The sequence below is a fragment of the Cellulosimicrobium sp. E-16 genome (genome assembly GCF_049913115.1).
In the GTDB taxonomy this organism is placed as follows: domain Bacteria; phylum Actinomycetota; class Actinomycetes; order Actinomycetales; family Cellulomonadaceae; genus Cellulosimicrobium.
The window spans coordinates 793,899-907,353 of sequence record NZ_CP183974.1; the positions used below are offsets into that span (position 1 = coordinate 793,899).

The window sequence follows — 113,455 nt, forward strand, 5'->3', positions numbered from 1 at the left end:
GCCTCGCCTCGCCGCGCTGCTGCGCGAGTCGCTCGCGGACCGCGCGGCGCGCGCCGTCGAGGACCCCCGGCTGCGCCAGCTCCTGGGGTACCACGCCGTCTTCCTGGGCTCGTCGCCCTACCGGGCCCCGGCGCTCTACTCCCTCATGAGCCACCTCGATCTCGTCGACGGCGTCCAGTACCCCCGCGGCGGGATGTACACGCTCATCGAGGCCGTCGCGCGGCTCGCGCGCGGCGAGGGTGCGGAGCTGCGCACCGGGGCCGACGTCGCGGGCATCGAGGTCGCCGGAGGGGAAGGGCGACGCGGGCGCGTCACCGGCGTCCGCCTCGCCTCGGGCGAGCTCGTGGAGGCGGACGTCGTCGTGTCGGCCGCGGACCGGCACCACACCGAGACCGCGCTCCTGGACCCCGTATGGGCCGACCTGCCCGCCCCGGCGTGGGAGGACAGGGGGCCGGGCATCTCCGCCCTGCTCGTGCTCGCCGGCGTCCGGGGGGAGCTGCCCGAGCTCGCGCACCACTCCCTCTTCTTCACGCGCGACTGGCCCGCGAACTTCGACGCCGTGCTCGGCACCGACCGCCGCAGCGACCCGCGCGGCCTGCGCGTGCCCGACCCCGCCTCGCTCTACGTGTCGCGCACGTCCGCGACCGACGGGCCGTCGTCGGGCACGCCCGCCGCCCCACCCGGGCACGAGAACCTCTTCCTCCTCGTCCCGTTCCCCGCCGACCCGACGCTCGGCGCCGACGCCCCGTCGCAGCGCACGCTCGACGCGCTCGCGGACCGCTACCTCGCGCAGGTCGGCCGATGGGCCGGGATCGAGGATCTCCCGGGGCGGGTGGTCACGCGGCGCGTGCTCGGGCCCGCCCACTTCTCGACCGAGCTCTCCTCGTGGCGCGGGGGCGCGCTCGGCATGGAGCACACGCTGCGGCAGTCCGCGCTGTGGCGGCCGGGCAACGTCTCCCGCCGTGTCGACGGGCTGTACCACGCGGGAGGTGGCACGATCCCGGGCGTGGGACTGCCGATGTGCCTCATCAGCGCCGAGCTCGTCGCGAAGCGGCTGCTCGGAGAGACGTCGTCGCGCCCGTTGCCCGCGCCGCTGCGACCCGGGTTCCTCGCGGCGAGCCGGAGGCCGGAGCGTCTGCGACCCGCGGGGAGCCGGCCGGTCGAGGTCCGCCGGTGACGGGTCTGGTCTACCTCGGGGCGCTCGCGGTCTCGCTCGGGGGCCTCGCGGTGCTCGACCGGCGCTTCCGCCTCGCGTTCTGGGCGGACCGGCGCCGCGCCGCGCTCACGGTGGGGCTGGGCGTCGTCGGGTTCCTCCTCTGGGACGTCGCGGGCCTCGTGCTCGGCATCTTCGCCCGTGGGGAGAGCCCCTGGATGACGGGGCTCCTGCTCGCGCCCGACCTCCCGGTGGAGGAGGCGGTCTTCCTGACGCTCCTGTGCTACAACGCGCTGCTCGTCTGGCGCGGTGCCGAGCGCGTGCTCGCCGCGCGCCGGGCCCGGACGGAGGGCGACGCGTGACGAACATCGTGCTCAACGCGATCGTCCTGGTGGTCCTCGTCGTCGTGTCCTGGCGCGTGCTGCGACGCCTGCGACCGGGTCCGCTCGTGTGGACCGCCGTCGTGATGTGCGTGCTCACGCTCGTGTTCGACACGCTCATGATCGCCGCCGACCTCTACGTCTACGACCCGGACAAGATCCTCGGCGTGTACCTCTGGGGCGCTCCGCTCGAGGACTTCGCCTACGCGCTCGCGGCGGCGCTGGGCATGCCGGTGCTGTGGACGGCGCTCGGGGCGCGCGGCCGCGACCGCGCCGCCGACGACCGCGCCGCCCCCGGCCGGGCCTCCGACGGACGCGCGGACGAGGACGCCCGGTGAAGGACGTGCTGGCCGCGTCGCGGCCCTTCTCGTGGATCAACACCGCCTACCCGTTCGCCGCGGGCTACCTCGTCGCGACCGGCGGCCGGGTCGACCTCGCGCTCGTCGTCGGGACGCTGTACTTCCTCGTGCCGTACAACCTGCTCATGTACGGCGTGAACGACGTGTTCGACTACGCCAGCGACCTGCGCAACCCGCGCAAGGGAGGGATCGAGGGCGCGCTCGCCGACCCTGCGACCGCGCGCGCGACCCACCGGCGCATCCTGCGCGCGTGCGTGGCGACGAACGTGCCGTTCCTCGTCGCCCTGGTGCTCCTGGGCGACCCGCTCGCCGCCGTCGTCCTCGCGCTCGTCGTGTTCGGCGTCGTCGCCTACTCCGCCCCGGGCCTGCGGTTCAAGGAGCGCCCGTTCCTCGACTCGTTCACGTCCGCGATGCACTTCGCCGGGCCGCTGCTCTACGCGCTCGTCCTCGTGGACGCCGACCTTTCCGCGCGCTCGGTGTGGCCCGTGCTCGTCGGCTTCGTCCTGTGGGGCATGGCGTCGCACGCGTTCGGTGCGGTGCAGGACGTGCGCGCGGACCGCGAGGGCGGCATTGCGTCCGTCGCGACGGCGGTCGGCGCGCACGCGACCGTCGTCGGCGCTGCAGCGGCGTACGTGGCCGCCGCGGTGGTCCTCGCCGTCCTGCCGTGGCCCGGCGTCCTCGCCGCCCTGCTGCCGCTCCCGTACGCCGCTAACGTGCTGCGGTTCCGCGACGTGCACGACGACGACTGCGAGCGCGCGAACGCCGGGTGGCGCACGTTCCTGTGGCTCAACCTCGTCACGGGCTTCCTCGTGACGATGCTGCTCATCGTGACCGCGCTCGCCTGACCGCCGGGCTCGACCGGGCGGGGGTGCGGCGTCGGGTGCTCCCCGGGGACGACGACGGCCCCGACCCGCGTGGTCGTCGCGGTGCCGGGGCCGTGGTCGGGGGAGCGGGAACCTCAGGAGAGGTCGCCGTACTCCCAGTGCCAGGGCTCGTTCTTCGAGCCGCCGGCGCGGGCCCACTCGGGGTTGTCCCAGCCGTAGGCCGGCGCGTTGGCGCGCATCCACTCGTACTGCGCGGTGCCGTAGCCCTGGATGCCGCCGCCGAGGTCGAGCGCGAGCGCCCAGCCGTGGTTCGACATGCCGGGGGGCGCCGCGAAGTAGCCGCGCGACGCCTTGACGGCGACCTGCGAGGCGTAGGAGCGGTAGGAGTCCGTCACGGAGAGGTTCACGCCGAACGCCTCGCGGAACTTCTCGTTGAGCGCCTCGATCTGGTGCGCCGCGTCGCAGCGGAGCTGCTCACCGGGCGCGAACGACAGCTCGCACAGGGCGCTCGCGGGGATCTGCCCGTTGCCGTAGCCCGCCGTGGAGGCCGCCCACTTGTCGAGCTGTGCGGCGATCTCCGCGGCCGACGGCGGTCCGGGCACGACCTCGACGGTCACGCCCGAGCCGGCCGCGTCGAGCAGCGTCGACAGCTCAGTGGTCAGGGAGGCGATCTCCTCGGAGGTCGGCGCGCCGGTGGGGGACGCTCCGGTGGCCGGCGCGGCCGCAGCGTCGTCGGTGGAGCCGGTCGCGAGGTCGGGCGACGCGGTGGCCGTGTCGGCGGCCGCGGCATCCTCCTCGGGCGACTCGGTCGCGGTCTCGGCGGACGCGGAGGCGTCAGGAGCGGTGTCGTCGGGGTTCGCCGCGCCCTCGGCCGACAGGGACGCCGCCTGCTCGTCGGACGCCGCCGCGAGGTCGGGCAGGTCCGCGTCGAGCCCGGGCGTCGCGGCGGCAAGCTCTCCGAGCGAGGTGCGCGCCGAGGTGCGGCTCGCGCGGTCGCTGCCGCGCGCGTCGAGCGTGGGCACGCTCTCGGCGAGGACGTCCACCGCGGAGAGGGAGTCGTCCACCTCGGCGTCGTCCTGCTCGTCGGGCGTGGCGCTCGACGCGCCGTCGGGGTCCGCGGGCCGCGCCCCGACCGAGACGGCCGGGAGGCCGGAGAAGCTGGGCGTCTGCTCGGCGGAGGACACCTCGGTGACGGCCTCGCTGAGGCGCGTGCGGGCGTCCTCGATCTGGGCGACCTGCTCGGGGGTGAGCCCTGCGGCGCCCTCCCCGGTGAGGAACTGGGCGCGCTGGAGCGCGTCGCCCGCCGCCTCGACCGTCTCCGGGTCTGCGGCGACGGTACCGATCGTGGCGGACGCGGGCGTGGCGCTCGCGGTGGTCACGCCGGAGGTCGGGGTCGCGTCCGCCGTGGTGCCGGTCCCGGCGGTGGACGGCGTGGCGCCGCTCCCGAAGGCCGCCGCGGCGGTGCTCGCCGTGAGCGCGACGGCCGCCACGGCGGCGCCGGTCCCGAGCGTGCGGCGGCGGGGAGCGACGCGGGCAGCGCCGTGCGCGCCGCGGCGCGCGGCGGAGGCGAGGGCGGCGGTGAGCGAGGCCCGGCTCGCGGTGTGGCGGCCCATCTAGCGCGCCTCGCAGCCGGCGGCGGGTCGCGCGCCGATCGTGCTGGTTGTGGTGCGGGCGGTCGTGCGGTGCTGTGCAGTGGTCAAGCGAACGATCCGATCATCGGGCCGTGGTCGCGGGCGGTCGAGCGCGGAAGCGCTCCCATCCCTGGTGCACCTGCGCAGGACGGAGCGCTGGGTGACCACGACGGCGTGCGGTCGGGGCGGGACGCACGCGCCCTCTCACCACGACGCCGGCAGGCCTGGTCGCAAGGGGGACCCGGGAGGCCTGTCGGCTGTTCCATCTTCAACTAGACATGTGTCCAGCGGGGTGCCGTGACGGGGGGAAGCCTCGCGAATGAGGTGCCGACCGTGTGGTCAGGATGTGAAGAGGGTACGTGTCACGCGTCCTGCGTCCCGCGTGACCGCCGACCCGACGAGGGTGCCGAGCGCGATCCCGAACACGGCGACGACCGCGTTCGCGATCTCCTGGGCCGCTTCCGGGCCGCCGTTCACCAGGTCGGAGAGCCCCAGGAGACTGAGCGCCCCGGGCACGAGGAGCCAGAACGCCGGGAGGGTCGTGACGGCGGCGGGCGGCCCGTGCGGCGTCCGCTCCACGAGCGCGGCGAGCGGCGCGATGACGAGGGCGCCCACGAACCCCGCGAGCGGCGCCGCGGCGAGCGCCCCGACGAGCTGGGCCGCGTACGCGCCGAGCAGGACGAGCAGCACCCAGGGGAGCGAGCCGCGCGGCGACGAGGCGAAGTACATCTGCCCGAGCCCCACCGCGAGGATCCCCACCCACGGCGCCCACCACCCGAGCTGGTCCGCGGCCGGGGCGGCGACGAGCGGGCCCGCCACCGCGGCTCCTGCGACGACCCCGAACACGAGCAGCAGGAGCTGGGCGACCCCGTAGACGAGCCGGCTCGCGCCGGCGACGATCTGGTTGCTCGTCAGCTCGATCGCGGCGACAGTGAGCACCGAGCCGGGCAGGAACGACACGAGCGGCGGCACGAGCACGCTGAGCGGGTCGTCGCCGAGCCAGGGGTGGACGACGTCCACCGCGAGGAGCGTCACGACGAACGCCGCGACGACGGGCAGGGCTGTCGCGAGCGTCGGCCACCGGGTCCCGAGCCAGCGCAGGGCGCCCACGAGGATCCCGAGCACGAGGTAGACCGGCAGGAGCCGGGCGGTCGGGTTGAGCACGAGGCCGAACCCGACCGTGAGCAGCCCGTGGCCCACGATCGTCAGCACCGCACCGAAGCGCGGTGGGCGCCCGACGATCGCGCGCAGCTCGGCCCGGGCGTCGGCGAGCGGGACGTCGGTCGTGCGCAGGCGCCGCACGAGGGTCGTGAGTGCTCCGATCTGGTCGAGGTTGAGGCCGCTCGCGGCGGCGGCCGCGAAGTCGGCGACCGTGCCGCCCGCCGTGCTGACCCGGACGAAGACGCCCGTCGGGAGGACGAGCGTGCCCACGGTCGACGCGCCCGAGCGCCGCGCGACGGCCTCCAGGTCGTCCTCGACGTCGGTCACGGAGCGCCCGGAGTCGAGCAGCGCGGTCCCGAGCTCGCGCAGGAGGGGGACGAGGTCCGGCGACACCTCGGGCGGCTCGGGATCGACGGCGGGCGGCGGCTCGTCGCCCAGCGCGCGCAGCACGCGTCGCACGACGGACGGGGCGCGGCGCACGTCGTCGAGCCAGCTCGCCCTCCGGCGGCGGGTCAGGGCGGGTCCTCGGTGCTCACGGCGACGAGCGCGAGCAGCGCCCGCGCGTAGGCGTCGGCGGCGCCCGCCGCGGCGAACGTGGCGAGGTCGTCGAGCAATGCGGTGCGGACGACGAACCCGCCCGTCGTCCGCTCGAGGCTCCGGAACGTGCCGCCGAGCAGCTCGCGGAGCTGGCTCTCGAGCGGGTGCCACAGCGCGTCCTCGAGCGCGACGGAGTCGAGCGCCCACTCGGTCGTCCCGTTGAAACCGAGCACGACGCCGGTGTCGAACTCGTGCGGCTCGATGGTCATGTCGCTCACGGTGAAGACGTCGCCGTCGCCGCCCTCGGCGAGGAGCCGGAAGCGGTCGCCCGGCGCCGGGGACCACCGCACGCCCGCGTCGCGCAGGGCGAGCGCGAGCTCCCACGAGATCATGCCTGCCACGGTAGGCCCGGGCCGCCCGGCCCGCGCGTCGGCCGTCGTCCCGACCTGCGGGACGATCCGTCCCGCGACCCGCGCACGTTCACGGCCCGGAAGCACGTGCCACGTTCACTCGTCCCATGACCCACGACGTCCCCGGGGAAGCGCGGACCGGCGGCGACTGCGCCGGTGCCGTGCCCCCGACCCCGCCCGACCGCCCCGACCGCCGTCAGTCCGTCACCGCCACCGCCACCCCCACGGCCACCGCCACCCCCACGGCCACCGCCACCCCCACGGCCACCGCCACCCCCACGGGGAGCGGGCCCGTGACCGTCGCGATCGAGCGGCGGGTCCTGCCCGAGAACGTCCCTGCGGTCACGCGCTGGGTGCAGAACGGCGTGAACCTCGCCAACCGCTACCCGGGGTTCCTCGGCTCGGGCTGGGTGCGCGCGTCCGCGGGGTCGCACGACTGGCACATGCTCTACCGGTTCGCGGACGCCGCGACGCTCGACGCGTGGGAGACGTCGCCGGACCGGGTGCGCTGGCTCGCGCAGGGCCGGGACCTCGTCGAGGAGACGCGGGTCGAGCGCCGCACGGGCATCGAGGGCTGGTTCGACGCCCCGACGTCGACCGCGCCGCCGGCGAGCGCGACGGTCGCCGCGGCGCCGCCGCGCTGGAAGCAGTCGGTGAGCATCTGGCTCGGGTTCTTCCCGGTGAACCTCGCGTTCACGCTGCTCGTCGGGAGCCTGGTCCCGGCCTGGGACGCCGTGCCGGTCGTCCCGCGAGTCCTCGCCACGACGCTCGTCCTCACGCCCGTCATGACGTACCTGGTGCTGCCGCGCGTGACGCGGCTGCTCGCCCCGTGGCTCGCCCGGCCGCCGCGCTCGGGGTCGCGTCGCTCGCGTCCCGCGGCCCGGAGGTGACCACCCGGCCCCCTGCCTAGCCTGGGGGGATGGACACCGAGATCGAGAGCACGACCGACGTCCTCGTCACCCTCGGTGCGGTCGCGGCGGGCGTCCTGCTGGCGTTCGTCCTGGGGACGGTGATCTCCGCGGTGGTCCGCCGGGCGGGCCGGCGCAGCGAGCTGGCCCGCGACCTCTCGCGACGGCTGCGCCGACCGGACCGGGCGGTGCTCACCGTCGTCGCGGTGTGGATCGCGGTCCGGCTGACGACGGACGCGTCCACACCGTGGCGCCCCGCGGTCGAGCACCTCCTGCTCATCGCGCTCATCGTCGTCGGCGCGTGGTGGGTGGGCGCCATCGCGTTCGTGCTCGAGGACTCCGCGCTCCAGCGCTACCGCATGGACACCGCGGACAACCGGCACGCGCGCCGCGTCCGCACCCAGATCACGGTGCTGCGCCGGCTGACCGTGGCGGTGATCGTCGTGTGCGCGGTCGCGGGCATCCTGCTCACCTTCCCGGCGGCCCGAGCGGCCGGCGCGAGCCTGCTGGCGTCCGCGGGACTCATCTCGATCGTCGCGGGCCTCGCGGCCCAGACGTCGCTCGCGAACGTGTTCGCGGGCATGCAGATCGCGTTCACGGACGCGATCCGCGTGGACGACGTCGTGGTGCTCGAGGGCGAGTGGGGCCGGATCGAGGAGATCACCATGACCTACGTCGTGGTGCACCTCTGGGACGACCGCCGCCTCATCATGCCGTCGACGTACTTCACGACGACGCCGTTCCAGAACTGGACCCGGCGCGCGGCCGACCTGCTGGGGACGGTCGAGCTCGACCTCGACTTCGAGGTGCCGGTGGGCCCGATGCGGGCCGAGCTGCGGCGCCTCCTCGCGCTCACCGACCTGTGGGACGAGCGCGTGGGCATCCTCCAGGTGACCGACGCCGTCGGGGGCCTCGTGCGGGTGCGCGCGCTCGTGAGCGCGCACGACGCGCCCACCTTGTTCGACCTGCGGTGCTTCGTGCGCGAAGGGCTGGTCGACTGGCTGCAACGTGCGGCCCCGCAGGGGCTGCCCCGCACGCGCCTCGAGCGGGCGGTCGACGCCCTGGAGGTCGGCGGGCCCGACGAGCGGGAGGGCTCGGGGGCTCCCGGGCCGGACGGCGCGGAGGCGCCCGGCGGCCTCGACCGCGACTCCGCGGACGACGGCGGGCCCGTCGCACCCGCGCGACCGCCCCGGCTCCCCGCCGAGCGCGGCTCGCGCCGCGCCGACGCACCCGTCGTCCTCGGGACGATCCGGCGCGCGGGCCAGGGCGCCGGGGCCGCGCCGAGCGAGGACCCGACGCGGCTCGTGGGCGTGGTCCCCGGCCCCGCCGGCGGCCCGGGCCGTCCCGGCGGCGCGGGCGACGGGAGCCCCGCCGACGCCGAGGCGTCGGGCGGCACCCGGCCACTTCCCGTCGTCGGGCCCGACGCCCACGACGACGCCACGCCCGAGGCTGCCGAGTCCGCCTTCTTCAGCGGCACGCCCGAGGGCGAGGAGCGCTCGCGGGCGTTCGCCGGCCCCGGCCAGGACGTCATCGACGAGCGGGAGCGCACGGCCGAGCACGGGGTCGTGCCCGACGACGAGCCGGGGAGCTCGGGCACGTCGGGCTCGGGAGGCGAGCGGCAGGCCGACGTCCCCGAGGACGGCGACCACGGGGACGGCGACCACGGCGACGGCCGACCACGCGGCTGACTGCCGGGAGCGCCGTGCCCCGTCGGGGACCGGGCGCTCGGCCGAGGGGCGTCGCACTCAGCCGAGTCCCGGGACCTCGACCGTCGCGTCGGCGTAGGGCGCGACGAGGAGCGTCGCGGTCGCCCAGCCGCGCGTGAGGAGCCCGGTGTCGGAGTCGGGCTCGGAGTGACGCTCCGTCCCGGAGTACTGGAGCACGAGGTGCCGGTCGCCGTCCTCGTGGATGTTCGCCTGCACGAGCCCGAACGTGGCGAGGGGCGCCTGCCGCAACCCCCGCAGCCGGTCGGGCGGGACGTCGGGGACGTTGACGTTGAGCGTGCGCCGGTCGAGCGGGACGTCGCGCGAGGCGTCCCCGTCCATCCAGGCGAGCACGTGGTCGGTGACCAGGCGCGCGGTGTCCCAGTGCTGGGGTTCCGCCGCGTCGACCGAGACGGCGAGCGACCGGATCCCGTGCGTCATCGCCGACAGCGCCGCGCCGACGGTCCCCGAGTGCAGGATCGCGTTGCCGGTGTTGGCGCCCTTGTTCGCCCCCGAGAGCACGAGGTCCGGGCGCGCGCCGAACCCGCCGTACGCGGCGACGAACGCGATGAGCGCGGGGGCGGCGCGGACCGCGTAGGAGGTCACGTCGTCGGGCAGGCCCGGTGCCCGGCGCGGCTCGACGGCGAGCCGGCCGTCGCGCTCGGCGCCGAGCAGGGACGCGCTCGCGCCGGAGGACTCGCGGGCGGGCGCGGCGACGACGACCTCGTAGCCGGCGTCGAGCGCGGCTCCGGCGAGGACCGCCAGTCCGGGGGAGTCGATCCCGTCGTCGTTGGTCACGAGGGCGCGCACGGTGGTTCTCCTCTTCGTCAGGGTCCGGTCGGGACTCTCGGGGTCAGGCAGGCGCCTCGCGCACCGTGATGCGGCGCGCGAGGCGTTCGATCTGGTCGCGGCGCCCGGTCCCGAGACCGCGCCGCGTGACGTTGAGCGCGCCCGCCGCGGCGCCGAGGCGCACCGCGCCGGGCAGGTCGAGGCCGCGACCGAGCCCGACGGCGATGCCCGCCGTCATGGAGTCGCCCGCGCCCCGGTGGTCGACGGTCGTGATGCGCGGCGTCCGCACGGTGTACGTGTGCTCGCGCGTCACGAGCAGCGAGGGGTCGTGCGCGCGCGAGACGACGACCGCGCGCGGACCGGCGTCGACCATCGCGCGCGCGGCGGCGAGCAGCGCCGCCTCGGTGTCGTCGTCGGCGAACCCGCCCTCGACCATCTCCTCGTGGCTGATCTTGAGCACCGCGCCGGGTGCGTCCGCGACGGCGCGCGCCTGCTCCCCGGAGAGGTCGGCGACCACCTGACGCTCCGACGCGTGCAGGTCGCGCGCGAGCCGCCCGAAGAACGAGGCCGGGACCCCGACCGCGGTCTCCGACCCGGTGAGGATCGTCACCGCGGCGTCGAGCCCGGACACGAGGACCGTCCCGTACAGGTCGTCGACCTCGTGCCGGTTCAGCGGGAAGGGGTCCATGGTCGCGACCTCCTCCCGGTGACCGCTGCGCCGGTCGTGGACGTACGCGCCGTTCCCGCCGGTCGTCGTCGCGCGCAGGTCGAGGTTCTCGGCGCGCGCGAGGTGCGCCGCGACCGTCCCCGTCTCGCCGCCGAACGGGCCGCACACGACGACCTGCGCGCCGAGCGAGTACGCCATGCGCGCGAGCCAGAGGCCCTGGCCGCCGGGATGGACGTGCACCTCGGGCGACGTCTCGTACGGACCGGCCGGCTCGATCTCCACCGTGAGCAGGGGCGTCAGGGCGAGCACGCACACGCTGGGGGTGCGGGCGGGAACGGGGTCGGGCGGGCCGGGAGGGGTGGGGAGCGGACCGGGCGCGGGCGTCGGGGTGGCGCTCATCCGTCCACGCTAGGGCGACCGTGCGCGCCCCACCCGTCGAACCGGGCGTCGAGCCAGCCGACGAGCCGGTCGGGACGATCGGTCATGATCGCGTCGACGCCCTGGGTGAGGAGGTCGCCCCACTCGTCGGCCGTGTTCGCCGTCCAGACGTGCACGCGCAGCCCGGCGCCGTGGAGCGTCTCGACCAGGCCGGGCTCGTGGGCGAGGAGCGCGACCTCCGGGTTGCAGGCCACGACCCCCAGGTCCGCGCACACCTCGACGAGCTCGGCGAGGCTGTCCGGGTGCAGCGCGAGCAGCAGCGCACGGTCGAGGTGGCCCGCGGCGTCGCGCAGCGCCGAGACCGTGGGAGGCCAGAACGACTGGACGAGGACGCGGTCGTCGAGCCCGGCGTCGTCGACCTGCTGGGTCACGAGCAGGACGTCCTCGACCGTCCACAGGCCCTTGAGCTCGACGAGCAGCCCGATGCCCGGGCGTGCGACGGCGAAGCGCGTGACCTCCGCGAACGTCGGGACGCGCTGGCCCGCGAACGCGCGCGAGAACGACGACCCGGCGTCGAGCTCCCGGACATGGGACAGCGTGAGCCCGTCCACGCGGCCGGTCCCGTCCGTCGTCTCGTCGACCACGTCGTCGTGCAGGACGACCACCTGGCGGTCCGCCGTGAGGTGCACGTCGAGCTCGATCGCGTCGGCACGCGCGCGCCACGCGGCCTCGAACGCCGCGAGCGTGTTCTGCGGCGCCACGGACGAGTTGCCCCGGTGCCCGACGACGAGGGGCCGCCCGCCGCGGTCGGCGGCGGGTCGGAGCAGGGGGGACGGATGCGTCGTGCGCTGGTCCGGGGAGCGACCCGGAGAGGTGGGCGGCATGGGGCCAGTCTGGCGCGCGACCCGCGCAGCCGTCCTGCCGGGCCCGCCGCCCGGCAGACCGTTCCGCGAACGTTCACCCGGCGTGCGACCGTCAGCGGCGACGGCCCGTGAGCGCGAGGAGGTGCGTGAGGTCGTCGGCGCCGTCGTCGACGTCGAGCGGGCCCCGGAACAGCGGGCCCGGCTCGAGGAACGTCGAGCGCGACTCCGCGTAGTGCAGCGCCCAGGCAACCAGCGCGGGCTCGCCCGTCTCGTCCGCCCCGACGGCGCGGGCGAGGTCCCACGCGTGCACCACGAGGTCGAACGTCATCTGGGCGCAGTACTCCGCGCCCGACTCGTCGCCGTAGGACAGGTGCACGCGGCGGTCCAGCGCGTCGGGTGCGAGGAACGCCTCGCGGGCCTGGACGGACGCGTCGACCCACCGGTCCACCGGGTCGTCGCCGAGCACGTCGCCCTCGAAGACGGTGCCGACGTCCTCGATCCAGCGCCCGGCGAGCAGCTCGGGCGCCCAGAGCTGCTCGGCCGTGAGGTGGTTGACGAGGTCGCGCACGGTCCAGTCGGCGTCCGGGGTGGGCCGCGCCCACTGGTCGTCCCGCAGCGGGCGGACGAGCGCGTCGAACGCGCCGATCGCGTCGCCGTGGGCGGCGAGGACGTCCATGCGCACCTCCGGGGCCTCGTGAGCCTCCACCGTGGCACGCTGCGCCGCGCGCCGCAGGTCGAGCGCGGGCGGGCGAGCGGTCCGGTCGATCAGCCCGGCCGAGCAGCGCGGCCCGCGGCCCCCGGGGACGGTGGGGGCCGCGGGCCGCCGTCTCACACCGACACGACGATCTTCACGTGGTCGTCCTTGTGGTCGATGAGCTCGCGGTACCCCTTCTCCACGACGTCCTCGACGGCGATGTGGCCCGTGACGAACGGGGCGAGGTCGATCTTGCCCTCCTGCACGAGCCGGATCACGGCCGGGTGGTCGTCCGCGTACCCGATGGCGCCCTTGATGGTGAGCTCCCGCAGGAGCACCGTCATGACGTCGAGGGTCGGCGGCGCGGAGAACAGCGCGACGATCTGGAGCGTCCCGCCCGCCTTGAGCGCGTGCGTCAGCGTGTCGAGCACCGGCTGCGCGCCGGAGCACTCGATCGCGACGTCCGCGCCGCGGCCGTCGGTGAGCTCGAGGACGCGCGCCGCGACGTCGACCTCGCGCGGGTCGAGCACGTCGTCGGCCACCCCGGTCTCGAGCGCCTTGGCCTTGCGCGCCCCGCTGACCTCGGTGACGACCGCGCGCGCCCCGATCGCGTGCAGCACCGCGCACGTGAGCAGGCCGATCGGGCCCGCGCCGCCGACGAGGACGGTGTCGCCCGCCTGCGCCCCCGACAGCCGGACGCCGTGGTAGGCGACGGCCAGCGGCTCGATGAGCGCCGCCTGGTCCAGCGGGACGTCGCCCACCGGGTGCACCCACCGCGCCTCGACGACGATGTGCTCCGCCAGCCCGCCGCCGCGGCCCGAGATGCCGATGAAGCCCATCTTCACGCACGCGTTGTAGAGGCCGTCCCGGCACGGCGGGCACTCGCCGCACACCATGAACGGCTCGACGACGACCGCGTCCCCGACCGCGAGCCCCTCGACGCCCTCGCCGAGCTCCTCGACGACCCCGGAGAACTCGTGGCCGAACACGACGGGCAGCGTCTCGCCCGACAGCGGGTGCGGCTGGGTCTCGGACGGCGCGGGCGGGAACGGGCCCTCGAGATAGAGATGGAGGTCGGATCCGCAGATCCCCGTCCACGCCGGGCGGATCTTCACGGTCCCCGGCCTGGTCTCGGGCTCCGGGACGTCCTCGATCCGGAGGTCTTCCTTGCCGTGGTACCGCGCCGCCTTCATCGTCCTCACCTCGTCCGTCGGGCCGCGCGGACCGCTCGGTGCGCGGCGGGCGGTCCCCGGACCGGTCCTCGGTGAGCCCTCGGCGGGCCGTGACGGGCCGTGCGACCGACCGCACCTCCACGGTAGGTCGGGGCCTCGCCTCCACGCCGCGCCGAAGGTCCTCACCTGCGGGGTCGGTCGTCGTCGGCGCTCGCCCGGGAGCCCGGGAGCCCGGGAGCGAGGTGCCGGAGCGTGGTCCGGGGGAGCCGCCGCGATACTGGAGCGCGTGACCACGACCCGTATCCGCGCACGCCGACCCGTCCCCGAGCCTCGCGGGGAGCGCGCGTGATCGACCGGTGGACGTGGCCGGCGTACGTCGGCGTGATCGGCGGCGCGCTGCTCTTCGCGGCGTTCCTCGTGCCCGCGCTCGCGTGGCAGTCGCGCCGGTACGGCGGGCTGAGCGGCCGGCGTCTGGTCGGTGCCGCGGCCGTCGCCGTGTACGGGGTGGCCCTCGTCGCGTACACGCTCCTGCCGCTGCCGAGCGGAGACCTCGCCGAGTGGTGCGCGCAGTACGGCGTCACCGGCGCCGAGCTCGTGCCGTTCCACTCGCTCGCCGACATCCGTCGCGACACCGCGGGCCTCGGCCCGGGCGCGACCCTGCGCAGCGCGGCCGTGCTCCAGGTCGTCTTCAACGTCGTCCTGTTCGTCCCGTGGGGCCTGCTGGTCCGCCGCTACCTCGGGCGTGGCGTCGTCGTCACGACGCTCTCCGGCCTGGCCGCGTCGCTGCTGATCGAGACCACGCAGTACACCGGCATCTTCGGGCTCATCCCGTGCTCGTACCGGGTCGCCGACGTGGACGACGTGCTGACCAACACGCTCGGCGCGCTCCTCGGGGCGCTCGCGGCCCCGCTCCTGCTGCGGTGGATGCCGCGCGCCGCTGAGCTCGAGGAGCGTCGGGGCGAGGCGCGTCCCGTGACGGTGTTGCGCCGCTGGCTGGGGATGCTGCTCGACGCGCTGCTCGTCACCGCACTGGGGGTCGTGCTCCAGGTGGGCTACCGCACGGTGCTCTCCGTGCTCGGGCGGCCCCTCCCCGACGGCGCGGACTGGCCGCAGTGGCTGCTCGGCACGCTGGTCCCGTTCGTGCTCGTGTTCGTCGTGCCGACGTTCCTCGGCAGCGGCGCGTCCTGGGGGCAGCGGACGGTGTGGCTCGCGCCGCGCTGGGCGGGCCAGCCCGGTACGACGGCGCAGCGCGTCGCCCGCGCGGCGGCAGGGGGCGCGCTGTGGGGAGCGCTGGGCCTGCTCGCCGACCTGCCGACGGACGTCCCGACGGCGCTCGCGGTCGCGGGCGACGTGGCCGCGCCGGTCGCGTGGCTGTTCGCCGCGATGTCGGTCGTCGCGGTCCCGTGGACGCGCGGCCGGCGGGGGCTCTCCGGGGTGGTGACCGGCGCGGAGGTCGTCGACGCCCGGGAAGCGGCGCTCAGTCCTGCGTGAGGAGTCCGACGGTCAGGGCGATCGCGCCCCAGATCACGAGGCCCCCGCCGACGGCGATGGCCATCCCGTTCGCTCCCGTGGAACCGGCCCGGCGCGCGCCGCGGGCGGCCGTCGCGGCGATCGCGAGGCCGGACACGACGAGCACAGCCCCTGCCACGATCCAGAACATCGCGAACACCGTCCCATACGTCCCCTGTGCGGCGCATCGTGGACGGACGTCCAGGACAGCCCGATCGGGGAGCGCTCGCCCACGTGCGCCCCGGCGACCTGCGGGTTCTCGGACCGACGGGCTTCACGGAGAGCGAACACACCGGCGGCGGCGTGTGCCGAGCGGTGAGACGGCTTGCGCCGGGGCGCGGTCACCCCGCACGGTGTGCGGGTGCACCCGACCCCCGACGGCCCGCCCGTCCACCGCGTCCTGTTCCCGGGCCGTCACCACGTCGTCACGCGCTACCAGGTCGACTACCTGCGGGCCCTGCGTGCCGGCCTCGTCCGCGACCTCGACGGGCGTCGCGTGCGCTGCGCCCCGGACGTCGAGGTCGTCTGGGTCGTCACCTCCGCGAACCACGCGGGCACGCGCCGCAACCCGCTGCCGGGGCACCGCCGCGAGGCGCTCGTCGAGAACGTGACGACCCGGGAGGGGCTCCGGTCCGTCGTCGTGCCGGTGCCCGACGTCGCGCCCGACGACCGGTTCGCGCACCTCGTCGTGACGAGCGTCGCGACGGCGACCGGGATCGTCCCCGACCCCGCCGACACCGTCGTCGCGTGCTCGACCCCCGCGCTCGTGGACGCCTACCGCGCGCTCGGGTACCGCGTCGCGGGCGTGGAGCTCGACGCCGCCGACCCCGGTGGTGAGGCGCCCGCCCGGCCGTGGGACGTCGTCGAGCAGATCGCCGCGGGCGACGAGCGCTGGCGGGACGTCGCGCACCCCGCCGTGCCCGAGTTCTACGCGCGCTACCGGTTCGTCGAGGACGTGCGGCGGATCTTCGCGGACCCCGTCGTCTCGGGGGACGGCGACCTCACCGCGACGCGCGACTACCGCACGTACGCCGCCGCGTTCGAGGACGCGTCGGCGCGCAAGTGGGCGCAGGTGGCGCCGCACGTGCGCCCCGGCCGGATCGTCGACATCGGCTGCGCGACGGGCGGCCTGCTCGAGCACGTCGCGCGCGAGCCGCGCCTGCACGAGTCGGACCTTTTCGGGGTCGACGTCGCGCGACACCTCGTCGCCGAGGCCGAGCACAAGAAGGCGCAGGGCGCGTTCGCGAACCCGCACGTCTGGTTCGTGCAGGCCAACATCCTCGACCGCTCCGTGATGCCCGACGCGACCGTCGACACGACCCTGACGATCGCCCTCACGCACGAGGTCTCGTCGTACGGGGCGGGCGTGCGCGACGTCGAGACCTTCGCGCGTCGCGTCCACGCGCACACGCGACCCGGAGGCGTGTGGATCAACTCGGACGTGTGCGGCCCTGCCGAGCCGGACCGCGTCGTCGTGCTCACGCTGCGGACCGACGACGGCGCCGCGGCCACCGGGGACGGGTCGGGCGGGGCGCGCACGGACCTCGACGACCTCGCGCGCGCGGACGTCGCCGCGTGGGTCGGGGCGCTGTCCACCGACGCGCGCCTGGTCCAGTTCGCGCACGACTTCCCGCGCCTGTCCGGCGCCGCGTTCGCGCCCGAACGGCTCGGGCCTGGGTCGTGGCGCCTCACGCTGCGCGAGGCGATGGAGTTCCTCACCCGCAAGGACTACGTCGACAACTGGCTGTCCGAGTGCCATGAGCGGTTCTGCGACCTCAGCGGCCCGCGGTGGGCGGACCTGCTCGCGGACGCCGGCTTCGAGCTCGAGCCGGGCAGCGGCGCGTGGCGCAACGAGTGGGTCGTCGAGCACGCCCTCGCGCCCGTCGCCGCGCTGCACGACGCCGCGACCGGCGAGCCCGTCGACTGGCCCGACACCCACGTCCTCACCGTCGCCCGCCGCCCCGAGCTCGCCTGACCCCTGCCCCCACCCAGAGTCCGACCTCGGGAGATCGGGGTGGCGTCGTCGTACGCTCGGAGGCGTGCTCCTCGACGCCCGCACGCTGCGCGGCCTCCAGGACGGGACGGTGACCCTCGCGTTCCGCCGCTGGACGACGCCGCGCGTGAAGGTCGGGACGCTCCAGCGCACGCGGATCGGGGTCGTCGAGGTGACGTCGGTCGAGCGCGTACCGGTCGGCCCGGACGGCGCGCCCCGCGTGTCCGACGACGAGGCGCGGCTCGCCGGGATGGCCTCGCCCGAGCGGGTGCTCGCGCGGGGCGCCGCGCGCGAGGGCGACCTCTACCGCGTGGGGATCCGGCTCGCGGGGCCCGACCCGCGCGTCGCGCTGCGCGAGGACGCCGACCTGGACGGGGCCGCCGTCGAGCAGATCCGCGCGGCCCTGGATCGCAAGGACCGCGCCGCCGCAGCGCCGTGGACCCGGCAGTACCTGGAGCTGGTCGCGGCGAACGAGGGCGTTGTCGCGCGCGAGCTCGCCGCGGGGCTGGGGATGGCGCGTGATGACTTCAAGGTGCGCGTGCGCCGTCTCAAGGAGCTGGGCCTCACCGAGAGCCTGGACGTCGGCTACCGCCTCTCCCCGCGCGGCCGGGCCTACCTCGCCGCGACGGCGCCCGGGACCTGACGCACCCGAAGCGGTTCAGGGCCAGCCCGCACGAAGGCGCGACGACGCGCTGACAGGTCGAGCCGTCAGCGAGAGGTCGCGCTCGACCGGGACGGCGTGCTGACAGGTTCGGCGGGCTCGCCGATCGCCGGGAGGCCGTCGATGCTCGTGGAGTTCTTGGTGACCCGGTAGGCGTCGAGCTGCTCCGGCGTCTTGCGGTCGGCCCAGCGGTCGAGCAGGTCGCGGTCCTCGACGAGCTCGAGGTGCGGGACGGAGAAGCCGCACGAGTCGGAGACACGCGTGACGTCCACGACGACGACGCCGCGCTGCCCGGCGGTCTCCGCCTTGGTGAAGTGCCCGCGCAGCGCGTCGAACTCCGCGCTCCCGGCCTCGACGTACCGGCCGGTGCCGTGGAACCGGACGATGTTGGGCGGCCCGGCGAACGCGCAGAACATCACGACGACGCGGCCGTTCTCCCGCAGGTGCGCGGGAGCCTCCGCGCCCGACCCGGTGTAGTCGAGGTAGGCGACGCGGTGCGGGTCGAGCACGGCGAACGTGCCCGCCATGCCCTTGGGCGAGACGTTGACGTGGCCGTCCGCCGCGAGCGGCGCGGTACCGACGAAGAACACGGGCTGAGCGAGGACGAACGACGCCAGCCGGTCGGTGATCTCTGCGTGCACGGTGCCCATGGGCCGAGTCTGGCACCGCCGTGGGAGGGCGGGAGTAGCGTCCGAGGGATGGGCGCCACGACGAACGACCACGACCCCAAGGCGACGCTCCAGCGATACCTGACCCGCGAGCGCGAGGTGTTGCTGGCCAGGGTGGAGGGGCTGGGCGAGCACGACGTGCGGCGTCCGCTCACCCGCACGGGCACCAACCTGCTCGGTCTCGTGAAGCACGTCGCGAGCGTGCAGGTCGGGTACCTGCACGAGACGTTCGGCGGCACGCACGACCTCGCGATGCCCTGGTTCGACGACGGCGCGGAGGTCAACGCGGACATGTGGGCGACGGCGGACGAGTCGCGCGAGGAGGTTCTCGACTTCTTCCGGGCGTCGACGGCGCTGTGCGACGCGACGGTCGCGGCGCTCGATCTCGACGCGCGCGGAGAGGTGCCCTGGTGGCCGCCGGAGCGGCGGGAGATCACGCTGTTCCTCGCGCTCGTCCACGTGCTCGACGAGGTGGCGCACCACGCCGGTCACGCCGACATCGTCCGCGAGCTCGTCGACGGCGCGGCAGGGGACGACCGCGGCAACCTGCCCGCGCTCGACGACGACGAGTGGGCCGCCCACCGCGAGCGGCTGGAGACCTCCGCCGTCGAGGCCGCACGGCGCGCGGGCGAGCGCCCCTGACCGCGAGATCGACCCGCCCGCCGCCAGATCGGCCTCCGGAGGGTCGATCTCGGACGCTCGGGTCGATCTCGGAGCGGGCGCCGCGCCGACGCCGTGTCAGGCGCGCTCGAGCAGGACCGCGACCTCGTAGTGCGACGTCTGCGGGAACATGTCGAGCACCCGGGCGGCGCGCGGGCGCAGCGACGGCATGAGCGCGAGGTCGCGCGCGAGCGACGTCGCGTTGCAGCTCGAGTAGACGACGTGCCCGACGCCGGACTCCTCGAGCCACGTGCTGAGCGTCTCCCCGATCCCGCGTCGTGGCGGGTTGACGACCACGAGGTCGGGCACGTCCTGCCGTGACAGCGCGAACGCGGTGGCGTCCTGCGCGAGGAACGCCGCGCGGTCGAGGCGCGCGTCCCGCGCGGTGAGCCGAGCGCTCGCCACCGCCTCGGCGCTCGTCTCGACGCCGACGACGTCCCGGTCGGGTCCGGCGACGTGCAGCGCGAACCCGCCCACGCCGCAGTAGAGGTCCCAGACCGTGGCGGGCGCGGCGTCGTCCACCCACTCCCGCCCCTGGCGGTAGAGCGCCGCGGCGACGTCGGTGTTGGTCTGGAAGAAGCTCTGCGGGCGCAGGTGCAGGTCGATCCCGTTGACGCGCATGCGCAGCGTCTCGGCCTCCGTGAGGAGGATCTCCGTCTCGCCCTCGACCACGGCCTTGTGCTCGGGGTGCAGGTTCGCGGAGACGACGCGGAGCGACGGCAGCGCGTCGAGCAGGCTCGGCAGGTGCTTGCGGATCCGGGGGAGCGACTCCGTGGACCGGAGGACGAACCGCGCCATGAGGTCGCCGTCGGGGGAGAGCGTGACCAGCACGTACTTGAGCTCGCCGCGGCGGGCGAGCACGTCGTAGGGGACGAGCCGCGCGCGCGTCACGAACTCCGCGAACGCCGGGAACGACGCCTGGAGCGCGGCCGGGTAGAGCGGGCAGTCGGTGAGGTCGACGCCGCCGCCCTCGCCGAGGATGCCGAGCACCGGGGCGTCCGTCGTGCCCGTGACGACCATCTTCGCCTTGTTGCGGAAGGCCGACTCCGCCGACTCGACCGTGGGCAGCCAGGTCAGGTCGGGCGCGAGCGGCGCGAGGAGGTCGGCGCAGTGCTCCTGCTTGCCGGCGAGCTGCGCCGGGTACGCCAGCTCGAGGAGGCTGCACGACCGGCACCGGCCGGCGTCGTAGTGGTGGCACTGCACTCGTTCGAGTCTAGGTGCCAGGCGAGCACGGGTGCGGTGGGCCGGCGCGCCGACGTCGTGGGAGCGCTCCCTGGCGTCCGTGGCCTCCGTCCGCTACGGTCGTGGCAGCGCTCCCACACCGGTGTGGGACGGCGCTGTCGCCGGGCCGGTCCGGCGAGTGCGGTGACGACGAAGTAACCGAACAAGGAGCAGATCCGGCATGAATCTCGACAGGCGGAGAAGAAGCAGACGAGCGTGGGCCGCGCTGTGCGCGGCGGTCCTCGCGGTGAGCGGGGCGGTCGTCGGTACGGCGGCCCCCGCGAGCGCGGTCCCGGCGACCATCCCGCTCACGATCACCAACGACTCGGGCAAGGGGCCGATCTACCTGTACGTCCTCGGCGAGCGTGACGGCGTCGCCGGCTGGGCCGACGCGGGCGGGACGTTCCACCCGTGGCCCGGCGGGGTCGGGCCCGTGCCCGTCCCGGCACCCGACGCGTCGATCGCGGGACCCGGCCCCGGCCAGTCCGCGACGATCCAGCTCCCGAAGCTGTCCGGGCGCGTCTACTACTCGTACGGCCAGAAGATGACGTTCCAGATCGTGCTGGACGGACGGCTCGTCCAGCCGGCTGTCCAGAACGACTCCGACCCCAACCGGAACATCCTCTTCAACTGGACCGAGTACACGCTCAACGACAACGGTCTGTGGATCAACAGCACGCAGGTGGACCACTGGTCCGCGCCGTACCAGGTGGGTGTCAAGCGCGCCGACGGGCAGGTCCTCAGCACGGGCATGCTCAAGCCGAACGGCTACGAGGCGTTCTACACGGCCCTCGAGAGCGCGGGGTGGGGCGGGCTCGTGCAGCGCGCCCCCGACGGGAGCCGCCTGCGCGCGCTCAACCCGTCGCACGGGATCGACGTCGGCAAGGTCTCCTCGGCGTCGATCGACTCGTACGTCGCCGAGGTGTGGAACTCCTACCGCACGCGTGACATGGTGATCACGCCGTTCTCGCACGAGCCCGGCACGCAGTTCCGCGGTCGGGTCGACGGCGACTGGTTCCGGTTCAGGAACGGGTCCGGGCAGGAGGTCGCGGCCTTCAAGAAGCCCGACGCGTCGAGCGTCTACGGGTGCCACAAGGACCTCCAGGCGCCGAACGACCACGTCGTCGGGCCCATCGCCCGCACGCTGTGCGCCGCGCTCGTCCGCACCACGGCGCTGACCAACCCGAACCAGCCCGACGCGAGCAACGCCGGCTTCTACCAGGACGCCCGGACCAACGTCTACGCCAAGCTCGCGCACCAGCAGATGGCGAACGGCAAGGCGTACGCGTTCGCGTTCGACGACGTCGGCGCGCACGAGTCGCTCGTCCACGACGGCAACCCGCAGGCCGCGTACATCAAGCTCGACCCGTTCACGGGCACCGCGACGCCCCTCGGCGACAGCGGAGGCGGCACCGAGCAGCCGAACCCCGGTGGCGGGCTGCCGACCGGCACCGGGACGATCCGCGCCGGCGCCGCGCTGTGCCTCGACGTGCCGTGGGCCGACCCGACCGACACCAACCAGGTCCAGCTCGCGACGTGCAGCGGCAATGCGGCGCAGCAGTGGACGCGCGGGTCCGACGGGACCGTGCGGGCGCTGGGCAAGTGCCTCGACGTCGCCCGCAGCGGGACCGCGGACGGCACCGTCGTCTGGATCTACACGTGCAACGGGACGGGCGCCCAGAAGTGGGTGTACGACGCCGGCACCCAGGCGCTGCGCAACCCGCAGTCCGGCAAGTGCCTCGACGCCCAGGGCGGCGCGCCGCTCCACGACGGCCAGAAGGTCCAGCTCTGGACCTGCAACCAGACCGAGGCCCAGCGCTGGTCGTTCTGACGCCGCCCGGTCCCTCCTGGAAGCACGCCCGGTGCCCGACGCCGTCCGCTCGCGGGACGTCGTCGGGCACCGGTGTGCGCGGGTCAGGCGGGCTTGGTCGCCTTGCCGTCCAGCCACAGGGTGTCGGACTCGTCGCGGTGCGTACCGTCGGACCCGACGTGCTTCGAGGAGATCTGCGGGCCCTTGGTGATGACGTGCACGATCGCCATGCCGTGGCCTCGGCCGAGCCCGTAGTCGGCCTGGAGCCACTCGAGGATCGGCGTGGCCTTCGTGGACTCGTCGAAGCCGCGCTCGTGCGCGAGGTCCACGAGCTGGCGCGGGGTGAGGCCGGTCTTCTCCTCGACCGCGTCGAGATAGGCCTGGAAGGACATGCGAGCTCCTCGTCGTCGGGGGCGGGCCGCTCGACCCGCCGGTGAACCTACCGACGGTCGCCCACACGCCGACTCATCGGTCGGGCGGCAGCGACCTCCGTACGGGCCGGGGCGGTCGGCTGCCCGACCGGAGCACGTCCGTCACCGCGTTCTCCACGAGCACCGGCACGAAGTCGCGGACGTGCGCGGTCTGGTACCGCCCGAGCTCCGCGAGCACCTGGTCGCGCACGTCGTCCACCGGCACCTCCGGGAAGCGTGCGCTGATCCGCTCGACCACGACGTCGATCTCGCGGTCCTCGTCCTCGATCGCCATGACCCGACGCTCCGGCCCCGCGGCGCGGCGCACAACCAACAACGGATGAACACACGGCGCACGCGACGCGCCGACCGGCGCCTGTGTGCGGTCCTCTGCTCCCGATACGCTCGGGCAACCGATGTGGACGATCCTCGTGCTGTGCGCGTTCCTCGCACTCCTGGCCGCCGCGGTGTGGCCGGCGGTGCAGCGCCGTGGTGCCCCGGGCGCGGGTTCCGCGGGGTCCTCGCCGCCTCCACCGTGCTGCTCCTGCCGGTCCTGATGCTCGTGACGACGGCACCGCGCGACGGCACCGTCGACGGACAGCGGTACACGTGCATCGAGGAGCCTCTCGGAGGTCTGAACCCGCTGTCGTCCGACGCGACCGACGCGTGTGTCCGGGCCAACTGGATGGTGATCGCCGTCGTGCTGCTCGGGTGCGCGGTGCTGGTGGCTCTGGAGCATCTCGTCCTCCGCCGTCGTGCCCGATGACGCGGCGAAAGGTCCGATGGCGGGTGCGGGCCGTCCCGGAAGCGCCGCCTCGCGGTGCTCGCGGGGGCGTCCTATGACTCCCCGGCACCTGGAGCCCCAGCGGCGATCGACCAGCCTCGGTCGTCAGCTTCTCGACTGGTCTGCCGTCGCGTACCGATGGGTGGACGGACTGCCGTGTGAGCGGCTGTGGCTGCGACCGGTGTTGCTCGTGGCGTTGCTTCTCCTGGCGTCGTCTTGCGGCGGCGCTCTCGGGAGTGTCGCCATGTTGCTGGGCGTACCGGTCGAGCCGTGGTTCTGGTGGGGGTTCGCGCTCCCGGTGGTCGCGGTGACGCTCTTCGGGCTCTACGCCCTGTGTGGGTGGCTGTCCGCGCTGGATCGATCCGGGGCGCGGTGGCGTACTCATCGGTGAGGTCCGGGCAGGGCTGTGGCGTGAAAGAGTGTGCCCGTGCTCGTGCTCGTCGATGTCCTGCTGCTGCTCGCGCTGGTCACAGCGCTGCTCGCTGCGGTGCTCCTGCGCTCGGCCTACGTGGTGACGCAGGACCCACGACTGCGTCGTTCGCTCGCGACTTGGGGTTGGCCCCTTGCCGCGGCAGCCGTGGTTCTCGGTCTCGTGGTGCTGGCCCTCGACGGCGCGTAAGCCCGCCATGTCCGCAGGTCGAAAGAGGGGCTTTGGGGGTGAACATCGGCCTGCGGCGAACCAGTGCCCCGCAGATCGTTGCGATTCCCATGGTTGTGGTGGGCCCCGTGGGGTTCGAACCCACAACCTACGGATTAAAAGTCCGCAGCTCTGCCAGTTGAGCTAGAGGCCCTGGACGCCGACCAGCGCCCACGCACAGGCTACCCGCGCGCCGGGTCGGCAGTTCGCATCGACGTCGGCAGCTTCGGTCGAGATCGGCAACCCGGCTCGCCGATCTGGGCAGGAGCTGCCGAACTCGCTCCGAAGGTCCCGCTGTGCGCGCGGGCGCGCACCCTACGTGGGTCATGGAGCGCTGTCACGCGCGGTCTTGCTCCGTGAGAAATTCGGTGAGAATCGGGCGATTCGCTTGCGAGTGGCGCGTGTTCTTGTTTCGGTGGAGTGGACCGAGGAGCCCGCGGGAGGGTGCACCGACGGCAGGTCACGCCAGCCAGGCGTGAGCCGCACGGACGTGTCCCGCAGGGTTCCGCCCGGCGACGAGAGGAGCTCTCGTGCTCACCCTGACCGACAACGCCCGTACCGCTGTCCACGACCTGCAGACCCAGGCCGGTGTCCCCGAGGGAGGCGGTCTGCGGATCGCCGAGTCCGCGGACCAGGCGGGCAGCTTCGAGCTCGCGCTCGTACCCGCCCCGCAGCCCGACGACACGGTCGTCGAGGACGGGGAGGCGAAGGTGTTCGTGGAGTCCGCCACGGCCCCGACGCTCTCGAACCTCACGCTCGACACGGACCCGAACGCGCAGGGCCCGGCGTTCGTCCTGACTCCTCAGGGCTGACCCACCAGTTCTACCGGCGCCCGCGCCGGACGATCTCGACGACGCGTCCTCCTCCTCCAGGCGCGTCCTCAGGTCGCACGACGGGCCGTCCGCTCCGGCGGGCGGCCCGTCGTCGTGCCGGGGCGGCGGCCTCAGGCCGCCGGACCCACGATCCACGACCCGCCGAGCACGGCGGCGCCGAGCGTGACGACGAGGAACACGCCCACCCAGAACAGCCCGGGCACGTGCGTGAGGCGCGCGAGGATGTCGGCGTCGGACGTCGCCGCCCGTCCGCGCGACCGCTCGCTCTGCAGCTCGAGCACCGGCCGGACCGCGCCGAGCAGCAGGAACCACGTCACCGCGTAGGCGACGGCGCTCTGCACGTCGGGCGACGCCCACCACGACACGCCGACGAGCGCGGCGCCCGTGACGAGCACGGACCACAGCCCAAACCAGTTGCGGATCTGCAGCAGCATGAGGGCGAGCAGCACGACGAGCAGCCACAGCAGCCCGACGGCGTAGCCCTGGCGCAGGAGCGCGGCGGCGCCGAGCCCGATGAGGCCCGGGCCGACGTAGCCCATGAACGCGGTGAGGATCATGCCGAACCCGCGCGGCCGGCCCGACGACACGGTGAGCCCGGAGGTGTCGGAGTGCAGCCGGATACCCGAGAGGCGCCGTCCGGTGAGCAGCGCGGCGAGCGCGTGCGACGCCTCGTGCGCGATCGTCACGACGTGCCGCGCGACGCGCCAGACGGGGGTCACGAGCACGACGGCCAGCGCGAGCACGCCCATCGCGACGACGACGGCGGTCGCCGGGGGAGCGACGGGCGTCGTCGCGGCCTCCCACACCTGCCCGACGACGTCGCCCACGGAGGAGGCGACGTCGCCGCCCGAGGTGGTGCCGCCGTCGGACAGCACGGCCAGGTCTACGGCGAAGGAGGGCGTCAGCGCGTGCACGCGCGCCATTCCACCACAGCCCGCTAGGAGCTCGACACGCCGAACCGGGGGTTGCGGGTCACGGGACCGTCGGCGTGCCCCGCAACCCCGGGTTCGGCGCAGGGACCCGCCCCGGTAGAGGCGGACGAGACGCACCTCACCCGTGCTCCGGCGTCGGGCATGAGACACTGGAGGTTCGAGGGCAGCGCGATCCCGCGCGCCCCGCGTCGTGGAGATCCCCCCGGATTGCGTGCGGCGGACCCCGACCTTGAGCCCCGAGAGGCCCATCACCTGTGACTTCCTTTGCCGACTTCGGCCTGCCCAGCCCCGTCGTGCGCGAGCTCTCGCGCCAGGGCATCGACTCCCCGTTCCCCATCCAGACCGCCACGCTGCCCGACTCGCTGAAGGGCCGTGACGTCCTCGGCCGCGGCCGCACGGGCTCCGGCAAGACGCTCGCGTTCTCGCTGCCGACCGTCTCGCGCCTGTCGTGGGCCAAGTCGTCGCGCCAGCCGCGCCGGCCGCGCGCCCTCGTGCTGTGCCCGACGCGTGAGCTCGCCAACCAGATCAACGCCACGATGGAGCCGGTCGCCAAGGCGCTCGGCCTCGTGACGACGACGATCTTCGGTGGCGTCGCGCAGTCGCGCCAGGTCGCCGCGCTCGACAAGGGCGTGGACATCGTCATCGCGTGCCCCGGCCGCCTCGAGGACCTCCTGAACCAGCGCCTGCTCACGCTCGATGCCATCGAGATCACCGTGCTCGACGAGGCCGACCACATGGCCGACCTCGGGTTCCTGCCCGGCGTGAAGCGCATCATGGACAAGACCCCGAAGCAGGGGCAGCGCATGCTGTTCTCCGCGACGCTCGACAACGGCGTGGACCAGCTCGTCAAGCGCTACCTCAGCAACCCGGTGCGCCACTCGGTGGACGACGCAGCGGCCGCGCCCCCGCAGATGACGCACCACATCCTCGCGGTGCGCGACGCGGACGCGAAGAAGCAGATCGTGCACGAGCTCGCCTCGGGCTCGGGCCGCCGCGTGCTGTTCATGCGCACCAAGCACCAGGCGAAGAAGCTCGCGAAGCAGCTCACCGCGAGCGGCGTCCCGGCCGTCGACCTGCACGGCAACCTCGGCCAGGGCGCGCGCGAGCGCAACCTCGAGGCGTTCTCCTCGGGCGCGGTCAAGGTGCTCGTCGCGACGGACATCGCCGCGCGCGGCATCCACGTCGACGACGTCGAGCTCGTCGTGCACGTCGACCCGCCGGCCGAGCACAAGGCGTACCTGCACCGCTCGGGCCGCACCGCGCGCGCCGGGTCGGAGGGCGTCGTCGTCACGGTCATGCTGCCGGAGCAGCGTGGCGACGTGCGCGACCTCACGCGCAAGGCGAAGATCACGGCCCAGCCGAAGCCCGTCGCCCCCGGCGACGCGACGATCAAGGGCCTCGTCGGCGAGGTCGCGGAGTACGTGCGCCCGGCGGACATCACCCCGCCGCAGACGCAGGCGAAGCGCGGCACCACGTCCACCAACGGCGGGTCGCGGGCGTCGCGCCGCAACCGCGGCGGTCAGGGCGGCGGCCGTCCGGCGGCCCAGGGTGCCGGTCAGGGCACGACGGCGCAGCGCGGCCAGGGCGGTCAGCGCCCGGCGGGTGCGGGTCGCCCCGAGGGCGGCGGCAGGGACGGACGCGGCGCCCCGGGCACCGGGAACGGCGCGGCGGGCCAGGGCGGCGGCCGTCGTCGCGGCGGCCGCGGTCGCGCGCAGCGCCCCGCCGGCGGTTCGGGCACCGTCTACTCGACCTCCACCCCGCGCTGACGCCCCCCAAACGCTGAGTGCATGAAATAGTCGCGGTCGAACCGATTCGGCCGCGACTATTTCATGCACTCAGCGGGTGGGTGGGGCGGGAACACCGGGGCTCTGCGCGCGGTTGGGATCGTCGGAGGTGGATCATGACCAGCCAGACCCACGACAACCAGCCCTACGAGGTCGTCAAGACCGACGCCGAGTGGCGCGCCGAGCTGTCGCCGCAGGAGTTCGCCGTGCTGCGGCAGGCGGGGACCGAGCGCGCGTGGACGGGCGAGCTGCTCGACGAGAAGCGCGTCGGCGTCTACGCGTGTCGCGCGTGCGGCAACGAGCTGTTCCGCTCGGACACCAAGTTCGACTCCCACTGCGGGTGGCCGAGCTTCTTCAGCCCGCTCGCGGGCGACCGCGTCGAGCTCCTCACCGACCGCAGCCTCGGCATGGTGCGCACCGAGGTGCGCTGCGCGCGCTGCGGGTCGCACCTGGGCCACGTGTTCGACGACGCGCCCCAGACCCCGACGGGCGACCGGTTCTGCATGAACTCGGTCAGCCTGACGTTCGAGGCGGGCGCGGAGTAGTCGGTCGGGCGCCGGCCCACGTGTCGACCGCGCACGCGAGGCCGACGCCCACGAGATAGCAGACGAGGTCCCGCACCGCGAACGTGCTGCCCAGCAGCCACGCCGCGGGCGGGACCGCGTCGTTCACGGCGGCAGCCAGCCCCGCGGCCTGCAGCGCCTCGACCGCCCAGCACCAGCCGAGCGCGAGGGCGCCCGCGACGAGCGGGCGGACGCGCGCGAGCACGAGGACCACGAGCACGTAGGTCGCGACGGCGTAGAGGACGTCACCGCCGACGTCCCCCCACGGGTCGGGCGCCCGCGTCGCGACGAGGAACCCCGCGACCACGACGAGCCCGAGCACGACGGCGACGACGAGGCGCCGCCGACGGGGTCGCGAGTGCAGCGGTGCGGCGACCGCACGCGGCGCGCGGCCGCCGTCGGGCACCGTCACGCGAGGTCAGGGCGAGGCGTCACCGGTTCGCGGCCCAGCGCACGACGTCCTCGGAGTAGCGGTGCAGCAGGTCCGCGAGCGTCGCGACGTCGGCGCGGTCCCAGCCGTCGAGCGCCTCGGTGATCGAGATGACCCGGCCGCTGTGCGCGGCGTGGAGCCGGGCCTCGCCGTCGGGAGTGAGGGTGATGAGCTGCCCGCGCGAGTCGTCGGGGTCGACCTCGCGCGCGACGAGGCCCAGCGCGTGGAGCCGGCTGAGCTGACGCGAGATCGTCGCCCGCCCGACGCCGAAGTGCGCCGCGAGCTCGGAGCCCCGGACGCCCGGGTGGTCGGCGATGTGCGCGAGCAGCGGATACGCGCTCGCCTCGAGGTCCGGGTGGATCCGGCGCGCCATGGCGGTCGCCGCCGCACCTCCGCGGCGCAGCAGGACGCGCAGCTCGCGTTCGAGATCGACGTACGCGACGTCCGGCTCGGCGGCGCGCGCGGCGTCGGGAACGGGGCGGGTGGGAGCGGTCTCGGCGGGCACACGCCCATTCTGACGCCCGGGACGGCACGCGGTCACGCCCGTCCGGAAAACCTCACCCGCTGGACGACCGACCAACACGCTGAGTGCATGAAATATGCGGCCCCGAACCGATTCGAGACCGCATATTCCATGCACTCAGCGTGCGGGGTGGGTCAGCGCGACGAGCGCGTCCCCGCCTCGTCGGCCACGCCCGCAGGTTCCCACGCCTCGAGGAGCGTCGACTCCGTCTCCTCGGCCAGCGTCACGCGGCCGGGGGTCGCGTCGACCGGGGCCTCGCTGCCGGCGAGCGCGGCCTCCTTCTCGAGGCGCTCCTGCAGGCCGGTCTTGGTGCCGAGCGGCACCTCCTTGAGGAACGACACCGCGATCAGCGCGACGAGCGCCAGCGGCACGGCGACGAGGAAGATCTCGGCGATGCCGTCGCCGTAGGACTTCTCGACGAGGTCCTTGATCGGCGCGGGCAGGGTCGAGACGTCGGGCACGGCGTTGCCGCCGCCCATCGAGTCGGCCGGGATGCCGAGCTTGGTCAGGCCGTCCTGGATCGACGTCGTGACCTTGGTCGCGAGCACCGCGCCGAGCACGGACACGCCGATCGCGCCGCCGAGGCTGCGGAAGAACGCGACGGTCGAGGTGCCGGCGCCCATCTCGTCGACGTCGAGCGTGTTCTGCACGGCGAGCACGAGGTTCTGCATGAGCATGCCCATGCTGACGCCGAGGAAGAACAGGTAGACGCTGATGAGCGTGAAGCTCGTGTGGTAGTCGATCGTCGACAGGGCGAACAGCGACGCCACGAGGACCGCGCCACCCGTGACCATAAAGGCCTTGTAGCGGCCGTAGCGCGTGATGAGCTGGCCGAACAGGGTCGACGCGACGAACGTGCCGACGATCATCGGGATCGTCAGGAGGCCCGACTCGGTCGGGGTCTTGCCGCGCGCCACCTGCATGTACTGGCTGAGGAACACGGCGGTGCCGAACATCGCGACACCCACCGCGACCGAGGCGACGACCGCGAGGACGAACGTGCGGTTCTTGAAGAGGTGCAGCGGGATGAGCGGCTCGGGGGTCACGCGCTCGACGAGCACGGCACCGACGAGCGCGAGTACCGCGCCGCCGACCATCGCGAACGTCTGCCACGAGAGCCACTCGAAGTTCTGCCCGGCGAACGTCACCCACAGCAGGAGCGAGGACACGCCGGCGCTGATGAGGATCGCGCCCCAGTAGTCGATCCGGACGACGCGGCGCGCGACCTTCGGCAGGTGCAGCGTGCGCTGGAGCACGATGATCGCGGCGATCGCGAACGGCAGCCCGACGAAGAAGTTGAGGCGCCAGCTCACGGCGTCGGTGAGGACACCGCCCAGGAGCGGTCCGCCGATCTGGCTGACGGCCATGATGCCGCCCATGAGGCCCATGAACTTGCCGCGCTCGCGCGGCGAGATGATGTCCGTGATGAGCACGGTGGCGAGCGCCATGAGGCCGCCCGCACCGATGCCCTGGAACGCGCGGAGCGCGATGAGCGTCCCGACGTTCTGCGACAGGCCGGCGAGCGCCGAGGAGACGACCGCGACGACGAGCGCGACCTGGATGAGGACCTTGCGGTTGGTGAGGTCGGCGAGCTTGCCCCAGATCGGGGTCGAGATCGTCATGGCGAGCAGGGTCGAGGTGACGACCCAGGTGTAGGACGACTGCGAGCCGTCCAGGTCGCTGACGATCTTGGGGAGCGAGCTCGAGACGATCGAGCTCGCGAGGATCGCGACGAACATGCCGAGGAGGATCCCGGAGAGGGACTCCATGACCTCGCGACGGGTCATGGACGTCTCGGTGCCGCCGGGCGGGGCGGTGCGTTCTGGTGTGGTGCTGGTCATGAGGCGCAGAGGTTCCTTGCTCACGGGGCCGTGTCGGAGGGCCGCGTGTCGTGGGGTGGTGTCAGGTGGTCTGGTGGCCGGTCCGCGCGGCGGCGCGGGCGGCGGTCGGGGGGCGTGCCCGACGGCGGTCGTGCCGCCGGGCGCCGTCGGTCACCCGGTCGTGCGGGGAGCGTCGTGGCCGGCGACGACCGCCGCGGCGACGCGCTCGATGTGGCGTGTGGCCTCGACGATCTCGTCGTCGTGCCACTCGGCGAACGTGGTGGCGGCCAGGGCGTCGATGTGCTCGTACGCCCGCAGGACGAGCGTGCGCCCGTCCTCGGTGAGCTCGACGGTCCGGGCGCGCCGGTCGTCGTCGTCCACCGTGCGGCGGACGAGGCCCTCGTCGACCAGGTGGCTCACCTGGCGGCTGGCCACGGACAGGTCGACGCGGAGCCTCGCGGCGACGTCCCCGAGCTGGACGGGACCGCACCGCTGGAGCATGCGGAGCAGCCCGAACGAGGAGCGCGGGATGTCGAGGTCCCGCGCGATCCGCACTGCCGACTCGCGCTGCGCGCGGGCCAGCTCGTCGAGCGCGCGGATGAGGCCCGCCGCGGGGGACGGGTCGGGTGCGAGCTCGGGGGCCGCGGTGGTCGCGGAGGGGGTGATGACGGGCACGACTACTCCTTGGTTGCTGCAGGCAAGCATACGCCTCGCAGTTGCTTTCAGCAACCATTGTGTGGAGCAAGGAATTCCCGGGCGTCCCGTCGAGGCCCGGAAACGGCCGAACCCGGGGTCCGTCCCCACCCGGCGCGTGCCGTGAGGACCGACCCCGGGTTCGGGACGAGAGGCGTCAGTGCGCGGTGCGCCCTACGCGCTCGTCGCCCATGTCCTCGAGCTCGATGCCCTTGGTCTCCGGGACCTTGCTGAAGACGAAGACGAACGACAGCGCCGCGAAGATCGCGTACATGAGATAGGGGATCGTGGCGCCGAACGCCGACAGCATCGGCGGGAACGTGAGGGTGATCGCGAAGTTCGCGAGCCACTGCGCCATCGCCGCGACGCCGAGCGCGGCCGCGCGGATGCGGTTCGGGAACATCTCGCCCAGCAGCACCCAGACGAGCGGCCCCCACGACGCCCCGAAGAACACGACGAACGCGTTCGCGGCGACCAGGGCGATAGGCCCCCAAGGGTCGGGCAGCGTGATGTCCTTGCCGCTCCCGACCGCCTGCGTGAACGCGAGCGCCATGAGGCCGAGCGAGACCGTCATGCCTGCCGAGCCGATGAGCAGGATCGGACGACGCCCCACCTTGTCCACGAGCGCGATCGCGATGAACGTCACCGCGACGTTCGTCACGGACGTGATCGTCGAGACGAGGAACGACTGGCTCTCGTCGAACCCGACCGCCTGCCACAGCGTCGTCGAGTAGTAGAAGATCACGTTGATCCCGACGAACTGCTGGAACACCGAGAGCAGGATGCCGACCCACACGATGGGCTTGAGCCCGAACGACGAGCCCTTGAGCGTGCCCTCCTGGGCGTTCTTCTCGTCGACCGCGATCGAGCGGTGGATCTGCGCGATGCGGTCGTCGACGTCCTCCTCCGGGCCGAGCACGGACTCCAGCACGGCGCGTGCCTCGTCGTCCCGACCCTTCGCCACCAGGTAGCGCGGGGACTCGGGGATGCGCAGGGCCAGGATGCCGTACACGGCCGCCGGGATCACGCACACGAGGAACATCCACCGCCACGCCTCCCACCCGAGCCACAGCTCGTTGGAGGCGCCGCCAGCGGTCTCCGCGAGGAGCTGGTCGGACAGCAGGGCCGCGAAGATGCCGACCGTGATCGCGAGCTGCTGGAGCGAACCCATGCGGCCGCGGAGGCGGGCAGGCGCGATCTCGGCGATGTACGCCGGCGCGATGACCGAGGCGATGCCGATCCCGACACCCGCCATGAAGCGCCAGATCGCGAGGTCGAACGCCGACCACGCGATCGCGGACAGGATCGAGGAGACGAAGAACAGGATCGCGCCGAACACCATCACGCGCGTGCGACCCCAGCGGTCAGCGAGCTTGCCGCCCGACCAGGCGCCGAGCGCGCACCCCAGGAGGGCGATCGCGACGACGAGTCCGGTGACTGCGGAGTCGAGGTCGAACTGCCCCTCGATCGCCGCGACCGCACCGTTGATGACGGAGCTGTCGAAGCCGAACAGGAAGCCGCCGACCGCGGCGGCGACGGCCAGACCGATGGCCTTGCGGTGGGCGCTGCGTGCGCTCACGGTCCCGTGACCTGCTGCGTCGCTGCTCGACATCTCTCCTCCGCTCCTTCCGGAGCCGGTAGGAGGCCCCTTTCGTCACTGTAGGACGGGGTGCTCGCGGTGGCGCGGTGAACGGGGTGCGGCGAACGTCACGCGCGGACCCGCGCCGCGCCGGCACCGCGAGCAGGCCGCGCCGGTGCGACCGCACGCTCGCCGGGTGGAGACTGGGCGCGTGCCCGACGACGCCTCCACCACCCCCGGACCCCGTCCCGACCCCGGCCGGTCCGACCGCTGGCAACGGCCACGCCGCCCGGCGATGCTCGACCCGCGCGACGCGGACGAGCTCCCCGGCGAGCTCGACCCCGCGCTGCGCGACCAGGTCGCGCACACGACCGCGCACGCGATCGTGCACCGTGCCCGCGACACCGAGGACCCCCAGGTCGTCGAGCGCCTGGTCCATCTCGTCGAGACCGAGGGGCTCGACGTCGTCGCCGGCCTGTGGTCCGACGCGGCGCCGAACTCCCTGCCGGGCGCGCTCTGGCGGCTCTACGTGCTGCGCGAGTGGGTGCGTCGCGACCCGCAGACGGTGGCGCTGCGGTATCGGCTCGGGGTCGACGCCGCACCGGTCCACGAGGCCATCGCCGGCGTGCCCCGGCCGCCCGGGCCGCAGGACGTGCGGGACCTCGCCGACGCCGTGCTCTCCGGAGTGTTCACCGGCGACCTCGCGGTCGCGCTCGAACGCGCCGGGTCGTTCTGCCGGATCCTCGCCACCGGCGCCGCGTTCGACGCCGACGCCCGCGAGGTCGCCGACCCCGACGGCGCGCTCCGCATGACCCGCGGCGCCGGGTCGCTGCTCCGCACCGCGCAAGAGCTCGAGCACGCCGCCGAGCTCTGGCGCGCCGACCGCCTCGACTGAGCGGCCGCGGGGTCAGGGTTCTACCTCGGCTGGCTGGGGGAGCAGGGTGGGGGTTCCGGGGGCGGTGCGCACGTCGGGGGGTGGGGTTCTCGCGGAGCGCGAACACGGGGCCGGCCGGGTACCTCGCGGGGCGCCCGGCACGTACGATGGTTCACGACGCCGGGCCGCGGTAGCCCCGGGCTCCACACTCAGCCGCTACGAGCGGCCACGCGCCGAGAGGCGCTCCCGGTCCGGCGTCACTACTTCCCCTCCTGGTGCGAGCACGACGCCGTGCGCCAGCAGGCCGCCCCGGCGAGGACGCCGGGCGCGGGCTGTGAGCGTCCTGAGGATCCGGGACCTTCGCCCCGACGATTCCAGCATCGCTCCGCGCGTCGGCTACATTTGACGAGAGTTCGACGTGCGTTCATCCAGAGATCATCCGACCCGAGATCGTGACCACCCCGGCCGACCGGCCCGTCCGGCGGCCGAGCGGCCCTTGTGGCCGACGCCAGCTCAGACCCCTACCCCGCGTCCCTTCCGGAGCCTCCCGTGCGCCTGCGCCTGACACCGCGCGACACCTCGTTCTTCGACCTTCTCGCCGCCTCGGCGCAGCACCTGGTCACCGGATCAACGCTCCTCGCGGAGCTGCTCGGCGCGGACCGTCCGACGCGCAAGCAGCTCGCGAAGCAGCTCAGCGAGACCGAGCACCTCGCGGACGACGCGACGCACTCGATCATGCGCCGGCTCAACCAGACGTTCGTCACGCCGTTCGACCGGGACGACATCTACGCCCTCGCGTCGGCGCTCGACGACTGCATGGACTTCATGGAGGAGGCGGCCGACCTCATCGTCCTCTACAAGGTGGACGAGCTCCCGGCCCGCGTGTCCGAGCAGGTCCAGGTGCTCCAGCGGGCGTCGGAGCTCACGGCCGAGGCGATGCCTCGCCTGCGCTCCATGGACGACCTCCCCGAGTACTGGGTCGAGGTCAACCGCCTGGAGAACCAGGCGGACAAGGTGCACCGCAAGCTGCTCGCCGAGCTGTTCGACGACGTCTCCGACCCGGTCCTCCTCATGAAGCTCAAGGAGATCGTCGAGGTCCTCGAGCAGGCGGCCGACGCCTTCGAGAAGGTCGCGAACACGGTCGAGACCATCGCCCTCAAGGAGTCCTGAGCCCCGTGGAGGCAGTGCTCGTCGTCGTCGTCGTGGCCTTCGCCCTGGCGTTCGACTACACCAACGGGTTCCACGACGCCGCGAACGCCATCGCGACCTCGGTCTCGACCAGGGCCCTCACGCCGCGCGCGGCGCTCCTCATGGCCGCGGTGTTCAACCTCATCGGTGCCCTGCTCGGCACCGCCGTCGCGCAGACCATCGCCGAGGACATCGTCGCCGTGAACGACGTGCCACCCCATCAGGGCCTCGTGATCGTCCTGTGCGGGCTCATCGGCGCGATCACGTGGAACCTCATCACGTGGTGGCTGGGGCTGCCGTCGTCGTCGACGCACGCGATCATCGGCGGCCTCGCGGGCGTCGGCATCGCGTCGGGGATCACGGTCCACTGGGACGCGATCCTCGACAAGGTCGTGCTCCCCATGGTCTTCTCGCCGCTCATCGGCTTCGGTCTCGCGTTCGCGCTCATGGTGCTGCTGCTGTGGGTGTTCCGGAACGCGGCGCCCGCCCGGGCGTTCCGCCGTTTCCGCATCGCGCAGACGGCGTCGGCGGCGGCGATGGCCCTGGGTCATGGTCTCCAGGACGCGCAGAAGACGATGGGCGTGATCGTGCTCGCGCTCGTCGCGGGCGGGTTCCAGGACGACAACACGATCCCGCTGTGGGTCAAGCTGTCCGCGGCGACCGCGATCTCGCTCGGTACCTACGCCGGCGGGTGGCGCATCATGCGCACGCTGGGCCGCAAGATCATCGAGCTCGACCCGGCGCGCGGCTTCGTCGCCGAGTCGGTCTCCGCGGTCGTGCTGTACGCGAACGCGTTCATCTTCCACGCGCCGGTGTCGACGACGCACACGATCACCTCCGCGATCATGGGCGTCGGTGCGACCAAGCGGCTGTCCGCGGTCCGCTGGGGCGTCGCGAAGAACATCGGGGTCGCGTGGGTCCTGACCATCCCGGCGGCCGCGCTCGTCGCCGCCGTCGTCTACTGGATCCTCAGCCCGATCCTGCTCTGACGCCGCGCGCCGGACGCGCGCACCGCACACTGCGACGAGGACGGCGCTCCGCCGACCCGGGTTCCGCCTGGGTCCGCGGAGCGCCGTCCTCGTCCTGGTCTCAGTGCAGCGGCGGGGCGACCTTCTCCGCCGCGACGACGCGCGGGCCCTTGGGCGTGCGCGCCACGTGGGCGACGATCATCTCGCCCGGCTCGAGGAACGGGTCGTGCGTCGGCAGCGCGTTCGCGACGGGCCGCCGCGAGTGCTGCCCGAGCACGTCGAGCACGGTGGGCAGCACGGGCCGGTGGGTGCACAGCACCGACGACCGCTCGGCCTCGAGGAGCTCGCGGACGGTCCGCGCGACGCGCGCGGGGGAGCGCTCGTGCTGCGCCTCCGTGAGGTGGTCGATGCTCACGGTATCCAGCCCCGACGCGCCGGCGTAGGGCGCGATCGTCTGGGCGCACCGGTCCCAGCGGCTCGTCACGACGGTCTCGACGCCGTACGCCGCGAGCACGGGCACCAGGGCGACGGCCTGCGCGTGACCGGCGGGCGTGAGCGGACGGTCCTGCTCGTCGCCGTGCCACGCCGAGCGCGCGACGGCCTTGCCGTGCCGCGCGATGACGACGACGTGCGTCGCCAGCCGCCCCTCCTCGCGCTCGCGCACGAGCGCCTCGAGCGGGGCACGGTCGGCCTGGCGCGTGAGGCGCTGCGCGGCGTCGTCGGCCGACAGCCACGCGGCGCGGTCGATCTCCTGCGGCGACACCGGCGGGACGGGGGCGCGCGCGGCGAGCGCACCGGCGTCCGCCTTCTGCGACGCCCGGCGCGCGGCCCAGTAGTGCACCCGCTTCACGCGGCCCTCGGGCGTGAGGTACTGCAGGCCCGGCAGCGGGACGCCCAGCACGACCGGCTTGCCCGTCTCCTCGGCGACCTCGCGTGCGGCCGCGGCCTGGAAGGTCTCGCCGGGGTCGAGCTTGCCCTTGGGCCACGACCAGTCGTCGTAGCGGGGCCGGTGGACGAGGCGGACCTGCAGGTCGTCGTCGCGCACGCGCCACACGAGGGCCCCGGCGGACTCGATGACCGGGGCGTGCGAGACGTGCGTCGGGCCGAGGGCGTCCACGAGGGGCAGCCCGCTGCGCAGGGCGGGGGAGGGCACACCCATCCGCTACCGCCTCCCGACGAGCCGGCGGCGCTGTCGCTGCACGAGGCTCGCCTGGAGGTCGACGAGGGGCGTGCCGTCGGGCCCCGACTCGGGCCGGTGCCACGTGCCGTCGGCGTCGAGGTGCCAGGACGCGGTGCGCTCGGACATCGACACGTCGAGCAGGTCGAGCAGCTCGATGACCTGGTCGGGGTCCGTGATGCGCACGAGCGCCTCGACACGGCGGTCGAGGTTGCGGTGCATGAGGTCGGCCGAGCCGATGAACACCTCGGGCCCGCTCTCGGGGCCTTCTCCGATCGCGGGGCCGGCGGAGTTGGCGAAGGCGTAGATGCGCGAGTGCTCGAGGAAGCGGCCGAGGATCGAGCGCACGCGGATGTTCTCGCTGAGCCCGGGCACGCCTGGGCGGACGGCGCAGATGCCGCGCACGACGAGGTCCACCTTCACGCCCGCCTGCGACGCGCGGTACAGCGCGTCGAGCGTCGTCTCGTCGACGACGGAGTTGACCTTGATCTTCACCCACGCCTCGTGCCCGTCCTGCGCCGCGGCCGCCTCGCGGTCGATGCGCTCGACGAGCCCCGAGCGGACCGTGCGCGGCGCGACGAGCAGGCGGTGGAAGCGCGACTGGGGCGCGTACCCGGAGAGCTGGTTGAACAGCCGCGTGAGGTCCTGCCCGACGTCGGGGTCGCACGTGAGCAGGCCGTGGTCGGTGTACAGGCGTGCGGTCTTCGGGTGGTAGTTGCCCGTGCCGACGTGGCAGTAGCGCCGCAGGCCGTCCGACTCCTGGCGCACGACGAGCGAGAGCTTGCAGTGCGTCTTGAGCCCGACGATCCCGTACACGACGTGCACGCCCGCCTGCTCGAGCTTGCGCGCCCAGGAGATGTTGGCCTGCTCGTCGAACCGGGCCTTGATCTCGACGAGCGCGAGCACCTGCTTGCCCGCCTCGGCGGCGTCGATGAGCGCGTCGACGATCGGCGAGTCGCCCGACGTCCGGTACAGGGTCTGCTTGATCGCGAGGACCGCCGGGTCGGCCGCCGCCTGCTCGAGGAAGGTCTGGACCGACGTCGAGAACGAGTCGTACGGGTGGTGCAGCAGGACGTCACGCTCGCGGATCGCGGCGAACACGTCCGTGGGCGACGCGCTCTCGACCTCGGCGAGCAGGCGGTGCGTCGTCGGGACGAACGGGGGGAAGTGCAGGTCCGCGCGGTCGAGATCGGCGATGAGGTTGAGCCCGGTGAGGTCGAGCGGCTCGGGGATCTCGTACACCTCCTCCTCGACCACGCCGAGCTCGCGCACGAGCAGCGCGCGGATGCGCGGGCTGATCCCCGGTGTGAGCTCGAGCCGCACCGGCGGGCCGAACCGCCGCCGCAGGAGCTCCTTCTCCATGGCCTGGAGCAGGTTCTCGGCGTCGTCCTCCTCCACCTCCACGTCCTCGTTGCGCGTGACGCGGAACAGGTGGTGCTCGCGCACCTCCATGCCGGGGAACAGGTGGTCGAGGTGCTGGGCGATGACCTCCTCGATCGGCACGAACGACGTCGGCCCGCGGTCCGGGGCGGCCGTCTGCGACGTCGGCGCGCTCGGGCGGCCTCGCGCGTCCACGGCGATGAACCGCGGCAGGAGCGGCGGCACCTTGACGCGCGCGAAGTGCTCCTTGCCCGTGGTCGGGTTCGCCACCACGACCGCGAGGTTGAGCGACAGCCCCGAGATGTACGGGAACGGGTGGGCCGGGTCGACGGCGAGCGGCGTGAGCACGGGGAAGATCTGCTTGCGGAAGAACTTGTGCAGGCGCTCCTGCTCGCGCGTCTCGAGCTCGTCCCAGTGCACGAGCGTGATGCCCTCGGCGGCCAGGGCCGGCTGGACGTCGTCGGCGAACACGCGCGCGTGCCTCGCCATGAGGTCGTGCGCGCGCTCGCTGATCGCGTCGAGCACCTGGCGGGGCGAGAGCCCGGACGCGGCGGTGACCGCGATGCCGGTCGCCATGCGGCGCTTGAGCCCGGCGACGCGGACCATGAAGAACTCGTCCAGGTTGGACGCGAAGATCGCCAGGAACCGGACACGCTCCAGGAGCGGCTGGCTCGGGTCCTCCGCGAGCTCGAGCACGCGCTGGTTGAACGCGAGCCAGCTCAGCTCGCGGTCGGCGAACCGGTCGTCGGGCAGCGGACCGAGCCCGAGCTCCGCGCCCACCGGCTCGATCTCGGGTTCCTCCGCGATGTGCTCCGCGATGTGCGCGGCGAGGTCCGGGTCGAGCGTGCGCTGCGTGGACGTGTCGGTCATGGGTTCATGGTGGCACCAGTTGGTGAACGGTGCGTGACACGGGTCACCGAGCGGCCGGGCGCGCGTACTGCACGTGCACCGCACGGCGCGTGAAGCCGGCGCGCTCGTACGTGCGCACCGCGGGCACGTTGTCGCCGTCGACGTACAGCACCGCGGTGGTGGCCCCCCGCTCGACGAGGTGGGCGAGCCCGACGGCGGTCAGCAGCCGTCCGAGCCCCTCGCCCTGGGCGGTCGGGACCACGCCGACGACGTAGATCTCGCCCTCGCGTGCGCCGGCGGGCTGGCCGGTCGGGATCTTGGTCCACACGAACCCGACGAGCCCCGCCGTGCCGGAACCGGGAGCGGGGGTGCGTTCGAGGAGCAGGAGCCCGGCCGCGTCGAACCAGTCCTCGCGCATCCGTGCGCGCAGGTCGTCGACCGTGAGCCGACCCTGCTCCGGGTGGTGCGCGAACGCCGCCGCGTTGGCCTCGACCCACGCGGCGTCGTCGTCCCCCGGCACGAACGCGCGCAGCCGCAGGCCCGCGGGGATCTCGGGGCGCGGGTGCGCCCCCGGCCCGTCGAGGGGCCGCTCGAGGACGAGCAGCTCGCGCACGACGTCGTACCCCGCCCGTGCGGCGAGGCCGCGGGCCGCGGGGAGGTCGCCGTGGGCCCAGACGCGCAGCGGAGGGCGCGACGCCCGGGCGGGCTCGCCGTCGGTCTCCGCGCCGGGGCGTGGCTGCCCGTCGTGGTCGTGGTCGGGATCGCTCGGGCGCGGTTCGGCCGCGCGGTCGGCCGCGCTGCCGAGCAGGTGGAACCCGAGCCCGTGCCGCCGGTGCTCGGGGCGGACCACGAGCTCGGCGCTCGGTGCCTCGCCGCGCTTGTCCACCTGCGCGTACCCCGCGAGCTCGCCCGCCCGCCACGTGAGGAGGTGCACGACGTCGTCCGTCGCCTCGCGCAGGTTGAGCAGGGGCTGCTCCGAGAGGGCGGCGACGCCGTCCTCGCGCTCGGCGGCGGCGGCGAGGTCGTGGACCTGCGCGATCTCGACGTCGTCGATGAGCGGGCCGGTGTGCCAGAGGATCGCGGTCTCCACCGGTCCATCTTGCCCCCGAGGCCCGGGACCGGCCGAACCCGGCGCGCTCGCTCGACGCGTCGTGCCTGGTCGGGAAGGTTCGGGGGTGGGTGACGGTTGTCACGTCCGACGGTTCGCGGCATCGACGACGGAGGGCAGGGGGCGCCATGGGTGCGTGCGCGGTGGAGGAAGCGACGGAGCAGGTGCCCGGGGCGTCGCCCGCGACGGCGGCCCCGGTGCCGGCGGTGCAGGACAGGCCCGGACCGGCACCGTCTCCGGGCGAACCGCGAGAGCCGTCGATCTGGACCCGGAACTTCCGGTACTACTTCACTGCACGCAGCGCGGGGCTGCTGAGCTGGGCGATGCTGCCGGTCGCGGTCTCGGCCGGTCTGCTCAGCTCCGGGTACGGGCTGGCCGTCGCGGGGTACGCGATGGCGTTCCTCGTCGCCCCGTTCGCGGGCCTCGTGCTGTTCGGCGGCGTGCTCGCCGACCGGTTCACGGCGCGCCGGATGATGATCGTCGCCGACGTCGCGAACCTCACCGCGCACGTGCTCCTCGCGGTCCTCTTCGTGCGGGGCATCGACCACCTGTGGCACCTGTACGCGCTGCTCGTGGTGGCGGGCACCGCCAACGCGCTGTTCCAGCCGGGGGCCGCGTCGACCGTCCCCCTCGTGGCGCGCGACGTGCAGGGTGCGAACGGGATCCTCCGGACGTCCGAGGCGATCACCGGGCTCGGCGGCCCCGCGCTCGCCGGCGTCCTGGTCGGGTTCGGGTCGACGGGCTGGGTCATGATCCTCTCCGCCGTCGCCTACGGGACCAGCGCGCTGTGCCTCGTCGCGCTCCGGCTCGGCATCGTGCCCGCGCCCCCGGCCGGAGCGGGGCTCTGGCACAACCTCGCCGTCGGCTGGCGCGCGTTCCGCTCCCGCACCTGGCTGTGGGGCGTCATCGTCATCTGGATGGTCTACGCCGTGCTCGCCTGGGGGCCGCAGCTCCCCGTGGCGGCGGGCGTCGTCGTGCCGGAGCACGGTGCGACCGCGTTCGGCGTCCTCAACAGCGCGCTCGGCGTGGGGACGGTCGTCGGCGGGCTGCTCGCGATCCGCTTCAAGCCCCGGCGACCGCTCGCGGCCGGGGCCGTCGCCCTCGTCGCCTACCCCCTCTACCCGCTCGGTCTCGTGCTCGGCTGGCCGGTGTGGGCGCTCGCCGTCGCGCAGGTGCTCGTGGGCGTGGGGGTCGGGGTGTGGGGCGTCATGTGGGCGACGAGCGTCCAGACCCAGGTGCCGGGCGACGTGCTCAACCGGGTCCACGCGTACGAGGTCGCGGGGTCGGTCGGCATGTACCCGATCGGCGCCGCCCTGGCGGGGCCCGCCGTCGCCGCGTTCGGCACCGACCGCGTCCTCCTGGTGGGCGCGGTCGTGGGAACCCTCACGGTCGCGGCGCTCCTCGCCGTCCGGCCGATCCGCACGCTCCAGCGCGTCCCGGACCGGACCTGAAGGCTCCCCACACCGCTGACGGCTCGCGTCGCGTTCGGCACGTCACCCGGGTGGCGGGGAAGGTTCGGCAGGTCCGGGTCGTTGAGGGGGTCGTGAGCGAGGTGACGGACGTGCGGGCGATGGTGGACGCGGTCGCGGGGACGACGGCCGGTGGTTCGGGGGACGGCGTGCGCGACGTCGTGGTCGTCGGCGCCGGGCAGGCGGGGCTGTCCGCGGCCTACCACCTGCGCCGTGCCGGGCTCGACCCGCTCGTGCTCGACGGCGGTCGCGGCCCCGGGGGCGCGTGGCAGGAGCGCTGGGACTCGCTGACGATGGCGGAGACGCACGCCGTGCACGACCTCCCGGGCGTCCCCCTCCCGGCCGGGGACGCCGCGGAGCGCGCGAACGTCGCCGTGCCGCGCTACTACGCCGCGTACGAGCGCGAGAACGACCTGCGCGTCGTGCGCCCGGCCACGGTCGACGACGTGGCCCAGGACCCCGAGGACCCTGCCCTGCTGCGCGTGCGCGCGTCCGTCGGCGCCGGGCCCGACCCGCGCGTGCTCACCGTGCGCACGCGCGCCCTCGTCAACGCGACGGGCACGTGGACCCGGCCGTTCTGGCCCCGCTACCCGGGGATGGAGACGTTCCGCGGCCGCCAGCTCCACACGCACGACTTCCGCGCGGCCGAGGACTTCGCGGGGCAGCACGTCGTGGTCGTGGGCGGCGGGGCGTCCGCGACGCAGCTCCTGCTCCAGATCGCCCCGCACGCGTCCGGTACCACGTGGGTCACGCGCCGCGAGCCCGTCTGGGTCGAGGAGGAGTTCTCGCCCGAGCTCGGGCGCGCGGCCGTCGCGCGCGTCGCCGCGCGCACCTCGGCGGGGCTCCCGCCAGGGAGCGTCGTCTCGGTCACGGGCCTGCCGCTCACGCCCCGTTATCGCGCGGGGATCGCGAGCGAGGTGCTGCGCCGTCGGCCGATGTTCGAGCGGGTGACGGCGTCGGGCGTCGAGTGGGCCGCGGGCGCGAACGACGACGGCCTGCTCTTCCAGCCCGCCGACGTCATCCTCTGGGCCACCGGGTTCCGCGCCGCGCTCGACCACCTCGCGCCGCTCGCCCTGCGCGCGCCCGGCGGCGGGATCGTCCTCGACGGCACGACGGCGGCGCGCGACCGGCGCGTCCAGCTCGTCGGGTACGGGCCCAGCGCGTCGACGATCGGCGCGAACCGGGCCGGGCGCGAGGCCGCGCGAGGAGTCCTGCGTGCGCTCGCCGCGAGCCCGGAGCTCGGGGGCGCGGCGGGATCTCGTCTCGCGGTGGCGGTGTAAGCCCTCGTCAGGGCGGTCCGCTGCGGCCTACGGTGCACCCGTGAGCACCGAGCCGCCCGCCCCCGACCCGTCGTCCCCGCGCCCCGAGGTGCCGGGAGACGTCCTGGCGTTCCCAACCCAGCGTCGCACCCTCACGACGCTCGCCGCGACGCAGGTCCTCTCGGGGGTCGGCGTCGCGAGCGGGATCGCGGTCGCGCCGCTCGTCGCGTCCGCGCTCTCGGGGTCGGACGCGATCGCGGGGCTCACCTCGACGTCGGGCGTCGTCGGCGCCGCGCTCGTCGCGCTGCCGCTCGCGCACGTCGCCGGGCAGCGCGGGCGACGGCCGTCCCTGCTCCTCGGCTTCGGTGTCGCGACAGGTGGTGCGGTCCTCGCGACGGTCGCCGTGCTCGTGGGCTCGTGGCCGCTGCTCGTCGTGGCCATGCTCCTGTTCGGGTCGGGCACCGCTGCCGGGCTCGCGTCCCGGTTCGCGGCGACCGACCTCGCGACGCCCCAGCGGCGCGCGCGCGACCTGTCCGTGGTCGTGTGGGCGACGACGGTGGGTTCCGTCGTCGGGCCGACGCTCGCCGGTCTCGCGGACCGCGTCGCCGGTCCGGGCCTGCGCCTCGGCGACGCCCACGCGCAGCACGGCTCGACCGCACCGAGCGCTGCGCCGTTCGTCCTCGCGGCGGTCGCGTTCGCGCTGGCGGCGACCGTCGTCGTGGTCTGGCTGCGGCCGGACCCGCTGCTCGCGTCGCGCGCGACGTCGGACCCGTCGGACGCCGCGGCGCCGGGTGCTGTGCCGAGCGACGGCAAGGGGTCGTCGTGGCGCGACGGTCTGCGTGCGGGGTGGGCCGTGGTGTCGGCCAGCCCGACGGCGCGCCTCGCCCTCGGCGCGATCGTCCTCAGCCACCTCGTCATGGTCGGTCTCATGTCCATGACCCCCGTCCACATGAACCACGGCGGCGCGACGCTCCAGGTCGTCGGTCTCGTCATCAGCGCGCACATCGCGGGCATGTACGCGCTCAGCCCGGTCGTGGGGTGGCTCGCGGACCGGGTCGGGCACGCGCGGGTCCTCTACGTCGGGGGCGCGCTGCTCCTCGCGGCGGCGGTGGTCGTGGCGGGCGCCCCGGGCGAGGACTCCGCGCGGCTGACGGTCGGCCTCGTGCTGCTCGGGCTCGGGTGGTCGTGCGGGCTCGTCGCCGGGTCGGCGCTGCTCGTCGACGCCACGCCCGGGCCGTCGCGCACGTCCGTGCAGGGCCTCTCCGACCTCGCGATGAACACGGGCGGCGCGGTCGGCGGCATCCTCGCCGGGGCGATCATCGGCTTCTCCTCGTACGGCGCGCTCGCCTGGGGCGCGGCCGCGCTCGTCGTCGTGTGCGCCATCGTGGCGGCCCCGCTGGCGCGACGGGCCACCCTGCGCTGACCGAGACCGACGAGATCGGCGGTCCCGGTCGGGATCGGCGGTCGCAGCTGCCGATCTCGACCGCGAGCGCCGATCTCGCGGTGTGACCGGTGGGAGCGGACTCAGGCGACGGCGGCCGGGAGTGCCGTGCGCTCGTCCCGGCGGACCGCACCGGCCTGCGCCGGGGTGAGGAACAGCGCCCGGGAGAGGTCGGTGCCGCGCGCGTCGGCGCCGCGCAGGTCCGCGCCGAGGAGGTCGACGGCGTCGAACCGGGCCCCGCGGAGGTCCGCACCGAGCAGCAGCGCGCCGCGGAGATCGGAACCGGTGAGGTCGAGACCGCGCAGGTCGGCGCCGACGAGGTCCGCGCCTGGCCGCAGCCTGCGGCGCAAGCCGCCGTCGGGTGCTCGGTGCACGACGACGGAGCCCGGCGCGCGGTCGCCACGACCGTCTCTGGGTCCTCGGCTGAGGGTGCTCCGCGATCCGGCGTCAACGACTCCCCGTTGCGGAGGGCGGGACGCGGTGGCCCGGGCCGCGTCGCGCACGAGCACGCTCGCCCGGTCGATCAGCGGCCCGACGTCACGGCGGACGGTGCCGACGTCGAGCGCGAGGAGGGCGGCCGGGGCGAGGTCCGCGAGGGGGGCCGTCTGCGCGAGGGCCCGCCGTGCGTCGTCGTGCACGGGCGCCGCCGCGGGCAGCGACAGCACCTCGGCGAGGTACCAGAGCAGCTCCTGGAGCTGCGTGACGACGGGGAGCACGGCGAACGCGTCGCGCGCGGCGGCGGGGTCGTCGCGCCACGTCGCGCCGTCGTGCGCGGACCGGACGGCCGCCGTCACGCGCTGGCCCGCCCCGAGGCAGTCGTACGCGACGCAGCCGGGGAACCCGGACTCTCGCAGCCGTGAGTGGATGCCGCACCCGAAGCTCTCGCGCAGGTTCGGGCACGGCGTGCCCGCGGGCTTGTCGATCGCGAAGTCGGCGGAGCGCACGAGGTGCAGCCCCACGCAGCACAGGCCGGTGCAGCGCGCGCAGTCGCTGCGCAGGTCGAGCTGCTCGACGAGGAGGGCGCGACCGTCGGCCGCGGGAACGGGTGGCACGTCTCGACGCTACGCCGTCCGCGGGCGGCCGGGCACGGACATATCCGCCGCCGGGCGAGGGAGGGCGACCGGGTCCTGCGCGACCTGGTCGCCGGTCCCGCGCCCGGCGTGGAGGGTCAGGGAGCGGTGCAGGCCGCCGTGGGGGCGGTGCCGGGAGCGGCGCCCGTCGCGATGAAGCCGGCGGTCGTCGTGGCGCCCGCGGCGAGGGCGCCGTTCCACGCGGCGTTCGTCACCCGCTCGCCCGAGGCGGTCGCGCCGTGCACGCCGCCCCAGAGCTGCGCGACGGCGGTGCCCGACGGCAGCGCGAACGTCGCCGTCCAGCCCGTGACCGCGGCGTCACCCGCCGTGACGACCAGCTCGCCCTGCCACCCGCCGGGCCACGCGTTCGCGACGCGGACCGTCGCGGAGCACGCCCCGTCGTCCGGAGGGTCGGTCGGGTCGGGCGGGTCGGTGGGGTCCGGCGGGTCCACCGGTCCGTCGCCGCCGAACCACGACGCCTCGACCGCGGTCTCGCGCAGGCCGCCCGGCCCGTCGATGACGCGCGTCCCCCAGGCGCTCGGCGACGCGGCGTCGAACCCGAGGACCATGTCGAGGTACGGGTCGGTGTTGCCGCTCCACGACCACGCGAGCCAGCCGAGGTCGAGGCGGTTCGCCTCGGCGATGACGACGTCCGCGTCGACGTCGCCCTCCGCGCGCTTCCAGCCGAACTCGCCGACCATGATCGGCAGCCCGGCGTCCACGAAGTGCTCCAGGTAGTCGGTGACCGTCGCCGCCTGCGCGAACACGCCGTACATGTGGATGGAGAAGATCGTGTTCGTGTCCGGGTCGGCGTCGAACACGCCCTGCGCCTCGGCGCGCATGACGTTCGTCCAGTCCTGGCCCCAGTTCGGGGCGTCGACGACGATCGCGTGCTCGTAGCCGATGCCGCGCAGGCGCTGGATCGCGGCCGACGTCTCGGGCGCCCACCGCTGGTTGACCGTCGCGTCGTTGCCGAACGGCTCGTTGCCGATGTTGACGAGGACGAAGTCCTCCGTCCCGGCGAGCGTCGGGTACAGGTCCTCCCAGTAGTCGACCGCCTGGTCGAGGGTCCCGGCGTCGGGTGCGTACTGGTCGCCGTAGCCCGTGGTGTCGTGCACCTCGAGGACGCACACGAGGCGGTTCTCCTCGCACAGGTCGACGACGTGCGCGACGTCCTCGGGGGAGTTGCGCGTCCACTGGTCGCCGCTCGACAGGACGACGCGCACCGTGTTGGCGCCGGACTCCTTGATGTCGGCGAACGACCCCGTGGTGTGCGTGTACCAGGTGTGCGCGTGGTTGACGCCGCGCAGCACGAGGTCCGTGCCGTCGGCCTCGACGACCCTCCCGTCCGCGACGTGGATGCCCGGCGGCGTGTCCTCCCCGGTCCCGGTCTCGGCGGCCGCCGCCGACCGCGCGGTGACCGTGGCGACCGCGCCGCACGTGGCGAGGACCGCGGCGGTCACGAGCCCCGCGACGATCGTGGCGGACCGTGCGGTCCCGGGCGGTCGTGCGGCGTCGGCGTCGGGTACGGGAGCGGTGCGGCTCATCGGACGACCTCGTCTCTGTCGGCTGCGCACGCCCGGGTCGGCGTGCCCCGACATCGTGCGGCCGGGGCTCCGCCGTCGGGCAGGGCCTGAACCGATTAAGCGACGTCGCCCGCTGCCGAGCACGAGCCGCCCAAGCGCGAGAACGGGGTCGGTGTCGTTCTCGTGCGGAGAACGACACCGACCCCGTGGTCGGCGTGGGCCCGGTCAGTCGTCGGAGGACGACGGCTTCTGGAGGCCGGCCGAGATGAGCTCCATGACCGACGAGTCGGCGAGGGTCGTCGCGTCGCCGACGGTGCGGTTCTCCGCGACGTCGCGCAGCAGGCGGCGCATGATCTTGCCGGACCGGGTCTTGGGCAGCTCCGGCACGACGAGGATGCGCTTGGGCTTGGCGATCGGGCCGATCTCCTTCGCCACGTGGTTGCGCAGCTCGGTCTGCACGGCGGCGGCGCCGTCGGCGTCCGCGGCCCGGGCCGCGTGCTCGCCGCGCAGGATGACGAACGCGACGACGGCCTGGCCTGTGAGGTCGTCGCTCGCGCCGACGACCGCGGCCTCCGCGACGATCTCGTTCGACACCAGCGCCGACTCGATCTCCGTGGTGGAGAGGCGGTGGCCCGAGACGTTCATGACGTCGTCGACGCGCCCGAGGAGCCAGATGTCGCCGTCCTCGTCCTTCTTGGCGCCGTCGCCCGCGAAGTAGATCCCCGGGAAACGCGACCAGTACGTGTCCTTGAAGCGCTCGAGGTCGCCCCAGATGCCGCGCAGCATGGACGGCCACGGCTCGGACAGCACGAGGTACCCGCCGCCACCGTTCGGCACGGAGTGCGCCTCGTCGTCGACGACGTCCGCGACGATGCCCGGGAGCGGCACCTGGGCGGAGCCCGGCTTGGCGGCCGTCACGCCGGGGAGCGGCGAGATCATGATCGCGCCGGTCTCGGTCTGCCACCACGTGTCGACGATCGGCGTGCGGTCGCCGCCGATCACGCGGCGGTACCACATCCACGCCTCGGGGTTGATGGGCTCGCCCACCGACCCGAGCACGCGCAGCGACGAGAGGTCGAACTTCGCCGGGATCTCCTCGCCCCACTTCATGCACGCGCGGATCGCGGTCGGCGCGGTGTAGAGGATCGAGACCTTGTACTTCTCGACGATCTCCCACCAGCGACCCTGGTGCGGGGAGTCCGGGGTGCCCTCGTAGATCACCTGCGTCGCGCCGTTGAGCAGCGGCCCGTAGACGACGTACGAGTGGCCCGTGACCCAGCCGATGTCAGCCGTGCACCAGTAGACGTCGGTCTCGGCCTTGAGGTCGAAGACGTTGCGGTGCGTGTACGCGGCCTGGGTGAGGTACCCGCCGGTCGTGTGCAGGATGCCCTTGGGCTTCCCGGTCGTCCCGGACGTGTAGAGGATGAACAGCGGGTGCTCGGCCTCGACCCACACGGGCGTGTGCGTCGTGTCGGCCGACTCGAGCGCGTCGTGCCACCACACGTCGCGGCCCTCGGTCCAGGCGGTGTCCTGGCCGGTGCGGCGCACGACGAGCACGTGCTCGACCGTCGTCGGGTCCGCGCCTTCCTTGGGTGCGATCGCCTCGTCCACAGCCGGCTTGAGCGCGGAGGCCGCGCCGCGGCGGTACCCGCCGTCGGCCGTGATGACGAGCTTCGCCTCGGCGTCGGCGATGCGGCTGCGCAGCGCGTCGGCCGAGAACCCGCCGAACACGACCGAGTGCGGGGCGCCGACCCGCGCGCACGCGAGCATCGCGACGACGGCCTCGACGACCATCGGCAGGTAGATGACGACGCGGTCGCCCGTCTCCACGCCGAGCGCGGCGAGCGCGTTGGCGGCGCGCGACACGTCGCGCTGCAGCTCCGCGTACGTCACCGTGCGCGTGTCGCCCGGCTCGCCCTCGAAGTGGATCGCGACCCGGTCGCCCAGGCCCGCCTCGACGTGGCGGTCCACCGCGTTGTAGGCGGCGTTGAGCGTGCCGTCCGCGAACCAGCGCGCGACGGGGGCCTGCGACCAGTCGAGCGTCTCGGTGAACGGCGTGCGCCACGTGACGAGGTCGTTCGCCTGCCGCGCCCAGAACGCGAGCCGGTCGGCCCGCGCCTCCTCGTAGAGCGCGGGCTGCGCGTTCGCCTGCGCGGCGAACTCCGGGCTCGGCGGGAAGCTCCGGGTCTCGTGGAGGAGGTTCTCCAACCCGGGCTGAGCAGTGGTGGACTCGTTCTCTGGCACGCTGACCTCCGGTGCGCATCGACTCTGGTGCGGCGCCCGCGCGTGGGCCACCGGGGGAGCGGAGGCGGACGCAGGGCGGTCGGACGCCCACCGCGGCGGGCCCCGACCTTCGGGAGTCTAGACCCGTTGTCGTGAGCGCGGTCACAGCGGTCCACCATTCGGCGGGATCGCTCGCAAAATGCCCCGAGGGTGGGTCGGGTCAGCGCGCCCGGCGCTGCCGGACCGCCTCGTACAGCACGACCGTCGTCGCGCTCGCGGCGTTGAGCGAGCTCGCCGAGCCGAGCATGGGGATGCTCACCATGACGTCGCACGCCTCGCGCCAGCCCGCGCTGAGGCCGGTCGTCTCGTTGCCGGTGAGGACGAGCGTCGGGCCGGTGAGGTCGTGCTCCGCGAGCTCGACGTCGCCGTGCTCGTCCGTCCCGAGCAGGGTCAGCCGCACCCCGGCGGAGCGCTGCGCGGCGACCCAGTCGAGGACGTCGCGCCCCGCGGGGACGCGGACCGTCGGCACGGAGAATATCGAGCCGGTGCTGGCGCGCACGGCGCGCGGGTCGTACGGGTCGGCCGCGTGGCCCGCGACGACCAGGCCCCCGCCCCCGAACGCGTCGAGCGACCGCGCGACCGTCCCGACGTTCCCCGGGCTCGTGGGCCGGTCCAGCACGACGCCGAGGAACGCGGCGTCGTCCCCACCCGCGGCGATCCGCCCCAGGTCGTCGGGCGGCGTCGCGACGATCGCGAGCAGCTCGGGCGCGTCGTCGTCCTTGCCGCCGAGCTCGCGCATCAGCTCGGACGACACGGCGAACCGCTGGGTGCGCACCCGGTCGAGCATCGCGTGCGCCCAGCTCGAGAGCGACCGGTCCGCATCGACGAGCCACGTCCGCACGGTCCAGCCCGACTCGACGGCGAGCGTGATCGGCCGCACCCCCTGGACGACCATCTCGCCCGCGCGGTGCCGCTTGGTGCGGTTGGTGAGCAGCGCCTCCCACTGCTGGAACGCGGCGTTGCGGGTGGTGACGCGCTGCACGGTCAGGCCTCCGGGGTGGTGGTCGAGGTCGGCGAGGCCGACGTGGGCGCCGTCGCGGGCGCGACGCGCGGGAGCCCGCCGGTGAGCGCGGCGGGCTCGGCCTCGTCGGCGGCGCGCGCGGCCCGCTCGACGGCGGCGGCGACGAGCGTCGTCACCTCGGGGTTGAACACGCTCGGGATGATGTAGGTGGGGTTGAGCTGGTCCTCGTGGATCGCGGACGCGAGGGCGCGGGCCGCGGCGAGCAGCATCCCGTCGGTGATGCGGTGCGACTGCGCGTCGAGGAGGCCGCGGAACACGCCGGGGAACGCGAGGACGTTGTTGATCTGGTTCGCGAAGTCGGAGCGCCCGGTACCGACGATGGCCGCGTGCCGCGCCGCCTCGACCGGGTCGACCTCGGGGCGGGGGTTCGCCATCGCGAAGACGATCGCGCCGGGCGCCATGCGCGCGACGTCGTCGCCGGTGAGGACGTCAGGCGCGGACACGCCGATGAAGACGTCCGCGTCCACGACCGCCTCGCGCAGCGTCCCGGTGACGCGCCGCGGGTTGGTGTTGACCGCCGTCCACGCGAGCGACGGCGACAGACCCGGCCGCGCGGGGTGGACGACGCCCTCGATGTCGGCGACGACGACGTCGTGCGCGCCCGCGGCGAGCAGCAGCTTGAGCACCGCGGTCCCGGCGGCACCGGCGCCCGACAGCACGATGCGCACGTCCGGCAGGTCCTTGCCCACGACCTTCAGCGCGTTCGTCAGCGCCGCGAGCGCGACGATCGCCGTGCCGTGCTGGTCGTCGTGGAACACGGGGATGTCGAGCTCGGCGCGCAGGCGGGCCTCGATCTCGAAGCAGCGCGGCGCCGAGATGTCCTCGAGGTTGATGCCCGCGAACACGGGCGCGATGGCCTTGACGGTGCGCACGATCTCGTCGACGTCGGTCGTGTCGAGCGCGATCGGGAACGCGTCGATGCCGGCGAACCGCTTGAACAGCGCGGCCTTGCCCTCCATGACGGGCAGCGAGGCGAGCGGGCCGATGTCACCCAGCCCGAGCACGGCCGAGCCGTCGGTGACCACCGCGATGGTGTTGCGCTTGATCGTGAGGCGGCGCGCGTCGTCGGGCTTGGCCGCGATGGCCTCGCACACGCGCGCGACGCCGGGCGTGTAGATCATCGACAGGTCGTCGCGGTTGCGGATCGGCACCTTGGACTCGATCTGCAGCTTGCCGCCCAGGTGCAGCAGGAACGTGCGGTCCGAGACGCGGTCGACGACGACGCCCGGCAGCGCGCGCAGCGCCTCGACGATCTGCCCGGCGTGCTCCTCGCCGCGGGTCGCGACCGTGACGTCGACCGTGATGCGCTCGTGGCCCGACGCCGTGACGTCGAGCGCGGAGACGATGCCGCCCGTGTGCTCGATCGCCGTCGTCAGCTCGCTCACGGCGGTGGGGCGCGCCTCGACCTGGAGACGGACGGTGATGGAGGAGGAGACACTCGGCGCTGACGTCATGGGCTCCAGTATCGCGCGGCGACCACGCGCCCGGCACGACGACGGCGCCCCCTCAGGAGCGCCGTCCCGCCAGCATCGCGGCGGCTATCAGGCGTGCAACCGTGTCCGCTGCAACGGCGCGAGGTGGCCGTCGTGGCCGGGTCTCGTCCGGTCAGCGAGTCCCTACGTGGACTTCCTGCGCGTGGGTACCGCCGAGATGCTGTTGTCCCTCCATCACAGCCCGGACGGTCGGCGGGCGCAACCGCTCCCCGGGGACTTCCACACCGTGTTCTACAGCCGTTCGAACAGCCCCGAGCGGTTGGTCCGGGAGGTCCGGATCGGGCCCCTTCGGCGTGGGAGCCCGGTGGGTTCGTGACCTCGGCTCGGCCTCGTTCAGTCGCGGCCGCGACGGCGCAGCGCGCGCCAGACGACCCACGCCACGACGCCGAGCGCGACGACGCCGGCCGCGGCGAGGGCCGGCGTCGACCCGGCGAGGTGCGACCGCAGGGCGACGGGCTTGGAGAACGTCAGGGCGCCCCAGCCGTGCTCGGCAGCGAGCCGGCGCAGCGTCCGGTCGGGGTTGACGACGAACGCGTGCCCGACGGCGCCCAGCATGGGTGCGTCGGTCACGGAGTCGGAGTAGGCGTAGCTCGCCTCCAGGTCGTACCCCTCGCGCTCCGCGAGCTCGCGGAGCGCGACGGCCTTGTTCTCGCCGTACGCGTAGAAGTCGATCGCGCCCGTGTACCGGCCGTCCTCGACGGCCATGCGCGACGAGATCGCGTGGTCGGCGCCCAGCACCGCCGCGATGGGCTCGACGACCTCGCTCCCGGAGGCGGACACGATGACGACGTCGTGCCCGTGCTCGTGGTGGGACTCGATGAGCTCGACCGCCTCCGCGTAGACGACGGGGTCGATGTGCTCGTGCAGCGTCTCCTCCACGATGCGCGACACCGTGGCCACGTCCCACCCGGTCACGAGGCTCGACAGGTGCGCGCGCATGCGCTCGGTCTGGTCGGCGTCCGCGCCGCCGACCATGAACAGGAAGTGCGCGTACGCGCTGCGCAGCACGTCCCCGCGGTTGATGAGCCCGCCGGCGAAGAACGGCCGGGAGAACGCCGCGGCCGACGACGTCGCGATGATCGTCTTGTCCAGGTCGAAGAACGCGGCGACCCGGCCGGCACGCGGCGGGTCCGTCGGGTCCGGGAGCGGGGTCACGGTCGCGAGCCTAGCCGCGGAACGTGGCCGTCCACAGGAGCGCTCGCCGGGGTGCCCGTCCACAGGTCGCGCGCGCGGCCCGACGACGCCCCGCCGGTCAGGGCAGGGTGGGGCGCCGGTCGACGGGCAGCGGAGGAGGACGCGATGGGCGGAGCGGTCGTGGCGGTGGTGGGAGCGCGCGGCGGGGCGGGGGCGAGCGTCGTCGCGGCCTCGCTCGCCCGCGCGGTGGCACGACGCCGCGCACCCACCTGCCTGGTCGACCTCGCGCTCGTGGGCGGTGGTCTCGACGTGCTCCTCGGGATCGAGCAGGACCCGGGGGTGCGCTGGCCGGACCTGGCCGACGCGCGCGGCCGGCTCGACGGCGAGGACCTCCTCGCGCGCCTCCCGCGGTGGGGCACGGTCCCGGTCGTCAGCACCGAGCGCGGCGGCGGCCCGGAGGCCGCGGCGCTCGCGGACGTCGTGGCCGGGCTCGCCGAGGTCACGTCCGGCCGGTCGGGGGTGCTCGTGCTCGACGTCGACCGTGCCGCGATCGGGTCGGGCGCGGTCGGCGCCGGGCTGCTCCGGGCGTGCGACGAGGTGCTGGTCGTGACGCCGCTCGACGTGGCCGGGGTCGCGGGCGCCGCGGCGGTGCGCGACCGGGTCCCCGGTCGGGCGGCGCTCGTCCTGCGCCGGCCCGCTCCGGGGCGGTTGTCCGGCGGCGAGGTCGCGGACGCCGTCGGGCTCGAGGTCGCCGCGACGGTCGGCTGGGACCGCGCGCTCGCCGGGGCGATCGAGCGCGGCCAGGGTCCGTGCGTCGGCCGGGGGCCGGTCGTCCGCGCGGGTCGGGACCTCGCGGCGCGGTACGCGGGGAGCGACCGGTGAGCGGGCGCGACGCGGTCCCGGGGCGGACCGAGCGGGGGCGCGGCCCGCTGCTCGACGGCGTGCGGGACCGCCTCGTGCGGGCCGGCGCCGAGCCGGGGGCGGGACCCGACGACGCGGCCGTCGCCGACGCGCTGCGGGCGTCCGGGCGCGTGCTCGGTACCACCGCCCTGCGGGAGCTCACCCGCACGGCGCACGCGGAGATCTTCGGTGCCGGCCCGCTCCAGCGCTACCTCGACGAGCCGGGCGTGACCGACGTGCTCGTCAACGGGCCCGACGAGGTCTGGGTCGACCGCGGGGCCGGGCTCCAACGGGTCGTCGTCGCGCTCGGCGGGCCGGAGGCCGTGCGGTCGCTGGCCGTACGGCTTGCCGCCGCCGGCGGGCAGCGCCTCGACGACGCCTCGCCCGTGGTCGACGCCCGGCTCCCCGACGGGACGCGGCTCCACGCGGTGGTGGCACCCGTGTGCGGGCCCGGGGCCGTGATCTCGTTGCGCGTGCTGCGGACGCGGACGTTCGGGCTGGCCGACCTCGTCGCGTCCGGCACGGTCCCGGGTGCCTGGGAGCCGGTCCTGCGCGGGCTCGTCGCCCGGCGCGCGAGCGTCCTCGTGTCCGGCGGGACCGGCACCGGCAAGACGACGCTGCTCGCCGCGCTGCTCGCGCTCGTCCCGCCCGACGAGCGCATCGTCTGCGTGGAGGAGGCGCGCGAGCTCGACCCGCACCACCCGCACGTCGTCCCGCTCACCGCGCGGCGGGCGAACGTCGAGGGTGCCGGCGGGGTCGACCTTGCCGACCTCGTGCGTGCCGCCCTGCGGATGCGGCCCGACCGCATCGTGCTCGGTGAGTGCCGCGGGGCGGAGGTCCGCGAGGTGCTCATGGCTCTCAACACCGGTCACGAGGGCGGGCTGGCGACCATCCACGCCAACGACGTCGAGGTGATCCCCGCCCGGTTGGAGGCGTTGGCGGCGCTCGCGGGCATGGACCGCGCCGCCGTGGCGGCACAGGCGGTCGGCGGGCTCGACGTCGTGCTGCACCTGCGCCGCGTGCGCGTGGGCGGCACGACCCGGCGCGTGCTCGCCCAGGTCGGGGTCGTGCGGGGCGACGTCCGGGCGGGGCTCCGGGTGGACGTCGCGGCCTCGTGGGACGGGGTGCCCGGCCTGCGCGGGGGCTCCTTCGACAGCGACGGTGAGGGCGACGGCGGCAGCCCCGGCGGCACCGGGCCGGTCGCGGGCCCGGCCTGGGACGAGCTCGTGGCGCGGTGGTGCACGTGAGGCCCGTATGACGGTCGTCGTGGGCGTGCTCGTCGGGGCCGCGGTCTGGTGCGTGGCAGCGCGCGGCGGGCGGCGGGCCGGCAGCGTCGTCGGCACCCCGTCGCCGCGGCCCGGGCGACCGGCGTTCCTGCGGCGTCGGTCCCGGGCGCGGGCGGTGCCGGAGCTGGTGCGCGTCGTCGTGACGCAGGTGGGTTCGCTCCTGCGGTCCGGTGCCGCGCCCGGGGTCGCGTGGGAGCGGGCGGTCGGGGTGCGGGTCGACGCCGCGGGCGTCCCGCGGGTCGCCGAGCTCGCGCCGCACGTGGGCGGGACGGCGACCGCGCAGGCCCTCGTGGCGGCGTGCCGGCTGGCGGTCGAGGTGGGCGCGCCGCTCGCCTCCGTGCTCGACGAGGTCGCGGCCTCGGTGGCGGCGGACGCGGAGGCGCGCGCGGAGCGGGACGCGGCGCTCGCGGGGCCTCGGGCGACCGCGCGCGTGCTCCTGTGGCTCCCGGCGGTCGGTGTGCTGCTGGGCTACGTCCTCGGTGCCGACCCGCTCGGCACCGCGACCGATGGCGGCCTCGGGACGGCCGGGGTCCTGCTCGGGCTCCTGCTCCTGCTCGCGGGCCGCACCTGGTCCGCGCGGCTCGTCGAGCGGGCACGCAGCGCGGGGGAGGACCGGTGACCGCGCTCCTGGTGACGGCGTGGGCCCTGGCGGCGACCGCGCCGTGGTGGGCAGCGCGGACGGGCGTCTCGCGGCGGGCCGTCGCGGTGTCGCGAGGCGCCGAGAGCACCGCCGGCAGTCCCGACGGGGCGTGGGGTGAGGGGGAGCGGGAGGCACGGGGCGCAGGTCGGGGGCGCCGGGACGCCGACCGCCTCGAGACGGGCGTGCTCCTCGAGCTCCTCGCGGCGGCGGTCCGCTCCGGCGCGGCCGTCCCGCGCGCCCTGGACGTGGTCGGGTCGTGCGTCGGTGGTCGGGAGGGTGCCGGCCTGCGGGCCGCGGGTGCTGCCCTCCTCCTCGGCGCGTCGTGGGAGGCCGCCTGGTCGACGGCGCCACAGCGGCTCGCGGTCGTGCAGCGCGCGCTGCGTCCGGCCTGGCTGCACGGTGCGGCCCCCGCTCCCGCGCTGCGGGCCGCGGCGCAGGCGTCGCGACAGGACCGGACCGCCGCGGCCAAGGCCGCCGCGGCGCGGCTCGCCGTGCACCTCGTGCTCCCGCTCGGCGCCTGCTTCCTCCCGGCGTTCGTGCTCGTCGGGCTCGTCCCCGTCCTCGTCTCGCTGGGGTCTGGTCTGCTGGGCGGTTAGTCGAGACTCCCGGACTCCCGGACTCCCGGACTCCCGGACTCCCGGACTCCCGGACTGCCGGGCTGCCGGGCTGCCGGCACTGGGACAAGCGCGTGGAGGACCGCGACCGGTGGTGCGCGACCCGTACCCGTGCCCGGTCCTTGCTTGTGCGGGGTGGAGCATGAGTGCCGTTCCTGCCGCGCCGACGGGCCGCTCGCTACGGTGGGTCCATGGATGCGACCGCCGTCGGCCCGACCGAGCCGGGAGCTCTCGCCCAGGGGCTCTGGGAGGAGGTCGGGAGCGGCGAGTCGTCCTCCCGGGTCTTCGTGAGCAAGGACGGTGCTCGGTACGCGAAGGTCGCGAGCGGCGACTACGTGGCCGCGCTGGCCGGGGAGCGTGACCGTGTGCGGTGGGCCGCCGACAGCGGGATCCGCGGGCCGCGGTTGCTGGGTTGGGCGGACGCCCCCGACGGGGCGGTCCTGACGACCAGCGCGGTGGCGGGGACGCCCGCCGACCAGGTCCGTCCCGACCAGGTCCGCCGGGCGTGGGAGAACGTCGTGGCGGCGGTCGGGGCGCTCCACGACGTCTCCACCGGCGGCTGCCCGTTCGACCGAGGGCTGCGCACCATGTACGCGCTGGCGCAGGACGTGGTGGCGCAGGGCGCCGTGCGCCGGGAGTTCCTGCGCCCCGAGCAGGAGTCCCGGACGGGCCGCGACCTCCTCGCCGACCTCGCCGCCGAGCTTCCCCTGCGTCAGGAGCAGGAGGTGGCCGACCAGGTGGTCTGCCACGGCGACCTGTGCCTGCCCAACATCCTGCTCGACCCCGAGACGCTGGAGGTCTCCGGGTTCGTCGACCTCGGTCGCCTCGGCGTGGCCGACCGGCACGCCGACCTCTCGTTGCTGCTCGCGAGCGCGCAGGACACGTGGCCGGACGAGGCCCAGCACCTCCAGGACCAGCTCCAGCCGCTCTACGGGTCTCCGGTCGACGCGGACCGGCTCCGGTTCCACCTCCTCCTGGACCCCCTGACCTGGGACTGACGGCCCGCAGGGAGCCACGCTCCTCGGCGTTCCGAGCGGCGCGACCGGCGGGCGCGGAGCCTCGGGTGCGCACTCGTGCAGGAGCCTCGGCCCGCGCACGTGCCGGGTCCTCGGCACGACGATCCCCGGCGCGCGGGGACCGCAGCCGTCCACAGGTCCGTCGCGCGAGGGTCCCGTCCACCGGCGGCGCGGGGCAGGGTGCGGACCCGGTCGTCGACCCGCCACGGTGTCCTGGACCGCCCGCGGACGCGGGCCACGAGAGGGGAGACCTGACATGCCAGGACAGGTTCGGCGCGTGCTCGCGCGCCTGACGGGGACGAGCACGGGACAGGACCGTGAGGCCGGTCTTGCGACCGCGGAGTACGCCATCGCGACCGTCGCGGCGGCAGGCTTCGCCGGGCTGCTCATCGTCGTGCTCAAGAGCGGCGAGGTGCGCGAGCTGCTGCTCGGCATCGTGCGCAGCGCGCTGTCGCTGGGCTGAGCCGTGCGACGGGACGCAGGCACGGGCACCGGTGCGTGGGGCAGGTCCCGGCCGTGGGTGCTCCGCTCGCGCGAGATCCGTCCGCGCGAGGTCCGTACCCGTGGGGTCCGGTCGCGCGGCGACCGGGAGCGGGGTGCGGTCACGGCCGAGCTCGCCGTCGCGCTGCCGGCGGTCGTCCTCGTCCTCGTCGTCGTCCTCACCCTCGCCGCGGCGGCGGGCGCTCAGATGCGCTCCGCCGACGCGGCGAGGGCCGCCGCGCGTGCTGCGGCCATCGGCGAGGACGACGCCACCGTCCGGTCGACGGCGCTGCGGGTGGCGGGCGACGGCGCGACCGTCGGCGTCGTGCGTGGCGACCCGTGGGTCGAGGTCCGCGTCACGACGCCCGTCATCGGCGGGTGGCTCTCCTCCTCGCCCCTGCGCGCGAGCGGCGAGGCCGTCGCGTGGGTCGAGCCATGACCCCGGAACCGGCTGTGGTCGGGGACGGCCCGGTCGCGCGAGCGCGGCGAGCTCGCAGCACTGGTCGCGGTGCGGACCCGGCCGGGATCGCGCGGCCCGACGACGCGCCCGACGCGGAGCGCGGCGCGGGGACGGTGCTCGTGCTCGGGATCGTCGCCGCCGTGCTCGTGCTCGCCCTCGGGCTGGCCGCGCTCGCGCACGCCCAGGCGGCCCGCGGGACGGCGCAGACGGGCGCGGACCTCGCGGCGCTCGCGGCCGCCACGGCTGCTCGGGACGGCTGGGACCCGTGCGGCCGCGCCCGTGAGGTCGCCGCCCGCAACGCGGTGGCGGTCACCGCATGCGCCGAGCAGGGCGGAGGGGTCGTAAGGGTCGACGTCGCCTCGACCGATGGCGTCACCGTCCTCGGTGTCGCGCTCGGCCGGGCGAGCGCCGCCGCACGCGCAGGCCCGGCGACCGCACGATGACCGCGGTGCTACCTCGCGCAACCACGGTTCGATCTCGCGCAACCTCGGTTCTACGTCGCGGCACCCGGGTTCTCTCCCGCGAGGCCACGGTTCTACCTCGCGCGGTCAGGATTCTCGCTCGTGGAGTCGGGGCTGTCGCTCGTGTGGTCGAGATACTGACCCGCCGGGGCGTGGGCGAGGACCGCATCGAGGAGTCGGACGGCGGCGGCCTTCTCGAGCGGGGCGTTGTACGACCCGCACTTGGGGGACTGCACGCACGCGGGACAGCCGTCGTGACAGGGGCAGCGCGCGATCGCGTCGCGTGTCGCGCGGAGCCACGTCGCGCCGAGCTCGAACCCGCGCTCGGCGAAGCCGGCCCCGCCGGGGTAGGCGTCGTGCACGAACACGGTCGCCTCGCCGGTGTCGGCGTGCAGGGCGGTCGAGACGCCGCCGAGGTCCCAGCGGTCGCACGTCGCGAGGAGCGGCAGCAGGCCGATCGACGCGTGCTCGGCGGCGTGCAGCGCGCCGGGCAGCTCGTCGGCGTCGATCTCGGCCACCTCGATCACCGACTGCGGGACGGTCCACCACACGGCCATCGTGGGGAGCGTGCGCTCGGGGAGATCGAGCGTCTCGGTGCCGAGCACCTGCAGGTCCGGGAGGCGGCGGCGCTGGAAGCTCACGACCCGCGAGCACACGTCGACCGGACCGTAACCCCAGCCGACGGGTCCCCACGACCGCTCGACCACCTCGCGCCCCGCCGCGACGTCGCCGTCGGCGGGGTCGTCGACGATCGCGATGGACGTCGTGGAGCGCGACCACGTCCCGTGGTCGACGTCCTGGCGGCGCACGAGCGCGACGTGGTCGGCGAGGTCGAGGTGCTCGACGACGTAGGTGCGGCCCTGGTGGACGTACACCGCGCCGTCGTGCACGGACCCGTCCGCGGACGCGGCGTCGACCGTGCCGAGCAGCCGTCCGGTGCGTGCCTCGGCGACCCGCACGGGGGCGCCGCCCGAGCCGCGCAGGTCGGTCATGCCCGACGCGGGCTGCGCGTGCGTCCAGTACCAGCCGGACGCGCGACGGCGCAGCGCGCCCCGGGCGACGAGCACGTCGAGCAGGCCGCGCACCGCCTCGGGATCGCCGAACGCCGGGAGGTCCTCGGAGCGCAGCGGGTTCTCGGCCGCGGCCGCGCACAGGTGAGGCGCGAGCACGTACGGGTTCGCGGGGTCGAACACGGTCGCCTCGAGCGGGGCGTCGAACACGGCCTCGGGGTGGTGCACGAGGAACGTGTCGAGCGGGTCCTCCCGCGCGACGAACGCCACGAGGCCGTCCGCGCCCGCACGCCCGGCGCGGCCCGCCTGCTGCCACACCGACATGCGGGTCCCCGGCCACCCCGCGATGAGGACGGCGTCGAGGCCCGAGATGTCGACCCCGAGCTCGAGCGCGTTGGTCGTCGCGAGGCCCAGGACGTCACCGGTGCGCACGGCGTCCTCCAGCTCGCGCCGCTCCTCGGGCAGGTACCCGCCCCGGTAGGCGGCGACGCGCCGCACGAGCCGCGGGTCGACGACGCGCACGCTGTCCTGCGTCTGCACCGCGACCGACTCCGCCCCGCGGCGCGAGCGCGTGAACGCGAGCGTGCGCGCGCCCGCGATGACGAGGTCCGCGAGCAGGTCCGCGGCCTCGGCCGTCGCGCTGCGCCGCGGGTGCTCGGCCGCGGCGTCCACCGTCGTCGCGACGGTCGGGTCGTCGTCGTGGCTCTCGGCGGGTCCGTCGGGTCCGGCCGCGGTGGCCGCGTCGAAGCCCACGACGACGGGCGGCTCCCACAGCGCGAACGTCTTGCGACCCGCGGGCGAGGTGTCCTGCGCGACCGTCACGACGTCGTCGGGCTCGACCCCCACGAGGCGGGCCGCGCTGGTCGCGGGGTCGGCGGTCGTGGCCGACGCGACGACGAACGTCGGAGGACGGTCGCCCTCGCGCCCGTAGTGCGCGGCGAGCCGTCGCAGGCGTCTCAGGACGAGGGACACGTGCGCGCCGAACACCCCGCGGTAGGCGTGGCCCTCGTCGACGACGACGTACCGCAGGTCGCGCAGCAGCCTCGACCATCCCCGGTGGTTCGGCAGGAGCGCGAAGTGCAGGAAGTCGGGGTTGGTCAGCACGACGTCGGCGTGCTCGCGGACCCAGCGTCGCTCGTCCTGGCCGGTGTCGCCGTCGCACGTCGCGACCCGCACGTCGCGCGTCCCGGCGGCGTCGAGGAGCCGCTGGAGGCCGGAGAGCTGGTCGGCCGCGAGCGCCTTGGTGGGCGACAGGTAGAGCACCGCGCCGCGGCGCGCGACCGACTCGATGCGGCCGGGGTCGAGGAGGCGCGCGGCGGCGTCGGCCCGGACCGAGGAGAGGGCGGGGAGCCAGAACGCGAGCGACTTGCCCGAGCCCGTCGAGGTGGCGAGCGCGACGTGCCGGCCCGACCACGCGGCGTCGGCCGCGACGACCTGGTGCTCCCACGGGCGGTCGACACCGAGCGCGCGGTACCCCGCCACGAGCGACGCGTCCGACCACTCCGGCCACTCGCTCTGCGTGCCCGCCCGCGCGGGCAGCTCTCGCACGTGCAGCAGCCGCTCGTCGCGCCGCCCGCCCGCGCGCAGCACGTCGAGCAGGGCCGCGCTCGTCGGTCGCAGCGAGGTGGGGGCGGGGGCGTGCGGCACGCCTCCGAGTCTCCCACCTCCGGCCCACCTTTCGGCCGACGGCGGCCGCGCTCGGGACCTCCGGCCCTCGCGCCGGGCACGCCGCACGGCCGAGGATCGGGTCATGGGAGCGGTGCGCAGGTTCCAGGTCGTGGCGACGACGGCGCTCGCCGTCGGGGCGCTCCTGCTCACCCGGCGCATGACCCAGACGTGGGGCACGTGGGAGGGCGAGCACGAGTGCGTGCTCCCGGGCGACGACCTCGTGCCCGACGCGGGGGCCGTCGTCGCGACGCGAGCGGTCACGGTCGACGCGCCGCCGTCGCAGGTCTGGCCGTGGCTGGTCCAGCTCGGCCAGGGCCGCGGGGGCTTCTACTCCTACGACGTGCTGGAGAATCTCGTCGGCCTGGGCATCTGCAGCGCCGACGCGATCGAGGAGCGCTGGCAGGGGCTGGCGGTCGGCGACGACGTCCACCTCGCCGACGAGGCCGTCCTGCGCGTCGCGGCGCTCGAGCCGGGCTCGCACCTCGTGCTGCTCGGCGCCCCCGGCCCGGGGCAGCCGGACACGATGCCGTTCCGGTTCTCGTGGGCGTTCGTCGTCCGCCCGCTCCCGCCGGGCGAGGACGGGACGCCGCGGTCGCGCCTGCTGGTCCGCGAGCGCTACCTCCCGCTCGGCACCGCTGGCCGTGCCGTCGTCGAGGCGGTCCAGCCGGTGAGCTTCCTCATGACGCAGAAGATGCTGCGCGGCGTCCGTGCCCGCGCCGAGCATGCGGTCGTACCTCGTTGACCATGCGGGTGTGCCTCGTCAGCGGCATGTGACGGGAGGTCACCGCATGCTCGGCGTGGCTGTGGTGGCGGGTCAGCCGCGGAAGATCTCGACCACCGCGCGGGAGAGGTACCACGGGTCGACGACGGCGGTGAGCTCGCGCGCGGAGTGCATCGAGAGGATGGGGACGCCGACGTCGACCGTGCGGATGCCGAGGCGGGTCGCGGTGAGCGGCCCGATGGTCGAGCCGCACGGCACGGTGTTCTTCGACACGAACTCCTGGCTCGGCACCCCGGCGCGCGCGCACGCGCGGGCCCAGGCCGCCGCGCCGTGCGCGTCGGTCGTGTAGCGCTGGTTGGCGTTGATCTTGAGGATCGGGCCGCCGCCCGCGAGGGGGCGGTTCGCGGGGTCGTGACGCTCGGGGTAGTTGGGGTGGACCGAGTGGCCGACGTCGCTCGACACGCACAGCGACGCCGCGAGCTGGCGGTGCCGCTCCTCCTCCGTCGCGCCGAGGCCGGCCGCGACCCGGGCGAGCACGTCGGCGAGGAACGGGCCCGACGCCCCGGAGCGCGACTCCGAGCCGATCTCCTCGTGGTCGAACGCCGCGAGCACCGGGATCACCTCGCCCTCGACGGGACCGTTCGGCGTCCCGGCGACCTCGAGCAGGGCGACGAGCCCCGCGTGCACGGAGAGCAGGTTGTCGAGCCGACCGGACGCGAGGAACGCGCCGTGCGCACCGAAGACGCGCGGCGACTGCGTGTCCGCGACGACGACGTCGTACCCCGCGACCTCGCTCGCGCGCACCCCCGCGTGGTGCGCGAGCTCCGCGAGCACGTCCCCGCCGCTCGTCCCGTGCGCCGCGCCCGCGGCGTCGGACCCCGCCGGACCCGACGCCGACGCGAGTCCCCACACGGGCTGCGTGTGCTGCTGCTTGTCGAGCGCGAGCCCGTCATTCGCGGCCCGGTCGAGGTGGATCGCGAGCTGCGGGATGCGCAGGAGCGGGCCGGTGCGCACGAGGTGCTCCACGCCGTCCGACGTCACCAGCCGACCAGCGAGCTCGAGCTCGCGGTCGAGCCACGAGTTGAGCAGCGGACCGCCGTAGACCTCCACGCCCGCCTGCCACCAGCCCTCGCGGCCCACGCTCGGGCGCGGCTTGAGCTTGAAGCCGGGGGAGTCGGTGTGCGCGCCGAGGACCGCGAACGGCGTCGTCGCGGTCGCGCCCGCCGGGACCGCCCAGGCGATCACGGCACCGTCGCGCACGACGACGTACCGCCCGCCCGCGGGCCCCTCGCCCTCGCCGCCGGTCGCCGACGGCCACGCCGCCGTCTCGTCGAGCCGCTCGAAGCCGACGGCCTCGAGCCGGCGCGCGACCTCGTGGGCCGCGTGGTACGACGACGGGGACGTCTCGACGAACGTCGCGAGGTCCCGCGCGTGCGCGTGCGCGCGCTCGTGGTGGGACGGGTCGGTCACGGGGATGCTGGGCGTGGACACAGGCTCCACCCTACGCACGCCCAGCACCCGTCCGTAGGGTGTCGCCGTGGGACGCGGTGGTCGGTCGAGCGTCGCAGGAGGACCGTCGAGGGTGGAGGGGAGGGGCCGTGACCTGGATCGTCCTGCCGGGCCTGGCGCTGACCCCCGAGGACTTCGCCCCGCTCGCACGCGCCCTGGGCAGCGCGGCTGACGACGTGCGCGTCCTCGACGCGTGGCGCACCCCCGTGACGGGCCCGGTGGACGCGATCCGCGGCACGCTGGGGATCGACGGTTCGCGCCCGGTCCGCGTCGTCGGCCACTCGGTGGGCGGTCTCGCCGCGATCGAGTGGACGCTGCGCTACCCCGAGGAGGTCCGTCGGCTCGTGCTGCTCGACCCGACGAGCCCCTGGGAGCCCCACGTTCCCGCGCTGCACCCCGGCCGTCCGCTCGCCCGTGCGGGGTCTGCGGCCGCCCGCATCCTCGCGGGTGCGCTCGCGGCGGCGGGCCCGGCGCTCCGGCGGGAGGCCGTCCGGTGGGTCGCACGGGGACCGGACCCGCTGGCGGCGGACGTGGCCAGGAGCCGCTACGGGGTCCGCGCGACGTGGCCGATGCTCGCCGACGAGTGGTTCGCGAGCTGGGCGCAGGCCCCGCGCGTGCGCGCCCTGGTCGACGGCGGGCGCCGCCTCCCGCCCGAGGCGAGCCCGCTCCTCGTCACGGGCCTGCGCCAGAGCGCGCGGTTCCTGCACGAGCAGCGCGAGCTCGCCGAGCGGCTCGGGATCCCGCGCGTCGGTCTCGCCGGGCAGGGCCACCTCTACCCGCTCACGCGGCCCGACGTCGTCGCGCGCCTCGCGCTGGGGGGCGGCCACGGAGGGAGGGTCAGCGTCGTGGCGTGATCGTGTCCACCGGGAGGACCACCACGACGCCTGCGCGCAGCGGCCCGGCGTCGAGTGTCACCGGGCCGCCGACGCTCAACGGACGACGAACGACGCCGGCTCGGAGATCAGCCAGCCGTCGAAGAGAGGAACGTCGTCGGCGGTCTGGATGGCACCCCAGGAGCCGTCCTCCTGCAGCAGGCTGTACGAGGTGATCGTCCAGGGCAGGAGCCCGTAGTAGGTGTACGTACCGGGGGGCAGGGTCCTACCGGTGGCGGCGCCGTCGTCACACCGGATCTCAGCCGAGTACTCGAACGACACCGGTTCCTCGGCGGCGAGCTCCGTGGTCCGCAGGTCCGCCGACGTCCGCGAGCTCGACCTCGTGGAGCTGACGATCGTGCCGTCGCGCACCACGACGTAGGCGTTCGCCGTGGTCGGGTAGGCGGCCTGGACCTGGGCGAGCGAGTCGCCGTAGAGCATCGACGCACGCGTCGTGGTCGTGCGCGTCCCCACCTGGATCACCCCCGGCCGAGCGAGGTACGCGAGGAGCGTGGTCGACGGGGTGGGCGCGGGCATGCCGCACTCGAGGTCGGCGGACGTGGGCCCGGACGGGAACGTCGTGGTCGGCCCCGTGGCCGCGTGCACGAGGGGGTCCGGCGCCTCAGGCCCCTCCGCCTGCCCGGGATGGTCCGCCGGTTCGACGACGACCGGCACGGTGCTGGAGACCAGCCAGCCGTCGAAGAGCGGCGTCGCGCCGCCCGCGCCCGACGGTGACTGCACGTCGCCGCCGGGCTCCGCCGCGTGGGGCAGCACGGTCCAGGGCACGATGACGGCCAGCTCGTACTCGCCGGGCGACAACGAGGGCGACTCCCCCACCCCGTAGAGGTCGCAGACGGCGAACGAGTCGACGGCGAGGGTGAGGGGGACGACGGACCCGGCGGCGAGCTCGGTCGGTGCCTCCTCGTGCGCCGGGTTGGGCCACCGGGCGGTGGTCGACACGACCGTGCCGTCCTGGACCAGCACGTAGCCGGCGCGCACCGTGGGGTCGAGCGCGACCACGTCGGCTCCGTCCTCGACCCGGAGCTGCGCGACGACGTCGGTCAGCCCGGGCGAGCGCGCCGACCGGGGAGCCGTCTCGACGGCCACGGTCGCGAGCAGGTCGGCTCCGGTGGCGGCCGGGGCCGGGCTGCCGCAGCGGAGGTCGTCCTCGGTCACCGGCGCGGGGAAGTCGGCCGGGCTCGTGGGGTCAGGGTCCGTCGGCGTCGGGTCCGGGCTCGGTGCGGGCGCCGGCAGGAGGGGCTCGGGGCCGCGGTCCCAGGCCGCCGTGACGCCCGCGCCACCGAGGACGAGCGCGAGCGCGGCGGCGGTGCCGACCAGCGCCGCGCGGCGGCGGCGGACCCGTCGCACGGCCCCGTGCACGCGCTCGTGAGCGATCGTGTCGGCGACCGTCGGGTGCACCGCGTCGGCGACGGAGCGCAGAGCGCTCTCGAGGTCGAGGTGCTCGTCGTTGATGGGCCGGTTCATCGTGCACCTCGCTGGTTCTTCACGGTCAGGTCGTCGTCGGTCGCTCGGACCGGGCCCAGTCGGGCGGCGAGCTTGGCGTTCGCGTCGCTGAGGTATCGCTTGACGGTCCCTTCGCTGATCCCGAGCTGGGCGGCGACGTCACGGACGGGCAGGTCGCTGAAGTACCTGAGGACCACGCACGCGCGCTCTCGGGGCGAGAGCGCGTCCAGCGCCTCCACGACGTCGAGGCGCGCCTCGGGGAGGTGCGTCGTGTGCGCCTCGGGGCGCGGACCGAGCAGGTGCAGCACCCCGTCCCACCGCTTGCGGCGGCGTGCGCCGTCCACGAAGGCCGTGAGGATCGAGCGGCGCACGTAGCTCTCGGCGAGCTGGAAGTCCGTCGCGGCGCGGCCGCGGCGAAACGTCCGGAAGAGGGCGTCCTGGACGAGGTCCTCCGCCTCGGCGGCGTCCCCGGTGAGGAGGTAGGCGTACCCCACGAGCGCCCTCCGCCGCGTGCGGACGATCTCGTCCAGCACCGTTTCCCAACGCGCCATCGCGCATGCCTCCTGCTTGTCGTGAACACCGTCGCCCTTCTCAACGACCGTGTCGAGCATTCGGTTGGGGGTCGCGCGCACATTCCCTCACGACGTGGTGCAGCACGAGCAGAGGCCCGCTTGTGAGGCCGTGCACGAGTGGTCGTGACGTGCGCCACACGTGCGTAGACTCACCCCCATCGCTCCGGCAGGGGACCGGCGCGACGGTCGCGCGGTTCGTCAAGGAGGACGGATGCTCACGCTCGGTTCGGAAAGTCTCACCATCGTCGCCGTCATCGCGGTGATCGCGCTCGTGGCGCTGGCCTTCGCGTTCGTCCTGCGCAGACAGGTCCTCGCCGCGGACGACGGCACGGCGAAGATGCAGGACATCGCCCAGGCGGTGCAGGAGGGCGCCGGGGCGTACCTGAGCCGCCAGTTCCGCACGCTCGCCCTGTTCGCGGTGATCGTGTTCGGCCTGCTGTTCCTCCTGCCGGGCGACGGCGGGATCCGCGTGGGGCGCTCGGTCGCGTTCCTCGTCGGCGCCGGGTTCTCGGCGGCGATCGGCTACCTCGGCATGTGGCTCGCGGTGCGGGCCAACGTGCGCGTCGCGTCGGCCGCGACCCGGCCGGGCGGACGCACCGAGGGCGCGCGCATCGCGTTCCGGACGGGCGGCGTCGTCGGCATGTCGGTCGTCGGCCTCGGCCTGCTCGGCGCCGCGGGCGTCGTGCTCATCTACAAGGGCGACGCCCCGGCCGTGCTCGAGGGCTTCGGCTTCGGCGCCGCGCTGCTCGCGATGTTCATGCGCGTCGGCGGCGGCATCTTCACCAAGGCGGCCGACGTCGGCGCGGACCTCGTCGGCAAGGTCGAGCAGGGGATCCCCGAGGACGACCCGCGCAACGCGGCGACGATCGCGGACAACGTGGGCGACAACGTGGGCGACTGCGCGGGCATGGCCGCCGACCTGTTCGAGTCGTACGCGGTGACGCTCGTCGCGGCGCTCATCCTGGGCAAGGCCGCGATGGGCGAGGAGGGGCTCGTCTTCCCCCTGATCGTCACCGCGCTCGGCGCGCTCGTGGCGGTGCTCGGCGTCTTCATCACGCGCGTGCGCGGCCAGGAGAACGGGCTCAAGGCCATCTACCGCGGCTTCTACCTCTCCGCGCTCATCGGCGCCGTGCTCGCGGCCCTCGCCGCGTTCGTCTACCTGCCGTCGTCGTTCTCGGCGCTCGACGGCACCGCGGACCTCGGCGACCTGTCGGGCCTCGCGGCCGACCCGCGCGTCGTCGCGAGCCTCGCGGTCGTCATCGGCATCGTCCTCGCGGGCATCATCCTGTGGATCACGGGCTACTTCACGGGCACGACGTCGAAGCCGACGCTGCACGTGGCGGCCACCTCGCGCACGGGTGCGGCGACGGTCGTCCTGTCCGGCATCGGCGTCGGGTTCGAGTCCGCGGTGTACACGGCGGGCGTGATCGCCGCCGCGATCTGCGGCCTGTTCCTCCTCGCGGGCGGCTCGGTGTGGCTCGCGCTGTTCCTCGTCGCGCTCGCCGGGTGCGGGCTGCTCACGACGGTCGGCGTCATCGTCGCGATGGACACCTTCGGCCCGGTCTCGGACAACGCCCAGGGCATCTACGAGATGTCGGTCGGCGAGTCCGGCGACGGCGACGCGGAGGCGGCGCAGATCCTCACGGACCTCGACGCGGTGGGCAACACGACGAAGGCCATCACCAAGGGCATCGCGATCACGACGGCGGTCCTCGCCGCGACCGCCCTGTTCGGGTCGTACGCCGACGCGGTGAGCCACGCGCTCGCCGACGTCGAGGCGGTCGGGAGCGGCCTCGTCACCGCCATGCTCGACTACCAGATCATCTCGCCGATCACGCTCGTCGGCCTGATCCTCGGTGCCGCGACGGTCTTCCTGTTCTCCGGCCTCGCGATCGACGCCGTGACGCGGGCCGCCGGGGCGATCGTCTTCGAGGTGCGCCGCCAGTTCCGCGAGCACCCCGGGATCATGACGTTCGAGGAGCGCCCGGAGTACGGCAAGGTCGTGGACATCTGCACGCGCGACTCGCTGCGCGAGCTCGCGACGCCGGGCCTGCTCGCGGCGTTCGCACCCATCGCCGTCGGCTTCGGTCTGGGCGTCGGACCGCTCGCCGGCTTCCTCGCCGGGGCGATCGGTGCGGGAGTGCTCATGGCCGTGTTCCTCGCCAACTCGGGCGGGGCGTGGGACAACGCGAAGAAGATCGTCGAGGACGGCGCGTACGGGGGCAAGGGCTCCGAGGCGCACGCGGCGACCGTCATCGGCGACACCGTCGGCGACCCGTTCAAGGACACGGCCGGTCCGGCGATCAACCCGCTCATCAAGGTCATGAACCTCGTGTCGGTCCTCATCGCCCCCGCCGTCGTGCTCATGAGCGTCCCGGAGGACGCGAACCACGCGCTGCGCATCGGCATCGCCGTGGTCGCGGCGGCGATCGCGTTCGGCGCGGTGATCATGTCCCGCCTGCGTGCGGCGCGGGTCGACCGCGAGCAGTCCACGCTCGAGCCGGAGCGCGTGGCCACGGGGGCCTGACGGTCGGTCGACGGACGAGGACGCCCGGGACGTTCCGACCCGGGCGCCCTCGGCGCGTCGCGGTCAGCCCTTGACGGTGAAGGGAGCGCGCAGGAGCGCGTCCTCGCGGGACGACGGGCCGACGCGGAGCTCGAACTCGCCGGGCTCGACGACCCGCCGGCCCTGGGCGTCGACGAGCGTGCAGTCCGCGACGGGCACCTCGAGGTCGACGACGGCGGACTCGCCGGGGGCGAGCGCGACCTTGCGGTACGCCTTGAGCTCCTTCTCGGCCCACGTCACGGACGTGACCGTGTCGCTCACGTAGACCTGCACGGTCTCTCGGACGGGCCGCGTGCCGGTGTTGGTCAGCGTGACCTGGGCACGGACGACGTCGTCGGGGCCGTGCACCGAGCCCAGGACGCGCAGGTCCGCGTAGTCGACCGTCGTGTAGCTCAGGCCCTCGCCGAAGGCGAACGCGGGGCTCTGCGTGAGGTCGGCGTACCGGTCGCCGTGCTGGCCGCGGACCACGTTGTAGTACGTGGGCTGCTGGCCGGCGTGCCGGGCGAACGAGATCGGGAGCCGGCCCTCGGGCTCGATCTGCCCGAGGACGAGCTCGGCGACGGCCTGGCCGCCGCGCATGCCCGGGTTCGCGGCCCAGACGATCGCGGCCGCCTCGTGCGCCGACGGCGGCAGGACGAGCGGCTTCGACGCGACGACGACGACCACGACGGGCGTGCCGGTCGCGACGAGCGCGTCGAGCAGGGCGACCTGGCCGCCGACGAGCTCGAGCGTCGCGGTCGACTTGCCCTCGCCGACGAGCTCGATCCGGTCGCCGACGACGGCGACGACGAGGTCCGCGTCGCGCGCCGCGGCCATGGCCTCGGCGATCTGCGCGTCGTCGGGCTCGGCGGGCACGACGACCTGCGGGCGGGGCTGGCCGTCGGGGAACAGCTCGCCCTCGGGGTCGGGCTCGAGCGTGAGGATGTCGGCGCCGCGTGCGTGCGTGACGGTCCAGCCCTCGGGGACGAGGGCGCGGAAGCCGTCGAGGACGGTCGTGGTCATCTCACGCGGGTGGCCGTCGGGCAGCCAGTCGGCCTGGCCCGACGCGCCGGCCCAGTCGCCGAGCTGCGTGTGGTCGTCGTCCGCGTTGGGCCCGACGACGGCGACCGTTCGCCCGCCCGTGAAGGGGAGCGTGCCGTCGTTCGCGAGCAGGACGAGGGAGCGCCGCGCGACCTCGAGGTTGACGGCGGTGTGCTCCGCCGAGGCGATGACGGCCTCCTGGCGCGCCACGTCGGGGCGCCGCGGGTCCTCGAACAGGCCGAGCCGGAACTTGAGCGTGAGGATGCGGCGCACGGCCGCGTCGATCGCGGCCTCCTCGACGAGGCCGCGGGCGACCGCCTCGAGCGCGCCCTCGAAGAACTTCGGCGTGGTCATGATCATGTCGTTGCCCGCGCGCACGGCGGCGGCGGAGGCGTGCACGTAGTCGGGCTGGATGTGCTGCTCCCAGACCATGCGGCCCACGTTGTCCCAGTCGGTGACGAGCGTGCCGGTGTAGCCCCACTCGCCGCGCAGGACGTCGTCGAGCAGCCAGCCGTTGACGGTGACGGGCACGCCGTCCATGGACTGGTAGCCGAGCATGAACGTCGCGCAGCCCTCGCGCGCGACGCGCTCGAACGGGGGCAGGAACCAGGACCGGAGCTTGCGGGGCGAGATGTCGGCCTCGCTCGCGTCGCGGCCGCCCTGCGTCTCGGAGTAGCCGGCGAAGTGCTTGGCGGTCGCGAGGATCCCGGTCGGGTCCGCGAGGCCGTCGCCCTGGTACCCGCGGACCATCGCCGACGCGAGCTCGCCGATGAGGTACGGGTCCTCGCCGAACGTCTCGTCGACGCGCCCCCAGCGCAGGTCGCGCGCGATGCACAGCACGGGGGAGAACGTCCAGTGGATGCCGGTCGCGGCGACCTCGACCGCCGTGGCGCGGGCGACCTGCTCGACGAGCTCGGGGTCCCACGTGGCGGCCATGCCGAGCTGCGTGGGGAAGATCGTCGCGCCGACCCAGAAGGAGTGGCCGTGGATGCAGTCCTCGGCGACCAGCAGGGGGATGCCGAGGCGGGTCTGCGTCGTGAGTGCGTGCGCCTCGACCACGTTCTGCGGAGAGGTGTGCAGCAGCGACCCGGCGTGCTTGTCCAGGACCGCGGGCCCGATGCCGTCGCGCGCGTCGAGCTGGAGCATCTGCCCGACCTTCTCGGGGAGCGTCATCCGCGCGAGGAGGTCCTCGACGCGGTCGGCCACGGGCAGAGCGGGGTCGAGGTAGGGGAGGGTGCTCACGGACGGTCCTTCCACGGCGACGGCGACGGTCGCCCGGGGCGGTGCGGGTCGGGGGGGTCGCCACCGACGCGCTCGGGAGCCCGGGCGCGGCCACTCTACCGGTAAAACTGAATAACCGGTAAGTAAGTTTGAAGCCTCAGTGCCAGTGGTCCAGGAAGCGCGCGACCGTCTCCGTCGCATGGTCCAGCACGCGGCCGTCCTCCGCCGCCGCCGCGGAGAGCAGCGCCGCGTCGACCACGTGCGCCACCAGGTCGACGTCCGTCACGTGCGCGTGCCCCGACGCGTCCAGCACGGTCCGCGCCGCGGCGAGCAGACGCGGCCGCGACGCGCGCATGATCGGCCGCAGCGCCGGGTCGCGCATCGCCGTGAGCATCGGGTCCAGCCGCACGTCGACCACCGTGTCGTCCACGTGCGGCGCGTACAACGTCTCGATCAGCTCGCGCGCCGTCGCCGCGCTCGAACGAGACTCCCGTGACAGCGCGTCCGCCCGCACCTGCGCCGCCGTCGCGCGGACGTCCTCGGCGGCCTCGACCGCCGTCGAGACCAGCGATGCGCTCGTCGGGAAGTAGTACGACGCCGAGCCCTGCGGCACGCCCGCCGCGCGCGCCACCTGGCGATGGGTCACGGCACCGAAGCCCTCCTCGATGAGCAGGTGCGCCGCGGCCTCGACCATCGCGCGCTGCCGCTGCGCGCTGCGCCCCTGCACCGTGGCCCGCGCGCCGTGCGCCGGGTCGTGGAGCGTCCCGCGCGTCGTCCCGGCCACGGCGCTCTCTCCGTCGCGCTGCGCTGCCCGGTCGATGGTGCCCGCTCCGTCGTCCACGGGGCCATCGTAGTGACGCCGACACCGCCCGCTCGGAGTCGACGACGGTGAACCCTGGTCGGGCGAGGGGGAACCCTGGCTGGCCGAGGTAGAGCCGTGGTCGCGCGAGGTAGAGCCGTGGTTCTTGTGCTCGACGGCGTGGGGCTGGGTGGGGTGGTCGGGGTGGGTGGTGGTGCCGCGTCTACCATCCGCCGCTCGTTCCTCGCGGCTCCCGCCAGGCCCGCCACGACGCGGCACCACCACCCACCCCGACCGGCGTCGACTCGCCCTGGTCTCCGCTCGGCCGGGCGACTACCCGCGGTGTCGATTCGTCCGTTGCCGTGCCGTGAGGTGCCTCGCGCGGGCCAGCGCAGGGCCGGCGCGGGTCGACCGACCATCCGGCTGCGGCGGGCGACCTCGCCGCCGGGCACGACCACGGTTCTACCTCGTGCAACCACGGTTCTACTTCGCGCGACCTGGGTTCTACGTCGGATGACCCTGGTTCTACTTCGCGGGCGTGCGGTTCTCTCTCGGCGGGGCAGGCGGGACTCGCCGTCGAGCAGCAGCGCCACGATCTTCCTGCTTCGGCAGCGCGAACGGATCGGGCGTAGTGGGCGAGGAATAACCTATACGTGCGTATGGTTATTGCCCTCGAGTCGCGAGTGCGGCTCGTGGGAACGAACGAGGAGTGGACAGAGATGGTCGCCGCCGAGGGGCTCGTCATCGACTGGGCGCAGATGCCCACCTACAACACCGTGATGTCCGTCGCTGTCGGCGCTGGGCTGATCCTGCTCGTCATGCTCGGCCGGGAGCTGCTGCGGTCGCCGGGGAAGGTCGTCGTCGAGGGGTGGTCGCTCGCGTTCGGCGTGCTGGGCACGATCCTCACGGCGACGGGGCTGCACATGACGCTCACCTGGCCGCTCGCCGCGGGTGGCTTCCCGTTCGACAACATCATCTTCGGCGAGACGAGCCTCGCGTTCGGGGTGCTGCTGCTCGCGGCGGCGTTCTACCTGTGGACCCGGGGCCGGGCGGCGCTCGAGCGCGCGGACGCGACCGAGCACCTTCAGGCCGTGGCCCGTCCCGTCTCGGTGTTCGTGCTCGGCATGGGCCTCGGGCTCGTCGCCATCGCGATCGCGGGCGTGACGTACCAGCTCTTCGCCGCGCCGCCGGAGGAGCCCATCTCGGGCGCGTTCGCCGCCTACCCGCTCGTCGAGGCGACCTTCATGTCCGGGCTCATCGCGCTCGTCGGCGTCGGGGCGATCCTCTTCCCGTTCGCGGTGCGTTCGGGTCGCCGCGCCGTGCGCACCGTCATCGGGTGGGCCTGGGGCCTGTCCGGGGTGGCGTTCCTGCTGTTCGGTGCCATGAACTTCTTCACCCACATCGGGCTCATCGTCAACACGATGGGCTGACGGCGGGCCGACGCCGAGCGGCAGGCCAGGACCCCGTGAGCCGGGACGGCTCGCGGGGTTCGCCTCGCGCGGGCGAGGCGTCATCATAGGGCCATGCAATCACCGGTGCGCGTCGTGGCACACGCCGCGGTCCTCGCCGTCGTCGCCGGGCTCTGCCTCGCCGTCGTCGCGAGCGGCGCGTTCGACGTCGTGTCGCTGCCCGACGCGGCGCCCGCCGCCGCGCCGTCCCCGCCCGCCGCGGCGGAGGACGACGACGCCGCCCCGGTGGACGACGGCGGCGGTGCGGACACCCCGGGGGCCGTGCCCGACGACGGAGCGTCCGAGCCGGGGGACGGGGGAGACGGCGCGACGGCGGACCCCGCCGCCCCGACCGCCGTCGACCCGGTCTGCCGGGACGCGGAGGTCGCGTGGGGGGCCGCGGCCAAGGCGCAGGTCAACCTCACCGTCGAGCACCCCGAGGCCCTGGTCGACGGGTTCACGACCGCGCGCGACACGCTCGCGGGGACCACGCCGCCGGAGGAGATCGCCCGGGACTGGGCCGTCGTGACGACCTATCTCACGATGATCGCCGACGAGGTCGAGGCGACCGGCGCGCGCGACACGGGCGAGCTGTCCCGGGCGATCGACCGCGTCGGGCGGCGCATCGACACGGGCGCGCTCACATCGTCGTCGCAGGCGGTCACGGAGTTCTTCCGGGCCGGCTGCACCCGCTAGACCGTCGGGCCCACGAAGTTCACCCGGTGGCGCTCGACACATGGGGAGGGGTCCCCACCTCGGCGATTTGGGGGCGCGTGAGGCGCCCGCATGGGAAACCATGGGTCCCATGCGCAACCGACTGACGATCACCAAGAGCACGACCGCCCTCGCGACGAGCGCCCTGCTGGTGCTCGGCCTGGCCGCCTGCAGCGGCTCGGGCGACGACGCGAGCACCGACTCCGAGACCACCGCGTCGGAGGAGACGACCCCGGCCGAGGACGAGGCCAGCGACACCACCGAGTCGGAGGAGCCCACGGAGGAGGAGTCCGGCGACACCGAGGCGTCGGGCGACTTCTGCACCGCGTACGAGACCCTCATCGACGCCCAGAGCTCGCTCGGGTCGATCGACACGAGCGACCCGGCCGGTGCCGTGACCGAGTTCGAGACGTTCACCGCGTCGCTCGAGGCCGCCGAGGCTCCCGCCGAGATCAGCGCCGACTGGGACAACGTGACCGGCGTCTTCCGCCAGCTCACCGACACCCTCAAGACCGCGGTCGAGGACCCGGCCAGCGCCGACATGTCCGCCATCACGTCGGCCATGACCGACGAGACCTTCCAGACCTCCGCGCAGAACGTCGCGGTGTACGGCACGCAGAACTGCTGACCGACCCTTCACCCACCCGGACCCCGGCCCGCCTCGGCGCGCCGGGGTCCGGTGCGTCCGGGGTAGGACCGACCGTCCCCGGACGGATCCGCGAGGATGGACCTATGCCTCCCGCCGACGCCGCCCCTGCCTCCGCCGCGCCCGCCTGGTCGGACGCCGTCGTGAGCCCGCCCCCGCCCGGTGCGGGCCTGGCATCGGCGGAGCTCGCGGAGGCCGCGGCGACGCTGCGCGAGGACCTCGCGGCGGCGGGATTCACGGTCGACGGCGTCGAGCGGGTGCTCGGCCCGGTGGCCTCGGCCGCGCTGCACCGCGAGCAGGCCGTGCCGGCGCGGCGCGCGCTGCGGGGCCGCGATTCCGACCCCGTGGCCGCCCTGGCCGCGCTGTTCCTCCTGGGCGACGACGTCCCGCGCGCCACGCTCGACGCGGCGCTCGGGCGCACGGGGGTCGACGGCGCGCGGCGGCTCGGTCTGGTCGAGGCCGCGGGCGCGGCGGACGACGACGCCGTGCGGGCCGTCGTGGACCTGCGGCCGTACGCGGCGTCGGACGCGGCGGGTCCGGTGACGTGGTGGCTGTCGTCGGACCTGGGCGAGCTCGCGACGGGTCGACGGCTCGCCCCGGACCACGTGCTCGGCGCGGGCGGGGCGTCCCTGACGCTCGCGCAGGTGACGGTCCGCACCCCGGTCGGGCGCGTGCTCGACCTCGGGACGGGTTGCGGGATCCAGGCCCTGCACGCCGCGCGACACGCGCGGTCGGTCGTCGGCACCGATATCTCGCGCCGCGCCCTGGGCTTCACAGCGTTCAACACAGCGTTCAACACAGCGTTCAACGCGGCGATCAGCACGGTGCCCGACGCCGGGGTGGCGGGGCCGGGCGCGCCGATCGAGCTCCGCGCGGGGTCGATGCTCGAGCCCGTGGCGGGCGAGCGGTTCGACCTGGTCGTGTCGAACCCGCCGTTCGTCATCACCCCGCGCGTCGGGCGCGACGGTGCGGACGCCCTGCCCGAGTACGAGTACCGCGACGGCGGGCGGGCGGGCGACGACGTCGTGCGCGACCTCGTGACGGGCGTCGGCGCGGTGCTCGCGCCGGGTGGCGTGGCGCAGCTCCTCGGCAACTGGGAGCACCGGCGCGGCGTCCCGTGGGACGAGCGCGTCGGGGCGTGGCTCGACGCGGCGGGGCTGGACGGCTGGGTGGTCCAGCGCGAGGTGCAGGACCCGGCCGAGTACGCCGAGACGTGGATCCGCGACGGCGGCACGACCCCGGAGCGGGAGCCCGCGGCCTGGGCCGCTGCCTACGCCGCGTGGCTCGACGACTTCGCGGCGCGCGACGTGGAGGCCGTCGGCTTCGGGATCGTGACCCTGAGGCGCCCGCTCGACGGCGCGCGCCCGACGCTGCACCGGCTCGAGGAGCACACGGGTCCCGTCCGTCAGCCGCTCGGCGCGCACCTCGCGGCGTCGCTCGCGGCGCACGACTGGCTCACCGCGCGTGACGACGACGCCCTCGCCGGTGCGCGCCTCGTCGTCGCGGCCGACGTGACCGAGGAACGGTTCCACACTCCGGGCGCTGCGGACCCGACGGTCGTGCTGCTCCGGCAGGGCGACGGGCTCGGCCGGGCCGTCCAGGCCTCGACCGGGCTCGCGGCGCTCGTCGGCGCGAGCGACGGCGAGCTGACGGTCGGCCAGCTCGTAGGAGCGATCGCCGCCCTCTTCGAGGTGCCCGCGGCCGACCTCGCCGGCGAGCTGCTGCCCGCGGTGCGGGGCCTCGTGCGCGACGGCTTCCTCGCTCCTGCCGCGTAGCGCGGGGGTCGCGGTCACCCCGCGTCGTCGGGCGCGCCGGGCCTCAGACCCCGGTCGCCGGGTCGTCCAGGCCGGCCCGGGACGGTGCCCCGAGCGCGGCGAGCAGCGCGTCGATCGTGCGTCGCGTCACGGCGACCATGTCGACGCGGTCGGGGTCCAGGAGCCACTGGACCTGGAGCCCGTCCATGACCGCGACGATCGCGGCCGCGGCCTGCTCGACGTCGGTGCCCACGGGTACCTCGCCGCGATCCAGGGCCTCCTCGAGCGCGCGCTCGACCAGGGCGCGCAGGCCGACGTAGCGGTCGCGGAACCACTGCTGCGCGGGATGCCCGTCGGTGACGGACTCGGCCGAGAGGACCGCGTAGAGCTGGGTGATGCCCGGCCGCGCGACGTTGCGCGCGACCGTGTCGACGAGGTGGTCGAGGTACGCGAGCCCGTGCGGACGGGACGACGCGCGGGCGGGACCGTCGTCGCCGTCGTCCGCGTCCTCGGCGTCGCGCGCGTGGAGGAGGGCGGTGAGCAGCCCCTCCTTGGTCCGGAAGTGGTGGAGGATCGCGGGCGCGGAGATCCCCACCTCGTCGGCGATCTCGGCGAGCGAGGCGCCGTGGTAGCCGCGCGTCGCGAACGCTGCCGCAGCCACGTCGAGGATCTCCTGGCGGCGACGGCCGCCACGACCACGGGAGCCCGGGGTCGGGGGGACGCCTGCGTCGTCGTCGGCGCTCACGGGGGCAGCCTATGCGCTCGCGCCGTCCCCGAGGCCGGCGGGACCGCCGCGAGACAGGGCGGGGCCGCACCGATACGTTCAGGTCGCATGGACCTCGAGGTGCGTCACCTGCGCATGATCGTGGTGGTGGCCGAGTCGGGCAGCGTGACCAAGGCGGCGGCGTCGCTCGGTCTCGCCCAGCCCGCCCTCACCGCCCAGCTCAACCGGATCGACCGCGCGCTGGGCGGGTGCGTGTTCACGCGCGACCGCCAGGGGGCGCGCCCGACAGAGCTCGGCGAGCTGGTGCTGCGCCACGCGCGCGTCGTGCTGCCCGCGATGGCGGCGCTCGTCGACGACGCGCGGCGGCACGTGAGCGACCGGGCGACGGCGGGGTCCGTCCGCGTGGGGACGGTGAGCTCCGCGATCGGCGGGCTGTTCGCGAGCCGCCTGCACGCGGCCCTGCCCACGGCCCTCGAGGTCGACGACCTCCTCGTCACCACGGCGACGTCGTGGTCCGTCGAGGAGACGGCGGAGCGGCTGGCGAGCGGGACCCTCGACGTCGCGCTGGTCGGCATGTGCGACGACGCGTCGCCGCCGACCGACGGAGGACTCGTGTGGACGGCGGTGTCGACGGATCCCGTGTTCGTCCTCGTCGACGAGTACCACCCCGTCGCGGCGCGGGACGCCGTGGGGCTCGGCGAGCTCGCCGACGCGCTGTGGCTCACGGCTCCGGGCAGCGGGTGCTTCGAGCGGTGCTTCGTGAGCGCGTGCGTGCGAGCGGGCTTCACGCCGCGGGCGATGGGGGAGTCGGACCGGACGTCGTGCATCGACCAGGTGCGCGGCGGCCACGCGGTCGCGCTCGTCCAGCCCGTGCTGCTCGACGCGCCGGGCGTGCGGACCGTCGCCCTCGACGGGGCTCCGCTGCGCTGGACGCACCACGTGGGGTGGCGCCGCGACGCGGCGGAGCGCCTGCCGGTGGACGTGATCGCGCGCGCCGCCGCGGGGGCCCACCGCGACGCGGTGCAGCGCTCGCCGCGCTACCGGCGCTGGCGCGCCGAGCACCCGGTGGAGATCGCGTAGGGGCGCTCCCGCACATAGCGCCCGCGTATGACCTGACCGTGATCTGGGCGCGCCCTGGACGCCTCCCTAGCGTGGCCCTCGACCGGGCCACCCGGGCCCGGCGAAGGGAATGGACGACATGACACGACCACTCCGCAGGAGGATCGCCGCGGTCACCGCCGCCGCGACGCTCCTGACGGGCGCGGCCGCGACGCACGCCGTCGCGGGCACGCCCGCCCCCGAGGACCAGCGCGCGACGGTGCGCGCGGCCCCTAAGACGACCCCCGGCCTGGAGCGCGCGCTGCAGCGCGACCTGGGCCTCAGCGCGCGGGACGCACGGACGCGGCTCGCCTTCCAGTCCGACGCGGCGGGCACCGAGGCGGCGCTCGAGCACCGACTGGGTGCCGACTACGCGGGCGCCTGGGTCGACGACGCCGCGAACGTCCTCTACGTCGGCGTCACCGACGCCGCCGACGCCCGCGCGGTGCGGGCCGAGGGCGCCACCGCGGTGAGCGTGGACCACACGCTCGCCGACCTCGAGACCTGGCGGGCGACGCTCGACGGCGCGCTCGCCGACGACCCGGCGGCGCTGCCGGGCTGGTACGTCGACGTGACGCGCAACCGCGTCGTCGTCTCCGTGCGCGACGGCGGCGAGGCCGACGTCGCCGCGCAGGTCGCCGCGGCAGGCGTGCCCGCGGACGCGGTGGCGTACGAGGAGACGGCGGAGACCCCGCGCCCGCTGATCGACGTCGTCGGCGGGAACGCCTACACGATCGGCGGCGGGAGCCGGTGCTCCGTCGGGTTCGCGGTCCAGGGCGGGTTCGTCACCGCCGGGCACTGCGGCTCGACCGGCGCGCGCACGTCCGGCCCGGCCGGCACGTTCCGCGGGTCGAGCTTCCCCGGCAACGACTACGCCTGGGTCCAGGTCGACGCGGGCAACACGCCGGTGGGCGCGGTGAACAACTACGCGGGCGGCCGCGTGGCCGTGGCCGGGGCGACGCAGGCGCCGGTCGGCGCGTCGGTGTGCCGGTCGGGCTCCACGACGGGCTGGCACTGCGGGACGGTGCAGGCGTACAACGCCTCGGTCACCTACCCGCAGGGGACCGTCACCGGGCTCATCCGCACGAACGTGTGCGCCGAGCCGGGCGACTCCGGCGGGTCGCTCATCGCGGGCAACCAGGCGCAGGGCGTGACGTCGGGCGGGTCGGGCAACTGCAGCTCCGGCGGCACGACCTACTTCCAGCCCGTCGGCGAGATCCTGTCCGCGTACGGGCTCACGCTCGTCACGAGCGACGGCGGGGGCGGCGACCCCGAGCCCCCGACGGGCTGCACCGGCCACGCCCGGACGTACTCCGGGACGCTCTCCGCCGGGGCGACGGCCGTCCAGCCGAACGGCTCGTACTACACGGCCGCGACGTCCGGGACCCACCGCGCGTGCGTGACGGGCCCGAGCGGGAGCGACTACGACCTGTATCTCCAGCGGTGGAACGGGTCGACCTGGTCGAGCGTGGCACAGTCCACGTCGCCGGGGGCGAACGAGTCCCTGACGTACAACGGCGCGGCGGGCTACTACCGGTTCGTCGTGCACGCGTACGCAGGCTCGGGCGCCTACTCGCTGGGCGCCACGACCCCCTGACCCGCCCTGACGGTCCCCGACCGTCCGATCGCCGAGCACGAGGTTGCCGTCGTCCCCGTCCTCTGTCCGGGAGCAACCTCGTGCTCGGTGGCGTGCAGGGCCGTGTTCGGCGAGGCCCGCCGCACGGGGGCCGTCAGGCCAGCAGCGCGGGGCCGTACTTGAGCACCACGAGGATCGCGAGCGCCACGAGCCACGCGGCCACCAGGTACCCGTAGGCCCCTGAGCGGACGAAGCCGAGCATCCGTGCCTGCGCGGCCCGCGGCAGGTACAGGTTGTCCTCCAGGACGTTCCAGTGCAGGAGCGACGCGAAGACGAGCGTCGTCGAGACCGTGATGAGCAGGCACCACGGGCACAGCGCGCCGATGACGAACATCGACTGGTAGAAGAGCCAGTAGGCGAACACGACGCCCAGGAAGTACACGCACTGCGCGGCGAAGAGGAACCAGCGGGGGAACCGCGTGCCGCCGAGCGCAGCGACCGCCGTCGTGATGACGATCGGCTCTGCGACCAGGCCGAGGAACGCGTTGGGGAAACCGAACACCTGCGCCTGCCACGACTGGGCGACCGTCCCGCACGACAGCACGGTGTTGACGTCGCACGCGAGCGTGGCGGTGGGGTTGGCGGCGAGGAGCACGGCGTCGTACGACAGCACGAACGCCGCGGTGAGGCTGAGCAGGCCGAACAGCAGCATCTCGCCGAACAGCACGCCGCGGGAGTGGGTCCAGCCGGTCGGGCGGGCGAACGGGTCGAACGCCGCGTCCTGCACACGCTCCGTGCCCGACGGCGTCCGGTCGCCCGGTCGCGCGTCGTCCGTCAGGGCGGTGGTCGTTCCGGTCACGGGCGGTCCTCGGGTCCGCGGGGCCCCGCCGGGTCGGGGGACGCCCGGGCGGGCGGGCAGAAGGTGGCGCCGGCCGACAGGGTGGGCGCGCTGCCGGCTCGGCGCCGCACCCAGGTTACGAAGCGCGCACCCGCCGCCGACAGGGACCATGGTCCCGGATCCGGGACCCTCGCTCAGGCCGCTGCCGAGGCGAGGCACCCGCGCTCGACGGACGCACCTCCGGACGCATCTCTCGAGCGCGGGCGCACCGTTCGCCGTCGAGCGGGCGCCGGCGTCGGGCGTCACCGCTCGGTGGGTCGTCCCGGCGGTGGGGGCGTCCCCGCCTAAGATCTGGGGGCGCCTGTGCTCCCGCGGCACCGACGGACCGAGCCCACCCGCCCGAGAGGACCTGCGTGCAGCACGACGACGTCGACTCCCTGCGACGGTCGAGCGCGGCGTGGCGGCTCCTGCGCGCGGACACGGCGCCGCTCGTGCTGTCGTTCCTCGGCACGCTGTTCGTCGAGGACAACGTGCGCGCGATCCCCGAGAGCGAGCTCGTCGCGCGGCTCGACGACCACCTGTGGGCGGTCGACGGCCGGTCCGCGCGGGCCTCCGGAGCGGAGCCGCGCTACCCGCGCGCCCCGCAGGCGTACGTCGACCACTGGGCCCACCCCGACCAGGGCTGGCTGCGCGCCTGGTACCCGCCGGGCTCCGGCGAGCCGCACTACGACGCGACGCCCGCCGTCGAGCAGGCGGTGCGCTGGGTCGCGTCGCTGCGCGGCCGCGGGTTCGTGGGCACGGAGTCCCGGCTCAACACCGTCTTCGAGCTGCTGCGCCAGCTCGCCGTCGGGACGCAGACCGACCCGGCGGAGCGCCTGCGCGAGCTCGAGGAGCGGCGCGCCGCCATCGACGACGAGATCGCGCAGGTGCGCGGCGGGCGCGTGGCCGTGCTCGACGCCGCCGCGCAGCGCGACCGCTACCAGCAGCTCACGCAGACCGCGGCCGACCTCCTCTCAGACTTCCGCGAGGTCGAGGCGAACTTCCGCTCGCTCGACCGCGAGCTGCGCGAGCGCATCACCGGCTGGGACGGCGCCAAGGGCGAGCTGCTCGAGGAGGTCGTGCGGTCGCGCACGGCGATCGCGGAGTCCGACCAGGGCCGCTCGTTCCACGCGTTCTACGACTTCCTGCTCGACCGTCGCCGCCAGGAGGAGTTCGCCGCGTTCGTCGAGCGCGTGCAGTCCCTCGACGCGATCGCGCCCGACGTCGTCCGGCCGGCCCCGGGGGCACCCGGGCCGGTCGTGGACGCCGTCGCGACGGACGCGGCGGCGCGGGAGCAGGAGCACCGCCGGCTGCGGCGCGTCCACTACGACTGGCTCGACGCCGGCGAGCGCACGCAGGCGACCGTGCGGACGCTCTCGGAGCAGCTCCGCCGCTTCCTCGACGACCAGGTGTGGCTGGAGAACCGCCGCGTCATGGACATCCTGCGCGGGGTGGAGGCGAAGGCGCTCGCCGCGCGCGACGTCCGCCGCGGACCGGGCGGCCCGCCCGGCATGGCGATCGACGCCGTCGCCCCGGAGGTCGTGCTGCCGACGGAGCGGCCGCTGTTCACGCCGCGACCCACGGCCCGGCTCGACTCCGACCACGTCGAGGCCGGCGACGACGACTTCGAGGTCGACGCGCTCTACGACCAGGTGCACGTGGACCCCGAGCGCCTCGCGCGCACGGTCCGCGCGACGCTCACCGCCCCGGGCGGCCCGGGGGAGGTCGCGCTCGCCGACCTGCTCGAGGCGGCGCCGCTCGAGCACGGCCTGGCCGAGCTCGTGACGTACCTGTCGCTGGAGGACCCGCGCTTCGTCGTCGTGCACGACGACGAGCGCACCGACGAGGTGCGCTGGGAGGGCGAGGCCCCGAGCGGGCCGGTCGCCGACGACGGCGCGCCGGATCCGGTGGTGCGCGTCGCGCGGCTGCCCCGCGTCACCTACGCGCGGCGCACGGGGGCGGGCGGCGGGGCGCCCCCGGTGGCGCGCGACCACGTCGCGGACGGCCCGTCCGCGACCCGACCCGACGAGACCCCCCGCGACACCGCCGACACCGCCCCGGAGGAGACCCCGTGAGCACCACCCGCACCGCGCGCGACCCGGAGCTGTCCGTCGTCGTGACGTCGCTGCTCAAGGGCGTCGTCTACCGCGAGTCCGGCGAGGCGCTGTGGCGCGACCTGCTCGCGCGCGAGGCCCAGGTGCGCGACACCGTCGCGATGATGGGCCTGCAGGTCGTCGTCGACGAGGGCGACGGCTACGCCTACCTGCGCTCGCAGCCCGAGCACGAGCGCGACGAGCGCGTGCCCCGCCTGATCCCGCGCCGCGAGCTGCCGTTCGATGTGAGCCTGCTGCTCGCGCTGCTGCGCAAGCGGCTCGCGCAGGCGGACTCCGAGGGCGGCGAGACGCGCCTCGTGCTCGCGCGCACGGAGATCGTCGACCTGCTCCGGGTCTTCCTCGCACAGGACGCGGGCGCCGCCGCCAACGAGGCGCGGCTCGTCGACCGCGTCGACGGTCTGGTGCGACGCGTCGTGGAGCTGGGCTTCCTACGTCCCGCGGGTCGTCCCGAACCGGACGGGGCGCCGGACGGCGCGGCCGTCGCGGTCGAGGACGGCGACCCGGCCGCGGGCGACGCGCGACGGTACGAGGTGCGCCGCATCCTCAAGGCGTTCGTGGACGCCCAGTGGCTCGCGGACTTCGACGCGCGCCTCGCGCAGTACCTGGAGCTGGCCGCCGACGGCGGAACGCGCGGGACGGCGTCGGGCACGGCGGGCACCGGCACGGGCACGGGGACGAGTGCAGCGACGAGCGCAGGCACGACGACGAGGACGGTGGCGTGATGGAGGGCCTGTTCAGCGCGGTCGAGCTGCACGACCCGGCGGCGGACCTCGACGCCCGGGCGGGCTTCCGCCTCGAGCGGCTCGAGGTGCTCAACTGGGGCACCTTCGACCAGCGCGTGTGGGCGTTCGACCTCGACGGTCGCAACGCGCTCCTCACGGGCGACATCGGGTCGGGCAAGTCGACGATCGTCGACGCCGTCACGACGCTGCTCGTGCCGTCGCACCGCATCTCCTACAACAAGGCGGCGGGCGCGGGCGCGCGCGAGCGGTCCCTGCGCTCGTACGTCGCGGGGCACTACAAGTCCGAGCGCGACGAGGCGACCGGCACGACGCGCCACGTCGGGCTGCGCGAGCGCGGCACGTACTCGGTGGTGCTGGGCCGCTTCTCCAACCGCGGGTTCGACCAGGAGGTCACGCTCGCCCAGGTGTTCTGGCTCGCCCCGGGGCAGTCGGGCCAGCCGGACCGGTTCTTCGTCACGGCCGACCGGCCGCTGACGATCACCGAGGACTTCGCGGGGTTCGGCGGCGACGTGGCGGCGCTGCGGCGACGCCTGCGCGAGTCCGGCGCGCAGGTGCGCGACCACTTCCCCGAGTACGGGCGCGACTTCCGCCGCCTGCTCGGCATCCCGTCGGAGCAGGCGATGGACCTGTTCCACCAGACCGTGTCCATGAAGTCGGTCGGCGACCTCGGCGAGTTCGTGCGCGAGCACATGCTCGAGCCGTTCGACGCGGACCGCTGGACGGACCGGCTCGTCGCGCACTTCGACGACCTGACGAGCGCGCACGACGCCGTCGTGCGGGCGACGGCGCAGATCGAGCGCCTCGCGCCGCTGCTCGCGGACTGCGACGCGCACGACGCGCTGGGGGAGCGCTCCGCAGCGCTCGTGGCTCGGCGCGACGCGCTCCGCGCGTTCACGGCGTCGCGCCGCGTGGCCGACCTCGACGGGCTGATCGGCGCGCTCGACGAGCGCGTGGCGGACGGCGAGTCCCGCCGGCAGCGCGTCGGCGACGAGCTGGGGCTCCTCGCGGCCGAGCGGCGACGGCTCGAGCTCGAGCGCGCCGGCCACGGCGGCGACCGGCTCGCCGCGATCGAGGGCGAGGTCGCGCGCCGCGAGGTCGAGCGCGCCGCGCGCGAGCGCCGCGTCGCCCAGGCTCGCGGGCTACGCCGCCGCGGCGGGCCTCGCGCTCGATGCACCCGAGGCCGGCGAATCCGGGGCGGCCGCACCCCCGGGCCTCGAGCCCGGAGACGCCCCCGGGTTCGGCGGCCGCGGTGTCGACAACCCCGGGTCCGGCGGCGGGGCGGCGGCCGTGGCGGCCGCGCTCGTCGACGCCGAGGCGTTCGCCGCGCTGCGGCGCTCGGCCGACGACGCCGCGGGGTGCGTGCGCGACGACCTCGCCCGGGCGGAGGAACGGGCGAGCGAGGTCGCTACGGAGCTGCGCGCCGTCGAGCAGGAGACCGCCGACGTCAAGGCCGAGCTCGCGAGCCTCGCGGACCGCCGCTCCAACCTGCCGCGCACCCACCTGGAGGTCCGTGACCGGCTGTGCGCCGGCGCCGGGCTCTCGCCGGGTGACGTCCCGTTCGTGGGCGAGCTGCTCGCGGTACGACCCGAGCACGCCGACTGGGAGGGCGCGGCCGAGCGCGTGCTGCGCGGCTTCGCGCTCTCCCTCCTCGTGCCGGCGGCGCACTACGAGGCCGTCGCCGCGTGGGTCGACCGCGAGCACCTCGGCCTGCGGCTGGTGTACCACCGGGTGCCCGAGCGTGTGCCGGCCGCCCGGCCCGCGCCCCGCGGCGACGTCCCGCTGCTCGCCGACCTGCTCGACGTGCGCCGCCTCGACGACGCGCCGTCGCTCACGGCGTGGGTCGAGGCCGAGCTGGAGCGGCGCGCCGACCACGCGTGCGCGCCCGACCTCGACGCCTTCCGCCGGCTGCCCCGCGCGATCACGCGCTCCGGCCAGGTGAAGCACTCGCCCGACCACCACGAGAAGAACGACACGCGTGCGGTCGACGACCGCCGCGGCTACGTGCTCGGGTGGTCGACGCAGGCCAAGATCGACGCGCTGCTGGAGCAGGCGGCCGAGGTGACCGCGCGGCGCGACACGCTCGCGCGGCGCCGCGACGAGGCCGCCGCCGCGCGCGGCGAGCTCCAGGCGCGCTCGGCCGCGCTCGGGCGGCTCGACGTCTACCGCGACTGGGACGAGCTCGACCGCGGCGCGGAGACGGCGCGCATCGCGGAGCTCGCGGAGGAGAAGCGGCGCCTCGAGCAGGCGAGCGACGAGCTCGGCCGGATCGCCGGCCTGCTCGACGACAACGCGCGCCGCCACGGCGAGCTGGAGGCCGAGCGCGACCGCGTCGTCGCGACGCTCGGCGCCGACCGGCACGCGCTCGACGAGGCGCGCAGCGCGCGCGAGCGGGCGCGGGCGGTGCTCGACGGCGCGGGCGAGACGCTCGACGAGGAGACGACGGCGGCGCTCGCCGCGGAGTTCGACCGCGAGCTCGCGGCGGTCGGCCCCGCCGACGGGGACGGCGCGACCGGCCCGACGCGCGCGGCGGACCTCGACGCCGTCGAGAACGCGGTGCGCTCGCGGCTCACGGCCGAGGCGGAGCAGGCGCAGCGCGAGCGCGCCGACCTCGGGACCCGCGTCGCGGGGCAGATGGCGTCCTTCCGCTCGGCGTACCCGGTGGAGACGGCGGAGCTCGACGCGGACGTGCGGTCGGCCGACGGCTACCGCGAGATCCACGACCGGCTCGTCCGCGACGACCTCCCGCGGTTCGAGGCCGACTTCAAGGCGTACCTCAACACCAACGCGATCCGCGACATCGCGGGCTTCGCGGCGGAGCTCGCCAAGCAGGCCGACGTCATCCGCGACCGGATCGACACGATCAACGACTCGCTCCGCGCCATCGACTACAACCCCGGCCGGTACATCCGGCTCGAGATGTCGCGCACCCCGAACCTCGAGGTGCGCGAGTTCCAGCAGGACCTGCGCGCGTGCACGGACGGGGACGGGATCCTCGCCGAGGACGACCGCGCGCTCGCCGAGGGCGACGGGTCCGTCGCGGGCGACACCGACGCGCTGTCGTACTCGGAGGACCGGTTCCTGCGCGTCAAGGCGCTCGTCGAGCGGTTCCGCGGGCGCGAGGGCATGACCGATCTCGACGAGGCCTGGCGCCGGCGCGTCACGGACGTGCGCAACTGGTTCGTGCTCTCCGCGTCGGAGCGCTCGCGCGCCGACGACTCCGAGCACGAGCACTACTCCGACTCGGGCGGCAAGTCGGGTGGCCAGAAGGAGAAGCTCGCGTACACGGTGCTCGCGGCGTCGCTCGCCTACCAGTTCAAGCTCGACTGGGGCGCGGTGCGCTCGACGGCGTTCCGGTTCGTCGTCATCGACGAGGCGTTCGGCCGGGGGTCGGACGAGTCGACCCGGTTCGCGCTCGAGCTGTTCCGCCGCCTGGGGCTCCAGCTGCTCATCGTCACGCCGTTGCAGAAGATCCACGTCATCGAGCCATACATCTCGGCCGTCGGGTTCGTGGACAACCCGTCGGGCCGGTCGTCACGCCTGCGGACGCTGTCGATCGCCGCGTACCGCGACGGTCGCACGGCGGGCGAGGCGCCGCCGTCGGCAACGGACGTCACGACAGCGCCGGAACCCGAGCCCGCCGCGAGGTAGAGCCCTGGTCCGCCGAGGGAGAGCCGTGGTGGGTCGAGGTAGAACCGTGGTGCGGCGCGACCCGACGGCGGGGCGTCAGTCGAGCGGGCGCGGTCGCCGGGCCCCGGCGAGGGTCGCGGCGAGGATCGCCTCGATCGCGAACGCGGTCGACTCGGCGAGGTCCACGGCGTCGGGGTCGAGGAGCCACTGGATCTGGAGGCCGTCCATCGCGCCGATGATCGTGGACGCGGCGAGATCGAGCGCGGCGTCGGTGAGCTCGTAGTCCGTGTCGGTGTCGCCCGCGGCGCGGCGCTCCTCGATCACCTCGCGCAGCGCGCCCGCGATGTCGGCGCGCAGCCCGGTGAAGCGCTCGGTGACCCAGGCGCTGGCCGGGTGGCCGTCGGTGACGGCCTCGCCCGTGAGCACGGTGTAGGCCTGGACGATCCCGGGCCGCTCGGCGTTGATCGCGGCGGTCTTGACGAGGTGCCGGAAGAGGTCGAGCCCGCCCGGGATGTGCTGTCCCTCGAGGTGCTCGACGTCGACGCGGTCCCGGAACTCCAGGACCTCGGTGAGCAGGCGGTCCTTGGAGCCGAAGTGGTGCAGCACCCCGGCGTGGGTGATGCCCACCTGCTCGGCGACCTCGGCGAGCGAACCCTGGTGGTAGCCCTTGGACCCGAACACGCGCATCGCCGCGCGCAGGATCTCCTCGCGGCGCTCGAGCGTCGCCGGTCGCGTGCGGCGGGGGCGGGGCGTCCGTGCGGGGGCGGCGTCGGTGGCGCTCCGCGCGGGGGTGGCGTCGGTCATGACGGTAACCATACTGTGACCGAGTTTCTCTTACTTACGAGTCAGTAATGTGTGGTTGAATCGCCTCCGGAATGGCGTCGAGGGCGACGGAGCGCCCGGCGTCGCCGCAGATCACGGACTCGCCGAGGAGCCCCGCGTGACCACTCGCACTTCCGCCCGCCGTACCGTCCGCGCCACGGTCCGTCGCGCGGCCGTCGTCGCCTCCCTCACCGTCCCCGCCGTGCTCGTCGTCTCGGCCTGCGGCCTCGGGGGCCCGGCCCAGGAGCCGACGCCCGAGGCGGTCCCCACCGTGCTGACGATCGGGATGCCCAACTCGGTGGACGAGGAGGACAACAACCCCTTCGACAGCGCCTCCGCCGCGCAGAAGCTCGGGTACGCGAACGTCCTCTACGAGCCGCTCGCGCAGGTCAACCTCGTCGACCCCGCCCAGGACCCGACCCCCTGGCTGGCGAGCGCCTGGTCCTGGGACGCGGGCTACACGGAGCTGCGGGTCACGGTGCGCGAGGGCGTGCTCTGGTCCGACGGCGAACCCCTCACGCCCGACGACGTCGCCTTCACGTTCACGCTCCGCAGGGACGACCCCGCGCTCAACCCCGACCTGCTCCCGTACGAGGACGTCCACGTCGAGGGGCGGGACGTCGTCGTGACGTTCGGGAGCGGCCAGTACGTCAACCGCACGAAGGCGATCAACACGTTCGTCGTGCCCGAGCACGTGTGGGCCGATCGTCCCGCCGAGGCGCTCCTCGAAGACCCGAACGTCGACCCCGTCGGCACGGGACCGTACGTCCTGGAGGAGTTCGCGCCCGACGGCGTCACCCTCGCGGCCCGCGACGACTACTGGGGCGGGCCCCTCGCCGTCCCCGAGCTGCGGTACGTCGCGTACCCGGACAACGACTCGCTCACGGCGGCGTACGTGAGCGGCGAGGTGCAGTGGGGCTGGGCGTACATCCCCGGCTACGAGAGGGTCTACCTCGCCGCCGACCCCGACCACCTCCACCAGTTCGCCCCGACCGGTCTGGCGATCGACGCGCTCTTCCTCAACACGCAGGTGCCGCCGTTCGACGACGTCGCCGTGCGGCGCGCGCTGAACGCCGTGCTCGACCGTGAGAGCATCTCGAACTCCGCCACCTCCGGCGTCTGGCCCCCGCTGCGCAGCGCGACCGGGCTGCCGCTGCCGGCCGGCGACCCGTTCGTCGCTCCCGAGCTCGCCGACCGGGCCCTCACGGTCGACGTCCCCGGTGCCACCGCGATCCTCGAGGACGCGGGCTACGAGCTGGTGGACGGTGTCCTCCAGGACGAGGAGGGCACGCCCGTCACGTTCACGCTCACGAACCCCTCCGGGTGGACCGACTACATGTGGGAGCTCGAGGCCGTGAAGGAGGCGGCCGCGCGGCTCGGCATCGTCGCGACCGTGGAGGGGCAGGACGAGGCCGAGTGGTTCGACAAGATCGGCACGGGCGACTTCCAGGCGTCGATGCACTGGACCGACGGCGGCGCGACGCCCTGGGACACGTACTCCAGCCAGATGAACGGCGCCCACCTGCGACCGCTGGGCACCAGTGCCGACGCCAACTTCGGCCGGTTCCAGGACGCCGAGGCCGACGCCGCGTTCCAGGCGTACGCGTCCTCGACCGACGAGGCGGAACGCGCCGCGGCGCTGGCCACGATCCAGCACGTCTACGTGGAGCAGGTCCCGGCGATCCCGCTCCTCGGCCGGCCGACGGCCGCCCAGTACTCGACCGTCGCGTACACCGGCTTCCCGTCGGACGCCGACCCGTACGCGTCGCCGCAGCCGACGAGCCCGGCCGCGTCGCTCATCCTCACGCGGCTCGTGCCCAGCGCGGGGGAGTAGCGCACGGAGGCTCTTCCCGCCGTCTTCCCCGAACGCACACACGCGTCCTCTACCGTGGAGGGATGCCTGCCGACCACGCCCCGACCCGGCCGCTGCCGACCAGCGGCGGGTCGGGTACGCGACCGCTCCCGGCGACGCCGCCGGTGCTGCCGCCCACGCCCTCCGGCGCCCCGTACCCGCCGGTCGCCCCGCCCCCTCCGGCCCCGTACCCGCCGGCCGGCCCGTACCCGCCCGGGGCGACGTACCCGCCGGCGCCGCAGCCGGCTCCCCGCCCCCTCCCGACCGTCGAGGCGGACGGTCCGAGCACCGTGTCGCGGGTCGTCGCCGCCGTCGTCGCAGTGCTCGCCGTCGCCGGCGCGTGGCTCGTGTGGCGGTTCTTCGTCGACACCTTCGCCGGGCAGATGCTGGAGCGTGCCGCGTTCGACGGCGCCGTCACCGGCCAGGGCGAGCTCTGGGCGGTGGCCGAGCCGGTCCTGGACACGGTCTCGGTCGCGTTCGTCGTCGGCGGGCTCGGCGCCGCCATGGGCATCGCGCTCCTGCGCCGCCGCTGGGGCCTCGCCGTGCAGGTGGCGTTCCTCGTCGTGGGGGCGAACGTCACGACGCAGCTCGTCAAGCACTCGCTCCTCGGCCGCGAGGAGCTCATCGGCGGCTGGCACTGGGAGAACTCGCTGCCCAGCGGCCACACCACCGTCGCCGGGTCGGTCGCCGCGGCACTGCTGCTCGTCGTGCCGCGCGCGGCCCGTCCGCTCGTGGCGGTCCTCGGCGGCGCGTACACGGCCGCGACCGGGGTCTCGACGCTCGTCGGGCAGTGGCACCGGCCGAGCGACGTCGTCGCCGCGGTGCTCGTCGTCCTGGCGTGGGCCGCGCTCGTGTGCGCCTTCACGCCGCGTTCCGCGCTCGACCCGGGCGCCGGAGCGTCGCCGGGCTCGACCGTCATGGCCGTGCTGCTCCTCCTCGGTGCGGGCGCGGCCGGTGCGGCGGCGGCGCTCGCGCTGCGGGCGACGCCCGCGACGTGGGACACGACGGCCGCGCAGGAGGTCACCGCGTACGCCGGCGGGGTGGCGGGAGTGCTCGCGGTGACCGCCGCGGCGTTCGCCGTCCTGCTCCTCGTCCGCCAGTCCACAGCCCGCCCGGACGCCCGCCCGGTTCGGCGGTAGGGTGCGGCTGGCGCGATTGGCGTAACGTCGTAGGCTGCCACGGCGGACGACCGGAGGGTCGTCCTCGCGGCACCACGACGCACCGGGCGCGCCCCGGGTGGTGCCCGGCCGCCGTCGGGCGGGGAGCGCCCGCCACGGACACGTACGCACGGACGAAAGCAGGATCGGATGCCACGCAAGCTCGTGATCGTCGAGTCGCCCGCCAAGGCTCGCAAGATCCAGGGCTACCTCGGCGACGACTACGAGGTCGAGGCGAGCGTCGGGCACATCCGCGACCTGCCGCAGCCGTCCGAGCTGCCCGCGGACATGAAGAAGGGCCCGTACGGGAAGTTCGCGGTCGACGTCGACCACGGGTTCGACCCCTACTACGAGGTCTACGCGGACAAGAAGAAGAAGGTCGCCGAGCTCAAGCGTGCGCTCAAGGACGCCGACGAGCTCTACCTCGCGACCGATGAGGACCGCGAGGGCGAGGCCATCGCCTGGCACCTCCTCGAGGCGCTCAAGCCCAAGGTCCCGGTCAAGCGGATGGTCTTCCACGAGATCACGCGCGAGGCCATCCAGCGGGCGCTCCAGAACACGCGCGACCTCGACGAGCACCTCGTCGACGCCCAGGAGACGCGGCGCATCCTCGACCGTCTCTACGGCTACGAGGTCTCGCCGGTGCTGTGGCGCAAGATCGCGCAGGGCCTCTCGGCAGGTCGCGTGCAGTCGGTCGCGACGCGCCTCGTGGTCGAGCGCGAGCGCGAGCGCATGGCGTTCGTCGCCGCCGAGTACTGGGACGTCACGGGAACTTTCGAGCACGCGGACGCGTCCGCCGCCGACGCCGGGAAGGCGTTCGGCGCCCGGCTCGTGCAGGTCGGCGACGCGCGCGTCGCGTCGGGCCGCGACTTCGACGACCGGGGGCAGCTCAAGGCCGCGGCGGTGCGCGACGGCGTCGCGCACCTCGACGAGGCGACGGCCGGCGCCGTCGTGGCCGGACTCGCGGACGCCGCGTTCGCCGTCCGCTCGCTGGACACCAAGCCGTACACGCGCCGCCCGGCGGCGCCGTTCACGACGTCGACCCTCCAGCAGGAGGCGAGCCGCAAGCTCCGCATGTCGTCGCGCCAGGCCATGCGCACGGCGCAGTCGCTGTACGAGAACGGCTACATCACGTACATGCGTACGGACTCGCCGTCGCTCTCGGCCGAGGCCACCACGGCGGCCCGGCGCCAGGCCGCCGAGCTGTACGGCCCCGAGTTCGTCCCCGAGAAGCCGCGCGTCTACGCCGCGAAGAACCAGGGCGCCCAGGAGGCGCACGAGGCCATCCGCCCCGCGGGCGACTCGTTCCGCACGCCCGCGCAGGTCAAGCGCGAGCTGAGCGACGACCAGTTCAAGCTCTACGAGCTCGTGTGGAAGCGCACGGTCGCGTCGCAGATGGCCGACGCCAAGGGATCGACGGCGTCCGTGCGCCTCGGCGCGACCCTCTCGGCCGCCGCGGGCGACGTCGCGGGTCGCGACGCGGTGTTCGCCGCGTCGGGCACCGTCATCACGTTCCGCGGCTTCCTCGCCGCGTACGAGGAGAGCTCGGACGTCGACCGGTACGCCGAGGACGCGCCCGTCGTCGGGGCCAAGGGCGGCGACGAGGCACGCCTGCCGCAGATGAGCGAGGGCGACGCCCTGCGCGCCGACGACCTCACCGCCGACGGGCACTCCACCTCCGCGCCGCCCCGGTACACCGAGGCGAGCCTCGTCAAGGCGCTCGAGGAGCTCGGGATCGGGCGGCCGTCGACGTACGCCTCGACGATCTCGACGATCCAGGACCGCGGGTACGTGCTCTCGCGCGGGCAGGCGCTCGTGCCGAGCTGGCTCGCGTTCGCCGTCGTGCGGCTGCTCGAGGAGCACTTCGACCGCCTCGTCGACTACGACTTCACCGCGCGCATGGAGGCAGACCTCGACGAGATCGCGGCCGGGCGCCGCGACCGCGTCGCGTGGCTCACGGAGTTCTACTTCGGCGACGCCGCGAAGGGGGAGGACGCCGAGGGCCTGCGCGACCTCGTCGCGAACCTCGGCGACATCGACGCGCGCGGCATCAACTCGGTGCCGATCGGCGAGGGCATCCAGCTGCGGGTCGGGCGCTACGGGCCGTACGTGGAAGACCTGTCCGTCCCGGTCAAGGAGGGCGAGAACCCGCCGCGCGCGTCGGTGCCCGACGACGTCGCCCCCGACGAGCTGACCGTCGCCAAGGCGCGCGAGCTCCTCGCGGCCGGCGCGGACGACGGCAAGGTGCTCGGCACCGACCCCGTGTCGGGCAACGAGATCGTCGCCAAGGCGGGCCGCTACGGCCCGTACGTCACCGAGGTGCTCGACCTCCCGCCCGTCGACACGAGCCTGTCCGCCGCCGCGCAGAAGAAGGCCAAGGCGGCGCAGCCCAAGCCGCGCACCGCGTCGCTGCTCAAGACGCAGACGCTCGACACGATCACGATCGACGACGCGCTGCGCCTGCTGTCGCTGCCGCGCGTCGTCGGGACCGACCCCGAGTCCGGCGAGGAGATCACGGCGCAGAACGGCCGCTACGGCCCGTACCTCAAGAAGGGCACCGACTCGCGCTCGCTGCCCGACGAGGAGTCGATGTTCACCGTCACCCTCGACGAGGCGATCGAGCTCTACAAGCAGCCCAAGCGCGGCCGCGGCCAGCGCGCGGCGACCCCGCCCCTGCGCGAGCTCGGCGACGACCCGAACAGCGGCAAGCCGATCGTCGTCAAGGACGGCCGGTTCGGCGCGTACGTGACGGACGGTGAGACCAACCGCACCCTCCCGCGCGACGTCACGCCCGAGTCGATCACGCCCGAGCGCGCGATCGAGCTGCTCGCCGAGAAGCGCGCCCAGGGGCCGGCCAAGAAGCGCACGACGGCGCGCAAGCCCGCCGCGAAGAAGACCGCCGCCAAGAAGTAGCAGCCTTCCCGCCGAACCGGTGGTCGTGGCTCGTCCGGGCGACCGGACACGCCACCACCACCTGGTCGAGGGGCCGGGACCGCCTGGTCGGACGCCCTGGGCCGGGCTCCCGCTGCGACGGCAGGGCTCCGGCCCGAGGGCGCGCGTCAGTGCGCGGCGTGCTTGACCGGCTCGGGGAGGCCGGCCTCGGCGCGGACGCGGCGGGAGAAGCCCTCGATGGAGCGCAGGGCGTCGACGAGCTCGGGCACGCGCACGGGGAACGGCATGGCGTGGATCGTCTCGCCCTCCGCGGTGGCGGCTTCCGCGACGCGCGTGAGGTCGTGCACGTCGTCGGCGGTCAGGCCGATCTCGGTGAGCGTGTTCGGCAGACCGACGCGCGTCGTGAAGCGCACGAACTCCTCGATCTCCTCGGTCGGCGCGCCCTCCAGGACGAGCTGCGTCACGGAGCCGATGTTCACCTTCTGGCCGTGCGTGAGCCCGTGCGTCTGGGGCGCGGCGGTGAGGCCGTTGTGGATGGCGTGCGCCGCCGCGAGGCCGCCGGACTCGAAGCCCAGCCCGGACAGGAGCGTGTTCGCCTCGACGACCTTCTCGACGGCGGGCGTCACGAGGTGGTTCGCGACGGCGTCGATCGCGGGCAGCGCGTTCTCCCACAGGATGTCCCACGAGAGCTGCGCGAGCGCCGTGCCCGTGACGAGGGGAAGACCACCGGCCATGGTCGACGCGTTCGCCTCGGCGACGGCGCGTGCCTCGATCCATGTCGCGAGCGCGTCGCCGACGCCGGCGACGAGGAACTTCACGGGAGCGTTCGCGACGAGGCCCGTGTCGACGAGCACGAGGTCCGGGTTGTGCGGGAAGAACCGGTACTCCTCGAACGCGCCGTCCTCGGTGTAGATGACGGACAGGGCGGAGCACGGGGCGTCGGTGGACGCGACCGTCGGCACGGAGACCCAGCGGATGCCGCGCAGGTGGCCCGCCGCCTTCACCGCGTCGATGGTCGAGCCGCCGCCGATGCCGACGATCACGTCGGCGCCGAGCTCGTCGATCTCGCGCGCGAGCCGGTCGACCTCCGCGGCGGTGGCGTACGTGCCGAACCCGGTGCGGTGGCGGGGGAGGTCTTGTTCCTGGAAGGACACGGCGACCGTGTCCTGGACGATGCCCCACACGACGTCGTCGGCGACGAGCACCGGCTTCGTGCCGATCGGCCGGACGAACTCGCCGAGCCGCGTGAGCGCACCGCGGGCCTGGACGTAGCGCAGCGGGCTGATGAGGGTGCGGACGGGAACCTCGGACATCGTGGCCTCCTGTGGAGTCGGTGGGTCGCCGTCGGGCGCGCCGCAGCCGTGCGAGGCCGGTGCCCGCCGGCCATCCCCACCGTGTCACGCGACCCAGGCGACCACCACCGGGGCGCCAGGTCGCGTGACCTTGGTCCCGGCCGGGTCAGCGAGCGAGCAGGGCGACGGTGACGACACCCCGTCACGACCATGTTCACCAGGACGGTGCGCGCGTGGGGCTCGCGCACCGCGCGCAGCAGGCCCCGGGTTCGTGGACAGGTCGTCGCGGGAATGCATGAGTGCTGTTATAACAGTGCTATGACATCAATCGACCCGACGACCGTGCCCGGGCGCTGGGACGCCCTGCACGCGTTGCTGCGGCGGCTCGACGACGAGATCGGCACGGTCTACACCGACCGCGGCATCGAGGGCGTGCGGTCGCGGTTCGTCTACCCGCTGATCCGGCTCGCGCACACCGGCCCGCTGACCATCCGTGAGCTCGCGGAGTCGCTCGGGCGGACGCACTCGGCGATGAGCCAGACCGTCACGGCGATGCGGCGCGAGGGACTGGTCGAGACCGAGCCCGGCCCGGACGCCCGGACGCGGCGGGTCGCGCTCACCGAGAAGGCTCGCGGGCTCGTCCCGCTCCTGGAGGCGGAGTGGCGCGCGACCGAGGAGTCCGTCGCCGAGATCGACGACGAGCTGCCGCACGCGTTGAGCGCCGTCGTGGTCGAGCTCGAGCGCGTCCTCGCGCGCCGCTCGCTGCGCGACCGCCTCGTGGAGCGACTCGACGCGGCGGGATACCCGCTGCCCGCCGGGCCCACCGAGCCCGACCCCGACGCGGCTCCGCCTGAGGACCGCTGAGGTGCGCCACCACGTCCTCGACGTCCGCCCCCTGCGATCCAGCCGCGCGTACCGCGACCTCTGGGCCGGGTCCGCCGTCGGCGGGCTGGGGTTCCAGGTCGCCACCGTCGCCGTGCTGCTCCAGGTCTGGGAGCTCACGCACAGCCCGCTGTGGACGGGAACGATCGGCCTCGCCACGGCCGTCCCGCTCCTGACGCTCGGGCTCGTCGGCGGTCATCTCGCCGACGTGCACGACCGGCGCACGATCATGCGGCTCGCCGCGGCCGGGCAGGTGCTCGCCGCGGTCGGGCTGGCCGCGCAGGCGCTCGCGGGGAACCGGTCCGTGTGGGTGCTCCTCGGGCTCGTGAGCCTCGGCGCCGCGTGCAACGCGCTGGGCTCCCCGGCCCGGCGCACGGTGCCGCCGCGCCTGCTCCCGCCCGACCAGGTCGCCGCGGGCCTCGCGCTCCAGAACCTCGCGTTCCAGGTCGCGATGCTCGTGGGCCCCGCTCTCGCCGGCCTGGTGCTCGCACGCTGGGACCTCCCGGCGGCGTACGGGCTGCAGGCCGTGGCAGCGGTCGTCGCGCTGCTCGGGCTTGTGCGCCTCCCGCCGCTCCCGCCGGGTGGCGTTCCGGCGACGCCTTCGGCGTCGTCCGACGCCGTGGAAGCCGCCGTGCCGGTCGGGGCACCCGACGGCGACCGTGCGCTGGGGGCGGAGGCAGCGAGCGCGGCCCCGGCGACGGGCGTGCCGACCGCCGCGCCTGCGCCGCGCCGTCGTGCCGCCGCGGGCGGGTGGTGGATCGTGTGGCGCAAGCCGACGCTGCGCGGCTCGTTCGCGACCGACGTCGCGGCGACCGTGCTCGCGATGCCGATCTCGCTCTTCCCGCTCGTCAACGAGCTCCGGTTCGACGGCGACCCGCGCACGCTCGGTCTGTTCCTGTCCGCCGTCGCCGTGGGTGGCATCGGGGCGGGCCTGCTCTCGGGTGCGGTGACCCGCGCGCCGCGGGCAGGCGCGCTCCAGCTCGCCGCGGCAGCGACGTGGGGCGTCGCGCTGGCGGGGTTCGGGCTCGCCGGGCCGCTGTGGCTCGCGCTCGCGTGCCTCGCGGTGGCGGGCGCTGCCGACACGGTGAGCGTCGTGACCCGTGGTGCGCTCGTCCAGCTGGAGACACCGGACGAGTTCCGCGGGCGCGTGTCGTCGGTCGAGCACGTCGTCGGTGTCGCGGGCCCGGAGGTCGGCAACTTCCGCGGCGGCGTGCTGGCGTCGCTCACGTCCGCCCCGGTCGCGCTGGCGGTGGGCGGCCTGGCGGCCAGCGCCGTCGTCGGGCTCGTCGCGTGGCGCAACGCCCCGCTCCGCCGCTACCGCACCCCGGCCCCCTCCCCCGGCCCCGTGAGTGCATGAAATAGTCGCGTTCGGGTACCCGGAGCGCGACTATTTCATGCACTCAGCGGAGAACCGGGTCAGTCGACCGTGACGGCGTCGAGGACCGGGAGGCGGGCGGCGCGGATCGCGGGCCAGACGCTCGCGACGAGGCCGATCACCACGGCGACGCCGAGGATCGCGAGCACCTGGCCCCACGGGACGGCGAGCGTGCTCAGGCCCTCGTCCGCGAGCACGCCGGGCAGGGCCGCGCCGATCCCGATGCCCGTCGCGACGCCCAGCACGGTGCCGTAGACCGCCGTGAGCACCGACTCGATCGCGATGACGCCGGCGAGCTGGAGCCGCCCGAGCCCGACGGCGCGCAGCAGCCCGATCTCGCGCGTGCGCTCGATGATCGACAGGGCGAGCGTGTTGACGATGCCGAGCAGCGCGATGACGATCGACAGGGCGAGCAGCGCGTAGAGGATGACGAGCACCTGGTTCACCTGGTCGGCGAACGCGGACGCCGTGTCCTCCCGGTCGAGCACGGTGACGACGAGGAACGGCTCGACGGCGGTCGTCAGCGCCGCGCGCAGCTCCTCGACCTCCGCCGGCGTCGCCCCCTCCGCCGCCGACACGTAGACGATCCGGACGCTCGCCTGCGCGGCGGGCACGACGGCGTCGAACACGTCGTCGCGCACGAGGATCCCGGTGCCGACGAGCTGGCTGTCGATCACCGCGCCGACACGCGCCTCGACCGCGGCGGCGCCCTCGCCGAGGCGGAGCGTGTCGCCGACCTCCCAGCCGCGCTCGCGCGCGGTGCGTCGGTGCACCACGACATCCCCCGCCTCGAGCGTCGCCGTCGGGTCGCCCGCGAGCGCCAGGGGGTCGAGGGCGGTGTCGAAGAAGCCTGCGGGCAGGCCGGCGACGTCCGTCCCGCGGGCCTCGCCGCCGCCCGACCCGTCGTCAGACCCGGACGACCCGCCACCGGAGGCGCTGACGGTCGCGACGGGCGCCAGCCCGAGCCGCACGGTGTCGACGACGGCGGCGCCCGGGGTCGCGGTCACCGCCTCGACGGCGCCCTCGGGGACGACGAGCGTCGCGGAGTCGACGACGAGGTCGGCCCGCACCTCGTTCTCGACGATGCTGCGCACGGACGCCTGGGTCGAGGCGGCGATGACGCCCGTGACGGACACGAGCGCCATGCCGATGAGCAGGGCGCCGGCGGTGCTCGCCGTGCGGCGCGGGTTGCGCGTCACGTTGCCGCGCGCGAGGCGCCCGAGTGGGCGCAGCGCCACGACGAGCGGCCACGCGAGCACGGTGAGCACGCCGCGCGCGACGGCCGGGGACCCGACGAGCACGCCGACGAGCACGAGCCCCGCGCCGACGCCGAGCAGCAGGCGCGGGCTCAGGTCGTCGACCCACGCCCAGCCGGTCGGGGCGTCGGCGACCGACGACCCGAGGAACGCCGCGAGCCACAGGACCCCGGCGCCCAGGGCGACGAGCACGATCCCGCCCACGGCCCGGACGCCGGTCCCGCGGTCCGGGGCGACGTCGTCGCGCATCGCCTGGACCGGCGGGATCGCGGCGGCGCGTCGCGCGGGCAGGACGGCCGCGAGCACGCTGACGACCGCCCCCAGCCCGACCGCGGCGACGACCTGCGGCGCGCCGAGCGGGACGCGGCCCGAGAACTCCATCCCGGCGAGCGCGAGGCCCCAGCGGATCACGCGCACCAGCCCGGCGCCGGCGAGCACGCCGAGCCCGCCGCCCACGAGCCCGACGACGAGCGCCTGCACCAGGACCGACGTGAACACCTGGCCCGGCGACGCGCCGAGCGCGCGCAGGAGCGCGAGCTCGCGCAGGCGCTCGCGCACCGACATCGCGAACGTGTTCGCGATGATGAAGGCCCCGACGAACAGCGCGATCGCGGCGAAGACGAGGAGGAACGTCTCGACGAAACCGAGCACCTCCTCGACGGCCTCGCTCGCCTCGGCGCGCGCCTGCTCACCCGTCACGGCCTCCGCGCCGTCGGGCAGCACGTCCCCGACGCGCTCCGCGAGCGCGTCCTCGTCGACGTCGCCCGACGTCTGCGACGACCAGACCGAGAGCTGCGGCACCATGCCGTCGGGCGCGTACGCCTCGCGGGCGGTCTCGCTGTCGATCCCGACGAGCACCGCGCCCGCCGCGGCGGCCTCGATCCCGAAGACCCCGGACACGGTCACGGGCGTCGGCTCGCCGCCCAGCACGACCGTCGTCTCGTCGCCCGTCGTCAGCCCGGCCGTCTCCGCCGCGCTCTGCTCGAGCACGATCTCGCCCGCGGCCGGCCAGGCGCCGTCGAGCAGCGTGAGGCTCGGGTCCTCGGGGTCGATCGAGAACGCGGTGCTGGGCGGGCCGGTCGTCACGACGGCGGTCCCGTCGGCCGCGACGAGGACCACGGGCCCGGACACGTCCGGCACGGCGCGCGCGACGCCGTCGACCGCCTCGACGTCCGCGGCGAGGTCGGCCGGGACGAGCGTGCGGTCGCCCGCGAACCCGTTACCGCCCCCGCCGCCCCCGCCACCCGGACCGGCCGCGTCCCCGGTGACCTCCTGCGACCCGCGCACGTAGACGTCGGCGGTGAGCGTCGTCGCGATGATGTCGTCGAACGTGGAGGAGAGCATGCCGCGGAACGCGAACGTGCCCACGACGAACGCGACGCCGAGCGTCACGGCGAGCACCGAGAGCACGAACCGCACGACGTGCGCGCGCACGCCCCGCAGCGCGACGCGGATCATGCCGGGTCGACCGGGGCGGCGTGCCGCCCGACGGGCGCCGCCGGCCCCGCCGGTGTGCCGGGTCCCGCGGCCGAGCCGGCCGGTGGGCCGTCGTCGTCCGCCGCGAGCGCGAGCGCGTCGAGGATGTCCTGCTGCGACGGGTCGTGGAGCTCGCCCACGAGGCGGCCGTCGGCGAGGAACACCACGCGGTGCGCGAACGACGCCGCGCGCGGGTCGTGCGTGACCATGACGACGGTCTGGTCGAGCTCGTCGACGGAACGGCGCAGGAACGCGAGCACCTCGCCGGCCGAGCGCGAGTCGAGGTTTCCGGTCGGCTCGTCGGCGAACACGATCGACGGGCGCGAGACGAGCGCTCGCGCGCACGCGACGCGCTGCTGCTGCCCGCCGGAGAGCTCGGACGGTCGGTGGTGCAGGCGGTCGCGCAGCCCGACGGAGTCGACGACCTCGTCGAACCACGCCCGGTCCACGGGTGACCGCGCGATGTCGAGCGGCAGCGTGATGTTCTCCGCCGCGGTGAGCGTCGGCACGAGGTTGTAGGCCTGGAAGACGAACCCGACGCGCGTGCGGCGCAGGGCCGTGAGCCGGCGCTGCGAGAGGCGGCTGATCTCCTGGCCGTCGATCACGACGCTGCCGGACGTCGGCGAGTCCAGTCCCGCCAGGCAGTGCATGAGCGTCGACTTCCCGGAGCCGGACGGACCCATGATCGCGGTGAGCCGCCCGCGCGCGAAGTCGACGTCGACGCCGTCGAGGGCGCGCACCGCCGTCGTGCCGGACCCGTAGACCTTGACGAGCTCGCGGGCGCTCGCGCGCGCCTCGGGCGTGTCCGGGGTGTCGGTCGGCGCGTCGGTCCGGGGCGCGGGGGACGTCATGGTCCCCATCGTGGCGCGGCGTGCCGCACGCCGCACCACCCGCGCGGGGGAGATGCGGTGTCGTGGGGCGCCACGCGGCGCGACGATCGGTGGACGCAAGCCCGTGGGAGCGATTCCACCGGGATAGCGTGGACCCATGAGCACCGTCGCCCCGACGCCCGCCGAGCAGTCCGCCCGGTCCGCCGTCCACCCCGTCCCCGACCTGTCCGCCGACGTCACCGGCACGGTCCCCGACCCGCGCAGCGCACCCCCGATCCGGTGGGGGATCCTCGGCGCGGGCGGCATCGCGTCGTCGTTCGCGGACGCCGTGCGCCTGCACACCCAGGGCCGCGTCGCGTCGGTCGGGTCCCGCGACCGCGTGCGCGCCGAGCGCTTCGCGACCGCGCACGGCGTCCCGACGACGCACCACGGCTACCAGGAGCTCGTCGAGGACCCGCAGGTCGACGTCGTCTACGTCGCGACGCCGCACTCGCACCACCACGAGCACGCGCTGCTCGCGATCCGCGCGGGCAAGCACGTGCTCGTCGAGAAGGCGTTCACGCGCAACGAGGCCGAGGCGGTCGAGGTGCTCGACGCCGCGCGGGAGGCCGGCGTCTTCGTCATGGAGGCCATGTGGACGCGGTTCCTGCCGCACGTCGCCGCGCTGCGCGGGGTGATCGCGCGCGGGGAGATCGGCGACGTCGTCAACCTCAGCGCCGACCACGGGCAGTGGTTCGCGTTCGACCCGGCGCACCGCCTCTACGCGCCCGAGCTCGCGGGCGGCGCGCTGCTCGACCTGGGCGTGTACCCGGTGTCGTTCGCGCACGACCTGCTGGGCGTGCCGTCGTCGGTCACCGCGGTGGGCTCGCTCACGGAGACGGGCGTGGACGGCCAGGTGAGCGTCGTGCTGGGCTACGGCGACACTCAGGCGACGCTCTCGACGACGCTGTGGTCGCGCACCGCGACGGCCGCCGTGATCTCGGGCACCGCGGGGCGCATCGAGGTCGAGGGGAACTTCTACGCGCCGACGTCGTTCCGCGTGATCCGGCACGACGGCGCGTCCTGGTACTACGACGGCTTCACGGGCGAGGGCAAGCAGTACCAGGCGGCCGAGGTCGCGCGCCGTGTCGCCGCGGGCGAGACGCAGAGCCCGCGCATGTCGTGGGACTCGACGCTCGAGGTCATGCGGACGCTCGACGAGGTGCGCCGCCAGATCGGGGTCGTGTACCCGGGGGAGTGAGCCCGTCCGCCGCGAGATCGACCCGAGCGTTCGAGATCGGCCCACGGAGGGTCGATCTGGCGGCGCTCGGGTCGACCTCGCGGGCGGGTCAGTCGGTGTGCTCGACGACGTAGCTGCGGCCGTCGGGGCCCGTCACGCGCTCGAAGCGGGTCTTCAGCTCCTGGTCGCGCTCGCGTTCCGCGTCGGAGACGCCGCGGCCGTCGGCGTCCTGGCGCCCGACCTGGGCGGGGCCGAAGATCGGGAGGAAGCCCTCGGTGATGCGCATGCCGAGCGTGCGCCTGTCGTTCTTCCGCGCCACGGTGTCCTCCGCTGCAGGGTCTCGTCAGATAATTGGTGCACCAATCATTGGTGTACCAAGAATAGCGCGATCCTCGGTACCATGGCGCCATGGCAGGTGACGAGGTCGACGGGACGGTCGCGCGGGGCGGCGCGGGCACGCTGTTCGCCGACCCCCTCGCGCTCGAGGCGCAGGTCTGCTTCGCCCTCTCGGCGGGGGCGCGCGGGATGGTCGCGCTGTACCGCCCCCTGCTCGAGCCGCTCGGCATCACGCACCCGCAGTACCTCGTGCTCCTCGCGCTCTGGCAGGACGACGCGGCGGGCACGACGTCGACCGTCGGCGACCTCGCCGCGCGCCTGCACCTCGACGCCGGGACGCTCTCGCCGCTCCTCAAGCGGCTCGAGGCGCTCGGGTACGTGCGCCGATCACGCTCGCCCGACGACGGTCGCCAGGTCCGCGTGACCCTCACCGCCGAGGGTCGCGCGCGCCGCCGCGACGCGGAGCGCATCCCGCCGTCGATCGTCGCGGCCACGGGGCTCGGCCTCGACGAGCTCGCCGAGGTGCACGCCGCGGCGTCCAAGGTCGTCGCCGCCGCGCTGCGCGCGGGCGTCTACTGACGACCACGCGTCTGCTGCCTGCCGAGCATGCGGTTCTGGCCCGTCAGGTGACGAGGACGGGAGGCGACCCCGTGGTCGGCGGGGTGGTCAGGCGTCGGTGACGCGGACGCCGTCGGGCCCGACGACGAAGCGGACCGCCGCGAGCCCGGTCGCCAGGGCGTCGGGCGCGGGGGAGGCCTCCGCGAGCTCGGCGGCCGAGTGGGTGCCGGTCACGGCGAGCGTCGCGCAGCCCGCCGCACGCGCCGCGGCGATACCCGCCGGAGCGTCCTCGACGACGAGGCACCGTGCCGGGTCCACGCCCAGCCGCTCCGCCCCGAGCAGGAACGGGTCCGGGTCGGGCTTGCCCCGGGCGACGTCGTCGGCCGTCACCACGACCGACGGCGCGGCGAGACCTGACGCCGTCATGCGTGCCGCGGCGAGCGGACGCGTGCAGGACGTGACGATCGCCTGCCGCGCGGGCGGGAGGACGGACAGCGCGTCGCGCGTCCCGGGCAGGATGGTCACGCCCTCGTTGTCCTCGAGCTCGAGCGCGTGGATGCGCTCGTACGCCGACTCGACCCGGTCCTCCGGCAGGAGCTCGGCGATGAGCGTGCGCGCCGGGGTGCCGTGCTGGATCTGGAACTCCTCGGGGTCCGGCAGGCCGTGCTCCGCGGCCCAGCGCCGCCAGTTCCGGTCGACCGCCGGGACCGAGTCGATGAGCGTGCCGTCCATGTCGAACAGCACGGCGTCGAACGTGCGTCCGGCGAACGCGACGCCGGGGGTGGGCAGGGGGCGGGACGCGGCAACGGGGTCGGGCATGCCCCGAGGCTAGCCCGCGGCCGCACCTGTGTCCGACGCCGCGGATAAGGTGGACGCCGTGAGCGCACCCGGGTACTTCATCTCGTTCGAGGGCGGCGACGGCGTCGGCAAGTCCACCCAGTCGCGCCTGCTCGGGCAGTGGCTCGGCGAGCTCACGGGGCGCGAGGTCGTGCTCACGCGCGAGCCCGGCGGCACCGAGCTCGGCAAGGAGCTGCGTGCCGCGGTGCTCCACGGGCAGGACATGGACCCGCGCACCGAGGCGCTCATCTACGCCGCGGACCGCGCGCACCATGTCGCGAGCCTGGTGCGCCCAGCGCTCGAGCGCGGGGCCATCGTCGTCACGGACCGCTACCTCGACTCGTCGGTCGCGTACCAGGCGGGCGGACGCGAGCTCGGCGCGGACGAGGTCGAGCTCATCTCGCGCTGGGCCGTGCAGGACCTCATGCCGGACGTCACGATCCTGCTCGACCTCGACCCCGCGGCGGCCACCGCGCGGATCCGCCGGCAGCACGACCGCCTGGAGCGCGCCGGGGCGGAGTTCCACCGCCGCACGCGGGAGGCGTTCCTCGCGCGCGCGGCGGCGGACCCGGAGCGCTGGGTCGTGCTCGACGCCTCGGCCTCGATCGACGACCTCCAGGCGCAGATCCGGGTCGATGTCGCCGCCCGGCTCGAGCTCACGCCGGTCGTCGAGGAGGCGGAGGACACGATCGGGGCCGAGCCTGACGACGGCTTCGACGACACCGACAGCGCGATCGGGTACACCCCGGGTCTCGGCCTCGGGCCGGGTGCCGCCGCCGGGCCGGCGACGGGGAGCGGGGCCGCGTGACCGTCTGGGACGACGTCGTCGGCCAGGAGCAGGCCGTCGAGGTGCTCCGCACCGCCGCGACCGACCCCGCCGCGATGACGCACGCGTGGCTGCTCACCGGCCCGCCCGGCTCCGGTCGCTCGAACGCCGCGCGCGCGTTCGCCGCCGCGCTCCAGTGCGAGCAGGGCGGGTGCGGGCACTGCCAGGCGTGCCGCACGACGCTGGCCGGGACGCACCCCGACGTGACGCTCGTCGCGACCGAGCTCGTGACGATCAAGATCGACGAGGTGCGCGACCTCGTGACGGTCGCGAGCCGCAGCCCGTCGCAGGGCCGACGTCGCGTGATCGTCGTCGAGGACGCCGACCGCATGGCGGAGCGCACGACGAACGTGCTGCTCAAGGCGATCGAGGAGCCCGCTCCCCACACGGTGTGGATCCTCTGCGCGCCCAGCCCGCAGGACGTGCTCGTGACGATCCGCTCCCGGTGCCGTGGCGTCGTGCTCCGCGTGCCCCCGGTCGAGGCCGTGGCCGGGCTGCTGGTCCAGCGCGACGGCGTGGACGAGCACGTCGCGCTCGTCGCCGCCCGCGCGGCGCAGAGCCACATCGGGCTCGCGCGCCGGCTGGCCCGCGACGCGGGGGCCCGGGACCGGCGGACGTCGGTGCTCTCGCTCGCGCGCCGGGTCCGCGGGGTGGGCGACGCCGTGCTCGCCGCGGGGGAGCTCGTGGACCTCGCGCAGGCCGAGGCGAAGTCCGCGACCGAGGAGCGCGACGCGGCCGAGAAGGCCGAGCTGCTGCGCGCGCTCGGCGTCACCGACGGCGAGACCCTCCCGCCCCGCCTGCGCTCCCAGCTCCGCGACCTCGAGGCCGACCAGAAGCGGCGCGCGACCCGGCACCAGCGCGACGTGCTCGACCGCGCGATGGTCGACCTGCTGTCCCTCTACCGCGACGTGCTCGTCGTGCAGCTCGGGGCCGAGGTCGAGCTCGTCAACGTCGAGCTCGCGGAGGCGGTGCGCACGCTCGCCGAGGACTCGACGCCGGAGCAGACCGTGCGGCGGATGGACGCGATCGGTGTCGCGCGCGAGCGGCTCGAGGGCAACGTCGCGCCGCTGCTCGCGGTCGAGGCGATGGTCATTGCGCTGCGTCCTCAGGGCTGACGCACCCGCGGCCGCCCCGTACGCAGGGGCCGACCCGTCCTCAGCGGCGGCGCCCCCGCGAGAACTTCCCGCTCCCGAGCGGCGCGCGACCGCCGCCACCCGGGCCGCGGCGCCGGCGCTGCCGACGGTCGACGAGCGCCTGGACGGCGACACCCCCGAACGCGACCAGGGCGATGACCGCGGTGATCCGCGCGGCCAGGGGCGTGCTCGGGGCGCGGCCGCTTCCCGACCCGGTGGCGACGAGCTCCGGGGCGAGCAGGCCGGCGATCACGATCCAGCCGAAGAAGACCGCGACGGTGCCCGTGACGAGGACCTTCGCGACCGCGTACAGGCGGTCGCCGAGGCGCCGACGCACCGTCAACGACACGACGCCGAGCAGGAACGCGAGCAGGAACGTGAGCACCAGCACGGCGGGCACGATCTCCTCGCCCTCGGTGAGGTCGTCCCACGACGCGCGGAGCAGGAGGGCGCCGATCCCCAGCGGGACCGCCGCGAGCAGGAGTCCCGACCACCAGCGCAGGGGAGGGTCGCGCGGTGGTTGCCGACGTGGCTGCCGAGGCCGGCTCCGACGGCGGGCGTTCACGCCCCGGCCCGGTCGCTCGCGGCGGCCCGTGACGCGGCGATGCGCTCGCCGTTCTCCTCCGACCAGGCACGGATCGCGTCGATGGGGCCGAGGAGCGACCGGCCGAGGTCGGTGAGCGCGTACTCGACGCGCGGCGGCACCTCGGCGTAGACGGTGCGCTGGACCAGGCCGTCGCGCTCCAGCGAGCGCAGCGTCTGGGTCAGGACCTTGGGTGTGACGACGCCGACGAGGTCGCGCAGCTCGCCGAAGCGCAGGACGCGCCGGCGCAGGGCCATGAAGACGAGGAGCGTCCACTTGTCGCCGATGCGCTCGACGACGAGCCTGCTCGGGCAGTCGGCAGCGAACACGTCGGGCGCGCCGTCGGTCCCACCGTCGGGTCCGCTCCGCGAGACGGGTGCGGCGGCGTCGCCGCGTGGTCGGCTCGCCATGGTATCCACCGGGGAAGTATGGCACGGTGAAGTCACCAGTACCTGGGGGATACCGTGCCGTCCGGACCGGTCGCCGACCGGCCACGACACGGGAGGTACGACATGCAGGTGCTGCTCACCGGGGGGACCGGGTTCGTCGGGTCGGCCGTGCTGCGCGAGCTGCGCGGCCGCGGGCACGAGGTGACCGCGCTCGTGCGGTCCGAGGCGTCCGCCGCGTCCGTCGCCGCGGCCGGGGCGGCTCCCGTCCGGGTGGACGCGTACGACGCCGACGCGCTCGTCGCCGTCCTCGACCGGGTCGAGGGCGCGATCCACGCCGCCGCACCCGGCGACGGGACGAGCGAGGCCCTCGACCGGGCGGTCGTCGAGGCGGTCACGCGCGCTTTCGGCGGGACGACCAGGCCGTTCGTGCACACGAGCGGGGTGTGGAAGTGGGGCAGCGGGTCGGCGACGGAGACCTCGCCGACCGACCCGCCCGCGATCGTCGCGTGGCGCGTCGCCGTGGAGGAGCTGCTGCTCGCCCAGGACGTCGTCGCGTCGGTCGTCGCGCCCGGCGTCGTGTACGGGGACGGTCGCGGCATCCCCGCGCTCGTCTCGGGAGCGCCGCGCGTGGACGGACCGGACGGACCGGGCCTCGCGCTCGTGGGCGACGGCGCGCAGCACTGGTCGGTCGTCCACGTCGACGACCTCGCGGTGCTCTATGCGCTCGCGCTGGAGCAGGGAGCCCGAGGCCACCTGCTCGGCACGACGGCGGAGCGCCCCACGGTCCGGGCGCTCACCGAGGCGGCGAGCCGGGCCGCGGGGCTGGGCGGCGCCGTCGTGCCGCAGTCGGTGGAGGCGACGCGCGAGCGGTTCGGAGCGCCCTTCGCGGACGCGCTGCTGCTGGACCAGGCGACTCGCGCGGTCCGGGCGGCCGAGCTCGGCTGGACCCCGGTCCGAGGGTCGCTGGTCGAGGAGCTGGAGAGCGGCTCCTACGCGCCCGAGGCCGCGGCCCGCGCCTGACGGACGCTCACGTCGCCGGGGCCGCCGCGCGCAGCTTCTCCAGCAGCGGCCCCGCGGCGTCCGCGAGGAACTCGCGCTGCCCGACCTCGCCCACCTGGACGAGCGCGACGTCGGTTAACCCCGCCTCCCACCACGCGGACGCCGCCTCGACGACCGCGTCGAGGTCCGGGCCGCACGGGATCGCCCGCGCGACATCCTCGGGCCGGACGAACTGGCTCGCGGCCTCGAACGCCTCGGTCGTGGGCAGGTCGGCGTTCACGTGCCAGCCGCCCCCGAACCAGCGGAACTGCTCGTGCGCGCGGGCCACCGCGACGTCCTCGTCGGGGTCCCAGCAGATCGGCATCTGTCCGACGACGCGTGACGGCGCGAGGTCCGCGCGGTCCCGGACCCCCGACCACCGCTCGACGACGTCGGCGTCGGGCTCGGTGGTCACGAGGTGGTCGGCCAGCGGGGCGAACCGCTCGATCGACTGCGGGCCGGAGACGGCGACGCCGATCTCCACGGTCTCGTCGGGGAGGTCCCAGAGCCGGGCCGAGTCGACGCGGTAGTGCACGCCCTCGAACGTGAGGCGCTCGCCGTCGAGCAGGGACCGGATGATCTCCACGGCCTCCTCGAGCATGTCGTGCCGCTCGCCGACCGCGGGCCAGCGCTCGCCCGCGACGTGCTCGTTGAGATTCTCCCCGGCACCGAGGCCGAGGGTGAAGCGGTCGTCGGAGAGGAGGGCGACCGTCGCGGCCTTCTGCGCGACCACCGCCGGGTGGTAGCGCATCAGGGGGCAGGTCACGTAGGTCATGAGCCCGACGCGCTCCGTCGCCTGGGCGACGGCGCCGAGCACGGACCAGGCGTAGGGGGAGTGGCCCTGGGCGTCGAGCCACGGGAAGTAGTGGTCGCTCATCACCTCGAACTCGAAGCCGACGCGCTCCGCGTCGACCGCGTGCTCGACGAGCGCGCGCGGACCGGACTGCTCGGTCATGAGGGTGTAGCCGAAGCGGGTCATCCCTCGATCGTGGGACGGGCCGGTCACGCGACGTCGGTCAGGCGAGCGCCTTCGCCTTGAGCTGCGCGAACTCCTCGGGCGTGATCGCCCCGGAGTCGAGGAGCGCCTTCGCGTGCGTGATCTGCTCGGCCGGCGAGGTGTTCGCGACCTGGCGGATGTACGCGTCGGTGTCCTGCTTCGCCTGGACGACGGCGGCGGCCTGCCGCTCCGCCATCCCCCGCCCGCGGGCGATGAGGTAGACGAGCGACGTCAGGATCGGCAGGAAGATGAGGAAGATGATCCAGACGGCCTTCCACCAGCCCGAGAGCTCACGGTCACGGAACAGGTCCGCGATGATCTGGAAGAGCACGATGAGGTAGGCGATGAAGAAGAAGCTCCAGACGAGGAGCCAGAAGAAGTCCCAGAAGTCCACGGTCGCGCCCTTTCTCTACGGATCCCCGTACCCGGAGCACGGCCGGCTGCCGCGCACCAACAGGGCGAACCTAGCGACGATGGGGGGTTTGCGCCCGGCGAAAGCCGGGTGAAGCGCACGAAGGTGTCGTACCTCGTCTCTCGGTGCGGATCACCCCGGGTCCGGCACCGCCTCCCGGCGCCTCGCCCGCACGACGTCGCCGACGATGACCGCGAGGAGGATGGCGTCCGTGGTCCAGTTGAGGGCGAGCGGCGTCAGCCACGCGTGCGTGCCGAAGAGCGCCGCGACCGCGGCGGCCCCCGCCAGGTGCGGGAGCGACCACCTCCCGCCCGCCGCGCGGCGGAACAGCGCGTTGCCGACCAGGTAGGTCGCCGCCGCCCCGCACACGAGCGCGGCGGTCCACGCGTCGGCGTGGCCCGCGCCGTCGTGACCCAGCGGGTGCAGCAGGACCAGCTCGTCCGCCACGGCGGTGAGCACGATCCCCGCGACGATGACGAACGGCACGTACGTGTACGCCGTCTGCGCCACCATGCCGCGCTCCTCGCGCGACGTGAAGTACTCGGTCGCGCGCCGCTCGGAGCGGTCGAAGAAGAGCAGCCACATGAGCACCGTGCTCGCGAACGCCGAGCAGAACGCGGACACGGTCGTCGCGTCGAGGGGCAGCTCCGCGAACGCGGCACCCGTGACGATGATCGACTCGCCCAGGCAGATGATGACGAACAGGCTCACGCGCTCGGCCATGTGCTCGCCCCGCACGACCCACGTGCTCGCGCGCGACGCGCCGAGCCAGGGCAGCCAGAACATCGCGCGCGGGCCCGCCAGGTCGATCACGCACGCGACGGCCCACAGCACCAGCCGGTGCTCCTCGACGACCGCACCTGCGATCCACAGGCTGCCCGAGACGACGAACCACGTCGTGATGCGGACGAAGTTCACCGCGTTCTCCGGCCAGACCCGGCCCAGGGCGACCAGGACGAACGCGCTGCGCCCGACCTGCATCGTCACGAGCATCACCGCGAACAGCAGGGCCTTGTCGCCGAACGCCTCCGGGATGGCGCTCGCGAGCACGAGGCCGAGCAGCATGAGGACGACGAGCATCGTCCGCACGGGGACACGCTCGGGGTCGAGCCAGTTCGTCGTCCACATCGTGAAGACCCACACCCACCACACCGCCACGCCCAGGACGAGCGTGTGCGCGAGCGTCTCGGCTCCCGGGTGCGCGATGAGGCCGTGCGAGAGCTGGGTGACCGCGAAGACGAACACGAGGTCGAAGAAGAGTTCGACGTAGCCGACGCGGCTCGAGTCGCCGCCGTCGCCGTGCCGCCGGAGGTCGGTGCGCAGGCCCCAGGGCAGCGGAGGCCGTCCGGTGCCGGGCGTCGTGAGCGGAGCGTCCATGCTGGGATGCTCCCACCCCGGGTCACCGTCGGGTCACGATCGTCCGGCGCGTCGCGGTTCGCCGCGCACCACCGCCCCCCAGGGACCACGATGGTCGCGCCACCCGTCGTCGACCGAGGAGTCCTCATGGTTCCCGTCCGCCGCCCCGTCTCCCGGTCGGCTCGTACCGCGTCCGCGCTCTCGCTCGTCCTCGCGGTCGGTCTCCTGGGGGCGTGCGCCTCCGGCACCGACGGCGGCGGGGACGACCCGTCCGCGTCCGAGGAGTCCACCGAGCCCGGCGAGGACGCGTCCGAGGAGCCGTCGGACGACGCGTCCGAGGAGGAGGGCCTGCCCGACGCCGGGACGATGGACGTCGTCGCGGGCGCGCACGGCACGGGCCTGCCGCCCGGCGTCGACGCGCCGACCGAGGGCGGGACCGGCGCCGCGTGGAGCGCGGGGCCGGGGCTGCTGTTCGTCGTGACGTACGGGTCGAGCACGTGCCCGGTGCTCGCGGAGGACGAGGCCGCGGTCCAGGGCGGCGACGTCGTCGTGACGTTCGTCGAGATCGCCCCGGACACGCCGTGCACGATGGACTACGTGCCCGCGACCTCCGTGGTCGGGGTGCCCGACGACGTGGACGCGAGCGGCGAGGTGAGCGTCGTCCTGGGCGACCGCGGGACCGTCGTCGTGCCGCCCGCGGCGGACGGCACGACCGGCGAGTCCGCCTGGGTCGAGGAGTAGCCCGCACCTGCGGTGAAGAGCGAGTGAAAGGACGGTCCCGCCCCGGCGGGACCGTCCTGCGTGCACCCACGGAGCGGCTACCGTGTGCGGGTGACGACGCCCCTCTCCCGCGCTGCTCGACGTCCCCTGGCGGCCGCCGCGACCCTCGTGCTGGCCCTCGTCCTGGGTGCGTGCTCGGCGCCGCCCAAGCAGCAGACGCCCGTGGACGACGTCGCCACCTCCGCGTCCGGCACGGGCGAGTCCGGGCCCGAGGGCTTCGAGGAGTTCTACGGGCAGAGCCTCGCGTGGGAGGACTGCGGCGCGGGCTGGGAGTGCGCGACGGCGCGTGCCCCGCTCTCGTGGCAGGACCCGACGGCGGGCGAGATCGAGCTCGCGGTGAAGCGGCAGCCCGCGACGGGGGAGCGCATCGGCTCGCTCCTCACCAACCCGGGCGGGCCCGGCGCCTCGGGGATCGACTTCATCACGAGCCTCGCCCCGACGGTCGGCGAGCGCGTCACCGCGGCCTACGACCTCGTCGGGTTCGACCCGCGCGGCGTCGGGCAGTCCTCGCCCGTCGTGTGCCTCGACGACGCGGCGAAGGACGAGTCCCTGTCCCGCGACTTCGACACGGACGAGGCAGGGCTCGAGGCGCTCGCGGAGGACCGCCGCGCCTGGGCCGACGCGTGCGCCGAGAACACGGGCGACCTGCTCGGCCAGGTCGACACGCAGAGCGCCGCGCGCGACATGGACATGCTGCGGGCTGTCCTCGGCGACGAGAAGCTCGCCTACCTCGGGTACTCCTACGGGACGCAGCTCGGCGCCACGTACGCGGGGCTGTTCCCGGACAAGGTCGGGCGGCTCGTGCTCGACGGCGCGATCGACACGACCCTCGACCCGGACACGATCTCCGAGCAGCAGGCCGTCGGCTTCGAGAACGCCCTGCGCGCTTACGTCGAGGACTGCCAGGCCGGGGGCGAGTGCCCCCTGCGCGGTGACGCCGACGCGGGGATGCGGCAGATCCGCTCGCTCCTCGACGCCGCGAAGTCGAACCCGCTGCCGACCGACTCCGAGCGTCGCGTGACGCAGACGCTCGGCTTCTACGGTGTCGCCGTCACGCTCTACAACGACCAGAGCTGGCCGGTGCTCACGCAGGCGCTCACGGAGGCGTTCGAGGAGGGCACCGGCAACCTGCTGCTCTACCTGGCCGACTTCTACAACGACCGCAACCCCGACGGGAC

General features: G+C 74.7%; 102 protein-coding genes and 1 tRNA gene (2 of these 103 only partly in view). 55 read left to right on the top strand and 48 right to left on the bottom strand.

From position 1 onward, the window contains the following. The 4 genes in view from crtI to ACN9MS_RS03540 are tightly spaced (each overlapping or abutting the next) and all read left to right on the top strand, a layout consistent with a single transcriptional unit that may run on beyond the window. Window positions 1-1,177: the 3' portion of a phytoene desaturase family protein gene (gene crtI, locus ACN9MS_RS03525; RefSeq protein ID WP_426310747.1), read on the top strand. It extends 497 nt beyond the left edge of the window; only the last 1,177 of its 1,674 coding nucleotides appear in the window; the start codon falls outside the window, past its left edge; its stop codon occupies window positions 1,175-1,177. Next, on the top strand, window positions 1,174-1,515 hold the full coding sequence (locus ACN9MS_RS03530) for a lycopene cyclase domain-containing protein (protein ID WP_426310748.1): 342 nt from the start codon (window positions 1,174-1,176) through the stop codon (window positions 1,513-1,515). Before crtI ends, ACN9MS_RS03530 begins: the two co-directional genes overlap by 4 nt. Next, window positions 1,512-1,871: a lycopene cyclase domain-containing protein gene (locus tag ACN9MS_RS03535; RefSeq protein WP_426310749.1), complete on the top strand. Its 360-nt coding sequence runs from the start codon at window positions 1,512-1,514 to the stop codon at window positions 1,869-1,871. The genes ACN9MS_RS03530 and ACN9MS_RS03535 overlap by 4 nt, the downstream gene beginning before the upstream one ends. After that, window positions 1,868-2,737: a prenyltransferase gene (locus ACN9MS_RS03540; RefSeq protein ID WP_426310750.1), complete on the top strand. Its 870-nt coding sequence runs from the start codon at window positions 1,868-1,870 to the stop codon at window positions 2,735-2,737. The genes ACN9MS_RS03535 and ACN9MS_RS03540 overlap by 4 nt, the downstream gene beginning before the upstream one ends. A gap of 113 nt (window positions 2,738-2,850) precedes the next feature. On the opposite strand, the gene ACN9MS_RS03545 is transcribed toward ACN9MS_RS03540, so the two are convergent. The 3 genes from ACN9MS_RS03545 to ACN9MS_RS03555 form a co-directional block, all read right to left on the bottom strand. Next, a complete protein-coding gene (locus ACN9MS_RS03545; RefSeq protein ID WP_426310751.1) occupies window positions 2,851-4,329 on the bottom strand; it encodes a D-alanyl-D-alanine carboxypeptidase family protein in 1,479 nt (492 codons plus the stop codon). 357 nt (window positions 4,330-4,686) lie between these two features. After that, a complete protein-coding gene (locus ACN9MS_RS03550) occupies window positions 4,687-5,988 on the bottom strand; it encodes a threonine/serine ThrE exporter family protein (RefSeq protein WP_426310752.1) in 1,302 nt (433 codons plus the stop codon). 32 nt (window positions 5,989-6,020) lie between these two features. Then, a complete protein-coding gene (locus tag ACN9MS_RS03555; RefSeq protein ID WP_426310753.1) occupies window positions 6,021-6,437 on the bottom strand; it encodes a pilus assembly protein CpaE in 417 nt (138 codons plus the stop codon). A gap of 311 nt (window positions 6,438-6,748) precedes the next feature. Between ACN9MS_RS03555 and ACN9MS_RS03560 the strand changes: the two genes are divergently transcribed. Continuing rightward, window positions 6,749-7,345 carry an antibiotic biosynthesis monooxygenase gene (locus ACN9MS_RS03560; RefSeq protein WP_426311813.1) on the top strand — a complete coding sequence of 199 codons (597 nt, stop codon included), beginning with the start codon at window positions 6,749-6,751 and terminating at the stop codon, window positions 7,343-7,345. A gap of 29 nt (window positions 7,346-7,374) precedes the next feature. After that, window positions 7,375-9,051, top strand: a complete 1,677-nt coding sequence (locus ACN9MS_RS03565) for a mechanosensitive ion channel domain-containing protein (protein ID WP_426310754.1) — start codon at window positions 7,375-7,377, stop codon at window positions 9,049-9,051. Window positions 9,052-9,108: 57 nt separating this feature from the next. On the opposite strand, the gene surE is transcribed toward ACN9MS_RS03565, so the two are convergent. The 5 genes from surE to ACN9MS_RS03590 all read right to left on the bottom strand — a co-directional run bounded on the left by surE (window position 9,109) and on the right by ACN9MS_RS03590 (window position 13,650). Next, complete coding sequence (gene surE, locus ACN9MS_RS03570) at window positions 9,109-9,876, bottom strand: 5'/3'-nucleotidase SurE (RefSeq protein WP_426310755.1); 768 nt, start codon at window positions 9,874-9,876, stop codon at window positions 9,109-9,111. A gap of 43 nt (window positions 9,877-9,919) precedes the next feature. Continuing rightward, window positions 9,920-10,921, bottom strand: coding sequence for a 1-phosphofructokinase family hexose kinase (locus tag ACN9MS_RS03575; RefSeq protein WP_426310756.1), 1,002 nt, complete (start codon window positions 10,919-10,921; stop codon window positions 9,920-9,922). Then, window positions 10,918-11,784: a glycerophosphodiester phosphodiesterase gene (locus ACN9MS_RS03580; RefSeq protein WP_426310757.1), complete on the bottom strand. Its 867-nt coding sequence runs from the start codon at window positions 11,782-11,784 to the stop codon at window positions 10,918-10,920. The genes ACN9MS_RS03575 and ACN9MS_RS03580 overlap by 4 nt, the downstream gene beginning before the upstream one ends. Before the next feature lie 91 nt (window positions 11,785-11,875). Further along, window positions 11,876-12,469, bottom strand: a complete 594-nt coding sequence (locus ACN9MS_RS03585) for a TIGR03086 family metal-binding protein (RefSeq protein WP_426310758.1) — start codon at window positions 12,467-12,469, stop codon at window positions 11,876-11,878. 122 nt (window positions 12,470-12,591) lie between these two features. Continuing rightward, window positions 12,592-13,650: a 2,3-butanediol dehydrogenase gene (locus tag ACN9MS_RS03590; protein WP_426310759.1), complete on the bottom strand. Its 1,059-nt coding sequence runs from the start codon at window positions 13,648-13,650 to the stop codon at window positions 12,592-12,594. A gap of 324 nt (window positions 13,651-13,974) precedes the next feature. On the opposite strand from ACN9MS_RS03590, the gene ACN9MS_RS03595 reads away from it, so the two are divergent. Then, window positions 13,975-15,120, top strand: a complete 1,146-nt coding sequence (locus tag ACN9MS_RS03595) for a VanZ family protein (protein WP_426310760.1) — start codon at window positions 13,975-13,977, stop codon at window positions 15,118-15,120. Here ACN9MS_RS03595 and ACN9MS_RS03600 read toward each other — a convergent pair. Then, window positions 15,107-15,289, bottom strand: coding sequence for a hypothetical protein (locus tag ACN9MS_RS03600; protein ID WP_253055251.1), 183 nt, complete (start codon window positions 15,287-15,289; stop codon window positions 15,107-15,109). The two genes, ACN9MS_RS03595 and ACN9MS_RS03600, sit on opposite strands and share 14 nt — an antisense overlap. A gap of 210 nt (window positions 15,290-15,499) precedes the next feature. Between ACN9MS_RS03600 and ACN9MS_RS03605 the strand changes: the two genes are divergently transcribed. Both ACN9MS_RS03605 and ACN9MS_RS03610 read left to right on the top strand, forming a co-directional pair. Then, complete coding sequence (locus ACN9MS_RS03605; RefSeq protein ID WP_426310761.1) at window positions 15,500-17,113, top strand: class I SAM-dependent methyltransferase; 1,614 nt, start codon at window positions 15,500-15,502, stop codon at window positions 17,111-17,113. Window positions 17,114-17,177: 64 nt separating this feature from the next. Then, window positions 17,178-17,774 carry an ASCH domain-containing protein gene (locus tag ACN9MS_RS03610; protein ID WP_426310762.1) on the top strand — a complete coding sequence of 199 codons (597 nt, stop codon included), beginning with the start codon at window positions 17,178-17,180 and terminating at the stop codon, window positions 17,772-17,774. A gap of 65 nt (window positions 17,775-17,839) precedes the next feature. Here the strand turns inward: ACN9MS_RS03610 and ACN9MS_RS03615 are convergent, their stop codons facing one another. Then, the gene (locus ACN9MS_RS03615; RefSeq protein WP_426310763.1) at window positions 17,840-18,442 is read right to left on the bottom strand and encodes a pyridoxamine 5'-phosphate oxidase family protein; all 603 of its coding nucleotides are present in this window, start codon (window positions 18,440-18,442) and stop codon (window positions 17,840-17,842) included. A gap of 48 nt (window positions 18,443-18,490) precedes the next feature. Between ACN9MS_RS03615 and ACN9MS_RS03620 the strand changes: the two genes are divergently transcribed. After that, window positions 18,491-19,102, top strand: coding sequence for a DinB family protein (locus ACN9MS_RS03620; protein WP_426310764.1), 612 nt, complete (start codon window positions 18,491-18,493; stop codon window positions 19,100-19,102). Window positions 19,103-19,198: 96 nt separating this feature from the next. Here ACN9MS_RS03620 and rlmC read toward each other — a convergent pair whose 3' ends face one another. Further along, window positions 19,199-20,323 carry a 23S rRNA (uracil(747)-C(5))-methyltransferase RlmC gene (gene rlmC, locus ACN9MS_RS03625; protein ID WP_426310765.1) on the bottom strand — a complete coding sequence of 375 codons (1,125 nt, stop codon included), beginning with the start codon at window positions 20,321-20,323 and terminating at the stop codon, window positions 19,199-19,201. A 199-nt stretch (window positions 20,324-20,522) separates the two neighbouring features. Here rlmC and ACN9MS_RS03630 point away from each other — a divergent pair, with 199 nt between their 5' ends. Next, on the top strand, window positions 20,523-22,172 hold the full coding sequence (locus tag ACN9MS_RS03630) for a glycoside hydrolase family 64 protein (protein ID WP_426310766.1): 1,650 nt from the start codon (window positions 20,523-20,525) through the stop codon (window positions 22,170-22,172). Between the two features lie 83 nt (window positions 22,173-22,255). Here ACN9MS_RS03630 and ACN9MS_RS03635 read toward each other — a convergent pair whose 3' ends face one another. Both ACN9MS_RS03635 and ACN9MS_RS03640 read right to left on the bottom strand, forming a co-directional pair. Then, entirely contained in the window at window positions 22,256-22,543 is a 288-nt protein-coding gene (locus ACN9MS_RS03635) for a DUF4287 domain-containing protein (RefSeq protein WP_313661704.1), read from the bottom strand. A gap of 73 nt (window positions 22,544-22,616) precedes the next feature. Beyond that, entirely contained in the window at window positions 22,617-22,856 is a 240-nt protein-coding gene (locus tag ACN9MS_RS03640; RefSeq protein ID WP_313661705.1) for a three-helix bundle dimerization domain-containing protein, read from the bottom strand. Between the two features lie 141 nt (window positions 22,857-22,997). On the opposite strand from ACN9MS_RS03640, the gene ACN9MS_RS03645 reads away from it, so the two are divergent. Together ACN9MS_RS03645 and ACN9MS_RS03650 are read left to right on the top strand one after the other, a co-directional pair. Continuing rightward, the gene (locus ACN9MS_RS03645) at window positions 22,998-23,327 is read left to right on the top strand and encodes a hypothetical protein (protein WP_426310767.1); all 330 of its coding nucleotides are present in this window, start codon (window positions 22,998-23,000) and stop codon (window positions 23,325-23,327) included. Window positions 23,328-23,772: 445 nt separating this feature from the next. Continuing rightward, a complete protein-coding gene (locus ACN9MS_RS03650; protein WP_426310768.1) occupies window positions 23,773-23,964 on the top strand; it encodes a hypothetical protein in 192 nt (63 codons plus the stop codon). Window positions 23,965-24,060: 96 nt separating this feature from the next. Here ACN9MS_RS03650 and ACN9MS_RS03655 read toward each other — a convergent pair. Continuing rightward, a tRNA-Lys gene (locus ACN9MS_RS03655) sits at window positions 24,061-24,136 on the bottom strand. Between the two features lie 376 nt (window positions 24,137-24,512). Here ACN9MS_RS03655 and ACN9MS_RS03660 point away from each other — a divergent pair. Next, entirely contained in the window at window positions 24,513-24,794 is a 282-nt protein-coding gene (locus tag ACN9MS_RS03660) for a HesB/IscA family protein (protein ID WP_047231388.1), read from the top strand. Between the two features lie 131 nt (window positions 24,795-24,925). Here the strand turns inward: ACN9MS_RS03660 and ACN9MS_RS03665 are convergent, their stop codons facing one another. Next, on the bottom strand, window positions 24,926-25,642 hold the full coding sequence (locus tag ACN9MS_RS03665) for a M50 family metallopeptidase (protein ID WP_426311814.1): 717 nt from the start codon (window positions 25,640-25,642) through the stop codon (window positions 24,926-24,928). A gap of 359 nt (window positions 25,643-26,001) precedes the next feature. Here ACN9MS_RS03665 and ACN9MS_RS03670 point away from each other — a divergent pair, with 359 nt between their 5' ends. Both ACN9MS_RS03670 and msrB read left to right on the top strand, forming a co-directional pair. After that, window positions 26,002-27,513, top strand: a complete 1,512-nt coding sequence (locus ACN9MS_RS03670) for a DEAD/DEAH box helicase (RefSeq protein WP_426310769.1) — start codon at window positions 26,002-26,004, stop codon at window positions 27,511-27,513. Window positions 27,514-27,647: 134 nt separating this feature from the next. Continuing rightward, window positions 27,648-28,076, top strand: coding sequence for a peptide-methionine (R)-S-oxide reductase MsrB (msrB, locus tag ACN9MS_RS03675; RefSeq protein WP_313661710.1), 429 nt, complete (start codon window positions 27,648-27,650; stop codon window positions 28,074-28,076). Here the strand turns inward: msrB and ACN9MS_RS03680 are convergent. The 5 genes from ACN9MS_RS03680 to ACN9MS_RS03700 form a co-directional block, all read right to left on the bottom strand. Next, window positions 28,045-28,506 (bottom strand): DUF2809 domain-containing protein, encoded by a 462-nt coding sequence (locus ACN9MS_RS03680; protein ID WP_375808868.1) that lies wholly within the window; start codon window positions 28,504-28,506, stop codon window positions 28,045-28,047. The genes msrB and ACN9MS_RS03680 overlap by 32 nt on opposite strands. A 19-nt stretch (window positions 28,507-28,525) precedes the next feature. Continuing rightward, window positions 28,526-29,029: a MarR family winged helix-turn-helix transcriptional regulator gene (locus tag ACN9MS_RS03685; protein WP_426310770.1), complete on the bottom strand. Its 504-nt coding sequence runs from the start codon at window positions 29,027-29,029 to the stop codon at window positions 28,526-28,528. Between the two features lie 152 nt (window positions 29,030-29,181). Continuing rightward, a complete protein-coding gene (locus ACN9MS_RS03690; protein WP_426311815.1) occupies window positions 29,182-30,834 on the bottom strand; it encodes an MDR family MFS transporter in 1,653 nt (550 codons plus the stop codon). A gap of 204 nt (window positions 30,835-31,038) precedes the next feature. Beyond that, window positions 31,039-31,542: a MarR family winged helix-turn-helix transcriptional regulator gene (locus ACN9MS_RS03695; protein WP_172820077.1), complete on the bottom strand. Its 504-nt coding sequence runs from the start codon at window positions 31,540-31,542 to the stop codon at window positions 31,039-31,041. 175 nt (window positions 31,543-31,717) lie between these two features. Further along, on the bottom strand, window positions 31,718-33,172 hold the full coding sequence (locus ACN9MS_RS03700; protein ID WP_426310771.1) for a sugar porter family MFS transporter: 1,455 nt from the start codon (window positions 33,170-33,172) through the stop codon (window positions 31,718-31,720). 262 nt (window positions 33,173-33,434) lie between these two features. On the opposite strand from ACN9MS_RS03700, the gene ACN9MS_RS03705 reads away from it, so the two are divergent. From ACN9MS_RS03705 to ACN9MS_RS03715, 3 genes are all read left to right on the top strand, one after another. Next, a complete protein-coding gene (locus ACN9MS_RS03705; protein ID WP_047231598.1) occupies window positions 33,435-34,034 on the top strand; it encodes a hypothetical protein in 600 nt (199 codons plus the stop codon). A 528-nt stretch (window positions 34,035-34,562) separates the two neighbouring features. After that, the gene (locus ACN9MS_RS03710; protein ID WP_047231395.1) at window positions 34,563-35,183 is read left to right on the top strand and encodes a DUF47 domain-containing protein; all 621 of its coding nucleotides are present in this window, start codon (window positions 34,563-34,565) and stop codon (window positions 35,181-35,183) included. A 5-nt stretch (window positions 35,184-35,188) separates the two neighbouring features. Next, the gene (locus tag ACN9MS_RS03715; RefSeq protein ID WP_426310772.1) at window positions 35,189-36,190 is read left to right on the top strand and encodes an anion permease; all 1,002 of its coding nucleotides are present in this window, start codon (window positions 35,189-35,191) and stop codon (window positions 36,188-36,190) included. 100 nt (window positions 36,191-36,290) lie between these two features. On the opposite strand, the gene ACN9MS_RS03720 is transcribed toward ACN9MS_RS03715, so the two are convergent. Genes ACN9MS_RS03720 through mshD form a run of 3 tightly spaced genes read right to left on the bottom strand, consistent with a single transcriptional unit; the run spans window position 36,291 to window position 40,665 of the window. Continuing rightward, window positions 36,291-37,328 carry an NUDIX hydrolase gene (locus ACN9MS_RS03720; protein WP_426310773.1) on the bottom strand — a complete coding sequence of 346 codons (1,038 nt, stop codon included), beginning with the start codon at window positions 37,326-37,328 and terminating at the stop codon, window positions 36,291-36,293. A 3-nt stretch (window positions 37,329-37,331) separates the two neighbouring features. Then, entirely contained in the window at window positions 37,332-39,596 is a 2,265-nt protein-coding gene (locus tag ACN9MS_RS03725; RefSeq protein WP_426310774.1) for an RNA degradosome polyphosphate kinase, read from the bottom strand. 43 nt (window positions 39,597-39,639) lie between these two features. Then, on the bottom strand, window positions 39,640-40,665 hold the full coding sequence (gene mshD, locus ACN9MS_RS03730; RefSeq protein ID WP_426310775.1) for a mycothiol synthase: 1,026 nt from the start codon (window positions 40,663-40,665) through the stop codon (window positions 39,640-39,642). Window positions 40,666-40,826: 161 nt separating this feature from the next. Between mshD and ACN9MS_RS03735 the strand changes: the two genes are divergently transcribed. The 3 genes from ACN9MS_RS03735 (at window position 40,827) to ACN9MS_RS03745 (ending at window position 44,834) form a co-directional block, all read left to right on the top strand. Beyond that, window positions 40,827-42,134: an MFS transporter gene (locus ACN9MS_RS03735; RefSeq protein WP_426310776.1), complete on the top strand. Its 1,308-nt coding sequence runs from the start codon at window positions 40,827-40,829 to the stop codon at window positions 42,132-42,134. Window positions 42,135-42,253: 119 nt separating this feature from the next. After that, on the top strand, window positions 42,254-43,432 hold the full coding sequence (locus ACN9MS_RS03740) for an FAD-dependent oxidoreductase (RefSeq protein WP_426311816.1): 1,179 nt from the start codon (window positions 42,254-42,256) through the stop codon (window positions 43,430-43,432). 40 nt (window positions 43,433-43,472) lie between these two features. Next, window positions 43,473-44,834, top strand: a complete 1,362-nt coding sequence (locus tag ACN9MS_RS03745) for an MFS transporter (RefSeq protein ID WP_426310777.1) — start codon at window positions 43,473-43,475, stop codon at window positions 44,832-44,834. A gap of 101 nt (window positions 44,835-44,935) precedes the next feature. On the opposite strand, the gene ACN9MS_RS03750 is transcribed toward ACN9MS_RS03745, so the two are convergent. The 6 genes from ACN9MS_RS03750 to ACN9MS_RS03775 form a co-directional block, all read right to left on the bottom strand. Further along, entirely contained in the window at window positions 44,936-45,904 is a 969-nt protein-coding gene (locus ACN9MS_RS03750) for a pentapeptide repeat-containing protein (RefSeq protein ID WP_426310778.1), read from the bottom strand. A gap of 116 nt (window positions 45,905-46,020) precedes the next feature. Continuing rightward, on the bottom strand, window positions 46,021-47,469 hold the full coding sequence (locus ACN9MS_RS03755) for a cellulase family glycosylhydrolase (protein ID WP_426310779.1): 1,449 nt from the start codon (window positions 47,467-47,469) through the stop codon (window positions 46,021-46,023). Between the two features lie 204 nt (window positions 47,470-47,673). Then, window positions 47,674-49,692, bottom strand: coding sequence for an acetate--CoA ligase (acs, locus tag ACN9MS_RS03760; RefSeq protein WP_426310780.1), 2,019 nt, complete (start codon window positions 49,690-49,692; stop codon window positions 47,674-47,676). 199 nt (window positions 49,693-49,891) lie between these two features. Then, window positions 49,892-50,713, bottom strand: coding sequence for a TrmH family RNA methyltransferase (locus tag ACN9MS_RS03765; RefSeq protein WP_426310781.1), 822 nt, complete (start codon window positions 50,711-50,713; stop codon window positions 49,892-49,894). A 2-nt stretch (window positions 50,714-50,715) separates the two neighbouring features. After that, a complete protein-coding gene (locus ACN9MS_RS03770) occupies window positions 50,716-52,206 on the bottom strand; it encodes an NAD-dependent malic enzyme (protein ID WP_426310782.1) in 1,491 nt (496 codons plus the stop codon). 372 nt (window positions 52,207-52,578) lie between these two features. Beyond that, a complete protein-coding gene (locus ACN9MS_RS03775) occupies window positions 52,579-53,400 on the bottom strand; it encodes an HAD family hydrolase (protein WP_426310783.1) in 822 nt (273 codons plus the stop codon). 144 nt (window positions 53,401-53,544) lie between these two features. On the opposite strand from ACN9MS_RS03775, the gene ACN9MS_RS03780 reads away from it, so the two are divergent. The 8 genes from ACN9MS_RS03780 (at window position 53,545) to ACN9MS_RS03815 (ending at window position 59,218) form a co-directional block, all read left to right on the top strand. Then, complete coding sequence (locus tag ACN9MS_RS03780) at window positions 53,545-54,261, top strand: pilus assembly protein FlpE (RefSeq protein ID WP_426310784.1); 717 nt, start codon at window positions 53,545-53,547, stop codon at window positions 54,259-54,261. Continuing rightward, the gene (locus tag ACN9MS_RS03785; protein ID WP_426310785.1) at window positions 54,258-55,526 is read left to right on the top strand and encodes a TadA family conjugal transfer-associated ATPase; all 1,269 of its coding nucleotides are present in this window, start codon (window positions 54,258-54,260) and stop codon (window positions 55,524-55,526) included. Before ACN9MS_RS03780 ends, ACN9MS_RS03785 begins: the two co-directional genes overlap by 4 nt. 7 nt (window positions 55,527-55,533) lie before the next feature. Further along, window positions 55,534-56,184, top strand: a complete 651-nt coding sequence (locus ACN9MS_RS03790) for a hypothetical protein (protein WP_426310786.1) — start codon at window positions 55,534-55,536, stop codon at window positions 56,182-56,184. Then, a complete protein-coding gene (locus ACN9MS_RS03795) occupies window positions 56,181-56,801 on the top strand; it encodes a type II secretion system F family protein (RefSeq protein WP_426310787.1) in 621 nt (206 codons plus the stop codon). Before ACN9MS_RS03790 ends, ACN9MS_RS03795 begins: the two co-directional genes overlap by 4 nt. Before the next feature lie 209 nt (window positions 56,802-57,010). Continuing rightward, window positions 57,011-57,817 (top strand): phosphotransferase, encoded by an 807-nt coding sequence (locus ACN9MS_RS03800; RefSeq protein WP_426310788.1) that lies wholly within the window; start codon window positions 57,011-57,013, stop codon window positions 57,815-57,817. Between the two features lie 274 nt (window positions 57,818-58,091). Further along, a complete protein-coding gene (locus ACN9MS_RS03805; protein ID WP_378230864.1) occupies window positions 58,092-58,298 on the top strand; it encodes a DUF4244 domain-containing protein in 207 nt (68 codons plus the stop codon). 3 nt (window positions 58,299-58,301) lie between these two features. Beyond that, the gene (locus ACN9MS_RS03810; RefSeq protein ID WP_426310789.1) at window positions 58,302-58,754 is read left to right on the top strand and encodes a TadE family type IV pilus minor pilin; all 453 of its coding nucleotides are present in this window, start codon (window positions 58,302-58,304) and stop codon (window positions 58,752-58,754) included. Then, the gene (locus tag ACN9MS_RS03815; RefSeq protein ID WP_426310790.1) at window positions 58,751-59,218 is read left to right on the top strand and encodes an Rv3654c family TadE-like protein; all 468 of its coding nucleotides are present in this window, start codon (window positions 58,751-58,753) and stop codon (window positions 59,216-59,218) included. Before ACN9MS_RS03810 ends, ACN9MS_RS03815 begins: the two co-directional genes overlap by 4 nt. A 92-nt stretch (window positions 59,219-59,310) precedes the next feature. Here ACN9MS_RS03815 and ACN9MS_RS03820 read toward each other — a convergent pair whose 3' ends face one another. Continuing rightward, on the bottom strand, window positions 59,311-61,893 hold the full coding sequence (locus tag ACN9MS_RS03820) for a DEAD/DEAH box helicase (protein WP_426310791.1): 2,583 nt from the start codon (window positions 61,891-61,893) through the stop codon (window positions 59,311-59,313). 103 nt (window positions 61,894-61,996) lie between these two features. Here ACN9MS_RS03820 and ACN9MS_RS03825 point away from each other — a divergent pair, with 103 nt between their 5' ends. After that, the gene (locus ACN9MS_RS03825) at window positions 61,997-62,656 is read left to right on the top strand and encodes an SRPBCC family protein (protein ID WP_426310792.1); all 660 of its coding nucleotides are present in this window, start codon (window positions 61,997-61,999) and stop codon (window positions 62,654-62,656) included. A gap of 72 nt (window positions 62,657-62,728) precedes the next feature. On the opposite strand, the gene ACN9MS_RS03830 is transcribed toward ACN9MS_RS03825, so the two are convergent. Next, window positions 62,729-64,126: a M18 family aminopeptidase gene (locus ACN9MS_RS03830; RefSeq protein WP_426310793.1), complete on the bottom strand. Its 1,398-nt coding sequence runs from the start codon at window positions 64,124-64,126 to the stop codon at window positions 62,729-62,731. Between the two features lie 107 nt (window positions 64,127-64,233). Here ACN9MS_RS03830 and ACN9MS_RS03835 point away from each other — a divergent pair, with 107 nt between their 5' ends. Continuing rightward, window positions 64,234-64,998, top strand: coding sequence for an alpha/beta fold hydrolase (locus ACN9MS_RS03835; RefSeq protein ID WP_426310794.1), 765 nt, complete (start codon window positions 64,234-64,236; stop codon window positions 64,996-64,998). A 75-nt stretch (window positions 64,999-65,073) separates the two neighbouring features. Here ACN9MS_RS03835 and ACN9MS_RS03840 read toward each other — a convergent pair whose 3' ends face one another. Both ACN9MS_RS03840 and ACN9MS_RS03845 read right to left on the bottom strand, forming a co-directional pair. Beyond that, window positions 65,074-66,501: a hypothetical protein gene (locus tag ACN9MS_RS03840; protein ID WP_426310795.1), complete on the bottom strand. Its 1,428-nt coding sequence runs from the start codon at window positions 66,499-66,501 to the stop codon at window positions 65,074-65,076. Further along, complete coding sequence (locus ACN9MS_RS03845) at window positions 66,498-67,031, bottom strand: sigma-70 family RNA polymerase sigma factor (protein ID WP_426310796.1); 534 nt, start codon at window positions 67,029-67,031, stop codon at window positions 66,498-66,500. The genes ACN9MS_RS03840 and ACN9MS_RS03845 overlap by 4 nt, the downstream gene beginning before the upstream one ends. A gap of 232 nt (window positions 67,032-67,263) precedes the next feature. Here ACN9MS_RS03845 and ACN9MS_RS03850 point away from each other — a divergent pair, with 232 nt between their 5' ends. Continuing rightward, complete coding sequence (locus ACN9MS_RS03850) at window positions 67,264-69,579, top strand: sodium-translocating pyrophosphatase (RefSeq protein ID WP_426310797.1); 2,316 nt, start codon at window positions 67,264-67,266, stop codon at window positions 69,577-69,579. A 63-nt stretch (window positions 69,580-69,642) separates the two neighbouring features. Here ACN9MS_RS03850 and ACN9MS_RS03855 read toward each other — a convergent pair whose 3' ends face one another. Together ACN9MS_RS03855 and ACN9MS_RS03860 are read right to left on the bottom strand one after the other, a co-directional pair. Beyond that, complete coding sequence (locus tag ACN9MS_RS03855; RefSeq protein ID WP_426310798.1) at window positions 69,643-71,880, bottom strand: glycoside hydrolase family 3 N-terminal domain-containing protein; 2,238 nt, start codon at window positions 71,878-71,880, stop codon at window positions 69,643-69,645. Between the two features lie 136 nt (window positions 71,881-72,016). Next, window positions 72,017-72,700, bottom strand: coding sequence for a TetR/AcrR family transcriptional regulator (locus ACN9MS_RS03860; protein ID WP_426310799.1), 684 nt, complete (start codon window positions 72,698-72,700; stop codon window positions 72,017-72,019). Between the two features lie 677 nt (window positions 72,701-73,377). On the opposite strand from ACN9MS_RS03860, the gene ACN9MS_RS03865 reads away from it, so the two are divergent. From ACN9MS_RS03865 to ACN9MS_RS03880, 4 genes are all read left to right on the top strand, one after another. Further along, a complete protein-coding gene (locus tag ACN9MS_RS03865) occupies window positions 73,378-74,088 on the top strand; it encodes a DUF981 family protein (RefSeq protein WP_426310800.1) in 711 nt (236 codons plus the stop codon). A 93-nt stretch (window positions 74,089-74,181) separates the two neighbouring features. Next, complete coding sequence (locus ACN9MS_RS03870) at window positions 74,182-74,802, top strand: hypothetical protein (RefSeq protein WP_426310801.1); 621 nt, start codon at window positions 74,182-74,184, stop codon at window positions 74,800-74,802. Window positions 74,803-74,911: 109 nt separating this feature from the next. Next, window positions 74,912-75,448, top strand: coding sequence for a hypothetical protein (locus ACN9MS_RS03875; protein ID WP_426310802.1), 537 nt, complete (start codon window positions 74,912-74,914; stop codon window positions 75,446-75,448). A gap of 104 nt (window positions 75,449-75,552) precedes the next feature. After that, window positions 75,553-77,241 (top strand): DUF7059 domain-containing protein, encoded by a 1,689-nt coding sequence (locus tag ACN9MS_RS03880; RefSeq protein ID WP_426310803.1) that lies wholly within the window; start codon window positions 75,553-75,555, stop codon window positions 77,239-77,241. Window positions 77,242-77,284: 43 nt separating this feature from the next. Here the strand turns inward: ACN9MS_RS03880 and ACN9MS_RS03885 are convergent, their stop codons facing one another. Further along, a complete protein-coding gene (locus ACN9MS_RS03885) occupies window positions 77,285-77,965 on the bottom strand; it encodes a TetR/AcrR family transcriptional regulator (protein WP_426310804.1) in 681 nt (226 codons plus the stop codon). Between the two features lie 87 nt (window positions 77,966-78,052). On the opposite strand from ACN9MS_RS03885, the gene ACN9MS_RS03890 reads away from it, so the two are divergent. Both ACN9MS_RS03890 and ACN9MS_RS03895 read left to right on the top strand, forming a co-directional pair. Then, window positions 78,053-79,024 (top strand): LysR family transcriptional regulator, encoded by a 972-nt coding sequence (locus ACN9MS_RS03890; RefSeq protein ID WP_426310805.1) that lies wholly within the window; start codon window positions 78,053-78,055, stop codon window positions 79,022-79,024. 118 nt (window positions 79,025-79,142) lie between these two features. Next, window positions 79,143-80,639: a S1 family peptidase gene (locus ACN9MS_RS03895; RefSeq protein ID WP_426310806.1), complete on the top strand. Its 1,497-nt coding sequence runs from the start codon at window positions 79,143-79,145 to the stop codon at window positions 80,637-80,639. 133 nt (window positions 80,640-80,772) lie between these two features. Here ACN9MS_RS03895 and ACN9MS_RS03900 read toward each other — a convergent pair whose 3' ends face one another. Beyond that, window positions 80,773-81,477, bottom strand: a complete 705-nt coding sequence (locus ACN9MS_RS03900; RefSeq protein WP_426310807.1) for a vitamin K epoxide reductase family protein — start codon at window positions 81,475-81,477, stop codon at window positions 80,773-80,775. Window positions 81,478-81,869: 392 nt separating this feature from the next. Between ACN9MS_RS03900 and ACN9MS_RS03905 the strand changes: the two genes are divergently transcribed. From ACN9MS_RS03905 to ACN9MS_RS03920, 4 genes are all read left to right on the top strand, one after another. Then, window positions 81,870-83,570, top strand: a complete 1,701-nt coding sequence (locus ACN9MS_RS03905) for a DUF3375 domain-containing protein (RefSeq protein WP_426310808.1) — start codon at window positions 81,870-81,872, stop codon at window positions 83,568-83,570. Continuing rightward, the gene (locus tag ACN9MS_RS03910) at window positions 83,567-84,331 is read left to right on the top strand and encodes a DUF4194 domain-containing protein (RefSeq protein ID WP_426310809.1); all 765 of its coding nucleotides are present in this window, start codon (window positions 83,567-83,569) and stop codon (window positions 84,329-84,331) included. The genes ACN9MS_RS03905 and ACN9MS_RS03910 overlap by 4 nt, the downstream gene beginning before the upstream one ends. Further along, entirely contained in the window at window positions 84,331-85,866 is a 1,536-nt protein-coding gene (locus ACN9MS_RS03915; protein WP_426311817.1) for an ATP-binding protein, read from the top strand. The genes ACN9MS_RS03910 and ACN9MS_RS03915 overlap by 1 nt, the downstream gene beginning before the upstream one ends. Before the next feature lie 1,609 nt (window positions 85,867-87,475). Beyond that, window positions 87,476-88,000 carry an SbcC/MukB-like Walker B domain-containing protein gene (locus ACN9MS_RS03920; protein ID WP_426311818.1) on the top strand — a complete coding sequence of 175 codons (525 nt, stop codon included), beginning with the start codon at window positions 87,476-87,478 and terminating at the stop codon, window positions 87,998-88,000. Between the two features lie 75 nt (window positions 88,001-88,075). Here ACN9MS_RS03920 and ACN9MS_RS03925 read toward each other — a convergent pair whose 3' ends face one another. Continuing rightward, window positions 88,076-88,783: a TetR/AcrR family transcriptional regulator gene (locus ACN9MS_RS03925; RefSeq protein ID WP_426310810.1), complete on the bottom strand. Its 708-nt coding sequence runs from the start codon at window positions 88,781-88,783 to the stop codon at window positions 88,076-88,078. A 136-nt stretch (window positions 88,784-88,919) separates the two neighbouring features. Here ACN9MS_RS03925 and ACN9MS_RS03930 point away from each other — a divergent pair, with 136 nt between their 5' ends. From ACN9MS_RS03930 to topA, 3 genes are all read left to right on the top strand, one after another. Continuing rightward, the gene (locus ACN9MS_RS03930; protein ID WP_426310811.1) at window positions 88,920-90,635 is read left to right on the top strand and encodes an ABC transporter substrate-binding protein; all 1,716 of its coding nucleotides are present in this window, start codon (window positions 88,920-88,922) and stop codon (window positions 90,633-90,635) included. A 62-nt stretch (window positions 90,636-90,697) separates the two neighbouring features. Beyond that, window positions 90,698-91,792 (top strand): phosphatase PAP2 family protein, encoded by a 1,095-nt coding sequence (locus ACN9MS_RS03935; RefSeq protein WP_426310812.1) that lies wholly within the window; start codon window positions 90,698-90,700, stop codon window positions 91,790-91,792. A 168-nt stretch (window positions 91,793-91,960) separates the two neighbouring features. Then, entirely contained in the window at window positions 91,961-94,723 is a 2,763-nt protein-coding gene (gene topA / locus ACN9MS_RS03940; RefSeq protein WP_426310813.1) for a type I DNA topoisomerase, read from the top strand. A gap of 146 nt (window positions 94,724-94,869) precedes the next feature. On the opposite strand, the gene ACN9MS_RS03945 is transcribed toward topA, so the two are convergent. Further along, window positions 94,870-96,015 (bottom strand): glycerol dehydrogenase, encoded by a 1,146-nt coding sequence (locus ACN9MS_RS03945; RefSeq protein WP_426310814.1) that lies wholly within the window; start codon window positions 96,013-96,015, stop codon window positions 94,870-94,872. 297 nt (window positions 96,016-96,312) lie between these two features. Here ACN9MS_RS03945 and ACN9MS_RS03950 point away from each other — a divergent pair, with 297 nt between their 5' ends. After that, a complete protein-coding gene (locus ACN9MS_RS03950) occupies window positions 96,313-96,858 on the top strand; it encodes a MarR family winged helix-turn-helix transcriptional regulator (protein WP_426310815.1) in 546 nt (181 codons plus the stop codon). Window position 96,859: 1 nt separating this feature from the next. After that, window positions 96,860-98,233 carry an MFS transporter gene (locus tag ACN9MS_RS03955; RefSeq protein WP_426310816.1) on the top strand — a complete coding sequence of 458 codons (1,374 nt, stop codon included), beginning with the start codon at window positions 96,860-96,862 and terminating at the stop codon, window positions 98,231-98,233. A 59-nt stretch (window positions 98,234-98,292) separates the two neighbouring features. Here ACN9MS_RS03955 and ACN9MS_RS03960 read toward each other — a convergent pair whose 3' ends face one another. Together ACN9MS_RS03960 and ACN9MS_RS03965 are read right to left on the bottom strand one after the other, a co-directional pair. Continuing rightward, window positions 98,293-100,965, bottom strand: a complete 2,673-nt coding sequence (locus tag ACN9MS_RS03960) for an ABC transporter permease (protein ID WP_426310817.1) — start codon at window positions 100,963-100,965, stop codon at window positions 98,293-98,295. After that, entirely contained in the window at window positions 100,962-101,834 is an 873-nt protein-coding gene (locus ACN9MS_RS03965; protein ID WP_426310818.1) for an ABC transporter ATP-binding protein, read from the bottom strand. The genes ACN9MS_RS03960 and ACN9MS_RS03965 overlap by 4 nt, the downstream gene beginning before the upstream one ends. A gap of 136 nt (window positions 101,835-101,970) precedes the next feature. On the opposite strand from ACN9MS_RS03965, the gene ACN9MS_RS03970 reads away from it, so the two are divergent. Further along, on the top strand, window positions 101,971-103,053 hold the full coding sequence (locus tag ACN9MS_RS03970; RefSeq protein ID WP_426310819.1) for a Gfo/Idh/MocA family protein: 1,083 nt from the start codon (window positions 101,971-101,973) through the stop codon (window positions 103,051-103,053). 88 nt (window positions 103,054-103,141) lie between these two features. On the opposite strand, the gene ACN9MS_RS03975 is transcribed toward ACN9MS_RS03970, so the two are convergent. Next, the gene (locus ACN9MS_RS03975; protein WP_047231422.1) at window positions 103,142-103,351 is read right to left on the bottom strand and encodes a hypothetical protein; all 210 of its coding nucleotides are present in this window, start codon (window positions 103,349-103,351) and stop codon (window positions 103,142-103,144) included. A gap of 89 nt (window positions 103,352-103,440) precedes the next feature. Between ACN9MS_RS03975 and ACN9MS_RS03980 the strand changes: the two genes are divergently transcribed. Next, window positions 103,441-103,947: a MarR family winged helix-turn-helix transcriptional regulator gene (locus ACN9MS_RS03980; protein WP_426310820.1), complete on the top strand. Its 507-nt coding sequence runs from the start codon at window positions 103,441-103,443 to the stop codon at window positions 103,945-103,947. Between the two features lie 87 nt (window positions 103,948-104,034). Here ACN9MS_RS03980 and ACN9MS_RS03985 read toward each other — a convergent pair whose 3' ends face one another. After that, window positions 104,035-104,745, bottom strand: coding sequence for an HAD-IA family hydrolase (locus ACN9MS_RS03985; protein WP_426310821.1), 711 nt, complete (start codon window positions 104,743-104,745; stop codon window positions 104,035-104,037). 58 nt (window positions 104,746-104,803) lie between these two features. Here ACN9MS_RS03985 and tmk point away from each other — a divergent pair, with 58 nt between their 5' ends. Continuing rightward, the gene (tmk, locus tag ACN9MS_RS03990; protein WP_426310822.1) at window positions 104,804-105,571 is read left to right on the top strand and encodes a dTMP kinase; all 768 of its coding nucleotides are present in this window, start codon (window positions 104,804-104,806) and stop codon (window positions 105,569-105,571) included. Then, complete coding sequence (locus tag ACN9MS_RS03995; protein WP_426310823.1) at window positions 105,568-106,704, top strand: DNA polymerase III subunit delta'; 1,137 nt, start codon at window positions 105,568-105,570, stop codon at window positions 106,702-106,704. The genes tmk and ACN9MS_RS03995 overlap by 4 nt, the downstream gene beginning before the upstream one ends. 40 nt (window positions 106,705-106,744) lie before the next feature. Here ACN9MS_RS03995 and ACN9MS_RS04000 read toward each other — a convergent pair whose 3' ends face one another. Both ACN9MS_RS04000 and ACN9MS_RS04005 read right to left on the bottom strand, forming a co-directional pair. Further along, window positions 106,745-107,287, bottom strand: coding sequence for a hypothetical protein (locus ACN9MS_RS04000; protein ID WP_426310824.1), 543 nt, complete (start codon window positions 107,285-107,287; stop codon window positions 106,745-106,747). Beyond that, a complete protein-coding gene (locus tag ACN9MS_RS04005) occupies window positions 107,284-107,715 on the bottom strand; it encodes a winged helix-turn-helix transcriptional regulator (protein ID WP_426311819.1) in 432 nt (143 codons plus the stop codon). The genes ACN9MS_RS04000 and ACN9MS_RS04005 overlap by 4 nt, the downstream gene beginning before the upstream one ends. Window positions 107,716-107,817: 102 nt before the next feature. Between ACN9MS_RS04005 and ACN9MS_RS04010 the strand changes: the two genes are divergently transcribed. Continuing rightward, the gene (locus ACN9MS_RS04010; RefSeq protein ID WP_426310825.1) at window positions 107,818-108,714 is read left to right on the top strand and encodes an NAD-dependent epimerase/dehydratase family protein; all 897 of its coding nucleotides are present in this window, start codon (window positions 107,818-107,820) and stop codon (window positions 108,712-108,714) included. Between the two features lie 7 nt (window positions 108,715-108,721). Here the strand turns inward: ACN9MS_RS04010 and ACN9MS_RS04015 are convergent, their stop codons facing one another. The 3 genes from ACN9MS_RS04015 to ACN9MS_RS04025 form a co-directional block, all read right to left on the bottom strand. Continuing rightward, window positions 108,722-109,711, bottom strand: coding sequence for a TIGR03557 family F420-dependent LLM class oxidoreductase (locus ACN9MS_RS04015; RefSeq protein ID WP_426310826.1), 990 nt, complete (start codon window positions 109,709-109,711; stop codon window positions 108,722-108,724). Window positions 109,712-109,748: 37 nt separating this feature from the next. Next, window positions 109,749-110,123, bottom strand: a complete 375-nt coding sequence (locus ACN9MS_RS04020) for an SHOCT domain-containing protein (protein WP_426310827.1) — start codon at window positions 110,121-110,123, stop codon at window positions 109,749-109,751. Window positions 110,124-110,273: 150 nt separating this feature from the next. Beyond that, a complete protein-coding gene (locus ACN9MS_RS04025; protein WP_426310828.1) occupies window positions 110,274-111,518 on the bottom strand; it encodes a low temperature requirement protein A in 1,245 nt (414 codons plus the stop codon). 126 nt (window positions 111,519-111,644) lie between these two features. Between ACN9MS_RS04025 and ACN9MS_RS04030 the strand changes: the two genes are divergently transcribed. Together ACN9MS_RS04030 and ACN9MS_RS04035 are read left to right on the top strand one after the other, a co-directional pair. Beyond that, a complete protein-coding gene (locus tag ACN9MS_RS04030; RefSeq protein ID WP_426310829.1) occupies window positions 111,645-112,238 on the top strand; it encodes a hypothetical protein in 594 nt (197 codons plus the stop codon). A gap of 90 nt (window positions 112,239-112,328) precedes the next feature. Continuing rightward, window positions 112,329-113,455: the 5' portion of an alpha/beta hydrolase gene (locus ACN9MS_RS04035; RefSeq protein ID WP_426310830.1), read on the top strand. It continues 421 nt past the right edge of the window; the window shows 1,127 of its 1,548 coding nt (coding positions 1-1,127); it begins with the start codon at window positions 112,329-112,331; its stop codon lies beyond the right edge, outside the window.

Excerpts from the sequence above, each read along its gene's own strand:
- ACN9MS_RS03755 (WP_426310779.1), bottom strand. The coding sequence starts at position 47,469 with ATGAGCCGCACCGCTCCCGTACCCGACGCCGACGCCGCACGACCGCCC.
- ACN9MS_RS03825 (WP_426310792.1), top strand. The coding sequence starts at position 61,997 with ATGGGAGCGGTGCGCAGGTTCCAGGTCGTGGCGACGACGGCGCTCGCC.
- ACN9MS_RS03815 (WP_426310790.1), top strand. The coding sequence starts at position 58,751 with ATGACCCCGGAACCGGCTGTGGTCGGGGACGGCCCGGTCGCGCGAGCG.
- ACN9MS_RS03965 (WP_426310818.1), bottom strand. The coding sequence starts at position 101,834 with ATGACGTCCCCCGCGCCCCGGACCGACGCGCCGACCGACACCCCGGAC.
- ACN9MS_RS03985 (WP_426310821.1), bottom strand. The coding sequence starts at position 104,745 with ATGCCCGACCCCGTTGCCGCGTCCCGCCCCCTGCCCACCCCCGGCGTC.
- ACN9MS_RS03580 (WP_426310757.1), bottom strand. The coding sequence starts at position 11,784 with ATGCCGCCCACCTCTCCGGGTCGCTCCCCGGACCAGCGCACGACGCAT.
- ACN9MS_RS03635 (WP_313661704.1), bottom strand. The coding sequence starts at position 22,543 with ATGTCCTTCCAGGCCTATCTCGACGCGGTCGAGGAGAAGACCGGCCTC.
- ACN9MS_RS03600 (WP_253055251.1), bottom strand. The coding sequence starts at position 15,289 with ATGTTCTGGATCGTGGCAGGGGCTGTGCTCGTCGTGTCCGGCCTCGCG.
- ACN9MS_RS03920 (WP_426311818.1), top strand. The coding sequence starts at position 87,476 with ATGACCGATCTCGACGAGGCCTGGCGCCGGCGCGTCACGGACGTGCGC.
- ACN9MS_RS03640 (WP_313661705.1), bottom strand. The coding sequence starts at position 22,856 with ATGGCGATCGAGGACGAGGACCGCGAGATCGACGTCGTGGTCGAGCGG.
- ACN9MS_RS03925 (WP_426310810.1), bottom strand. The coding sequence starts at position 88,783 with ATGACCGACGCCACCCCCGCGCGGAGCGCCACCGACGCCGCCCCCGCA.
- ACN9MS_RS03870 (WP_426310801.1), top strand. The coding sequence starts at position 74,182 with ATGCAATCACCGGTGCGCGTCGTGGCACACGCCGCGGTCCTCGCCGTC.
- ACN9MS_RS03720 (WP_426310773.1), bottom strand. The coding sequence starts at position 37,328 with ATGGGTGTGCCCTCCCCCGCCCTGCGCAGCGGGCTGCCCCTCGTGGAC.
- ACN9MS_RS03970 (WP_426310819.1), top strand. The coding sequence starts at position 101,971 with ATGAGCACCGTCGCCCCGACGCCCGCCGAGCAGTCCGCCCGGTCCGCC.
- ACN9MS_RS03575 (WP_426310756.1), bottom strand. The coding sequence starts at position 10,921 with ATGAGCGCCACCCCGACGCCCGCGCCCGGTCCGCTCCCCACCCCTCCC.
- ACN9MS_RS03850 (WP_426310797.1), top strand. The coding sequence starts at position 67,264 with ATGCTCACGCTCGGTTCGGAAAGTCTCACCATCGTCGCCGTCATCGCG.
- ACN9MS_RS03545 (WP_426310751.1), bottom strand. The coding sequence starts at position 4,329 with ATGGGCCGCCACACCGCGAGCCGGGCCTCGCTCACCGCCGCCCTCGCC.
- ACN9MS_RS03740 (WP_426311816.1), top strand. The coding sequence starts at position 42,254 with ATGGTGGACGCGGTCGCGGGGACGACGGCCGGTGGTTCGGGGGACGGC.
- ACN9MS_RS03565 (WP_426310754.1), top strand. The coding sequence starts at position 7,375 with ATGGACACCGAGATCGAGAGCACGACCGACGTCCTCGTCACCCTCGGT.
- ACN9MS_RS03725 (WP_426310774.1), bottom strand. The coding sequence starts at position 39,596 with ATGACCGACACGTCCACGCAGCGCACGCTCGACCCGGACCTCGCCGCG.
- ACN9MS_RS03770 (WP_426310782.1), bottom strand. The coding sequence starts at position 52,206 with ATGACGTCAGCGCCGAGTGTCTCCTCCTCCATCACCGTCCGTCTCCAG.
- ACN9MS_RS03865 (WP_426310800.1), top strand. The coding sequence starts at position 73,378 with ATGGTCGCCGCCGAGGGGCTCGTCATCGACTGGGCGCAGATGCCCACC.
- ACN9MS_RS03780 (WP_426310784.1), top strand. The coding sequence starts at position 53,545 with ATGGGCGGAGCGGTCGTGGCGGTGGTGGGAGCGCGCGGCGGGGCGGGG.
- ACN9MS_RS03690 (WP_426311815.1), bottom strand. The coding sequence starts at position 30,834 with ATGACCCGTCGCGAGGTCATGGAGTCCCTCTCCGGGATCCTCCTCGGC.
- ACN9MS_RS03590 (WP_426310759.1), bottom strand. The coding sequence starts at position 13,650 with ATGAAGGCGGCGCGGTACCACGGCAAGGAAGACCTCCGGATCGAGGAC.
- ACN9MS_RS04015 (WP_426310826.1), bottom strand. The coding sequence starts at position 109,711 with ATGACCCGCTTCGGCTACACCCTCATGACCGAGCAGTCCGGTCCGCGC.
- ACN9MS_RS03840 (WP_426310795.1), bottom strand. The coding sequence starts at position 66,501 with ATGAACCGGCCCATCAACGACGAGCACCTCGACCTCGAGAGCGCTCTG.
- ACN9MS_RS03800 (WP_426310788.1), top strand. The coding sequence starts at position 57,011 with ATGGATGCGACCGCCGTCGGCCCGACCGAGCCGGGAGCTCTCGCCCAG.
- ACN9MS_RS03915 (WP_426311817.1), top strand. The coding sequence starts at position 84,331 with ATGGAGGGCCTGTTCAGCGCGGTCGAGCTGCACGACCCGGCGGCGGAC.
- msrB (WP_313661710.1), top strand. The coding sequence starts at position 27,648 with ATGACCAGCCAGACCCACGACAACCAGCCCTACGAGGTCGTCAAGACC.
- ACN9MS_RS03555 (WP_426310753.1), bottom strand. The coding sequence starts at position 6,437 with ATGATCTCGTGGGAGCTCGCGCTCGCCCTGCGCGACGCGGGCGTGCGG.
- ACN9MS_RS03845 (WP_426310796.1), bottom strand. The coding sequence starts at position 67,031 with ATGGCGCGTTGGGAAACGGTGCTGGACGAGATCGTCCGCACGCGGCGG.
- ACN9MS_RS03880 (WP_426310803.1), top strand. The coding sequence starts at position 75,553 with ATGCCTCCCGCCGACGCCGCCCCTGCCTCCGCCGCGCCCGCCTGGTCG.
- ACN9MS_RS03980 (WP_426310820.1), top strand. The coding sequence starts at position 103,441 with ATGGCAGGTGACGAGGTCGACGGGACGGTCGCGCGGGGCGGCGCGGGC.
- ACN9MS_RS03630 (WP_426310766.1), top strand. The coding sequence starts at position 20,523 with ATGAATCTCGACAGGCGGAGAAGAAGCAGACGAGCGTGGGCCGCGCTG.
- ACN9MS_RS03700 (WP_426310771.1), bottom strand. The coding sequence starts at position 33,172 with ATGTCGAGCAGCGACGCAGCAGGTCACGGGACCGTGAGCGCACGCAGC.
- ACN9MS_RS03950 (WP_426310815.1), top strand. The coding sequence starts at position 96,313 with ATGACATCAATCGACCCGACGACCGTGCCCGGGCGCTGGGACGCCCTG.
- ACN9MS_RS04025 (WP_426310828.1), bottom strand. The coding sequence starts at position 111,518 with ATGGACGCTCCGCTCACGACGCCCGGCACCGGACGGCCTCCGCTGCCC.
- ACN9MS_RS03895 (WP_426310806.1), top strand. The coding sequence starts at position 79,143 with ATGACACGACCACTCCGCAGGAGGATCGCCGCGGTCACCGCCGCCGCG.
- topA (WP_426310813.1), top strand. The coding sequence starts at position 91,961 with ATGCCACGCAAGCTCGTGATCGTCGAGTCGCCCGCCAAGGCTCGCAAG.
- ACN9MS_RS04030 (WP_426310829.1), top strand. The coding sequence starts at position 111,645 with ATGGTTCCCGTCCGCCGCCCCGTCTCCCGGTCGGCTCGTACCGCGTCC.
- ACN9MS_RS03805 (WP_378230864.1), top strand. The coding sequence starts at position 58,092 with ATGCCAGGACAGGTTCGGCGCGTGCTCGCGCGCCTGACGGGGACGAGC.
- ACN9MS_RS03935 (WP_426310812.1), top strand. The coding sequence starts at position 90,698 with ATGCCTGCCGACCACGCCCCGACCCGGCCGCTGCCGACCAGCGGCGGG.
- ACN9MS_RS04010 (WP_426310825.1), top strand. The coding sequence starts at position 107,818 with ATGCAGGTGCTGCTCACCGGGGGGACCGGGTTCGTCGGGTCGGCCGTG.
- ACN9MS_RS04005 (WP_426311819.1), bottom strand. The coding sequence starts at position 107,715 with ATGGCGAGCCGACCACGCGGCGACGCCGCCGCACCCGTCTCGCGGAGC.
- ACN9MS_RS03620 (WP_426310764.1), top strand. The coding sequence starts at position 18,491 with ATGGGCGCCACGACGAACGACCACGACCCCAAGGCGACGCTCCAGCGA.
- ACN9MS_RS03615 (WP_426310763.1), bottom strand. The coding sequence starts at position 18,442 with ATGGGCACCGTGCACGCAGAGATCACCGACCGGCTGGCGTCGTTCGTC.
- ACN9MS_RS03875 (WP_426310802.1), top strand. The coding sequence starts at position 74,912 with ATGCGCAACCGACTGACGATCACCAAGAGCACGACCGCCCTCGCGACG.
- ACN9MS_RS03960 (WP_426310817.1), bottom strand. The coding sequence starts at position 100,965 with ATGATCCGCGTCGCGCTGCGGGGCGTGCGCGCGCACGTCGTGCGGTTC.
- ACN9MS_RS03945 (WP_426310814.1), bottom strand. The coding sequence starts at position 96,015 with ATGTCCGAGGTTCCCGTCCGCACCCTCATCAGCCCGCTGCGCTACGTC.
- ACN9MS_RS03705 (WP_047231598.1), top strand. The coding sequence starts at position 33,435 with ATGCTCGACCCGCGCGACGCGGACGAGCTCCCCGGCGAGCTCGACCCC.
- ACN9MS_RS03790 (WP_426310786.1), top strand. The coding sequence starts at position 55,534 with ATGACGGTCGTCGTGGGCGTGCTCGTCGGGGCCGCGGTCTGGTGCGTG.
- ACN9MS_RS03890 (WP_426310805.1), top strand. The coding sequence starts at position 78,053 with ATGGACCTCGAGGTGCGTCACCTGCGCATGATCGTGGTGGTGGCCGAG.